Raw genomic sequence first — 97,746 nt, 5'->3', positions numbered from 1 at the left:
AATGAAAATCTTTTAGAATGGCTCAAGAATTTTAAATAAGATATAATGTAAAGTAGAATGTCTTAATTATCACAAAAGTAATGGTTAGTCATATTCTACTTTACATTATTCTTTACTTTCCATAACCATTACCCAGCGCTCCTGCGGTTTCATATAGTATTCCCTCTCCACCGCCTACAATGGCATCAAAGAAATTAAATGCTTCACGGTTTTGCACGATATGATAGTCTTTGCCTACAACGCCCAATACTGCATTGTTATCCGTGCGGATATTGGCAAAATAGTTAGGGACTTCCAATTCGTTACTGCCTATCTCAATATTGTCAGCCGTTTGAATAATGCCCGAACCTTTGGTAAATAGCGGACTTTTAACTACTTCGTAATCTAACCCTGCAAATTTTACAGCTTCCTCGCTTGTTGGGTATTGCTCTACAATTTGCCCTAGTCCGTGCCATGCTTTTTCCTTTACGCTAAAGAATGAATAACGTCCTGTTTCGCTGTTAAAATTGATATTATGTGCCATGATTTTAAATTTTAAATTGTTTAAATTATTTAGGTGCTCGTTGTTAAAATGGTAGGTCATCCTTTGTATCGTCATTGTTGTTTCCTGTAGGAGCCTGTACCGCTTCGGCTTTTTTACCGCCCCCGTGAAGTTTGATTTGCGAGGTATTGAAGTTCAGTCCTGCGTGCGGTTGTCCGTCACTGCCTGTCCACGCTCTTGCGCTCACTTTGCCTGTCAGTTCTACCACCGTACCTTTAGTGAGTATCTGCGCTACTTTTGGACTAAGCCAATAGGCGCAGTCGAAATACGTTGTCTGCTCTATGCGCTCGCCCGCTTTGTTTTTGTAGCTGTCGTTGATGGCTACCGAAAAGTTTACTACTGTTTTGCTGTTCGACACGTTGCGTACCTGCGCATCCGCTGTCAATCTTCCTGTGATGTTCATAATTCCTACGATTTTTAGTGATTAATTTTTTTTTGAAATTTTATTCGGCAATGAGAGGAGGAGCTGTTTTGTTTCATCAAATCCATTTTTAATATTTTACTTTTCATTGCTGACATTTTTTTTATTCGTCTAAAGAGCCGGAGTATGCTATGTTTCGTTTCAGGAGCATAAAAAGGTTAGTGTTTAGCAATAGCAAGGTTTTGACAAAAAATACAACCCGGATGGGTGGAGATTTTTTATCAAACCTGAAGGGCCTGGCCTTGCTATTGCGTTAAGGACACGGAAATACCTTTGCTGCTGAAATGAGACAAAAGCATACTGGTTTTTGGTAAAAAAATGAGTGGAAGAATGAGCGATATGATAAAGATGGTTTGTAGATATTCCGTCCTATACTAATATCTCAAAAACAACATGTAAAAGTGAATTGTAGGATTTTATATATTTAGCGAAAAAACATAAATGTCTTTATTCTTTTTCGCTATCCTACCTATTCCTTTTTATTTGCTTTCCTTTTCCTTGTAGTTGCTTTTTTGTATGTTTGTAGATTGTAGCAAAAATGCATTTATCAGTTTTATATTTGGTTAAATTTATGGTACAAAAAATCAATATATTTTATCGATAAATGACTTCTAATTTTTTTACAAACCAAGGTGAAAATACACTTTACAAAAAATTTGTAGGTGTGTTTGAAAATATGCAAAATATTGAGTACTTCAAATCAGTTATTGGTTATTTTAGAGCATCTGGCTATTTTGCTATCCGGAAACATTTTCCATTAGATTTAAAAGTAAAAATCATTGCAGGTATTGATGTAGACCCTTTCATCGTTTTGGCTCAACAGAATGGTTTGTTATTTAGTGCTAATACAAAAGATACAAAACAAAGTTTTTTTGAAAGTATACGGGATGACATTTCAAAGGCAAAGTATGGTAAGAATATAGAAGACGGAATTTTACAATTAATAAGCGATATTGCAGATAATAGAATTGAAATAAGAGCGCATAATTCAAAAAAACTGCATTCAAAATTTTACATTTTTTTATCTCCAAATTTCAATGAACATAATCCAAATGGAATGGTAATTATGGGTTCGTCTAATCTTTCTGCTCAAGGCTTAGGATTAGAAGGAGTTGAGTATAATTATGAAATGAACGTTGAATTAAGAGATTACCCTAACGTCAAATATGCTGACATAGAATTTGAAAAATTGTGGAAAGAGAGTACCCCAATACTTCCTGTTGATGCACCTTCTTTAATCAAGAAAACATATTTAGATATAACACCAACACCTTTTGAATTATACGTTAAATTTTTAATCGAATTTTTCGGGAATAGTATTGATTACGACCCAGATAGTATTAGCGATATTCCACTCAAAAAGTTTAAAAAATTAAGCTACCAAATTGATGCAGTAAATCAAGGTTATGAATTGTTGTTAAAGCACAATGGTTTCTTCTTGGCGGATGTGGTAGGAACTGGTAAAACTGTTATGGCTGCTTTATTAGCGAAGAAATTCATCATTAATAACGGGCCTAAAACAAAAATTTTAGTAGTATATCCTCCAACGTTGGAGAAAAACTGGAAAAGCACTTTCAAAGAATTTAGGATTGATGACAAATGTCATTTTATTGCAAATGGTAGTTTAAATAAAATTGTTGATGGCAACCATAATTATGCTGATAAGGAAAGATATGATTTAATTTTAGTTGATGAAGCACATAAATTTAGAAACAGTAAAAGCAGACAATTTGAAAACTTACAAATCATTTGTAAATCCGGTAGAGAAAACATAGGTGGAATTCAAGGATTTGAAAAAAAAGTAGTTTTAATTTCAGCAACACCACTTAATAATAAACCGGAAGATATATATTATTTGATTTCATTATTTCAAGATATTAGAAATAGTAACTTGAGTGAAACAAATTTGCAAAAGTTTTTTTATCCTCATACTGCAAGATATAAAACACTGATTCAAGAAATACCATTAAATTTACCGGGAATACAAGAAATATTTAATGATATTCGCGATAAGGTAGTTAAAGATATAACAATAAGAAGAACTAGAACGGATTTAGTAAAGAACGAACGTTATCGTAAAGATCTCCAAGAGCAAGGAATTATTTTTCCAACCGTTGCTAATCCTATCGCAAATGAATATGAATTATCGAATCAGCTTGCAGAGTTGTTTTTAGATACTGCAAATAGTATAATTGATAAGGATAAAATAGATTTCTTTCGTTATCAAGCAATAGCTTACTTAACTGATGAAGCAAATAATGGAGTTTATCAAAATGCCCAAACCGTTTCTCGTTCTTTAGCTTATATTATGCAGACCCAATTAATTAAAAGATTGGAAAGTAGCTTTTATGCTTTTAAAAAATCATTAGGTAAGATTACAAACTCAACCAAACAGATGATTGAAATGTATGAAAGAGACAGTATATTTATTGCTCCAGATTTGGATATTTCCGATTTGATAAACAAAGGAATGACTGATGAGGAGATTGAAATAGAAATTCTTAAAATTGATGATGAGAAGCCTAAAAACAAAGTTTTTAAGAAAATGGATTTTAAAGACGGATTTATTGAAGGTCTTGAAAAAGATTACGAATACTTATCAGCCTTAAATAATAGATGGCAAGCAGTTGAAGAAAGTAATGACCCAAAGTGGAATGTTTTTATCTCATTACTTGAAAAAGAGTACTTTGATAAATCAAAGAATGAACTAGAAAAGCTTGTGATTTTTACAGAATCAGCTGATACATTGCAGTATTTAAAAAGTAGATTAGAAAAAGAATCAATTTATAAAGTATTAAGTATAACTTCTGAAAACAGGAATAGGGATTTTGAAACTATTCGTGAAAATTTTGATGCCAATTACGAAGAGACTTTTAAAAATGATTTCAATATTATTTTAACAACAGATGTCTTGGCAGAAGGTATTAACTTACACCGGGCAAATGTAATCGTAAATTATGATACTCCCTGGAATCCAACAAAATTAATTCAAAGATTAGGGCGTATTAATCGTATTGGAACTAAAGCTAACTTTATTTATAACTACAATTTTTACCCATCTGAACATGGAGATAGGAGAATAAATCTTCGTCAAAAATCATTAGTAAAATTGCAAAGTAGTCACAGTACTTTTGGTGAGGATAATAAAATCTACACAATGGATGAAATTATCGATCAATTTGGAATGTTTGAAGAAAAAGAAGAAGAAAAAGATTTAAGAACTGAGTATTTAGAGTGGTTAAGAAAATTCAGAGATGAAAACGAAGAATATTTCGAAAAAATAAATGAGATGCCTTTAAAAGTGAGATGTGTTAGGAAATCTAACGCTAATAACAAAACTATTGCGTTTGTTAAGAATGGAGATTATAAAAATATTTATTTACATGAAAATGGAAAATCTATATCACTCCCATTTGAAAAAGCAGTCAAAATATTCGAAGCAAAACAAGATGAAATTGGAATTGTAGCTATACCAGAATTACATTATACTCAAACCAATCACATAACCGAGCAGTTTGAAAGAGATTTGACCACCCCTGAAATGATTGGTGGAGCAGATGACAAAATGGATATAAGATCTAACAAAGCAGTAAATGACATGAATAGTTGGTTATCCTATAATATATTAGTATCTAAAATAGCAATAGAAGGAGCAAAAAATCTATTACCTCTTTTGAAAAATGGTACTTATTCTAATTTAACGAATGAAGTATTTAAATTAAGAAATGAAACTGATATTAAGAAGTTAGAGAATGAACTAATCAGATTATCAGATAAATATATTTCTAAAATTAAGAGGACAGACAAGAAGAATTTAGAGCCATTGGAACCAAGAATTATTATTTCAGAAACCTTTGTTTCTTAAAAGCAATTACAATGACAGTAACAGAAATTAGAAATATATTAGAAAGTCCCTATAACAGAAGTGTCTGGACAGATTTTATCAAAACACAGTTTACGAATAATAAACTATTTGGTAATGAGCAACCATTAGTATTGACCGACAGTAAATTGAGTAAGAGTTGCATCTCTTTAGGATTTTATGAAATCGATGAATATACAAAGATTGGAATTTTTGAAGTTGAGTTAAAAGAAAAGGTTAATATCAATCGAAATAGAGTTGCTTTAAGGAACCTTATAAAAGACATTACAAAACAGGTTGCTGGCGCTATGGTTGTATTTGTTCAGGGCGATAAATGGCGTTTCAGTTACATTAGTAAAAGAAAATTAAAAAATAAAAACACTAATCAAATTGAAGATAAAGAAACTGCTCCAAAGCGTTACACTTACTTATTCGGAAAAAATGAAAAAGCATTAACAGCTTCTATTAGATTTGATAAACTTATACAAAAACAACAAGATAACATATTTCAATTTTTAACGCTTAATGATTTTGAAGAAGCATTTTCAGTTGAAAAATTAAGCAGAGATTTTTTCAACGAATACAAGAAAATTTATGATGATTTTGTTGAATTTATTACCGGAAAGCGGTATGTTAAGAAGGGAAGTAAATTTATAGAAACTCAAGTTCATGAAGCTCACTTTCAATTGAATAATTATTTTGATGGAGACGATAAATTAGCTAGAGATTTCTTTAAAAGAATGATGGGGCGAATTGTATTTTTATATTTTATTCAAAAAAAAGGTTGGTTATCGGTTCCAAAAGGGAAAAACTGGGGTGATGGTAATCCCGACTATTTATTAGAATTATATAAAAACGCAAAATATAAGGATAGTTTCTATAGCGACTATCTTGTTCCGTTATTTTTCGATACCTTAAATAACAGTGAAGTCCAAAATGAGAGTAATGATTTTCGTTTTCCATACCTTAATGGAGGTTTATTTGATAAAGATCAAGATTATCGTTACAACAAAATTTCTCTACCATCAGATATTTTTGAAAAATTATTTGATACTTTCAATAATTTCAACTTCACAGTTTACGAAGATGCTCCAGATGAACAAACAGTAGCAGTTGACCCTGAAATGTTAGGGCATATTTTTGAAAATTTGTTGGAGGATAACAAAGACAAAGGTGCTTTTTATACTCCAAAAGACATAGTATATTACATGTGTAGAGAAAGTTTACATAACTATATACATATATATACAAACAATGAAAAAAATGAGGATTTTAAACATAAACTAAAGCAATATAATGATAATTATGATGTAACTATTTTTAGTAGTAGTGAAATAAAACTAATTGATAGAGCTTTAGAAGATGTGAAAATTTGCGACCCTGCAATTGGTTCAGGTGCTTTTCCTATGGGTTTGCTTCACGAAATTTATCACTTAAAGATACCAATAGAAGATTCCAAAGGATTTAAAGCTAAAACTCCTGCCGATCTAAAAAAACACATTATTGAAGAAAGTATTTATGGTGTTGATATTGACAATGGAGCGGTAGATATCGCTAGATTACGTTTTTGGTTAAGTTTAGTAGTTGATGAAACAGAACCACAGCCTTTGCCTAACCTTGCTTTTAAAATTGTTTGTGCTAACACTCTAATACCCTTAAGTACAGATAATAGTATGCAATATCAAATTGCAGGAGCTACAGATATAATCATAGAAATTGAAAAAGTAAGACATGATTATTTTGACGCAAGCAAAGAAGGTAAAAAAGAATTAGAGCGTCAGTTTAAAAATCTGCAAAATAAATTATGGAATACCTCGAAAGACTGGATTACCAGCAAAGATGCAGAAATATATCAACGCCTTTTAGAATTCAATCCTTTTGAAGATAAAAGTTGTGGTTGGTTTGATTCCAATTGGATGTTTGGTATTAAAGATGGATTCGATATAATCATCGGAAATCCACCTTACGTTAGTGTAAAAAACATTCCGGCGAAGGAAAAGAAGATATTTACGTCAATTTATAAAACTGCTGTTGGACAATTTGATTTATACGGATTATTTATTGAAAAATCTTTTGAGCTCTTAAAAAGGAATTCAATATTTGCTATGATTACATCTAGTACCTTTTTGAATAATAAAGATTTTTATCAATTAAGAAAAAAACTCATCCATGATTCAACAATAATTTCGATAGTAAATTTAGATGAAACTATCTTTGAATCTGCGCAGGTTGATGTTGCAATTTTACTATTTAAAACTTCGCAGACAGAAGAGTCCAATATGAAAATTTTTTCTAATAAAAATAATTTTATTCAGAATCAGTATGAATTAATACCACAATTGCAATTCGATAATGAAGATTTGCTTTATGAATTTAAATTGAATTGTACCAAACAAGATTTAAAAATTATCGACATCATTTTTTCAAATAAAGTACCGTTGTCTAATATTCTTAATCTTCCCAGAGGTATCGAATTAGGAAGTAATTCTTCATTAATAGAAACTAAATCCTTAAATAATAACTCTAAACTACTTGTTGGTAAGGATATAAAAAAGTATCAAATAAATTTTTCTAATCGTTATATAGTATTTAACGAAAATGACAGATCTAATTTTAAAACTAAGGAGATTTATACACAAGACAAGTTGCTTATACAAAGAATTAGAAATTTATCTTTAAAAGATAGGATTATTGCAACATTAGATCAAGATGAATATTTTTGTACTAATACATTGCGAATAGGAAACCTTAGAGACGAACACTTTTCTTTAAAATATTTCAGGGATTTGCAATTCCGTCAATAAATTTTCTAAAAATCTTTAATAGTTCTAGAATTATTGGTATTTGTCACCTAAAACTGGAAAATCTGCAATAAATTATGTTTGGCATGAGTATCAATTCACTTTTTGAATTTTTAATTTATACCTATTGTTTACTATCATTAATATGGATAGTTTGTGGGAGTGTTTTAAAAAAATGCATTTACTTTAAATAAAAAAATCTATAGAAGATGTGTTTGATAAATTAAAATTTCAAAAAATAATTCCAGATTAAGGATTTTAAATCACTAAAATATTATATTTACAGTGACTTTAAATCATATTTATAATGCTATATATTTCGAGCAATTTAAGATCTCTTCGTAGCAAACGGAATTTGTCTCAGCTGGCTGTTTCTGATGCAATGAAGTTTGGGCTTGATCAATATAAGAAATATGAGTATGGAAAAAATACTCCTCCAGCTGAATCGCTTTTGGTTATTTCGAGATTCTATCATATAAGCATTGATTTGTTGCTGACTGTTGACCTTGAAAAGGTATCAATAGGTGATTTAGTCACACTAGAAAATAACCGGATTGTATTGCCAATTACTGTTGATTGTAATGGAAATAATTTAGTTGAGGTGGTTACACAAAAAGCAAAAGCTGGATATGCTGCAGGCGGATATACAGATTTTAGTTTTATTTCTGAACTGGATCATATTTCTCTGCCCTGGCTTGACAAAAATGAAAAGCACCGTGTATTTCCTCTTGACGGTGATTCCATGCCTCCCCACAACGACAAGTCCTCGATAATTGGAAAGTACATTGACAAACTTGGGGATGTAGTGGATGGCAAAACTTATATCATCATTACCAAAAACAATGAAATGGTATATAAACGCCTCAACAGAAATGGCAAGAATACTTTTTCCCTTACTTCCGATAATTCATTTTATAATTCGTATGAAATTAATTTTTCTGATATAGCCGAAATATGGGAATATGCAGGCAGTCTTGAACGGGAACAATTCAAACCTGAAACTAACGATATTAACAATTTAACAATGGTGATAAAGAAAATTGAACGAGATATGGTTGAAATCAAAGCGAAAATGGCTTAAAAACAGTGAAGTTTTTTTTTAATAAGTTGTTAATCAATCATGTTACGAAATGTGTAAAAGTAGAGTTAAAATTGTAGTTTTGTTTAATAAAATTGAAGGTAAAAATTAGTATGGCAACGACGTTGTTTAAACAAAAAATTCATGATCTGAATTTCTCTTTTTTGGATAAAGAAGGGAAAGGGGGTATACTGATGACTTTCGAATATGAAAAGCTGGACAAAAGTCTTGCTTCACCCGATGTTTTATTTGCATTGGAAACTGCATTTCACAAGTTTAGTGCAGATGCAGTATATTTTAGACATTTTGAAGATGGGCGCGCCTTAGTGCCACAATTGTATATCTTTGATTATACAGACAAGCTTCTAACTAATGATGACCGGAATAGAATCCATATCAGCATGTGGAATGGTTATCAGGTCCCACTCTATATTATCATTACTAAGACTTCTGTAGCTATTTTTGACGCTCGCGAGAAACCAAACGAAAGCAGAGATTCTTACGCAAAAGAAATACTTACTTATACTGGTGAGGCTATAAAAAGCTTTAACGCCCAAAGCTTCGATGATGGGTTATTTTGGGAAGAACAGGATGAAAAGAAACATTTCAAATTTGAACAATCTGCAGCACGAGACCTTATTCGGGGATTGAAGCATGTTTACAAAAGCTTTCAGGAAAAATCAGGTCTTAACAGACACGTTGCCTTAAAATTATTAGTACAAAGCTTATTGATAAAATACCTGGAGGAACGTGATGAAGACAGTCATAGCGGTTATTTTGCAGGAACTTATTTCATTAAGCACTTTGGAAGCGAAAATTTCTGTGCAGTTATTAGGAATGGGAAATTACTTGATCTGCTTGACCAATTGGCGAAGGATTTTAACGGAAAGATATTTGAATGGGACGAAGAGAATGAGAAGGAAGAACGCGAAGCGATTCAAAAAAGTGAGGTACAAGCCCTTGCGGATTATCTCGATGGAAATTTACGGGAAAATCAATTCTTACTATGGCGACTTTATTCATTCTCACACCTGCCGGTTGAAGTTTTAAGTTCGGTTTACGAAGAATTGCTTACTGACAGTAAGGATATTGTTTATACCCCTGAAATGATTGTAAGCACTCTTGTAGATGAGTGCATGCCATTGAAGAATCCACAGTCTGATTTTAAAATGATTGACGTAAGCTGCGGCTCTGGGATTTTCCTTGTGAAAACATATAAGCGTATTGTACAGTGGTGGCGTTATGAGCAATGGAAGCAAACCGGTGAATTAAAAAAGCCGCCTTTGTCAGTATTAAAAGAATTACTCTTAAAGAGTATTTATGGCATTGATATTCAACAAGATGCTATTCGATTATCTATTTTTAGTTTAGCTTTAGCGATACTTGATGAAGTTGACCTTGACCCTAAAACGTGGGGCAAATTGAGGTTTCCGGATTTAAGCGAAAATATCATCGTTAATGATTTTTTCCCATTCATCGTAAATGCTCCCGTAGCAGAATTTGATCTTGTTATTGGAAATCCGCCATTTAATTTGCAACATGTAGATGGAAAGGAACCTAATAGGAAGAAATATTTTAAAGAACTTAAAACAAGTATCGGATATCAAAGTAGTATTAACATTCCAGACGAAAACCCTGCGCTTCATTTTCTAGTACAATCGATGAGGCTTTTAAAACCTGATGCTTTATTATGTTTAGTCCAGCCTTCAGGACCTATCCTTTATCAAAAAGATACACTGTTTAAAAACCTGTTATTTTCAAAATATAATCTTCTGCAAGTTTTAGATTTCACTAAATTGTCAGACAAACTTTGGGGCAGGAAAAATGTAGCAACTGCAGCAGTGTTTTTACAAAACTCTCTTCCTACTCAAGATTCAGTAGCGCATATTGTTGCAGGACGAACGTTTTCTAATACAAATAGAATTTTCTTAGAATTCGATCATTACGATTTCCACATGGTAACAAAATCATCTGCTATCTCCAGTCCATATATTTGGAAATCAAATTTACTGGGTGGTGGCAGAATTGTTCAATTGATTGAAAAAATATCGGTATTACGAACGCTCGGAGAATTTTTAGACGAAAAAAAATCTTCCGGGTGGGTTAAAGGAGAAGGGTTTATTGAGAAGGGCGACAAAAATAAAGCTGATTATTTAACAGGCAAAAAATTTCTTCCGACTGAATTATTTACAGAAAATGGTATTGAGTCTGATGATTTACCGCTATGTAATATAGAATATTTTCATAGACCACGAAAAGAGGAACTCTATACGGCACCACATCTTTTGATTAGAAAAATTTTAGGCAAAACAAAATTGATAACCGAATACAAAGACGAATATTTGAGCTTCTTAAGTGATATTTTCTCGATTCATGCGCCTGAAAGCGATAAAGATGAATTGATAAAAATTTCTGATTACCTAAAAAACAATGGACCACTATTAAGATTTTATATCTTAGCGACAAGTAGTAGGGTTAAAGTAAATAAATCTACCTCGCTATATGACGAAGATCTGCTACATATACCTTATCCTGAAAACATCTCAGATATTAAGCTATCAACAGCGGAAAAAATTGTATTGGATGATTCTATTAAGCATTCATTTGTGGCAGATTCTCAAAATCAAATTAATAAAAGAGCGACTGTTCCGAATATTGTGTCTTTTTCAGAAGTATTCTGCAAGACTTTAAATAGTGTATATGATACTGATGGGAAAACGTTTCAGCTATTTAAAACTTTAGATGCGGGAGATTATTGGGCATTACATTTTGAATATACGAGTAACCAAATAACTTCAATATCGGAATATACAACTGATTTAGAACAATACATCAATGCCATAATACCATCTCATAACGGCATTCGAAAAAGTTATCATGTACAGAAGATTATAAAAATTTATGGAAAAGATTGTATAATCCTTGCAAAACCAAAGCAGCTACGCTATTGGTTGCAATCAACGGCTTTAAATGATGCTGATGAATGCTTTGCGGATTATTTTAAAGCCCGTTATCAAAATGCTTAAAGATAGTCTTCCATCATACCAGGGGCCACTGCCCAATGATTTAAATGTTGCTCCAGATTTTGAGGTAACTCAAATAATTACATTCATCGATCTAAATCTTGAAGAATTTATTCCTTACTATCAAAAGGTAAAAGATTCAGGAAAGGAAAATAGAATAAGTGATTTGCTTATAAATCATCTGCAAATTTGTAAAAATGAACAAAATGGTTTTCTACCCTACGATTTTAGAAAAAATCCAACTCAAGTAGAATCTGATAAAGAAACTGATATTGGAGTTTTTGTTATGGATAGAGCAAGAAAGCCACTCCCAATAATAGAATTTGAAGCAAAACGATTTTCAACTACCTCCAAATACAAGGAATATGTTAGTGGAGTGCGCGGTGGAATTGAGCGCTTTAAAAGAGGACATCATTCATCACATTTGTTGGTATGTGGTATGTTTGGTTATGTGCAGAGCCATACCTGCAGTCATTGGATTACTAAGGTGAATGAATTTCTTACTGAACTTTCTACAAGCAATATAGATACAACAATTGACTGGAGCAATCCGTCAGAAAATTTAGTTAGTATATCTAATTCTACATATGTTGAGAAATTAAGTTCAAAAACTTTGCGCAATAAGCCTCTAAAAGAAATGCAATTATGGCATTACTTTTTAGACCTGACTTCTTAGGGTTGCAATAAGAGGTTTGTCGATAGCTATCAGTAGAATTTAAATAACCCCTAATAATTCTATCAAAGATGCGATACCTCTACATTGGAATGCATAAGAACGTGATCGTTCTTTTTTTACTTATTTAATTGTATGGTCGCTGCATTTTTAATACATTTACATATATAAAAGTACATTGACTGACTGCGTTAAATTGACCAAGGATACAAAGGGCTACAAGGTAATTCATTAAATATGAGACCTATTCGGCTACCCCTTTTGGAGTGAACACCTTGAAACACCAATAAAATCAACGAATTAAGGAATAGGCATGTAATCCTGCCACCCCGACGAAAATCCTTTCTGTATCTGCAGAAAGGATTTTTTATTTTATATATCTTTTAGATTCTCTATTTTAGAATAGCAAAAACTGATTATCGGGCTTCTGAAATCCAACAATAAAAACTTACTTTTGCACCATCAATTTAACACTATCATATTATGTCAGATACTATCGAAAAAATTAAATGCCTAATTATAGGTTCTGGTCCTGCGGGCTATACCGCTGCAATCTATGCTGCCAGAGCTAATATGAATCCAGTTTTATACCAGGGAATGCAGCCGGGCGGTCAGTTGACTACCACAAATGAAGTGGAGAACTTTCCGGGTTATGTTGATGGAGTTACAGGACCTGAAATGATGGTTCAGCTGCAGGAACAAGCCAAACGTTTCGGCTCTGATATTCGTGATGGCTGGGCTACTAAAGTTGATTTTTCTGGAGATATTCATAAAGTATGGATTAACGATTCAATCGAATTACACTGTGAAACGGTTATTATTTCTACAGGTGCTTCGGCTAAATATTTAGGGTTGCCATCAGAACAACATTATTTGCAAATGGGTGGCGGAGTTTCTGCCTGTGCGGTTTGTGACGGATTTTTCTACCGCAATCAGGAAGTTGTAATTGTTGGAGCGGGGGATTCTGCCTGTGAAGAAGCGCATTACTTATCTAAACTTTGTAAAAAAGTAACCATGTTGGTGCGAAGCGAAAAATTCAGAGCTTCAAGAATTATGGAAGAACGTGTTCGCAAAACCGAAAATATCGAAATTTTACTGAATCACGATACGGTTGAAGTATTAGGGGATGGAAATGTGGTACACGCCATAAAAGCTTTGAACAAAACTACTGCTGAAGTGGTTGAAATTCCTGCAACAGGATTTTTCGTTGCCATTGGTCATAAACCTAACACAGATATTTTTAAAGATTACCTTAATTTAGATGAAACCGGTTATATCATCAATACTCCGGGAACTTCAAATACCAATGTTCCGGGTGTTTTTGTGGCAGGTGATGCTGCAGATCATGTATACCGTCAGGCAATCACGGCCGCAGGTACAGGCTGTATGGCTGCGCTGGATGCAGAAAGATATTTGGCAGCTAAAGAGTAAAAAAAGATTTCAGGTTTTCTTTGTTTCAGGTTTCAAGTTGTTGGAACTGAAATGCAGAGAATTTTCACATAAAAAAATCCCATTCGCAGTCTACAGTCTATCTATTGTGAATGGGATTTTTTATTTTAACGCTCCAACAACCTGAAACAAATAAAACTTGAAACTTGAAACGTGAAACTTTTTACTTAATCTTCTTAATCAGCTTCGCTTCTTCAGAAAAACGGGTAAGTTGTATCGTTGGACTTCCAAAAAGGGAAAGTTCTGCTTTGTCGCTAACCGCTATCGAAATGGTGGTTTCTGCCAAAATACTGGCTGTCGCATAGTTTTCAACCGTGACATTGGAGTCTTTCAAAGTGAATTTTGTTCCGGTAAAAACCGAATTATTGTCCAAACGAATGGTGGCTTTTTCCGCGATACCTTCAATAGTGGCTGCCGCTTTCTGATATAAGTCACATTTGAATTTTATGGCGGAAACCAGTGTTTTGATGGAAGCATTTTTGCTTAACTGTAAACTGGCATCTTCTGATTTTACGTTTAATTCCGTTTTTGATTTATCATCGGCAATCAGGGAGAATTTTTTCGAATTTACATTCAAAAACAATTTTGAGTAATCAAAGCTGTTAAAGGTAATGTCGTCTACCTGAACTTCCTGAATGGCGTAAATAGCCGCTTCATTTTTAGCAATTACATTCTTAAGTGATTTGGTATAAGTAACGCGGACAATCAGTTTTTTAAAAATGGAACTTTGTTTTGAGGTATACAAACGAAGCGTACGATCTCTTAAATCCATTCCGATGATATCGTGGAGATTGTCGTCAGCTTCGATTTTGATTTCGTTTTTCTCTCCTCTTTCCAGATAAACTTCCAGATTATCGTCGGCTTCAATACCATCAAATTCTCCAACTTCCTTTATAGAAGTTGTAACGATTTTAGATCCTTTTATTTTTTCGCGTTTTTGGGCAAAAGTCAATGTTGTAATCAATAATAATAGGAGTAGGGCGGTGTTTTTTTTCATTAATGCTAGATTTGATTTTCACAAATATAAAAAAATCATCCACTTTCGATGAATGATTTTTTTATATTTAACAGATTGAGCGTGTTTATCCCTGAGTTACGCTTCCTCCTGAATTTACTGTTTTTTCAATTGTTTTAGGAGCGCTGTTATAGAGAATACTTCCCGCGCTTGAAGCATCGGCTTTTAAGCTCAGAATAGGATGCACTTCTAAACTTCCACTGCTTGAGGCACTTGCTTCAACTTCGTTAGCTAATAGTTTTCCGGCATTCACACTTGCCCCGCTTGAAGCATTAGTAATTATTTTTAATGCTTTTCCCTCAATTCTTATAGAACTTCCGCTACTGGAGCTGCAAGAAATATTGTCTGATTCTACAATAACATTCATCGTTGCGGAACTTGATGTTTCCAGGTCAATATCTTGTCCCTGAAGAACATTTCTGCTTTGTACAGAGGCTGAACTTGATGCGTCGATCTTATTGATGACAGGCATTTTTACAATCACCCTTTTTGAAGAAATATTGCGGAAAGAACCGTATTTGCATCTGATGACCAAAGTCCCGTTTTCAACTGTTGTTGTGATTTCTTTTTGTAAATTATCATCAGCTTCAACAATGATTTCTGTTGCATCAGCCTGTTCAATAACCAAATCGATTGCATTGCTGACTTTTACATTTTGAAAATCACCGTGGACGATTCTTTTTTCTGTTGTAACATGTCCGCTTCCTTCAATAGAATTTCCGTTAAAGTTACAGGAGGCAAACAATAATGCGGTGACAGTCGCAACAACGAATTTCGTAATATGAATGATTATTTTTATCATGGCTAGTTAATTTTAATTATAACTCCGTTTTTATCAGTGGTTAGCTTTCCTTTCGTACTTTTTCCGCTTAAAACTTCCTTTCCGTTAATTTTAATGGAAACTTCTTTTACCGTATCGTTGTCAATAGTGTTTTCTTCATCATTGTCATAGTCTCCGTCATTGTTATCGTTTTCATCAGCAGGGCAATTCAGACATTTCACTTTAGAACCTTCAACTTTATAATTGTAGTTACCGCTAAAGTGCAAGTTGAAAAAATCATTCTCAGAGTCATCATAATCTTGTAAAGAGGCATCCGGTTTGAATACTTGTCCTTCAGGAAGGTATAAAAACACATCAACTTCCTGTCCTCTGAATTTGTTTTTTACATCTGTAAGAAAATAATTATCCAAAATTAAATGATTTCCTGTGATTTGAAACTTATAATTGATTTTTTCTGCTCTTTGTTTGGCAGAGATAAATGAATTTCCTCGGGCGCTTTTCTCTATTTGAATAAAAGGAGCAGCTTCATCAGTGTGTAAAATATGCAGGCGAACATCATTTGAATATAATAACTGATGATTGGCCGAATCCTGTACGAATTCAAATTCCCTGTAGTGGTTCAAATCTTTTGCATAGTAGTCATTGTATTTGAATTTAATGAACAAAGTATCTTTTGGACTAATATTGATTGCTTTTTTCTCTACGGTTTTATTATCGTATGAGATTTCAGTTGCTTGTTTAATTCCGATGCTGATGGCAATCGCAACCGCAATAATCCAAATCGCTAACAACGTATATTTTGTAATATTCCCGATAGCTTTTAAGTTTGGAGATAACAATTTGAAACCTAAAAGAGTCAAAAAGAAAAATGGAATTCCAACAGCAAAGAACATTAATAAACCAAAGGACCAGATCGGATAGTCTGTGAAGTTTCCGGCTTCCACAAAATTTTGCCATGGAAAATCAACAAAAACATTAGTTCCTAAAGTAAACACTCCTATCAGTAACATGATCAGAACAGTGATTCCGGACATGATTAGGATTACGCCTAAAAATTTAGCGAAGATTTTAAAAACCGTCATGATAAAGTCTCCAAATGAACTACTTATTCTCTCAGCTCCCGACTTTACCTGGTTTCCCATGGCATCATAATCTGCATTTTTAAATTTATCAGATAAGGATTCAATTTCCTCACGTACTTTTCTTTCAATGTTCGAAATCGTTACCGGTTCACCGGTCATCTCCAGTTTTTCAGAGGTTGTAACCGCTTCCGGAGTTACAACCCATAGTACGAAATAAGCTAAAATTCCAGTTCCGAAACCTGCAAAAACAAATATTAGGAAAATGATTTTTATCCATACGGCATCAACTCCAAAATAATGTCCTAAACCTGTGGCAACACCGCCAACCATACCTTTTTCTTTGTCACGGTATAATTTTTTATGTTTTCTGGTTCCGTAATCATTAAAAGACTGACCTGATTTTTCTTCGTCTTCAATGATATAGTCTTCAGGTTGTCCCATAACAGCGATTACCTCATCAATATCTTTCAATCCCACAACATGTTTTTCGCTTTTTTGTTTTTCCGTCAATAATTCAGAAAAACGCATTTCGATATCTTTAATAATTTCATCCTGACCAGACGAATTGTTTAATGATCGTTTTATAGCGTCAAAATAACGGGTTAGTTTCAAATATGCGTCTTCATCAATGTGAAAAGACATACCTCCTAAGTTTATATTTACTGTTTTGTTCATGATTATTGATTTTGATTGGTGATTAGTTTTACGGCGTCAGACAATTCTGTCCAGGTTCCGCTAAGTTCGTTTAAAAATGTTTGTCCTATTTCGGTTAACCCATAATATTTTCGTGGTGGTCCTGAAGTTGATTCTTCCCAGCGATAATTGAGTAAACCGTCGTTTTTCAGTCTGGTTAATAGCGGGTAAACTGTTCCCTCAACAACTAGTAATTTGGCGTTTTTTAAAGTGTCTAATATTTCTGATGTGTATGCATCTTTTTCTTTTAGTACAGATAGGATACAAAACTCAAGAACACCTTTGCGCATCTGTGCTTTTGTGTTTTCAATGTTCATAATTTCATTTTGTTTTTTTTAGATTGAACAATTCGTCTTTTGATTGATGATTTTGATTGATGATGATTGTTTTCGAATTTATTCTTTTGGAATGAGTTCGTATTTCGTATAACTTTTAATCTTTTTAGTCAGGCTGAGCGAAGTCGAAGCCCATTTGCGAATTATTTTATAAAAGGAATCGTCATAGGATATTTGTAATATTCTCCGTTTGATGTTTTTATAGAAGCGTAAATCACTAAAAAGAATTCCACTATTTTTAACAATCCGAAAAGTAAAACAGCCGTAGCTCCAATACTTATTAATCCAATGTTTCCGTCAAAATGAAAATTTCTGATTACGAAATCTTCGTCGTTAAAAACAGCTTCCATTGGCAGGTTTTGAAAAAATACGATGATAAAAATCGGAATCGCAATTAAAGCCAGAACCAAAGTGTAAAGCAGTAAACTCAATTGAAAATTCAAAGTCTGTTTTCCATGGTGATTTACAAATTCTGATTTGTCTTTATAACTCGTCCAGATTAAAATCGGAAAAATATAATTTCCAAAAGGGATGATATACTGACTTAATGTACTTAAATGTGTGAACGTTGCAGTGTTCTTTTCTGAGGTTGTTTCCATGATGAGTGGTGTTGTTGTTTCCATGATTAAAAGTATATAGTATTTTCTTATGCAAATATATGGTCAAAAGACAGTATCTTGTTTTACATAGTACCAAATATTAACAAAATATTAACAAATATGAATTAAGCCCGCTAAATAAAAAAGACTGAAAATCAGTGGGAAGGCTTGATTTTATTACGCTTTTAGGAAAGTAAAAACAATTTATTGTGCGTGCATAGTTTTTTTGTATTTTTACATAAAAAATAAATCACATGGCAGTTTCAGTTTCCAAACTCAACAAATTTGTATTATTCAAATTACCATCGGCCTATATTTGCGGTGTTCGCGTAAAAGCGATCGATAAAGACAGTTGTGTCGTAAGTGTAAAACACCGTTGGATCAATCAGAATCCTTTTAATTCAATGTATTTTGCAGTTCAGGCAATGGCTGCCGAATTAACAACCGGGGCTTTAGTAATTTCCCAAATTCAGGAAAGCGGAAAAAAGATCTCGATGCTGGTGGCCAATAATAAAGGTAACTTTACTAAAAAAGCAACAGGCAGAATTACATTTGTTTGTAATGACGGACATTTAATTGCCGAAGCTATTGAAAAAACAATAGCCACAGGCGAGGGGCAAACCTTCTGGATGAAATCTATCGGAACAGACGAAAAAGGAATCCAGGTTTCAGAAATGGATTTTGAGTGGAGCGTGCGTATTAAATAGTTTTTTTGCCACGAATTTCACGAATTTTCACCAATTCAAAATGCTTATGCATTTTGCAAAAAACAATTCGAGCAATTCGAGCAATTCGTGGCAAAAAAAATACATAACAAAAAAGACCTCATTATTGAGGTCTTTTTTTTATCGAATACCTGTTGTCTTATTTTTTAACACAACAAGCTTTTTTGTCTTTTTTTGCCACATCTGTTTTTGTGCAACAGGATTCCTTTTTAGCCTTTTCTTTTTTTGCTGCCGGTTTCGTTTCCTGAGCCGTTATGCCAATTGAGAATAGAGCCGCAGTCATAAAGGTAATTACTTTTGTCATTTCTTTGTTTTTTGGATGTTGATGATTCTGTTTTTTGATGAATCAAATATAGGCTGATTTAGTATTCGTGCGAATAAGCGTATCGTTAATGTTTTTGTAAATATGCACAATCGTTATTCCCAAACCTTATTAACGTGTTTTTGCCATAGCTTTTTGGCATATTCCCTGAATGCCGCAGGGCCATCTTTAAAAGGTTTGTCAAAAGTATGTTTTCCGCCTATGTACTGTTTTTCACCTACCTGAACCCGGTTTTCTCCGCGCATCGAAAATTTTTCATTTCCCTCGTGCATTATTATTTTCATAGTCGAAGGACTAACATCTCCATGACAAACCGTGGTGTACATTACCCAGATTTCAGTTATCCCATCTTTATTTAAATCGGTAATATTAAAGGTATTTTTTACAAAGTTGGCTTCTATTTCAACCGGACAGTCATGAATAAAATCATAAATTTTCCAGTTTAGCTTTGAATCTTTACCGGATAAAATATAATGGTAAGCATATAACGCCGCATCACGAGAATCTTCACTATCTGAGTTTTTAGTCGTAAACTCGCCTGTTTCCGTTAATACGACAATATTCTCTCCAAGCTTGTCTTTCCAGGAGACTGCATTTTTGACTTTTCCGGTATATTTTATTTCTTTCGGAATTTTATTGAAATCTATTTTTTTGGGCAGGATGGCAGTATTCTGGCCAATAAGTTTTACGGAAAGGATGGTAAGGAGGAATAGAAACGTAATTTTATTTTTCATCTAGCAGGCTTTTATCTTTAGTTAAGGTGTGAAGTAGTCAGGTTTTATTTGCTGTTACGATGGTAATATCTCTTCATAAAATATTGAATGACTACGGTGATTACTAAAATTATTATAAAAATAAATTCGAGGAAAATTAATCCAAGCAAGGGCATTCCGCAATGGATTTGCCCATTTGAGTTGCTCCTGAGATTGTGTGAAACGATTTGAAGCGCCAGATAAGATACCAGTATTTGTAGGAGAAAGCTAATCATACTTATCCTAAAAAAAGATAATTTTACAGGGTTATATTTAAAATTTGTTCCAAATATAATTTGAAAAATCATGGGTAAAACAAGTAATAAAAAAGGATTGATTCCGTACATGAATTTAAAGAGTTTTGTTGCTCTCTGTCATTTCAAAAGTAATGCCAGTTCCTAAATAAGTTTATACTTTCTGAATTCATTTCCATACACATGAGCAATAGGTTATCTTCTGCTAATGTCTCAAAACCTTCTCTTTCGCCCGCTGTTTATCACCCCATTCTTTCAGGTGATTGATAAACGGAATGAGTTCCATGCCAATATCAGTAAGCGAATATTCTACTTTTGGCGGAACTTCATGGTAGACTTTTCTGTAGACCAATTCGTCCTCTTCGAGTTCCCTTAAAGTCTGGGTCAGCATTTTAGGAGTGACATCTACAAGCGTTTTTCGTAATTCGCCATAGCGGAGGATGTTTTTGTTGCTCAGATTCCATAAAATTCTTCCTTTATACTTACCGCCAATTCTCTTAAAAGCGTAGTCTACAGAGCAAACTACATCGGAACAATCCTCTGTATATTTATTTTTTGCCATTTTTTTAATTTTTAAATCGCTGATAATCAATAATAGTATGTTTTTTGTGTGTAGGATACAAAAAAGTGCATACTTGTGGCAAAGATACTGATATTATACTTTTGTACTTTAATTTTAAACTAAATTATGATGAAAGCAATTATAGTAAACGAAGCGGGTGGTGTATCCAACTTTAAATACGTAGATATTCCGAAACCGGAAATTAACGATGATGAGGTTTTGGTAAAAGTAAGTGCGTTGAGCATTAATCCGGTTGATTACAAAACAAGATCTTCGGAAGGTGGAATAAAACGTTTTTTCGAAGACGAACGTCCGGTCATTCTGGGCTGGGATTTGTCCGGAACCATTGTAGAAGCAGGAGAAAATGTAAAGGACTTTAAATTAAATGACGAAGTATTCGGAATGGTCAATTTTCCGGGAAAAGGAAAAGCATATGCAGAATATGTGGCGGTTCCTGCTTCGCATCTGGCTTTAAAACCAGAGAATATTTCCCATGAAGAAGCGGCCGCAGGAACACTTGCATTACTTACGGCCTGGCAGGCTTTGGTGACCAACGGAAAAATAAAAGAAGGCGATAAAGTATTAATTCATGGAGCATCGGGCGGAGTAGGACATTATGCCACCCAAATTGCAAAACATTTCAAAGCGCACGTAATCGGAACTTCATCAGCAAAAAATAAAGAGTTTGTTTTGCAAAACGGAGCGGATCAGCATATTGATTATACCAAAACCGATTTTGAAAAAGAAGTTTCAGATGTGGATCTGGTGTTAAATTCGATTTCAGATGCCATAAACAATCGCTCGGTTGATGTTGTAAAACCGGGCGGAAAAATAATTTACATCCTGGGAGCTATCGCTCCGGAATATGCAGAAAAGGCCAAAAACAAAAATGTGGACCTGTTTGCTATTCTGGTTGAATCTTCGGGTGCGGATATGAAAGCTGTTGCCGATCTTATGCAAAAAGGAATCATTAAATCGCATGTGTCGCAGGTATTTTCATTTGATGAAATGGATCAGGCACATTTACAATTAGAGACCGGAAGAACAGTGGGTAAGATTGTAATTAAGCTTTAATACTATTTCAGTTCAATAAAAAAACATCAGTTCATAACCCGCAGGGACTGATGTTTTTTATAAGATTTGAATAAGAGTGTAGTCGTTAATAATTCAGATTCACTCCGAATCCAACTCCCATGTCGCTGTCATAATGTGTAGTAACTCCAAAGTTTCTGGCTACGATATATTTCAGGCCGGCCATATATTCTTTATCGGTATTCCACATTAGGTTCATGCGTAAGCGTCTTGAAAGCGGAATATCTTTTCGTTCCAATTGGAAGCGTACATTTCCGTCAGTGTATACTTCGACCTGAGCTTTTATAAGCATTGGAAGGGTATATTCGAGACCAGCACTAAAAACAGAACGATTGTCTTTGGTATTGGATTGGCCGAAAAGATTTTGTTCCTGTTCATCCATTCCCATTTTTCGGTAGCGCCAGTCAAAGCCAATAAAAGGCATCAGCCATTGATTTTTGCCAATGTAACGCCCAATATGCGTTTCGGTTTCATAACCGTGACGATCGTTGTAGCCCAGTCTCCATTCGGTTGCTATGCTCCAGCGGGTGTTGCTGAACATGGCTTCACCGTCGTTTCCGTTGGTTGCAAAATCATTTTCGCCCATGAAATGGAACATTCTGTCGTCCATTTTTAGCATTTTATAAGCCATTTTCTGATCATGAATCAGCGGATTCGGTGCTGAGTTTTCATAACTAAAAATACGTCCCATTCCCGCCATCATATGATACAAAATATGGCAGTGAAAAAACCAGTCGCCATCAGCATTTGCCTGAAATTCGATAGTATCAGTTTCCATTGGCATAATGTCAATTACATTTTTGAGTGGTGCGTAATCGCCCTGATCATTCAGGATTCTGAAATCGTGTCCGTGTAAATGCATCGGGTGTCGCATCATCGATCCGTTGTACAGTACAATGCGTACATTTTCTCCTTTTTTGATTAAGATTTTATCGGTCTCAGAAACGACTTTATTATCTAAACTCCAAACGTAGCGATTCATATTTCCGGACAATTCAAAACGCAATTCCTTAACCGGAGCATCTTTTGGAAGACTAGTTTTGGTCGGCGATTTCAGCATTGCATAATTTAAGGTGACTATGTCGGCGGTTTCAGTGCTGTCGTTATCCATTTGCATGCCTTCTGCATGTTCGGAATGGTTCATCGGTTTTGAATTTTCATCTTCACCGGTGATTTCAGGATACATGACGGCATTCATATCCATTTTATTCAGGGACATTTGCATGCCCATATCATTCATTTCGCCGTTCATTTTCATCATGCCGTTCATCATTTTCATTCCTTCGAAATATTTTAATTTCGAAAGGGGCACGAGAGGCTGTTTAGTCCCGTCTCCCAGAAATAGAGAGGCTGATCCCGTTCTGTCTTCGGCTGTAGCCAGAAAAGCAAAGGATTTTTTATCTTTCGGAATGGTAACGATAATATCATAAGTTTCAGAAACTGCAATAATGAGACGATCCACTGCTACCGGGTCAACATCGTTACCGTCACTGGCTACAACCGTTATCTTTCCTCCACCGTACGTGAGCCAGAAATAACTGGAAGCGCCACCGTTTGCAATTCTTAGCCTGACTTTTTCTCCCGGCTTAAATTGCGAAAGCTGATCCTGGCTTTTCCCATTGATTAAAAACTTCTCATAATAGACGTCGCTGACATCCATGGCATTCATTCGTTTCCATTCGTTGGTCACTTTGGTTGAAAAATGACCTTGTTTCAGGGCTTCGGCATAACTTTGAGTGGTCCCTTTTTTGATCGCAAACCAGTCGTTGGCATTGTGAAGCATTCGCTGAACGTTTTCCGGTTTTAAATCGGTCCATTCACTTAAAATAACAGGAACGGTTGGCAAATCATCAATGCCTTTCCTGAAAGTCGGATCGTCCTTCTTTTTGTTGATAATGAAAAGGCCGTACAAACCCACTTGTTCCTGAAGCCCGGAATGGCTGTGGTACCAGTAGGTTCCGTTTTGAATAATGGGAAAGCTGTATTTATGTGTGGTCTTGGGAGCAATCGGCATTTGGGTCAGATACGGAACACCGTCTTCCTTATTCGGTAAAAATAAACCGTGCCAGTGAAGCGAGGTATTTTCTTTTAATTCGTTATGGACGTAAATTTCCGCAACATCACCCTCTGTAAAAGTAAGTGTCGGCATCGGAATTTGTCCGTTTACGGCAAAAGCATGTTTTTCCTTTCCCGAAAAATTGACAATTGTGTCCCTTACGTATAAGTCATAACGGACCACCTTTTGCGACAGCATGATTTGTATGCTAAAAAGGAGGAGTAGTGAGGTGAAAAATATTTTTTTATGATTCATTTATAGTAGTGTTGTTAGCATTATTAAACTCATGATGATCATTAGACCATCTTCTATAATAGTTACGGTGCTCATTGGTAAATTAAAAACAGCTCCCAGACAGGCGCACTGAATTTTCTTTTTGTTCAGGACAGATTGCAGTACACCAATGATGCTGATACTCATGATAATAAATGTCAGCGCATTGGTTAAGAACGGATTAAAATTGATTACATACGAAATCCCTAAACCGAGTTCGAGAAAAGCATATACATATCCCCAAGCCGGGATTTTTTTCGCCAGCACATCGTACATCTGATAACTTTCTGCAAAACCTTTTAAGTTCAGCATTTTGAAAAATGAAAAAACCAAAAAGAATCCGGCCATAAAATGGCGCATGGCCTGCATGAAATCAAACTCAGAATTGGTAAGCTGAATCAATCCTGTAACCAGACTGATGTAAAAGAATATCAGTACAATTGGTTTGTAGGTCTCCAGCCAGGATTTTGTTTCTTCGGCAATTTCATTATGGTGGATTGCTGAAATCTTATATTTACTGTCGAGTACATTTTGCAATTCATTGAGGCCAACATGTTGGCTCATCGTTACGGTTGCGCTGTTTTTTTCTTTCGAAACTTCCACTGCGGTTACATGCGCTGCGGATTGAAGTGCTTTTTTTACTTTATCCTCGCAGCTGGTGCAGGTCATTCCGGTAATCTGATAGGTATGTGTCATTGTTTTTATCTTTAAAATAGTACAATGCAAATTTCCGAAGCAATAGTGGCTTCGTGTTGTATAATTTTGAGAATGATTTGTAATATTTATAAAAAACAATAACCGCAAAGGGCGCAAAGTTTTTGTATCTGCCGGGTTTTAGAAAAACGCAACGTTCGCAAAAGCCTTTGTGTTTTTAGCGGTAAAAAAATTACAAATTCTCGATCTGAATACGCTTTTTATTTTTCAGCTGTTTAAAATAAGTGGGTGTAAAACCGGTAATTTTCTTGAACTGATTGCTCAGGTGTGCCACATTACTGTAGTTTAAAATGTCGGCGATTTCACTTAACGAAAATTCATTGTAAATCAGTAATTCTTTTACCTTTTCTATTTTCTGACTGATGAAATACTTTTCGATAGTGATACTTTCTGTTTCAGAAAACAAATTACTCAGCGTGTTATAATCCTGATGTAGGTTTTCGGACAGATAATCAGACAAATTGATTTTCAGTTCATTGTTTTTATGATGCACCAAATCGATAATCAGCGTCTTTATCTTCTCGATTGTCTTGCTTTTTTTGTCATCGAGCAGATCGAAGCCTAAAGAATGAAGGCTTTGAAGTAAATCTCTTTTCTGATTTTCTGTAAGTTCCTCTTGTAATTCCACTTCACCCAGTTCAACAGCAATAGTGTGAAGTCCGAGCTTTTCAAACTGAGACTTCACTACCATTTTACATCTGCTGCATACCATGTTCTTGATATAGAGCGTCTTCACTTATTTGATCGTTTCTACCACATTTCCGCACGTAAGCATTGAAGCACCGTAATACGGATTTTTAACTGCTTTTTCTTTGCTTAACCAGTTTGCATCGGCCATTGGGCAATATTGATAGTAAACGGTTTCGGCAGGATTGGAAGCTTTGATAAGCTCGTAAGTACTTTTAGATAGTGATTTAAAAGTCTCACGTTGTTTTTTAAGATCCTGAGTGGATGAAATAGATTTAGCATCGGCAGTCATTTTTTTCATGACTTTCATCCAGACATTGTGTTCTGCGGTTTTCAGTTTATCCATTTTTACAGTACCGATTGCAGTTAAAAGGTCTTTGGCTTTTGTCGAAGTTGTTTTTGCGTCACTTTTGATTAGAGCATCTTTCATTGCGAAATACTCATCAAAAACAGGTTGCAGTTTAGAGTCCTGAATTTCTTCTGTTGTAATTTGTGCTTTTAGTTCTTTCGCTGAAATTGTATTTACGGATAATACTATTGTAATTGCTGCTAATACAGCTGTTATTGCGTTTTTCATTTTTGTATGTTTTTTAAAAAGGATTTTTTTAAGTTTCCTTTAAATTAGTTTTTTATTCAATTTTAATGTTCCTCAGAATGGCAAAGGAAAACAAGCACGACAACTGTTCTCTTTGCATGGAATTTTAGCCGGTAAAGGATGCCGAAAAAGCACAATTATGGCTGTTAGAAATAGAATTATTTTATTTTAGGGGGTAACCAGATAGAAGCGAAACCATCAGAAATATTGGCTTCATTGTAATAGGAAACAGACTTTTCCATCGAAAAATTGAAAAGCATACTTTGGAAATCAAAATCATTTAAAGCCGGGATACTTAGCTGTAGCGAAGAGGTTGTACAATTCGTATGATTGCATTTTCCGTCGCAGTCGTGTTTCTCTTTTTTAGGAGTTTCATTTTTCGTGCAACAGTCTTTTGTGCAGCAGCCTTTTTCCTTTTTCGTAACAGTAATTTCTTTTTTGTGAGAACTTTTGCCGGTATTATTGGTACATGCAAAACCGGAAACCGGAATCAGAAAGAAACCAATAGTGAGGAAGAAAAATAATATGACGGCTTTTTTAGTCAATGAAATTCATTTGATGTGACAAATTTAAATAAAAATATTCAGGTGAGCGCTATTTTAAGATTTCAATAACTAAAGCTTCTTAAAATCGGTAGGTTTCATATTCTTTCTTTTCTTAAAATAATTGGACAAATGGCTTTCATCCGTAAAACCGAATTCATAAGCAATCTGTTTCACCGGCAATTGATTGTTCTGAAAACGTTTTTCGATCAGGGTTGTTCTCAGATTATGGATATAATCACGGTAACTGATCGAAAAAGTCCTTTTAAAATAAGCGCTGAAATAGGTTTGGGCAATATTAAAATGGGCTGCAATTACTTTAATCTGAACGAGTTTAGGCTGATAAATATTCTGATGGATGTAAGAAGTAATCTGCTCATTGTCTATAGAATTTCCTTTCACCACAAGATTCAGTCCGCGCATGGTTTCTTTGATCAGTCCAAAAAGGGAAAGGATCTGATAAAATACAATCGGGGAATTGGAAACATCGGTTTTGCAATTGTAGGCAGAAATATTGTCAATTGTGTTTTTTAAAATCGTTTTGCAGGGGTCATCAAATTTTAAAACCGTTTCTTTTAGCGTTTTATCCCGCATAAAACTTTCGGGTGTGTGGACTAAAAATTCATCACAGGTAAGGTTTTGTTTCGAATTGAAATAATTATCCGTGAACTTAATGTAGAAAAAACGTGTGCTTTTTTTAATATCAAAATAGTGTTCGTCATCCGGCGAAATCACAAATAAATCACCCGCTTTATAAGGCAGCAGGTTATTGTTTAAATGATGGATTCCGTTTCCTTTTTTGATGTAAATAATTTCATAATAGGTATGTGTATGGAGAGGAAGATGAAATTTCTCATCTTCAAATTCATCTATTAAAAGCGTTTCAAATTGATTTAATTTCGGCATAACTTAAATGTACAAGTTTATATCGCAAATATACAACTATTTCCTTGCAAAGCTGACGTAAATTTGCCTCATAGAAAATCTATTCCTTTCTTGTAAAAAACAAATGAAAAAAAGTCTTATTGCGCTGTCATTGGGTGGTTTAACTATCGGAATTACCGAATTTGTTATGATGGGCCTTTTGCCTGATATTGCTTCAGATATGAAAGTTACGATTCCTGTTGCCGGATATTTAATTTCGGCTTACGCATTGGGAGTCGTAATTGGAGCACCTTTATTAGTAATTCTGGGCAGAAATTTTGCTCCCAAAAAAATGCTTTTAATTTTGGCTTTGATGTTAACGGTTTTTAATGCCCTGTCGATCATTGCCCCTAACTATAATTTTTTATTCGTTTCGAGATTCTTTTCCGGACTGCCACACGGGGCTTTCTTTGGAGTGGGAGCAGTTGTGGCAAGCCGTTTGGCGGATAAAGGAAAAGAAGCGCAGGCGATTGCGATTATGTTTTCCGGTTTGACACTGGCGAATCTGATCGGTGTGCCAATCGGAACCTATATCGGGCACCATTTTATCTGGCGTTATACTTTTATACTGATTGCTATTGTGGGGCTGCTTACCTTTTTGTTTATCTATTTATGGATGCCAAATCTGGAAAGAAATCAAAATGTAAATATGAGAACGCAATTAAAATTTTTCCAGCAAATTGATGCGTGGCTCATTATCGGAATCACGGCAATTGGTTTTGGCGGATTGTTTGCCTGGATCAGTTATATCGCTCCGCTTTTGATCAATGTCTCTAAGTTTTCCCCGGAAGATGTTTCGTATATTTTAATTCTGGCCGGTTTCGGAATGGTGGTAGGGAATTTTCTGGGTGGTAAACTGGCGGATAAATTTTCTCCGGCACCCACTACATTAGCACTGCTTTTTGTGATGTCCATCGATTTAATTTTAGTTTACTTTTTCTCCTACAATCAATATGCTTCTTTGTTCTTCACGTTTTTAACCGGAGCTATTTCATTCTCTGTTATTGCACCAATTCAAATGCTGATGATTCGTACTGCGAAAGATGCAGAAATGATTGCTTCGGCTTCCCTGCAGGGAAGTTTTAATATCGGAAATGCCTTAGGTGCTTTCCTTGGCGGTTTGCCGCTTATAGCAGGCTACAGCTATGCTTCTCCGAACCTTATTGGTGTGGGAATGTCAATTATCGGGATGGTGATTACTATTGTGCTGATACAAAGAAGAAGTAGTGCCGTAGAACTACAGGAAGCAGAAGCGGTTTAATTTTCTTTTCAATACATAAGTTTAGAATTTATTATCTAACATAAAAGAAGGGTGACAATTACTATATTGTCACCCTTCTTTATATTATCCTTTAAATAATTAAGTGTTACCAGCCTTTTACAGCACCGCCTTTGAATTCTTTTTCGGCCACTTTTGCTACTTCGTCAGATTGAAATGCTTTTAGGAATTTTAAAATCCTTGGGTCTTTTTTATTGTCTTCTCTTGAAACTACCAAATTTACATAAGGAGAATCTTTATCTTCAACAAACAAAGCATCTCTGGAGGGTACCAGTCCTGCCTGTGAGGAGAAAGTGTTGTTGATAATGGCGATCGTTACATTTTGATCGTCTAAGGTTCTTGGAATCTGCGGAGCTTCCAATTCTAAAATTTTAAGATTCTTTGGGTTTTCTGTGATGTCGGTTACTTTTGGTAAAAGACCTACGTTATCTCTCAGTTTTAAAATGCCATTTTTTTGAAGCAGTAATAAGGAACGCCCGCCATTTGTGGGGTCATTTGGAATTACAATGGTGCTTTCCGGTTTTAGTTCGGCCAGCGTTTTTATTTTTCTGGAATATGCTGCAATCGGATAAATGAAAGTCTTACCTATAATCGCTAGTTTGTATCCTCTTTGTTTTGACTGTGCGTCCAGATAAGGTTTGTGCTGGAAAGCATTAGCGTCAATATCGCCCTGATTTAAGGCTTCGTTAGGAACTACATAATCATTGAAGGTAATTAATTCCACTTCCAGGCCGTATTTTTCTTTGGCTACTTTTTGAGCTGCCTGAGCGACTGTAAATTCGGGTCCTGCCGCAACTCCGACCTTTATGAAATTTGGATCGTTTTTTTTGTCCTTTCCACAATTAGACAACAAAAGAGTGACAAACAGAATTCCTGCCAGTATCGAAAATTTATTTTTTGTATTCATGTTTTTATTTTAAAATTAAAGCTGAGTTTTTATCTGTGATCAAAATATTTAGAAAGTCTGTCGCCTGCAAATTGAATAATAAATACAAGGGCGACTAGTAAAATCAAAACCGTATTCATAATTGCTGCATCGTAACCAATATAACCATACTGATATCCTATTTGTCCAAGTCCGCCGGCACCTACAGCACCACCCATTGCTGAATAGCCGACAAGTGTGATCAGCGTAATTGAAGCTGCATTGATAAGAGAAGGAAGGGCTTCCGGCAATAGTACTTTGTATACAATTTGAAAAGGGGTTGCACCCAGGGCTCTTGCGGCTTCAATAAGTCCCGAAGGAAGGCTTAGTAAACTGTTTTCTACCAGTCTTGCAATAAAAGGAGCTGCCCCAATGCTTAAAGGTACTAATGCAGCACTAACACCAATAGAAGTTCCGACCAAAGTTCTGGTGAATGGAATCATCCATACAATTAAAATGATAAAAGGAATCGACCTGAAAATGTTTACGATTACCGATAGAACGCGGTTGAATACCACGTGCTCTAAAATCTGGCCTTTGCGGGTAAGAAATAATAAAATTCCCGATGGAAGTCCTAGTAAAAAACCGAAGAATCCGGCCAGGAATGTCATTACAATTGTTTCTAATGTTCCTTGTACTAGTAATGTTATAATGGATTCAGACATAGCCTAATATTTCTGTTTTTACGTGTTTTTCTTTAAAAAATTGAATTGCTTCTTTTTGCTGTATTTCATTACCGGACAATTCGACAATCAGGATTCCAAAATTGGTTTCACCGGCATATGCGGTTTGTGCCGTTATAATATTGGCGTTCACGCCAAACCGAATGGCAGCCTGAGTCAGAATAGGCTCGTTTACCGAATTCCCGTTCAGCTCTAATCGCAAAAGAGGATGCAAGCCTTCTTTGTAAACTGCTTCCAGACGTTCCTGGTACACATCCGGAATATCAATATGTAAAGAAGAAGCGATAAATTCACGTGTTAATTCATGTTGCGGATTGGCAAATATTTCGCCGACGGTTCCCTGTTCGATTAGTTTTCCGTTGCTAATGACGGCAACTTCGTCACAAATTGCCTTAACGACCTCCATTTGATGGGTGATCAGCAGTATTGTGATGTTGAGACGTTTGTTGATGTCTTTCAACAGATTTAAAATTGACCTTGTAGTTCCGGGATCCAGCGCGCTGGTCGCTTCGTCACACAAAAGTACTTTAGGATTATTGGCTAAAGTTCTTGCAATAGCGACACGCTGTTTTTGCCCACCGGAGAGAATGGCAGGATAATCATTGACTTTTTCAGTTAGTCCGACAAGTTCTAATAGTTCCTGTACACGTTCTTTAATGATGCTTTTAGAAACGCCGGCCAATTCTAAGGAAAACGCGACATTCTCAAAAACAGTTCTGGAGGATAAAAGATTGAAATGCTGAAAAATCATTCCGATTTGTCTTCTTTCCTGTGCCAGTTGTGAGTTGCTTAAGAGCAGCAATGACTTTCCGTCCACGATTACCTCGCCCGAAGTTGGTTTCTCCAGTAAATTAATGCAGCGGATCAAAGTGCTTTTTCCGGCTCCGGAAGTACCGATAACGCCGAAAATTTTTCCGGGAGGTACATGAAGTGAAACATCCTGCAACGCATTAATTTCCCGGCCTGTTTTATAAAAGGTTTTTGTAATATTCTTTAATTCTATCATATTTTGTTATTTGCAATCCATTGAAAGCTAAAGAAGAAAAAAGGTTCTTCTCAATTTTGGTGCAAATGTAAGTGATATTTATTTTATAATCAAATCTATCGGCTAAGTCGAATATTGATAAAATGTTAAATTTTCAATCAAATGTCTGATTTTTATTTTATGAAGGCATGGATTTGAATTGCTAATTGATTAAATGCTCAGTTTTTGGTCTCGGACTCAGTCTCAGTTTTTAGTAGCTGTAAACTGAGACTGTAAACTTATTCAATTTCCAAATCAAACTTCTGCAGTAAACCGGCGAGTGCAGTATGGGACACTTTTGTTCTCTTAATTTTATTTTCGGAAGGGTCAAAAGCATAATTTCTGGACGTTCGGAAATCGGTTTTTTCTAAAATACAATCGACAAAAGTCGCATTCGAAAGATCGCAATTTTTAAAAACGGCCAGTGATAAATCCGTGTTGGAGAAATCAACCTCTTTAAGGGAGCAATCTATAAAGTATGTTTTCTTTAATTTTTTATAAATGAAAGTAGAATAATCTAGCATGCAATCCTGGAAATTCATTGAAAATAAAAAACTGTTACTGGCACTAAAGTCGAGTCCCATTAATTTACAGCCGGTAAAACTGATATTTTTCAGTCCGGTATTTTTAAGTACTGCCAATGAAAGATTGCAATTTTTAAAAGTGCAGTCTAAAAAATCTATAGAACTGAAATCACTTTTCGAAAAGTTGCAATTGATAAACTCACAATTAATAAATTCATTATCGGATAGTTTTTGATCTGAAAAATCAGTAGTGTCAAAGGTTTTGTTTTGATGCAGTGCGGCTTCCATAAATAAAGGCTGGGATTGAAAAGGGGGTGAATAACTATTCTAATTCGATACAGTCGAAAACCGGATTTTTGAGGACTAATTCTGTTATTTCGGTTTCACTGTCAATTCTTAGAATGTTATCGCAATCCTCAAGGTCAAAATTCCATTGAGCATCGGCCAATAATTCGTTAAGCAATTCGGAGGCTAATTTTAATTTCGATTTTGTATCAACAGATGTTTTAAAAACATAAACCATAATTCGCTTTTTTTTACCCTGCAAATTTCTGTAAATAACAGCCATTACGATAGGATTTCGTAATCAATAATTAGGACTTATCAATCAATTTTCGATATTGAATAGGTGTGATGCCTTCGTGTTTTTTAAAAAAACGGCTAAAGTAAGAATGATCTTCATGGCCTACCTGCATTGCTATTTCACTTACAGAAAGTGTCGTCTGGAACAGCAGGTATTTGGCTTCCAGTAAAATGGTTTCTTCAATCCATTTGTTGGCGGACTTACCCGTAGTAGATTTTACTGATTTGTTTAAATGGTTTGGTGTAATGTTGAGCTGGTCCGCATAGTAGTTTACCTGATGGTTTGTTTTAATACCTTCGTAAATCAGTTCCCTGAATCGCGCAGAAATAACATGAGATGCCGCTGTATTTTTAGAGGTTTTAATGGCGTTAATGTTCATTTCACAGAACAAAGCCATCAGATAAGATTGTATGAGGTCTAAATTGACGGTTTCTGCTTTCAGATATTCAGCTTCGAGACGGTTTAGCAAATTGGTGACAAAAGGAAAGTCTTTTTCAGGAACGCTAATTTTTGGATTGCCCCGGATTTTCAGGAAATCAAAATCATGGAGCGTTTCACGGTTGCCGTATTTGCTGATCAGAATATCGGGATGTAACTGACAGATATAACCCTGGTAATTACTGTTAATATCCTCAATTGAGAAAATCTGGCCGGCCGGAACCACAATAATTTCACTGGGTAATGTCTTATACTCCTCAAATCCAAGTTTGATAATGTGTATGCCTGAAGTGATAAAGAGCAGGGTATGACAAACATGTTTGGAAGGTGGAACAGGATACTGAAGCTGCATGATTTCTTCCAGTTTCAGGCAAAAAAAATGATCCGAATTCGATTTGAAAAGCTGTTGTAGAGGGTTTTCTGATCCAAGAAATTTTTCCCGAAATCCCTTTAATTCATATGTTTTTACTTTTTCGGCCGTTTTCATTTTCATTAATTTAATAATACAATCTAAAATCGAGTAGTTTGCAAAGATTGTAATGTTTCTGGAATAATTCTTCTACAACTTCAGTAAGATCATCATTGTCCTGGTATAAAGCAAAAAAGGCCTTATCGATTGTGCTGCAGCTGGCTATTTTATTATAGGAAGAACCATAACCCGAAATGGCGCGTGCTCCGGTTATGTCTAAAAAATATTGTGCTTCATCGTTTGTTAAGTCCAGGATTTTTTTGTTGGCAAAATGAATCACCTTTCCTTTCATTTTTCCCTCAAAAAGTTCCGCGATCTCCTGAAGGCTGTAATAATAATCATGCAGGCAGATATTGCTCGCTTCTCCGGGCATCACAAGATAGATAATTTCATAATCCTTAAAATTATGGTCTTCATAAAGCAGTACATTAAGGCTTTCTTCTAATCCCTCAATGGTATCGCAGGTTTTGTAGATGCTGGCAATGCCCTGACCTATTGCTATTTCTTCCAGATTTTTAACTACGTCAGTAGTAAGGATTGTGTCTACGTCAGGAACACCTTCAAGGCAGAAAATAAATTTATCATTATCCATACAATTGTATTTACCGGTTTTTCTAGGAGTGCCAATAAGATCACTTTCAATGTGACAAATGTATTTTTTATTGGATAAAAACTGTTACAGGATGTAAATTTTAACGCATTTTTTTTAGATCATTTAACGATGTCAGCCGGATAAGCAGCAAAAGGCAATTCAACCGATCATTGAAAATGGCTGTATGTCGGGATAAATATTTAATAGTAACTGAATTTCTTCAGTCGTATGAAGTATTGATAGGGATATAAAAGTAGAAATCTCAGTTTTCAGTTACAGTGTTCATCCCCAAATGAAACCGTAACTGAGACTGAGATTTTTTATATCTTAGTACACTATGAAGTGTATACTTTAATTATTTTCTTTCCGCAATTGCCAATGAAATCGCATTATTGCTGTCGGAAATCACAAACTTTTGCCACCATTTTTGTTCTGTTTTCGGTAACACGTCATTAATTAGAAGTTCACTAGTTCTTTTGTGCCCGCAGGCTGCGCAAAAGGAAGCTTTGGAAGTTCTGTAAGGCTTGCTGCAATTTTCGCAAGGCGGGCCGTATAGTTCAATTCTATGATGCATAATCGCATTCGGTTCCGTTTCTTCAAAACCCGACAGTTCTTTGTAATAGTCAAGCAGTGCCTTAAAACGCTCTTGCCTTGTCATGTTACATTTTCCTGTTTCAAAACCCTGGCGATAAAGTTTAGACGCAATCAAATGTTCCTCCTCGTTCAACATCGGGATTTCCATTTTACAACGCCAGCACCAAAGATTTTCCATAGTTTGATTTTTTACTTGTCCAACTTATGTTATGTTTTGTTTTTTATGACACGCGGTCTTTTATTTTGCTAATTTCAGTTATTTTGTTGGTAATTCCTTACGGTTTTCCACATTTGAATACAAAAATCGTTTTTATTATTAAAAAAAAAACGAGTAGAAATACCTGTTTTTGAAAAATAACTGAAAAAAATAAAGGCAAAAAAAAAAGATCAGTTAGTACTAATCTATTATTTAATTGTTTACTATAAAATTTTATAAGCGTTCCTGACCTGGGAAATATGAAGACAGATAACTTGCTGATAATAAGGTCAGTTAATTTCAGATCTTATATACTTTCTGGTATCTGACCGATAAAGTTGAGGTTGTAATAAGGTTAGGTTCTTAAAATTTTTCCCATCGCTTTTCCTTTTGCCAGTTCATCAATCAGTTTATCTAAGTAACGAATCTTTTGCATGAGTTTATCTTCGATATCTTCTACACGATACCCACAAATTATGCCGGTAATTTTTGAAGTATGCTCATTCATTTGCGGTGCTTCTGCAAAAAAAGTTTCGAAATCGGTTTTGTTATCGATTAGTTTTTGCAATGCCGTTGGGCTGTAACCTGTCAGCCAGTAAATTATCGAATCTACTTCTTCCTTTGTACGGCCTTTTTTCTCCGCTTTGGTAATATAGTGCGGATAGACACTGGCAAATGATGTTGTAAATATTCTGTGCTTTTCCATCGTTTCTTTAATAGCGTTTTTCGGTGAAATCTAATCGAAAGGTTCCCAAAGCTGAATTTTGTTTCCCTCCATATCAATTATATGAATAAACTTTCCGTAGTCATAAGTTTCTATCTGGTCCACAATGGTCACGCCTTCTTTTTTTAATTCGGCAACCAGCGCTTCAAGATCGGCAACCCTGTAATTGATCATGAAGTCTTTTGCTGAAGGTTCAAAATATTTGGTAGCCTCAGGAAACGGGCTCCATTGTGTGGAACCTTTTTTGGCAGAATCTGTTGCTTCTGTCCATTCGAATGTGGCTCCGTAATCATTGGTGTCTAAGCCCAGATGGGTTTTGTACCAGTCTCTCATTTTTTCAGGGTCGTTACATTTGAAAAAAATGCCCCCAATACCTGTTACTTTTTTCATTTTTCAGCTTTTTATTTTTTAAAAATTAAATTCAGGCGAAACAAAAATGAGAATATGTTGGAATGCGTTAAATTGATTTTGATCGCTAAGCTAAATTAATAATTTTTAGACTAAATATTCCCGAAATTTAATTTTGCGCAAATTCCCCCGAATTTTCGAAATCAGATGTATTTGTCTGGCAGATGGTCTTCACTGCTTTTTTAGGGTAATCGAAAGATTTTTATAACCATTTTTTTCGCTTGAAATATATAAACGGTAAGATGGCAGACAGCAGCATGGCAAGTAATATAAGAGGATACCCATAGGCCGTTTTCAATTCAGGCATTTGTTCGAAGTTCATTCCGTACACTCCCGCAATAAGAGTCGGAAGGGAAATACAAACGGTAACAACCGTAAGCATCTTAAAAATATGGTTCTGCTCCAGATCAATTTTGTTGGAGATATTCTCTTTTAAATCGTCAAGACGGTCAAAATTGAATTGGATGTAATCAGAAATGGCAACAAGATCATTTAATTCCGATTTTATATTTTCTTTCAGGTCCATTTGTTGTTCCCAGTTGCTTTTCATGTATAATCGAAAAACTCTGGTGGTTTCAATAAGGGATTCTTTTATAAGGGAGTTTCCGAAATTGTATTCCGTAATGGTGTCCATTTCTCTTTTAGAAAAGTTTTTTTCAATTAGAATGGCATTGGTAAGCGTTTTTATTCTCCTGCTCAGATTTTCGGTTATATCAGCAAAATAGTCGGAAATAAATTCGAATTGAAACTTTAAGACCGCTTTTGTGTCTTCTCTTTCCTTTAAGGCACTGAATCTGTCGGAATAAATTTTATTGAGAAAATTATCCAGTCGCGAGCTGCAGAACAAAAACAAACCCGCTTGTGTTATGATGATAAACAGCGGTTCTTCGATAATTTTGTTTGCTGTGTCATAATAGGGAATCGAAAAGTGAAAGGAGACCTGTTTTGCATTTTCCAGAAAATGCGAACTAATTTCAAAATCTTCATAATTCTTCATGATAGAAAAATCAAGATTCAGATTTTCTTTGAGCCAGTTTATTTCAGAATCCCTATAGTCAATAAATTGCATGACATGGAAATCCAGATTTAAGATGGAAAGCTCTTCAATAGTTTGTGCTTTGACTATTTGTTTGTTTTTTAATAAAATCTCGATCATAGTTTTCGCTTTAAAGTAAGGCTTATAGATAAATCTTTGTTAATGCAGTCTCCATACTTAGCTGATTTACTAATGTACAATAAATTTTTGGCAGGTTGTAAAACAAGTTATGTGAGATGTCTGATCAAATCTGTAAACTATAAAAAGAGGTTGGTCTGTAAACTATGACCGATAACGTGTTTATTTTTCCGGTTCTAAATTATCAACAGCTGAGATCTGATCCAGTATATTGGTTTGGTTGGGCGAAATGTAGTTTTTTGTTTCGGCCGGAGTTTCTTTCTTAAAAAGCATATCCAATGCATTGTATAGTCTTAATAAAACATCTCTGTCTTCTTTTTCAATCTCCAAAGCGGTATTGAAATTAAAAACATAATTATTCGAATTGCGTACTTCTACTTTTATCGTTTTTGATGTGATTTTAAATTTGACTATATCCATATTGTTTGTAAATTACTTTAATGAGATTACAAAGTTATTGTATTATAATTAATTTATATAAAATAGATTTCCCGAAAATTTGGAATAACTGTCGATATTTATTTTGAAATTGTCACCGTGTGATTTTTTCAAACGGAACAGAATTATTTTACTGTTTTCCTTATGGACATGAAAAAACAACTTTATATCGGCAAATCACCCCGTAAAAACACCTGATTTTGAGAAGTCCGGGAAACGAAAAGGCATAAAAAAAGCGGATCAGTTTATACTAATCCGCTCGTTTTGAATAATTTCCTGTTTGTAGCGAGGACGGGAGTTGAACCCGTGACCTCAGGGTTATGAATCCTGCGCTCTAACCAACTGAGCTACCTCGCCAAGACTGCTATCAGGAATGAGTTCCTCATTGCGGGTGCAAATATAAAAATTATATTAAAGCGAACAAGCATAAATCGAAGAAAAAAAAATATTTTTAAAAACGCATTGTTTTCGGACATATATTCTTATATTTCGAAAAAATTAAAAGTAGCACATGGATCCAAAAATACGTTACGAAATCGAGTTTCCCATAAATTCATCGCCTCAATTATTATATCAATATATTTCAACTCCGTCGGGTTTATCAGAATGGTTCGCTGATAATGTAAACTCAAGAGGGGAATTTTTCACTTTTATTTGGAATGACTCGCAGGAAAAAGCGCGTCTGGCTTCTAAAAAAACCGGTGAAAAAGTGAAGTTTAAATGGGTGGATGAAAGCAGTAAGGATACGGAATACTTTTTTGAACTTCATATTTTAGTCGATGAACTGACTAAAGATGTGTCATTAATGGTTGTCGATTTTGCTGAAAAAGAAGAAGTTGGCGAAGCTAAACAATTGTGGGAGAATCAGATCTCAGACCTGAAACATCTTATAGGATCTGTTTAGTAAAAGTCTATTTTATGCCTTATATTTGCCCTGAACAAAATTCAGGGTTTTTTTATGATCAATTTTAACGGAAACATAGTAGGGCAGGAAGAGAATATATTAACTCAGAATCGTGCTTTTTTGTATGGAGATGGTGTTTTTGAAACGCTAAAAATAATCAACAGCAAAATATTGTTTCTTGAAGATCACTATTTTAGGCTAATGGCTTCCATGCGTGTGGTCCGAATGGAAATTCCAATGAATTTTACCATGGAATACTTTGAAGAACAGGTTTTAAAAGTGGTTGCCGAAAATGGATTGTCGGCCTCGGCAAGAGCAAGAATCACCGTTTTTAGAAATGATGGTGGATTATATTTGCCGAAAACAAATGAGGTTTCCTTTTTAATTCACACAACCGGACTTGAGAATACGTCATACGTCTTAAATACAGCTCATTATGAAGTCGATTTGTACAAAGATTTCTATGTGACCAAACAACTATTATCGTCCATTAAAACGACTAATAAACTGATTAATGTTACCGGAAGCATTTTTGCGCACGAAAATGGTCTGGACAATTGTATTTTAGTTAATGATACTAAAAATGTTGTTGAGGTTTTACAGGGGAATCTATTTATGGTGATGGGCAAAAAATTAATTACCCCTCCAATTTCAGAAGGTTGTCTGAACGGGGTTATGCGTAAGCAGGTTTTGGCACTTGCTAAGAAAATAGAAGGCATAGAAGTGACTGAAGAAATAATTTCGCCTTTTGATCTTCAAAAAGCAGACGAATTATTTCTGACAAATGTAATCACAGGGATACAACCGATAAGCAAATATCGAAAAAAAGAGTTTACAAACAGTCTGGCTCATTTATTAGTACAGAAACTGAATGAATCTATATCTGAAAATTAATTCAGATATGGATTCTCAGGTGCATTTGACCAAATAAGATAATCTCCGCCCAGCTCAATTATTTGTTCTTTCCAAAAATGAGTGGTGGATTTTCCGATAATTTTGTTTTTGTAATTATTATCGGCAATGATCCAGGAGTTTCCCTGCATTTCACTTTCAAGCTGATTTTCATCCCAACCCGTATATCCTAAGAAAAAACGAATATTATTTTTGTTAATAGATCCGTCGTTAATAAGGTCTTTGGTTGATTCGAAATCACCTCCCCAATAAATTCCGTTAGAAATCTCGACACTATTCGGGATTAATTCCGGGATATTGTGAATGAAATAAAGATTGTCCTGTTCTACAGGGCCTCCGTTATATATCTTAAAGCTGGCATCAATTTCCGGAATTAAGTCATTAATAGTATACTTTAATGGCTTGTTTATGATAAATCCTATTGATCCTTCTTTGTTATGGTCTGCTAATAAAATTACCGATCTGTTAAAAGATAAATCTCCAATTATTGAAGGCTCGGCAATAAGCAGGTGTCCTTTTTTTAATTTTTCTGAAATCATACGGCTACAATTTTTATTAAATTTAATCATAAAATTTTTAAAAACCCAAATAAAATCGTTAAACCGCACAAAAAAACCCTCCATGAGGAGGGTTTTAATTATATTATAAGTTTAGAGAACTTTCTTACTTAGTTCACTGCACCTTCTAATTCAGCGCCAGCTTTAAATTTCACTACATTTTTAGCAGCGATTTTTATAGTTTTTCCAGTTTGTGGATTTCTACCATCTCTTGCAGCTCTAGCAGATACTGACCAAGATCCGAAACCTACTAATGAAATTCTTCCTCCTTTTTTCAAAGTTGTCCCTACATTACCTAAAAAAGACTCTAAAGCTAATTTAGCCGCAGCTTTTGTGATTCCTGCATCAGCAGCGATAGCATCGATTAATTCTGATTTGTTCATAATTATTAGTTATTAATTGTTGGTTAAAAAAAAAATTGTTAATACACAAATTTAGTAGGAAATCCGTTCCTTGCAAGTGTTTTCTTTAAATTTAGTAAAAATTGTTAATAACTTGCTTTTTTTGTTCATAAAGCGTGATATTTATAAGTAAAAACAGGTAAAAACCCCCGTTTTATTGACCTTAATAGACCTTCGCTGTTTCCGAAAAAGTAATGCCGTTTAGCAATTCTGCAACCTGCATTCTCTTTTTTCCGGGTAATTGTAAACTCAAAAGCTGAACAAAGCCATTTGCTATTGCAATTTTGATTTCCTTTTTACTGCTGATCAGGCTTCCGGTTTCATAAGAATGGGCTTCTTCAGTCAGTTTTGCCTCATATATTTTAATGCTTAATTCTTCGTTTTTGTCTTTTAGAAAACACCAAGAAGCCGGGTATGGACTTAATCCGCGGATGAGATTGTTTATTTCCGCTCCGGATTTTGTCCAGTCAATTTTGCAGTTTTCCTTATTGAGTTTATATGCTGTTTTTATTTCGGCATCTTCTTCCTGAATTGTTGTAACCACATTTCCTTTTTCAATAACCTGCAAAGTATCAATTACGGTCTGACTTCCTAAATGCATCAATCGGTCATGCAATTGTCCGGCGTTTTCTGCTGGTTCAATGGCAATCTCCGAATTTAGGATCATCGCTCCGGTGTCTATTTTATCATCTATGAAAAAAGTAGTCACACCGGTTTTAGTTTCGCCATTAATGATAGCCCAGTTAATGGGTGCCGCACCACGATAATTGGGTAATAAAGAAGCATGAAGATTGAAGGTGCCCAAAGCCGGCATTTCCCATACTACTTTTGGCAGCATTCTGAAGGCAACCACAATTTGTAAATTGGCATTTAATGCTTTAAGTTCCTCCAGGAAACTTTCATCTTTAAGATTTGTGGGTTGCAATAAAGTCAGGTTGTTGACCAACGCATACTCTTTTACAGCTGAATATTTTATTTTTTGCCCGCGTCCTGCAGGTTTATCTGCTGCTGTGATAACGCCCACAACATCGTAATTGTTTTTGATAATGGTATCCAGTATGCCAACGGCAAATTCGGGAGTTCCCATAAATATAATTCTTAATTTTTCCATTATGATTTTAAAGTGTATGTATTGTTGGATTGGATGGTGATATAATTGTTTTCCAGTAATTCCTGAAGGGCCAGAATAACATCATTAGTGTCCAGTTTTATCTGACTCTGAATTTCTCTTGAAGTCAATGAGGCTGATTTTAATAAAGAAAGAATCTTATCGGCTATCGAATCCGCATCGGTTATTTTACCTTTTTTAGTGATACAGTAGGAGCAGACCCCGCAATTGGATTCTGTTTTTTCCCCGAAATAATCCAGAATGAGTCTGTTTTTACAGGTTTGGTCTTCTTTTATGTAATGAAGAACAGAGGAAAGCTGGTCTTTTTTCAGTTGATTTTGCCTTTCCAGATATTTAGAAACTCTGTTTATCGTAAGATTGTCTTCCCTAACTTCATTAAATAATATAGTAGCGTCATTGCTTTTGGATTTGTATTCTATGATTTCTTTTTCTCTTAATTTTTCTAAAACAGCGGTCACCTGTTCTTCGGTATGGTTTGATTTTTTGGCAATTAAGGAAAGATTAAAAGGAACTTTCATTTCATAAATTCCGGGATACGTTCTTACTATTGCCAGAATAATTTCTTCATCACCTGAATTCAGGCTCATGTAGCGGATTACTTCTTTTGATTCGATTAAAAATTGCATGGTAATATTTTCGGAGAATTCCCGGGACATGGTAATAATCCCCTGCTGATTTAAAAACTGTAAAGCATTATAGGTTTTTAAGGTCGGGAAGTCGTATTTCTGGCAAAAATGATTCAGTTTAAAAGAAAATGAATCGTCAAGACCTTCTCCGTAAGCAATCTGAAAATAATTGCAGAGCTTTACATAAATGGTATTCAGGAATTTTTTATCGGGCAAAACACTTAAAAACTGCTGCTCTGTTTGATTGATGTCTGAGGAACTGGTTAGTAGAACGGCAAATGATTTTCCGCCATTTCGTCCTGCTCTTCCGGATTCCTGATAGTAATTTTCGATGTTTTCAGGAAGCTGGGTATGAATAACTGTTTTTACATTATCCTTGTCAATTCCCATTCCGAAAGCATTGGTGGCTACTATAACCTGCGCCTGTTCCGACATCCACAATTGCATGTTCTTGTCTTTTTCCTTAGAAGAAAGTCCGCCATGATAATATGTTGCCCTAAAGCCTAACGACTGTAATTGTGTCGAGATATTCAGGCAGGATTTTCTGTTTCGGACATAGATGATAGAAGGCTGTGGGTTTTTCTTCAGAATTTGCTCCACACGGTAGAGTTTGTCTTCGACATTAAAAACCATGTACGCTATATTTTCTCTCGCAAAAGACTGTTGAAAAAATTTAGTATCTTTTAGTGCGAGTTCTTTTTTGATGTCTTCAATAACCCTTGGAGTGGCTGTAGCGGTCAGGGCCAGAAAGGGGATTTTAGGAAAGAATTTTTTAATTTCGGAAATTTTCAGATAAGCGGGACGAAAATCATGTCCCCATTGCGAAACACAATGTGCTTCATCAATGGCAATTAAATTGATGGGTAAATTTTTAATGCGTTCCAGAATCCAGTCTGATTGCAGTCTTTCGGGTGACAGATATAAAAATTTATAATTTCCGTACTGGCAATTGTCGAGGAGGTCAATAATTTCTTCGGTGTGAATTCCTCCTGTAAGTGCAATGGCTTTAATTTCCCTCTTCTGCAAATTCGCCACCTGGTCTTTCATCAGTGCGATCAAAGGGGAGACTACCAGGCAGATTCCTTCCTGCATCATGGCCGGAACCTGAAAACAAATCGATTTCCCGCCGCCGGTTGGCAGCAAAGCAAAAGTATCGTGACCCTCCAGAACCGAATCAATAATTTCTTTTTGAAGTGGTCTGAAACTGTCGTGTTTCCAGTATTTTAAAAGAATTTCCTGTGCTTCGGGCATGGGTCCTGTTTTAAAGTTAAAAAATTTAGAAAGCAGTTTTCTAGTTTTGCAACTTTAAAACAAGCCTAAATTTTATCTAAGATATAAAGAATTCTATTGTCTACGGTATCTTTGGGTACTTCTATTAAGTCGTAACCGTATTTTTTATACGTTTCAACAAGGTGATTCTGAATCGTGACTGCCTGCTCAAAATTCTCATAACGCTCCGTGTCGCTTTCATAAATTTCTTCCCAGGGCGGTAAAATAAAAATTTTAGAATATTTGATGTCTTCACAGGCTTTTGTAAAATGTGCCGGATATTCATCACCAATATAATCCATATAAGCTACAACATCAGGAATGCCGCGATCTATAAAAACCACATTGTCCGGTTCTTCAAGAGCGTCCTCGTATTGTTTGATGCGTCCCTGAAGCAGCATTTCGCTAAACAGTAAAGGCTGTTCCAAAAACAACTGATCGATGCCGCGTTGTTGTGCCTCGAGTGTAACTTGTCTTGAAATTTCAGGATAACAGCAATAGCCACGAGCTACCAATTCGTTAATAAGAGTAGATTTTCCCGTTCCCGGGCCACCAATGAGAACTATGATTTGTTTTTGCACTTTCTTAAAATAAAGCGCAAATTTACCTAAAGTTATTCGTAATTAAAAAGAATATTTATCAGAAACGGATGATTTCGTAATTTTATAATTCAACAGCATGAATTTATTCGTTTCTAAAAGTGCTTAAAAGGGCTGCTTTCTATTCCTGATTTTAATTTTTCTTTACTTACAAAACAAATATTTCCCGGAGCCCGCCATTTTTTTCTCTGAAGGAATAATGATGTGTGACTCGAATTTTTTGCCTTGCAGAACATCATTCACAAAATCCAAAACAGATTGCTGTCCCTGATGAAAAAGATAGCCGGAAAATTCATGTCCGCCGCCGCAAAAAGTAATCAGTTCAATGTCTTTATGCAGGTCTTTCATATGATTGTAAACGGCATAAGAACCAAAAAGAATCAGCCAGCCCGAAGCGTTTGTGGGGCAGGAGCGATGTGAACCTGCAGCATACGGAACAGTGGCGTCATTGCTTCCGTGGGCGAGTAACATTGGTATCGCTTTTCTTTTGTAATCAGATTAATATCAATAATAGCGCCCGAACCTCCGATAAAACCTTTGTATCGGAAATTTTCCGGCAGATTGCTTTTGTATAAATTCATCAGTTTGTAATCCCAGTAGACCGCTTGAAAGCCAATTTCGGCACCGGCGCTGATTCCGGAAATAAAGATTTTAGAAGTATCCAGATTGTATTTTCCGGCATTTTCAATCAGATAAGAAGTTGCCTGCCACATGTCGCTAACGCCAATCTGAATCGCTTTTATCTTTTCGGTCAAAGTGCCTTTGCAGCCAAAATCTTTTCCTTTCATGTATAAACTGTACGAAATGCTCGCCACGGCATAACCATTTTTGGCCATAAACAGTCCGAATTCTTTTTCGCTTATGCGTTCACCGCCGGAGAATCCGCCGCCAAAAGCAAAAAGGATCAACGGAATTTTTTCATTACTTGTCTGCTCAGGCAAATACAAATCTAAATCGAGTTTCAGGGTATCATTCTGAAAATAGGTTACTGTTTTAATGTCCTGCGCCTGAATGTTATTGACTATAAGTGTGATAAAAAATAAAAGGATTTTTTTCATAGGGCTGTTTTTTAATCTCGCAAAGGTTGCGGAGTCGAAAAAGTTACAGTAGGAAAACTCAGGAAAAACTTTGCGTCCCCGCAACTTTTCGTGCAAATTAATAAGGAATGTTTTTCTCAAATATAAGATGAAATTTTACAATGAAATAAAGTTACAAAGCTTTTTTCTTTGCACCTTTGCGTCTTTGTAACTCTGAACCTTTTTCGAAATAAAAAAATCTAAAAATCTAAACTCAAAACCGTATATTTGCCTTTATTTTTAATTACGAATGGAGAACGATAAAGAAAAAAGTACCGCCGAATTTTACGAAAGATTAAAGGTTGAGTTAGATAATTCAAATACCTGGCCAGCAGAATATTTGTATAAATTTATAATGCCTTCAGTAGGCGATAATGTTGAGCGCGTTGAAAAAGCTTTTGACAGTATGGGGGCGGTTATTAAAACAACAAAATCTAAAACCGGTAAATTTACCAGCGTTTCTGTAGATGTTACGATGAACAGTGCCGATGAGGTGATTGCTAAATACAAAGAAGTTTCTACAATAGAAGGGATAGTTTCATTATAACTTATGGTCGAAAAATATAAAAAAGAAGTCGCGAATGACGTTGTTTTTAATTTAGAATACAATTCTGAAAGACAGCGTTTACTTATTCCGGAATATGGTCGTCATTTACAAAAACTGATTGATCAGGCCACCATTATTGAAGATGCTGAAACACGCAATAAAGCTGCGAAATACATCATTCAGGTTATGGGAAGCCTGAATCCGCATTTACGTGATGTGCCAGATTTTCAGCATAAATTATGGGATCAGCTTTTTATTATGTCTGATTTTAAATTGGATGTAGAATCGCCTTATCCGATTCCTTCCCGTGATGTATTACAGCTAAAACCGGATGTTTTGCAATATCCGCAGAACTTTCCAAAGTACAGGTTCTATGGTAATAACATCAAGTATATGATTGATGTTGCCAATAAATGGGACGATGGAGAAATGAAAAATGCATTGATACTGGTGATTGCCAATCACATGAAAAAATCATACCTGAGCTGGAACAAAGACACGGTAAAAGATGATGTGATTTTTGAGCATTTATTCGAATTGTCAGGAGGTACAATCAACTTGCTGCAAAGTACAGAAGAACTTCTGAATACAACAGATTTATTGCGCACGAATAAGCGTATGTCGAATAAAATTACGCCAGCCGGACCACCAAAAATCCAAAGCAACAAAAACAATAATAAAGGCGGAAAAACAAAACCTTTTCAGAAAAACAATAATCAGAAATAAAAGGTGCTAAGGTACTAAGGTCGTGAGGTTCTAAGTTTTTTAAAACAGAACCTTAGGATCTCAGAACCTTAGTAGCTTAGAACCTTAAATAAAAAAAAAAGTTGCTAAGCAGGTGATACTAAGTTCCCCGAAAAAACTTAGCGCCGCAGAACCTTAGTAACTCAGAACCTTAAAAAAAGAATATGGGAATTTTTAAAATCGAAGGAGGAATACCTTTAAAAGGAGAAATCACTCCGCAAGGAGCAAAAAATGAGGCATTACAAATTTTATGTGCCGTGCTTTTAACGGGAGATAAAGTGAAAATTAATAATATTCCCGATATTATTGACATCAATAAATTAATCACATTGCTGGGTAATTTAGGGGTGAAAATTCAAAGGAATGAACCAGGTTCCATTACATTTCAGGCTGATGAGGTGAATGTTGGTTATTTAGAAACAGAAGCTTTCAAAAAAGAAGGCGGAGCACTTAGAGGTTCCATAATGATTGTCGGACCACTTTTGGCCCGTTTCGGGAAAGGATATATTCCGAAACCGGGAGGAGATAAAATTGGCCGTCGCAGATTAGATACTCACTTTGAAGGTTTTATTAACCTTGGAGCAAAATTCAGATATAACAGAGAGGATCACTTTTACGGAGTAGAATCACCGGAAGAAGGACTTAAAGGAACAGATATGCTGCTTGACGAAGCTTCTGTTACCGGAACAGCAAATATTGTAATGGCTGCTGTTTTGGCAAAAGGTCAGACAACAGTTTACAATGCTGCCTGTGAGCCTTACTTACAACAGTTATGTAAAATGCTGAACTCCATGGGAGCTAAAATCACCGGAGTTGGTTCGAACTTATTAACTATCGAAGGTGTTGAAAGCCTGGGAGGCTGCGAGCACAGAATTCTTCCTGATATGATTGAAATCGGTTCATGGATTGGTCTTGCGGCTATGACAAAAAGCGAAATCACGATTAAAAACGTAAGCTGGGATAACTTAGGTCTGATTCCGAATACATTCAGAAAACTGGGTATTACAATTGAAAGACGCGGAGACGATATTTACATTCCTGCTCACACAGACGGGTACGAAGTAAAAACAGATATTGACGGTTCTATTCTTACTATTGCAGATGCACCATGGCCAGGATTTACCCCTGATTTATTGAGTATTGTTCTGGTAGTGGCAACACAGGCAAAAGGTGATGTTCTAATTCACCAGAAAATGTTCGAAAGCCGTTTGTTTTTCGTGGATAAATTAATCGACATGGGAGCAAAAATCATGTTATGCGATCCGCACAGAGCGGTGGTTATGGGACATAATTTTGAATCTCAGTTAAAAGCGACAACAATGTCTTCTCCGGATATTCGTGCGGGAATTTCATTATTGATTGCAGCTCTGTCGGCAAAAGGAACCAGTACAATTCAAAATATTGAACAAATCGACCGTGGATACGAGCGTATCGACGAACGTCTAAGAGCAATTGGAGCAAAAATCGTGAGAGCGTAGATAAAAATCTCAAATGACGAATGAACAAAAAGCTATAAAAGCTACTTATTTTAGTATAGCTGGAAATACCTGCCTGGCCCTTGTAAAAGGTTTGGCAGGTTTTTTTGGCAATTCTTACGCCTTAATTGCAGACGCGATCGAATCAACAACGGATATTTTTTCGTCCTGTCTGGTTTTGTTTGGAATCAAATATTCTAATAAACCGGCAGATGAAAATCACCCTTACGGCCATGGCCGTGCGGAGCCGTTAATTACTTTTTTGGTGGTTGGTTTTCTTATTACCTCGGCAACCGTTATTGGGTACGAAAGTATCGCCAACATTCAGTCTTCACATAATCTTCCAAAATCCTGGACCCTTTATGTTTTAGGGGCTATTATTGTATGGAAAGAGTATTCTTTCCGGGTGGTAATGAAACGCAGTAAACAGACGAATAGTTCGGCTCTGGCAGCAGATGCCTGGCACCATCGCAGTGACGCTATAACTTCGGTTGCAGCATTTATCGGAATTACGATTGCCCTGGTGATGGGCAAAGGATATGAATCTGCTGATGACTGGGCGGCTCTTTTTGCTGCTTTCTTTATTTTATACAACAGCTATAAGATCTTCAGGCCTGCACTTGGCGAAATCATGGACGAACATCTGAATGATGACTTAGTGGAAGAAATCCGCATTAAATCATTAACAGTGGAAGGAATTCTGGGGACTGAAAAATGTTTTATCCGAAAAGCAGGAATGAAATATCACGTAGACCTTCATGCTATTGTCTCGGCTAAAATCTCGGTAAAAGAAGGCCATGATTTGTCCCATAAACTACAGGATACCCTAAAAGAAAAAATTCCCCAGCTCGGAAATGTATTGATTCATATTGAGCCGGATGATTATCATTGAGGAAAGGTTCTAAGTGGAGGTTCTGAGGAACAAAGGTGCAAAGGGACAGAGGTGCAAAGGTTAAATACTTTTGCGTTTTTTTAAATAAAACAAAACCGATTACTCTTAAAAAGAATAATCGGTTTTTTTGTGCATTTCTTCTTCACCCAAACGAAACTTTAATCTGCCAAATCTGCGTGAAAAAAAATATACAACAGAGCTATAATTACATAATCGAAAATCCGCCAGGATTTCAGCTCGTTAACTCAGAACCTTAGCGACTTAGTTCCTTAGCACCTTTTTAAAAAAAACTAATCCAAGACATTCAAAATCTTCAGTCCAAAAACAACACCGTTTTGCTGGATGCTGCCCTGATTAGAATGCACATAATCTACTCTGAAAAGTTTAAATTTTCCAAAACCGAGATTGTCTAAACCAACTGTAAATTCAGAATAAGGTTTTCTGTCCGGAATTGCCAGTGAATGAAAACCTACATTCAGAGTTGATTTCAGCAAATTCAATAACGGAATTTTATTCATCAAAAATCCGGTGTCATTATATTCGAAATGCGCTTCCAAATAGCTGTCGTTGGTGCTGTTAGCGTAATAAGGCATTAAGTTGAAAACATTTAAGTAACGATCGCTTGTTCCGATATGGGTTTGGTTTCCGTTAAAATGTTTGTAGTCTATAAAAGATATATTTTCGGCATTAAAAAACTTTCCTGCCCTGAAATTTGTGCCCAGTAAACCTTTACTTCCCAATGATAAATCATATTGTACCGCAGCGGCAATTCGCTCGAATTCATAGTTTTTTGTGCTGGCAGCAAATGCCTTTTCATAAGAGAAAAACAGGGTAGGGTACTTGTCATTTTTAATATTATATCTTCCGTCGGGTCTTGAAATGTATTTATTCCCAAAATTAATGCGTGCCGTAATATTGGCCTTGAAGACATGATGCTGACTGAAAGCAGGAGTTTCGAAATCGTTTGGTGCCAGTGGATTATTAGACGAATAAATATCATCCCTTTTAAAGAAAGAATAATCGGTGGTATTAAAAAGAGGTTTTCGTTGTTTGTATGCAATTTTACCAGTCAGATTTATTCCGTTAGCGACATATTGGTTGTAGTTGATTTGCGCAAATTCCAGGTTGTACAATTTCATGTAATTGTCTTTAAAAAACAACGAACTTATAGAATTGACAAACTTTGTTATAGGCTCAGCACTGTTGAATTGTGCTACTTTTGTTCCCCCTGAAATAGCAATAGTGGCGTAATTTATAGTGTTAAATCGGTGGGTGAATTCTCCAATTGCCCGAAAACGTTCCTCTGAAAAACCATAATTAAAGGTTGTGCTTAAAGAAGTGCTTTTTCCTTTTTCCTCATTCCAGTTTTTAAAAGAAAAACCCGAATTGAAATTAAAACCCTGAACGGTATTAAAACTTAAAGAAGTGATGTTTAACAAACCGTCATATTCAAAAGAATATTTCCTAAAAGTATTTTTGTATTCATACCCTTTTAAAATATCCCAGACCTTAAATTTATTGTTTTTGGCATCAATCGAATCGGTATACTTCTGAGATTTGCGAATGGTCTGCAGGCTGTCTTTTTTGTTGTAATCGCTGCTTTCCTCGATAGTTAAAGGAATTGGACGGATCTGATTCCAGAAAGCATCATCTTTTTTATTGGAATTGGCTTCAAAAGCAACAATTTCGTTTCCGAAAGTCTTTTTTGCAAACGAAGCCGGAAACTCATAATTGGAATAAACATAATTGAATTGCCCTGAAAATTTAATACCGAAAACACCTGCCTTAAAGTATAAAGTCTGCGCATTTTTAGACCATATCTTGTTTTTTGTATTGTAATTAAAGCTTTGTTTTAATGTCATTATCTCCGTAAGTTCATTCTTCATTCGATAGCCTTTGATGTCTAATTCTATCGCATAAATCGCAAAGCTGTCGTCAACAATATAAATGTAACCTTCAAAAACAGGCTCTTTGTCGCGTTTCGGGATTACTTTTATTTTGTTTATTTCGTGATTATTGGCATCAAAGAAGGTGCCTTCCAGTTTGTATTTGTAATAACTGAAGGCATTGTCGGCAATTGGAGAAATCAGTTTGATATCAAAATCCAAAGTATTGTCGTAAAAATCATAAGTCGATAAGGCAGCGGTGTTGTAGCTGTATCCTCTGTTGTTCCCTGAAATTTTTGAGGCAATAATTTTTTCTTTGAGGTTGTTCGGTTTTTCATAACTCACCTTCGAAATCGTTTCCGAAAGGTACAGAATTCCCGTTCCGGTAGAATCTAAATTGGAAGACATATCTTCGCCCAGATCTACTTTCTGGCCCAATATTTTTTTGGGAAGATCCTTTACTTTAAACATCCCTTTCGAATAAAAATCTGCCGTAAAACGCGATGTTTTTTCGGAATTTTCTTTTTTGTTGGCAATGGCACTTCTTATGATGGCATTTGCCGGATTGTTTTTTGGATCAATCACCACTTCATTCAGGGCAAAACTTTCTTCCAGCATTTTAACATTCAGAACGATTACTTTGGAATCGGGAGAAATAGTTATTTTTTGCGTTTTAAAACCCAAAAACTGAAAAGTAATTTTGTTTTTTCCGGGTTCTTTTACATTGAGTTGGTATTGTCCCTGCTCGTTTGCTGTGGTTCCCGTATACGTGTTATCTTCAAAAACAGAAACAAAAGGCAAAGGGTTTCCTTTTTCATCGGTTATGGTTCCTTTGATCTGGGCAAAGTTGGAGAGCGAAAAGAATAAAAAGGCAAGTAAAGTATAGTTTCTCATGAAAGTTATTTCTTTCACAAAAATAGAATAACTTAAAATCGGTGTTATTAAAAATTTGTTAAATAAAGCATTACAAAAAAGACTGAATGGCCAAATCATAGCTTTTCAATCCAAAACCTAATATGACACCTTTGGCATTTCCTGACAAATACGATTGATGCCTGAAGCTTTCACGTGCATAGGTATTCGAAATATGGACTTCAATAACCGGAGTGGTCACTGCCTTGATGGAATCACCCAAGCCAATAGAAGTATGTGTGTAAGCGCCGGCGTTTAAGATGATTCCGTCAAAGGTAAAACCGCAGTCCTGAATTTTGCCAATCAGTTCGCCTTCAATATTGCTCTGATAATAGGAAAGTTCTATAGTAGGATATTTTTGCTGCAACGTTTCAAAATAGTCTTCAAAAGTTTGGCTTCCGTAAACTTCCGGTTCTCTTTTTCCTAAAAGATTCAAATTGGGTCCGTTGATAATGCAGATTTTCATAGTGTATTTTGTATTTAATAATGGGGAATGATTCCGTTTCATATTTTTGGAATGCATTTGACAAAGCATGTAAAAATAAAAAAACCGCTCGAATTAACAGAGCGGTTTTTATAAAAGTATGTGATATTATTTTTAGAACATGAATCCTGCTGATAATTGTACGTTTGAGTTTTTAACATCTGCATTTTTTGAAGCTTCTGTCAATCCAAGGCCGTAACGAGCCTGAACGAAAATATTTTTAGTAATTTTTAATCCTAAACCTGCATTAACACCAAATTCAAAAGTTTCGGCATCTTTTACATCAAAATCATTTTTTTCACTCAATAAGAAGGAAGCTTGTGGTCCTACTTCTAAACTCAATGATTTTGTCATATAGATTTTAGCCATTACAGGAATAGATAGGTAGCCTAATTCATTTTTAAATTCGTCCACAGCATTTTTGTACGTTGCTCCCTGTGTGGAGTATAAAAGCTCAGGCTGAATAGAGAATTTTTCTAATAATTTAATTTCCGCTACTACACCTACATGATAGCTGGTAATTCCATCTTTATCGAATGCTACACCGTTTAAAGATGCATCTCCTGTCTGACTGGCAAAGTTAACCCCTGCTTTAGCTCCAATTTGTAATAATTGAGCCTGGATTGTTGCTGATGTTGCGATGAACAATGCAGCTGCTAAAAGTATCTTTTTCATAAAAATGTTTTTAAAGTTTGGTATTTGTTTTTAAATGTTATTAACAGTTCAAAACTACTTATTTTGCTTTTTATTGTTTTATGTTTTAGTTAAAACTTTTATTAAAATTCACACTTTTTTATATTTTTATTTAATAAAATACTTTTGCTTTGTTTTTAATGTATTGATTTTAAGTTTCTTATGATTTTTATTTAGACTTTTATATATTCATAAAGATTTTATTGTTTTTATTTAAAAGTTACCGGTCATTTTTTAATTTGAGAGATTTTAATTGTTAATTTTTGAGCACTTATAACTCTTATTCAATCATTGATTTAATGAGAATAATAATACTAATATATTTTAAATCAGGCTGATATAAAATCGAATAGTTCATTTCTTTTACTTTTTGATAATTGTTTTTTAATTTACTTTATTAGGAATTTTAATATGGGTTTTATACGTTTGTTTTCTAAACTTTAACAAAATAAAAAATGAAAAAAATTGTTTTATCAATTATGGCGATTTTAGTATTTGGATTTGCAAATGCTCAGAAAACAAGATTTGGGGTAAAAGGAGGTTTGAATGTTTCAAGTTTCTCAGGTGGAAATTATTATGACGATTCTAAATCTTTAATAGGTTTCCACGTAGGAGGTTTTGCTGAGATTAAAGTTATTGAAAGATTGGCTATTCAGCCTGAACTTTTGTTTTCTACACAAGGTGCAAAATTGGAATACTTTGGAGATTCTGATCTAGATACTAAATTAAATTATTTAAACGTTCCGGTATTGGCTAAATTCTTTATAACTAAAGAGTTTACTGTAGAGGCAGGTCCACAAATTGGATTCCTATTATCTGCAAAAGAAGATGGTGATGATGCTAAAGATTTTTTTAAAAGTACAGATTTTGGATTTAATTTTGGTGTTGGATATAGCTTCACAGATAATCTTGGTGTAAACCTTCGTTATACTGTAGGTTTAGCTAATATTGCTGATTATGAAACTGAGAATGTAGAAGATTATTTAGATAGCCCAAAAAACAGCAATTTAGCTTTGTCTTTAGCTTATAAATTCTAATATTTTTTCAATAAATAGAATATAACCTCCCCTAACCGGGGAGGTTTTTTTGTGTATATAAGTAAGATTTTTCGCGTATTTTGCAATTTAATTTTTTAATATACTAATATTTTTTTTGTATGTATTTTATTACATTTGCTTCAAAATATTTTAAAAATTTATAAAATGAAAAAGATTATTTTTGCTGCTATGACAGTAATGGTTTGTGGATTTGCAACTGCGCAGGGAGTTAAAATTGGAGTAAAGGGAGGTCTGAATGTTTCAAATTTTACAGGAGATTTGGACGGTATTGATGTTGGCTATCAGACTGGATTTAATGCAGGCGGTTTCGTAGAAATTAAATTGTCAGACAAATTGGTGGTGCAGCCGGAAATTTTATTTTCTATGCAAGGTGCCGAATTTAAGAATGGGAAAGCGTATGTAGAAGGGAAGCTTGTAACCGGAAGCGCTAATTTTATTATGAATTACGTAAATGTTCCGGTTATGTTTAAATATTCTGTGGTTAAAAATTTTAGCATCGAAGTAGGTCCCCAAATTGGATTTTTAGCTTCTGCAAAAACAAAAACAGTCGTAAATGGATATTCAGGCAAACACGAAATGGATGTCAAAAATATGTTTGAGTCAACTGATTTTGGCTTGAATCTGGGAGCAGGATATGATTTTACAGAAAATTTTTCTCTTGGTGTAAGATATAATTTAGGATTATCTAATATCCTAAAAACTAAATTCGGCGACGATTCAAAACTTCATAATGGAGTTTTATCATTTTCAGCTGCATATAAATTCTAGTTTTGAATTTTTTTTAAAAAAATACTTAAAAACCTTCCCTACCCGGAAGGTTTTTTTATGCCCTAAAAATGTTTTACTTTGCACGTATGAAATGGAATACCTACATAAAAGATTATCAATCCTATTTGCGAATCGAAAGAGGTTTGTCTAAAAATACTATTGAGAATTATGGTTTTGATATTGAACGATTGTGTCTTTTTTTAGAAACGAATCAGATTGAAGTTTCTCCATTGAAAATCACTGATGAAACCGTTCAGCAGTTTATTTATGCTGTTTCAAAAGAAGTTAATCCACGTTCACAGGCACGCATTATTTCGGGATTGAAAAGTTTTTTTAATTATTTGGTTTTTGAGGATTATCGAAAAGACAACCCGCTGGAATTAATAGAAACACCAAAAACCGGACGTAAATTGCCCGATACCTTATCGGTTCAGGAAATCGATTCCCTGATTGCTGCTATTGATCTGAGTTCGAATGAAGGAGAACGAAACCGTGCCATTTTAGAAACGCTTTACGGTTGCGGGCTTCGTGTTTCGGAACTCGTTTCCCTGAAGATTTCTGATTTGTATTTTGAGGAAAGTTTTGTTAAAATCACCGGTAAAGGAAATAAGGAACGGTTTGTTCCGATTGGCAAGCTGACGGAAAAATACATTAAGATTTATCAAAACGCGATAAGAAGCGAACTCAACATTAAAAAAGGTTTTGAGGATACGCTGTTTTTAAACCGAAGAGGAAGCCAGCTTACAAGATCCATGATTTTTGCCATTATAAAAGACCTGGCTGTTAAAGTCGGTTTAAATAAAAAAATTAGTCCCCATACTTTACGACATTCGTTTGCCACGCATTTACTCGAAAATGGTGCAGATTTAAGATCTATTCAGTTAATGCTTGGACATGAGTCTATTACAACCACGGAAATTTATGTTCACTTAGACAGAAGTTTCCTCAAAGAAGTGATGCATTCTTTTCATCCGAGGAAATAATTTCGGGCAATAATTTTAACAAACAGCCGTTTTTCTTTTTAAATTTTAATATCTTGTATTCTATTTTAGTAAGAAGGAAGAGTCATAATTTTATTTTTCTTTCTTTTTTGTATTGAATAGTGCAGAATAATTCAAATAAAAAAATAAGTGATATATGGTTTTTGATTTATATGAAGATGAGGATTGCTTAGAAGTAAATACTTTTTACAGGAAATTATTCGCCGAAATACCGGACATAATCTTTCAGTTTGTTATTGACTGCGATAATAAGTATTCTTTCCCTCTTATCAGTAAATCATCCGATGATATTTTTGAGCTTTCTGTAAGTGATTTTACTACCGATATTATATTTGTTATTTACGACAGAATATTGGCTCCCGACAGGGAAATGTTTTTTCAGTCTCTGGTCAAAGCCAGAAAAGAAATAAAGCCCTGGGATATAGAATTTAGGGCAGTCCTGCCTAAAAAAGGATTGCGTTGGTTTAGAATTTCATCTAAAACCGAATTGGCTCCGGATGGTTGTGTTAGCTTTTTTGGACATGTTTCTGATATTACAGATGTAAAAGACAAGGAAGAAAAACTTCGTATTTCCGAAGAACGCTTTCAATTTGCACTCGAAGCCTCAACAGCCGGTATATGGGATTGGGATATGGTCACCAATAGTGTTTTTTATTCTTCATTATCCCTGAAAATTCTCGAATTAGAATCCACGGATATTTTTGATGATCCGGAACGCTGGGATAAAATTGTACATCCCGATGATTTGCCAAAATACTATTCAGACATTCAGGAGCACTTTGATAATAAGATTCCGTATTATGAAAACTACCATCGGGTAATGACTTCGAGCGGTAATTACAAATGGATTTTAGACAGGGGAAAGGTGATCAAAAGAGATGAAAACGGCAAGCCTTTGCGCGTTATCGGAACGCATACCGATGTCTCTTTGCAGAAAGAAAAAGAACTGGAACTTCTGAGAACAATGAAACTTTACAGCGACCAGAACAGTCGCTTACTGAATTTTTCCCATATTGTTTCGCATAATCTGAATACGCAGGCCGGTAATATAAAATCGATTCTGGATTTTATTGATGCCGATGTGGATAAACAAACGATTAATGAAATGCTGCAGCATTTACGAACGGTTTCCAATGATCTGAATGAAACCATTTCGAATCTGACGCAAATTGTAAAAACACAAAGCAATATCAATATTGTGGTTGTTCCTTTGAAGCTTAGTGAATATATTGAGAAAACCATTTTTACGATAAAAGGATACGATAAGCAAAAAAATGTGACCATCGTGAACAATGTTCCGCAATACCTGACCATAAATTTTAACCCGGCGTATCTGGAAAGTGTTTTGTTGAATTTTACCACAAATGCGATTAAATATGCGCATCCGGACAGGGATCCGGTCATTGTTTTTGATTTTGGAATTGAACCCGAGGGATATAAATCACTGAAGATTACTGATAACGGCCTGGGAATTGATCTTGCGGTCTACGGCGATTTATTATTCGGAATGTATAAGACCTTCCATAAGCATCAGGAAGCACGCGGTATTGGATTGTATATTACCCGAAATCAAATCGAAGCCATGAAAGGAAGTGTTTTTGTGGAAAGTGAAGTAGGAGTAGGGACGAGCTTTAAAATTGTATTTAATGATATGTAAAAGGATAATTTTAATGCTATAAAACAACAAAGGCTGTCTTTAGAAAGACAGCCTTTGTTGTTTTATAATGAATGCTGGGATTACTTCGCAATATTAACTGCCCTTGTTTCCCTGATTACAGTTACTTTTACCTGACCCGGATAAGTCATTTCGGTTTGTATTTTTTGTGAAATCTCAAAAGATAAGTTCGCTGCATTGTCATCAGAAACTTTTTCGCTTTCAACGATTACACGAAGTTCTCTACCTGCCTGGATCGCATAAGCATTTTTCACACCGCTAAATCCGTAAGCTACTTCTTCAAGATCTTTCAAACGCTGAATGTAAGAATCTAAAACCTGACGTCTTGCACCTGGTCTTGCACCTGAAATAGCATCACAAACCTGAACAATCGGAGATAATAATGATTTCATTTCAATCTCGTCGTGGTGGGCTCCAATCGCGTTGCAAACTTCCTCTTTTTCCCCATATTTCTCAGCCCATTGCATCCCTAGTAATGCGTGAGGCAAATCACTTTCAGTATCCGGAACTTTACCAATATCGTGAAGTAAACCGGCTCTTTTGGCCAGTTTTACATTTAAGCCCAGTTCGGCTGCCATGATACCACAAAGTTTAGAAACTTCTCTGGAGTGTTGTAATAGGTTTTGTCCGTAAGAAGAACGGTATTTCATTCGGCCAACGACTTTTATCAATTCAGGATGTAATCCGTGAATTCCTAAGTCGATCACAGTACGTTTACCCACTTCAATGATTTCGTCATCAATTTGTTTGGCTGTTTTAGCAACAACTTCTTCAATTCTTGCCGGGTGAATACGTCCGTCAGTTACCAGTTTGTGTAATGACAAACGGGCAATTTCTCTACGAACAGGGTCAAAACAGGAAAGGATGATCGCTTCCGGTGTATCATCAACAATGATTTCTACTCCGGTTGCAGCTTCAAGCGCCCTGATGTTACGACCTTCACGGCCAATAATTCTACCTTTTACGTCATCCGATTCAATGTTGAAAACAGAAACGCAATTCTCAACTGCTTCTTCAGTTCCAACTCTCTGGATGGTATTGATAATGATTTTTTTAGCTTCCTGCTGTGCAGTAAGTTTTGCCTCTTCAATCGTATCCTGAATATGTGACATCGCCTTACTCTTAGCTTCCGCTTTTAAGCCTTCTACCAATTGTTCTTTTGCTTCTTCAGCAGAAAGTCCTGAAATTACTTCAAGCTGTTGCAATTGACTTTTGTGTAATTTGTCAACTTCAGTTTGTTTTTTATCTAAAAGTTCAATTTTGCTGTTGTATTCCTGAGTTTTAGCTTCAAAATCATCATTTACTTTTTTAGCTTTTGAAAGCTCATTAGAGATTTGAGATTCTTTGTCTCTGACTCTTTTTTCTACTTCGGCTACTTTTTTATCGCGTGCTAAAATCACTTGTTCGTGCTCGGATTTTAATTCGATAAAACGTTCTTTTGCCTGAAGAATTTTGTCTTTTTTAATATTTTCAGCTTCTAAATTAGCATCTTTTAAAATTGAAGCGGCTTCCTTTTTGGCGTTTTTGATTAGATTAGAAATATTGCTTTTTTCGATAACTTTAGCAATTGCAAACCCTGCTGCAATTCCGACGATACCTGAAATAATGATCGTTATGATGTCCATGTTTGTTAAAATTTATATATAAAAAAAGCCTACATTAATTGCTTGAATAAACTCGTAAAGACAAGTTTTGAGCTAACTCACTGTTCAAGTTTCCTCGCAAAAAAGCGTGGCATGCTTTAGTAGTGATGATTCGCTCATTCTAAATTGTTAGTGTTGAGTTTACCAAAAATGAACTAATGTAGGCAGTATCTTAGTTTCTGTAAAGAACGTTTAATTTTCGAGATATTGATCTAAAAGCAAATTTAATCTTTTAATTCTTTCGATATCTTCGCTATCGATAGTGTAGTCAATTTGTTTTTGTTCTACTTGTGAAGCAAACTGCAAGGCACACATGGCCAGTACATCCTGCTTGTCGCGGACTGCGTAACTTTCTTCAAATTGCTTAATCATCACATCAATTTTCTTAGAAGCACTTCTTAGTCCTTCTTCCTGATTAGGTTCTACTGTTAATGGGTATACCCGATCTGCAATTGATATTTTAATTCTAAGCTTTTCGTCCATGTTTCTAGTCTGATAATTGTGCTATACAGTAATCAATTTCGCGAATTAATGAATTTATTTTAAGCTTTGTCTCTCTCTTGTTATTGTCGCTGCCAAGCAACGAATTGGCTATTTTAAGTGTCTCATATTGCTTTCTCAAAGCCTCCATTTCTTCAGATTGTTTCTGGATAATTTGCGCAGCTTTGGCTAGTTGTAATCTAAGTTCCTGATTGTTTTTCTCTAATCCTTTTGACTTCTCAAAAAGCTTTTCGACTTTATATTCAAGAGTATCAATTATTTCTGCAATTACACTCATTATAAATCCTATTCATTACTTAATCATACAAAGTTAGTATTCCTTTTTATTAATGCAATTTTTTATCGCTTTTTTTGCATTAAAAATAGACAAATATATGAAATTCAGTGAATTGTATTTTTGTAGCGTTTTACTCGGTTTTGGCTTCGTAATTTTTTATCTTAGCAAAAATGTTGCTTATGAGATTTTCACTACTTACGCTGTTTTTTTGTAATTTTATTTTTGCTCAGACCCAATATCCAAAAGATTATTTTCGTCCGCCACTTGATATTCCAATGCAGCTTTCGGGTAATTTCGGGGAGTTGAGACCGAATCATTTCCATGCCGGCTTTGATTTAAAAACCAATCAGAGAGAAGGCTTAAATGTGTACGCAGTTGCGGATGGATATGTTTCCAGAATAAAAATGTCGACTTTTGGTAATGGCAAATGTATCTATATCACACATCCAAACGGATATACTTCTGTTTACGGGCATTTGCAAATTGCTGTAGGTCCAATTCAGGATTATGTTCATAAAGCCCAGTATGCAGAGCAGTCTTTTGAAATAGAATTGTTTCCAAAACCTGAAGAATTGCCTGTTACCAAAGGACAAGTGATTGGGCTTTCCGGAAATACCGGCTCTTCTGAAGGGCCTCATCTTCATTTTGAAATCCGCGATTCAAAAACAGAATTTGTGGTTAACCCAATATTTTTCGGTTTTGACCAAAATATAAAAGACAGTAAAAAACCAGCCATTTCGAATTTATACGTTTATCCTGTCACGGAAAATACAGTGGTCAACCAGTCAAAACAACCGCTGTTACTGAGTCTTGCGCTTCAGAAAGACGGAACCTACCTGGCCGGAAAAGTTAAGGCAAATGGCAAGATCGGTTTCGGAATCTCGGCTGTAGATTTTGATGATGTGTCCAATAATAAAAACGGAGTGTTTAATGTGAGTACTTTTTTAAACGGTAATCAAAGCTATAATTATCAGTTTAATACCTATTCGTTTGATGAAATGCGATATATAAATGCTTTGATCGATTACCCGAAATATAAAAAATCCGGGCAGCGCGTACAGAAATTGTTTATGAAAACGCCTTTTCCTTTAAGTATTATCAAAACCGATTCGCTTCGCGGTATTGTTTCTGTCGATCCAAATCTGGCGTCAACGTACCGTATAGAAGTATCGGATTATTTTGGAAATTTAAATTCTGTTACCGTACCGATAGAATATGATCCGGCCGCACCGATTGTTAACGCTGAAGTGAATACCTCAAAATATTTTGTTCGCTATAATAAAGACTCCAATTTCGAAAAAGATAATATGTCGGTATTTTTTCCCGCCGGTACTTTTTACGATGATTTTAATATGAATTTTGATGTGAAAAACAACCGGATTTATATTCACGAGGATGTTGTTCCGGTACATTCCAATTTCAAGATAACCATAAAAGATTCTGTTTATTCTGAAGATTTAAGAGATAAATTATTTATTGGAAGAATCAGCGGTAACAGCAGAAGCTACAACGCAACAATCCGAAAAGGGGATGTTTTTACAGCTAAATCGAAAATATTAGGGCAATACGGATTGGTTCTGGATACCATTGCTCCGGTAATAAGAATTAATAAGCCCATTCAGGACAAATGGATCAGTGATGTAAAAACACTTGAGTTTACGATAGGAGACAGCTTATCCGGTATAAAGTCATACAACGGGTTTCTGAACGGAAACTGGATTTTGTTTGAGTATGATAATAAAACGAGAAAAATTACGCACAAGTTTGAGGATGGGATTGTCGCAGAAGGTGTAAATGATTTAAAAATTGAAGTAGTTGATAATGTAGGTAATTCTGCTATCTTTGAAACTCACTTTTTTAGAAGTCAACCCAAATAAAATCAAAACGCTTGAATTATAGTAGATTAATATTCGTTTTCCTTTTTTTGTGCACTGGTTCTGTTTCATTTGCCCAAAATGCCCGCGTTAAAGGAATCATTTTAAATAATGAAAAGCAGCCTGTTGCCGATGTAAATATTTCTTCATCAGGAAATGCAACTCAGACCAATGCTGATGGTTTTTTTGAAATTGAAGTCCCTTCCAATAGAAAAGCGGTACTGATTTTTACTCACATTTCCTTAAAAATGATGAGCCTCACCATAAACTTAAAACCAAATGAAATTTTTGTCTTTAATCCCGTAATGAGTAATGCCCAGGAACAAATGGGGGAAGTTTTTGTTTCTTCTAAAAATAAAAAACGGGTTCAGGGAATCACCGTTATTGACGCGGCAACTATTAAGAAAATACCGGGGGCAAATGCCGGAATCGAAAACATCCTGAAAACATTACCCGGGGTAAATTCAAATAATGAGCTTAGTACGCAATATGCGGTACGAGGTGGTAATTATGATGAGAATCTGGTGTATGTGAATGAAATTGAAGTCTATCGCCCTTTTCTGATTCGTTCGGGACAGCAGGAAGGATTGAGTTTTACCAATACCGATTTAGTTCAGAATGTTGATTTTTCTGCAGGTGGGTTTCAGGCGAAATTTGGAGATAAATTATCTTCTGTTTTAGATATTACATACAGAAAACCTACAGAATTCGGAGCTTCCCTTGAAGCCAGTTTGCTGGGCGGAAGTGCGTCTGTCGACGTGGTTTCCAAAAATAAAAAATGGTCGGCCGTGACAGGAGTCCGTTACCGGAATAATAGTTTACTCGTGAACAGTCAGGATACGCAAACCAATTACACTCCTACTTTTGTCGATGTTCAGACCAATGTAAATTATGATATTTCAGAAAAATGGCAAATGAGCTTTCTAGGAAATATTTCGCAAAACAAATATTTATACCAGCCTTTAACTCGTGAAACTAAATTTGGAACGATCGACCAGCCCATGGCACTTGCGGTTTATTATGAAGGCAGGGAAAAAGATCAGTACGATACTTATTTTGGTGCACTGAAAACCACTTACAAAGCTTCCCCAACCTTAACTTTCAAATTTATAGGCTCTTTGTTTCATACCAAAGAAGAGGAACATTTTGATATTCTCGCACAATACCGACTGGGAAATGTGAATGCTGACGGGACAACGAATCCTGAGGATGTTGATTTTACCCGCGGAATCGGTTCCCAGCTCAATCATGCCCGTAATGATCTGGATGCCCTAATTGCCAATGCAGAAATAAAAGGATTTAAAGAGTGGAGGGACAGTCAGCTGGAATTTGGTTTGAAATATACGAGAGAATCAATCCGGGACAGGGTAATAGAATGGGAAGTGATAGATTCGGCCGGATTTTCTGTAAATCCGCCACTTGTAATTCTTCCCGAAAACAATCAGCCTTACGAGCCTTATGCCGGGCCTTTATTACCGTATCAGGATGTTCGTGCGACTAACTTCAATACGATAAACCGATTTTCCGGTTACGCGCAATGGAATCAGAAAACAGAATTGGGCTCCAGTCAGGTTTGGTATAATCTGGGGGCACGTTTTCAAAGCTGGACGGTTTCAGGGGCGGCGGAAGAAGGGAAAAACCAGATCGTTTTTAGTCCGAGAGCACAGTTCGCGCTGAAACCGGATTGGGACATGGATATGGTTCTCAGGCTTTCGGGAGGATTGTATCATCAGCCCCCTTTTTACAGGGAACTTCGTGATCTGAACGGTGTGGTGAATCCGAACGTGAAAGCACAGGAATCCGTACATATTGTTTTAAGTAATGATTATAGCTTTAAAATGTGGGACCGCCCTTTCAAATGGGTGACGGAGCTTTATTATAAATCATTGACGGATGTCAATACGTATTCAATCGATAATGTTCGTATTCGTTATGTGGCCAACAATAATGCAAAAGCATATGCACAAGGTCTTGATTTCAGGCTGAACGGCGAATTTGTTCCGGGCACAGAATCCTGGATAAGCTTCGGTTATCTGAAAACCGAAGAGAACTATGAAAACAAAGGGTATATCGCCCGTCCAACAGATCAGCGTTTGAAATTTGCCATGTTGTTTCAGGATTATATGCCAAACATTCCAAGCGTTAAAATGTACCTGAATCTGGTGTATAATACAGGTTTGCCCGGAGGAGCACCGTCGTATTCCGATCCTTATTTTTATCAGAACCGACTGAACGATTATCGCAGGGCAGATATCGGTTTTGCTAAAGTTTTTGTGGACAGCAGTACCAAAAACGCGAAAACAAACTGGTTAAAAAACTTTAAGGAACTGTCTGTGGGTGTGGAGATTTTTAATGTTTTTAATAATCAAAATGCCATAACAAATACATGGGTAAGGGATGTTTATTCTAAAAACCAGTACGCAATCCCAAATTATATGACTTCGAGAGTTTTTAATATTAAGCTGAATGCGAGGTTATAATTAAATTGCTTAAAACAGATACTTGTTTTGAGAAATTCCCGTTTAAGTAAAATGAAACGGATAATACAATCAAAAATACTATATTTGATATCCCATATAATTAGACCAGATGAAAAATTCATTAAAATATATAGCCTTAGCAATCATCGGAAGCTTAGTAAGTTGCAAAGATGAAGCGCAGAAACCAAAAGTAATTTATGATGCGTCGAATAAGGCAAGTGTCGTAAATAAGACAGACTCCACTCAGATTGAAGTGGCTGATTTGCCGATTCAGATGGAAGGAACAGATTATTTAATTCATCCGGTTGGTGATTTGAGGGTGTTTGAAAAAGGACCAAAAGCACGTTACGGATCTTCAAGCGTAAACGATGTGAGTTTTACGATTTCAAATTTAGGCGAATATGAAATTACAGGCTATCTGCAAAATCTGAAATTTCAAAAAACAGATTCTGATTCCATCCGGTCTTTAACAGACAAACCTGCTTTGATCTTAACGGCTACCTATTTAAAAACAGTAGCTGACAAAACGAAAAATCAGATTATGGTTTATACGCTGGCTGATTCCGATACCAACAAAGACGGTAAAATTGATGGCGGAGATATCAAAACATTATACCTGAGCGATATTAGCGGAGAAAATTTCACTAAAGTGTCTGAAGACTTTCAGGAATTGGTAGACTGGAGTTTAATTGATTCCAAAAGCCGTTTGTATTTCAGGACTATTGAGGATACCAATCAAAACGGGCAATTTGATAAAAATGATGTTTTACATTACAGCTATATTGATCTGGCTTCCAAAAAATGGGAGGTAAAGAATTATAAACCTATATAAAGGTTCTGAGTTGTTGAGATGCTAAGATTCTAAGATTTCACATCTTTGTAAATAAAGAAGCCAGTTAAGAATTATTTTTAACTGGCTTCTTTTTGTTATTTAAAATTGAAAATAATTTACGGTTCAAAAAAACTCAGCACCTTAACATCTCCGCACCTTAGCACCTTAAAAAAAAACTAAATCAAAATATCACTTTCCAAATCTGATTTTTCTATTTCAATTCCAAAGCCCAGGCGTTCTACCAGTTCAATTACCAGCTTCTTATACCAGTTTTCTGATTTGGGATGGATGTATATTTTTTCGATCAGCTGATTGATGTCAACATGGATTTTCAAACCGTCATTCAGTTTTATATTGCTTTTTGAGGCGTCTGTGATAATACGGACTTCGCGTTCGTACTGAAAACTTTTTCGTTTAAACAAAAACGGAAAGAACAAATCGTCAAACGGAATGTATTCCTTTTTGTAGTCGATATAATTTACTTCGCCAATATACTGGTCGAAATTATTTTCCGGTTTTAAGGCGCTTTGTATTCTTCCAATAGTAGACTGAATCGCTAATCCTTCACTGTTTTGCGTAAAGATCTGCCACATGGCAAAGGATTCGTATTCGTTGATATGCCAGCTGCTTATCGCAACCTTTTCGCGGTGTGTTTTGTAATAATTTAAAAAGTCAGGATTGTCTGCTGCCAGTTTTTTAATCTCTTCAAAGGTTGGTTCGCTAAAGGTGCCTTCGTATTGATCTTCGAATTTGTCAGAACGTGACATAAACAGCTTTTTAGAAAGCAGCAGATCCAGGAATTTAGACAAATCTAAGTATTTCCAAACAATAGTATCCGGATCTTCAGGCAGCTTTATGTTTGGATTGTTGAGGTACATGATTGTAGATTTATAGATTTACTAAAAAAAATATACCACCGATTATAGATAAGAATGATTAAAATCACTATTAATCGTATAAGCTGCGGCAAAAATCTTTTAGGATTCGAAAGATTGCATCGTTACCAGTTTATTGTAAGTTCCGTTATGGGCAATTAATTCATCATGCGTTCCTTGTTCCACAATTCTTCCTTTTTGCATCACGACGATCACGTCTGCTTTTTGAATCGTAGAAAGACGGTGCGCAATAACGATTGAAGTTCTGTTCTGCATCATATTTTCTAACGCAATCTGAACAAATTTTTCGCTTTCAGTATCCAACGCTGATGTAGCTTCATCCAAAATCATAATCGGAGGATTTTTCAATACTGCACGGGCAATCGATAAACGTTGTTTTTGTCCTCCTGAAAGTTTGTTTCCGCTGTCTCCGATATTGGTATAGATTCCTAAGGGAAGATCTTTTACAAATTCATACGCATTGGCAATTTTAAGGGCAGCGATGATTTCGTCATCAGCAGCATCTAATTTTCCCAGTGAAATATTCGCTTTTATGGTATCGTTAAACAAGATGCTGTCCTGAGTTACCAATCCCATTAAGCTTCTAAGGGATTGTAAATTCATGTCTTTGATGTTGATTCCGTCAATAGAAATTGATCCGTCATTTACATCATAAAAACGGGTTAGCAAATTGGCAATGGTACTTTTACCGCTTCCGGATTGTCCTACAAGAGCAACAGTTTGTCCTTTTTTAATTTGAAGGGAAAAATCTTTTAATACGGTTTCGTCTTCATATTTAAAATTAATATTCTGAACCGTTATGTTGTTGTCAAAAGTTGTTTTTTCAACAGCATCAGGCTTACTTGTAATTGGGTTGTCCTGATCTAAAATTTCCAGTACGCGTTCTGCTGCGGCATTTCCTCTTTTTACACCGTATGAGGCTTTAGAAATGGCTTTTGCAGGGGTAAGGATGTTATAGGCCAGTCCCATGTATGCTATAAAAGAAGCACCATCCAGCGTTTTATCGATTAAGACCATTTGGCCACCGTACCACAGTAATATGGCAATTACGGTGATTCCCATAAACTCACTGGCAGGTGAAGCTAAGTTTTGGCGATTTCCGATACTGTTGGATAGACTAAAAAAACGTTCTGTTGAGTTTTGAAAAACCGAGTTGAAATAATTCTCGGAATTATATCCTTTTACTACTTTCAAGCCGCCAATGGTTTCTTCAATAGTCGATAAAAAAGTACCCTGTTCCTGCTGTGCTTTGGTAGATTGTTTTTTAAGTTGTTTTCCAATCAAAGAAATGATGTATCCTGAAACCGGAATAAAAATAAAGACAAATATGGTTAGTTTCGCACTAATGATAAGCATAGTGGCGATGGTGAAAACTATAGTCAAAGGCTCTTTTACGATCAGCTCGAGAATGGCTAAGAATGAATTCTGAACTTCATTTACATCACCGGAAATTCTCGAAATGACATCTCCTTTTCTTTTTTCAGAGTAAAAGGCCAAAGGCAGTTCCAGTGTTTTTTTATACAAAGCATTTCGCATGTCTCTTAAAACTCCGTTTCTTAAAAAAGTAATGAAAAACATAGCCATATAGTCCGCTAAGTTTTTTAATAAAAAGATCGAAATAATAATGGCCACCATGATCGACAAAACGTAACCGGATTCATGTGTGCCTTTTGTTGTGGTAATATAATAGCTTAAATAGTCCTGACCATAGTCCTGAATTTTCATAATCCCCTGATATACAGGTTTTACCGTAATTTGCTTGCTTTTGTCAAATAATACCTGAAGCATGGGAATTAAAGCAACAAACGAAAGTGTGCTGAAAAGTGCATACAAAACATTGAAAAAGACGTTTAGCAAGGCGTATTTTTTATACGGATATATAAAAGGAACTATTTTTTTGAAATTACTCATTAGGTGATTTTTACCATTAAAACCCGGCAGTTCTTAAAACATGCCGGGTTTATGAAAATGTATTTGTATGCTGTTATTGCAATTGCATTCCTGCAATAATATTTTGTATTTTTTCGTCTAAGAAACGTTCCGCTGCGTCAAAATCCTGAACCGATTCTAATTCAGCATTGACACTGATGTAGAATTTGATTTTTGGTTCTGTTCCGCTTGGTCTGGCACAGATTTTAGATCCGTCCTCTGTATAATAAATCAATACATTCGATTTTGGAATATCCATAACAGTTTCTTCACCTGACAAAAGATTCAGCGCAATCGATGACTGATAATCTTCTACCATAATGACACGCTGGCCATTAATTTCTTTTAAAGGATTTTGGCGTAAATTCACCATCATCTGATTGATTTCTTCCAAACCTTCGATTCCTTTTTTGGTTAAGGATACCAAGAATTCCTTGTAGAATCCATTTTCAACATACAGCTGTAAAAGTTCTTTGTACACCGAGCTTCCGGCTGCTTTTGCCTGAGCAGCAACTTCACAGATCAATAGGGTAGCCGCAACAGCATCTTTATCCCTAACAGCATCGCCCACCATAAAACCAAAGCTTTCTTCGCCACCTCCGATAAACTGAAGTTCAGGGAAGTCCTTGATCATTTTGGCAATCCATTTAAAACCGGTAAGGCCAACTTTACATTCTACGCCATAGCTTGTGGCTAATTCCATCATCATCGGAGTAGAAACGATTGTAGACCCAACGAATTGTTTTCCATTAATTTTTCCGGCTTTTTTCCATTGTTTCAATAAAAAAGAAGTCATCAAAACCATGGTTTGGTTTCCGTTAAGCAAAATCATTTTGCCATCATTGTTTCGTACTGCAACGCCTAAACGGTCACAGTCAGGGTCGGTTCCGACAACAATATCGGAATTGGTTTTTTCTGCCAAAGCCAAAGCCATTGTCAGTGCTTCCGGTTCTTCCGGGTTTGGGGATTTTACCGTTGGGAAATTTCCGTCCGGAACGGCTTGTTCAGGAACAATATGTACATTGTTATAACCGGCCTGTGATAAAGTATCCGGAATAGATTTTATAGAGGTACCGTGCAAAGAAGTAAAAACAATTTGAAGGTTGTCTTTTGCTTCAGCAGGCGTATTAAAACTTGCATTTTCAATAGATGACTTTATGAACGCCTTGTCAATTTCGGTATCAATGTAATGAATCAGTTTTTCGTTGGCCTGAAATTTAATTTTATCGTAATCCAGGTTTTCGATTACGGCAATGATTTCACCATCTTGTGGCGGAACAATTTGTCCGCCGTCTTCCCAGTATACTTTATATCCGTTGTATTCCGGTGGGTTATGGGAAGCAGTAAGTACGATTCCGCATTGACAGCCTAGGTGTTTAAGGGCAAAGGATAATTCAGGAGTTGGTCGTAAATCTGAAAATAAATAAACCTGAATCCCATTTGCAGAGAAAACATCGGCAACAACCTTGGCCAGTGTGTTGCTGTTGTGGCGGCAATCATAAGCAATGGCCACTTTTAGAGGCTGATTCGGAAAAACCTGATGCAGGTAATCTGAAAGTCCCTGCGTGTTTTTTCCAAGGGTATATTTGTTTATTCTATTGTTTCCAACACCCATGACACCGCGCATTCCGCCGGTACCAAATTCCAGGTTTTTATAAAAACTTTCTTCAAGTTCTTTTGGTGACGTAGTCATTAATTCCTTAACAGCTGCTTGTGTTTCGTTATCAAATGTAGGCGTCAGCCATTCGTTTACAGCATTCAAAATATTAGGTGCTATATTCATCATTCGTATATTTTTATATTTAATACTAATTTTCGGGAGCCATTTATTTCAGTTCGCTTTCGCTCTCGTCGGGCTGTCAGTTATATCTTTTCCTGGCTAAAAAAACCGAAAAAAGAATGCCAATCCTGTCAGGATGGAATTTTACGTTAAAAATTAACCTCGCGGGCTACTTTATAACGGGCTTCATTGCTTTTGGTTCTCAAAATAATCTCTCCAAGAAAACCTGCCAAAAATAACTGAGTTCCCAGAATCATACTTGTCAAAGCAATAAAAAACCAGGGATTGCTGGTAATTAAGCTATATTTCATTCCGTTATACATATGATACAATTTCGAAATTCCAATATAACCGGCCAATAAAAACCCGATAATAAACATCAGGGAACCCATGGCGCCAAATAAGTGCATCGGTCTTTTTCCGAATCGGGATAAAAACCAGATGGTAATCAAATCAAGGAAACCGTTGATAAAACGCTCCATTCCAAATTTGGTTTCGCCATATTTACGGGCCTGGTGAATGACCACCTTTTCGCCAATTTTATTAAAACCGGCATTTTTTGCCAAAACCGGAATGTAACGGTGCATCTCGCCCGAGACTTCTATGTTTTTTACCACCGTATTTTTATAAGCCTTTAATCCGCAGTTGAAATCATTCAGTTCAACACCGGAAGTTTTTCTTGCGGCCCAGTTGAATAATTTCGAAGGAAGATTTTTCGCTACAACAGAATCATAACGTTTCTTTTTCCATCCGGAAACCAGATCAAACTTTTCAGCTGTAATCATTTCATATAAACCCGGAATTTCGTCAGGACTGTCCTGTAAATCCGCATCCATCGTAATGATCACATCTCCTTTTGCTTTTGCAAAACCAGCGTGTAAAGCTTGTGATTTTCCGAAATTTTTCATGAAACGAATTCCCTTTACATTTGGGTTTTCGTTTGAAAAGCTTTCAATAATATTCCAAGAATTATCTGTACTTCCATCATCCACAAAAATGATTTCATAAGAGTAATTGTTAGATTGCATCACTTTAATAATCCACGAATAGAGTTCTTGCAGTGATTCCTCCTCGTTTAGAAGCGGTATAAGTATAGATAAATTCATTTATTTTTTTATTCTTGTGTAGTTTTGCTTTTAAAAAATGCTGCTAAAATCAATCCTAGAATAGAGTAAAGAGCAAGACTGAAAACTAATCCTTTAAGTTGTTCTACAGTTGAAAAAGGACTGGTTTCTTTTATTTTTGCCAAAGCTTCATTTATGGAGGCGGCAGGTGTTCCGAATTTTTGAAGTGTTTCAGCCATATATTTTACAAGATATTCGCCAATAGTTTCTTTAGCACCGGGATCAATTACATTAAATAATAAAATGCTGAATAATGTTGAAATTAAAAGAGCAATAAAAGTGGCAATAAAAAAGGTTGTAAATGCATCTTTGAAAGAGAAAAATCCTTTTAGGTCTTTTTTTGTCTTCGTAAGTAATACAATGCCAATAACTAAATAAACCACAAATGTGGCTCCTCCAATCCAGCCAGAAACAAATAATTTTAGATCAATTGCGTAAATTGTAGCGGTAATTAAGGCGAGGATAACACCTAAGATAATTCCGTAAGTAGTCCCGTTCTTTTTTATAACTTCATTAATCATATTTCTATATGTTTTAAAATTAATCCACAAATATAGCAATTCCCAATATAATGAAGGACAAAAAAAGCTTTTTGAATTTTATTAAAAAAAATGAGCTAAATGTTTGTTTATTAAAAAAGAATTGTAAATTTGCACACTCAAAAATAATTAAATTTTTAAACAAAAAAGAGTATTATTGGTTTACACCTTTTTCTAACCATGAAAAAGCTTCAAAACGAAGATTCTCTAAACAATAAATAAAAGAAAAGATGAAAAAAGGAATCCACCCGGAAAATTACAGATTAGTTGCATTTAAAGACATGTCAAATGAAGATGTTTTTATCACTAAATCTACTGCAGATACAAAAGAAACAATTGAAGTTGACGGAGTTGAGTATCCAGTTGTAAAAATGGAGATTTCAAGAACATCTCACCCTTTTTATACTGGTAAATCTAAACTTATCGATACTGCAGGACGTATTGATAAATTCAAAACTAAATATGCAAAACACGCTAAATAATAAAAGCTGTTTTATCCATACAAAAGCCTTCCACACCGGAAGGCTTTTTTTATGCCGTAATTATTTTTAACGCAAAGAGCGCTAGGTTTTTTATCTAAGAATACCTTGAAAAGTACAAAGTTCGAAAAGCTAAATTGCGAACCTTGCCTTTTATTAAAGCGAAGAGTACAGAACTAGCCTTCTTGCGGTGATTTTTTTTAATAGGTTTTGGAATTAATCCGGTAGATTTTGACTCAGTAATAATTTTTATCTTTGAATAGAATTTTCTAATCAAAAAAAGCAATGGAGGCTCTAAAAGATATTTTTATTGATAAGCTGGGAATGGAAATGGATCAGTTTGAGAAGTTTAGTAGTTTGCTTAGAACTAAAACTTTTAAGAAAAAAGAATATCTGATTCAGGAAGGCTCTGTTTGTGAATTTATCGGATTCGTTACTTCAGGTAAACTCAGGTCGTATGTTCAGAATGACGGGGTGGAATTTAATAATGATTTTTATCTCCAGAACAGCATCGTAAGCGCCTATACCAGTTACCTCACCCAGAATCCAACGAATTGCAATATTGAAGCTTTGGCTGACACGGAAATAGCGTTCATTACTTATAAACAGTTTAATGCATTGATTGAAGAAGATGTTCATTTTTTGAAATTAGCAAAATACATCTCGGATATTTTCTTTATCAGAAAGTGCAAACGCGAAACTTCATTTCTGAAAAATTCTGCGGCTGAAAGACTTGAGATGCTTTATAAAACCTATCCCGGGATCGAACAGCAAATTTCGCAATACCATATTGCTTCTTATTTAGGAATAAAACCGGAATCCTTAAGCCGTATCAAACTCTTAACATACATCAATAAATAAGTGATGTATTAGATTGAATTTTGTACTTCAATAATCAATAAATATTCGAAGTATGCCAGCAATTCATCTTAAAGTCAGCGGTAAAGAAAACCCCGCTTTAGCACAACAACTCGCAAAAACAATTAGTCATCTCACCAGTCAAATCTTAAATAAAAAACCCGAAGTTACAGTAGTGACGGTGTCTTTTATTCCGGATTATTTATGGTTTGTAAATTCAGAATCCTTAGCTGAATTAAAAAAGAATAGTTTCTTTTTGACTATTAAAATTTCAGACTCGACCAATCTCAAAGACGACAAGGCAAAATATATAGAAGCCTTGCATCGCTTGCTGTCAGATGTGCTGGGTAATGTTCATCCGGTAAGTTATAGCGCAATTGAAGAGATGAAAGCCGACGCTTACGGTTATGAAGGTCTTACCATAGAATACAAAATCATCAACAATAAAATTTTGAATCTTAAAACAAAAAACAATGACAAATAGTACAGAAAAAGGGAAATTTAAAATGATTTTGATTTTACTTTTGATGGCTTTTCCGTTTTACGGACAGCAAAAAGACGATAATAAGAAAGCAATACAGGCTATTATTGATACCTATTCAGAAAGTGTTATCGCCAAAGATTCTATTGCGTTTTATAGTTTGTTTAATGAAGGCAATGTGGTTTGGTGTGCAGCTTATAAAGACAGGACTCAGGTCAGGGAAATTGAGGCAAAAGGAGAGAAAAAAGCAGGGAGTAATTATTTTTCGGGTTCCTACAAGGGATTTATGAGAGGTTTGTACGGACATCAGTATACGGAAGATAAGTTTGATAATCTTAAAATCGTCGAAGACGGAACGGTTGCTTCAGTAACAATGGATTATAGTTTTTGGGCAGATCATAAAATGACAAATTGGGGCAGCAAGTATTTGAATCTTATCAAAAAAGATGGAAAGTGGAAGATTACAAGTGTGATTTATTCAATAGAATTAATTAAATATTTTAAACAGCCGGAGCTCAAAGAAAGGCAAAGCAGATAAATTATTGCTGAAATATCAATTGGAAAGCGCTGTATTTTCTTTCGTGAGAAAAACATGTTTAAGGAGACAAATAAAATATTTGTAACTTTGAGCCAGGTAACCAACTCAAAATTTTAACAAATATTAATTAATTTTATGAATTACATTCTATTTGACGGTCCCGTCCGGAATGCTTTGCTCCCTTTTACTTTTACAAGACCTGTAGCTGATATTCTAATCGGGATTATGACGATTCGCCAAAAATGGGAAACCCGTTTAGGCTCTACTATAACCACTATTACCGAAGATTATTTAGCTGCTAAATTTCCGATGGTGGAAATGGAAGAAAATGTGATGATAAATGCGGCGTATTTGCCAAATGATACGCTGGCTGAAATGGTTTCTGACTTAAAAGAAAATCAGGCCATTTTTAAAGGAGAAGATGTAATCGCTTTTTTTACAACAGAAAATCAGGAAGAAGTAGATTTTGATTCCTACGAAATTATTCAATACGACGGCGATTGCTTAACGGTAGAGCATACGTGGGATATTTTTTCTAAAAACGATGCGGCGATTCGTGAAGATTTTATGTACCTGACAGAAGACAGAAAATCACAGCCAATCCCAAAAAGTGTCAATACCATTGCACCCGAAAATATATTTATAGAAGAAGGGGCAAAATTAGAGTTTGTGACTTTAAACGCTTCAGCAGGTCCTATATATATAGGTAAGAATTCGGAGATTATGGAGGGTACGGTAATTCGCGGCCCGTTTGCTTTATGCGAAAACGCACAGGTAAAACTGAATGCGAAAGTATACGGTGCCACAACAGTTGGAGTGGGGTCAAGGATAGGAGGAGAGGTTAAAAATTCGGTTCTTTTTGCCAATTCAAACAAAGGGCACGACGGATTTTTAGGCGACTCTGTTTTGGGGGAATGGTGCAACATTGGTGCCGATTCGAACAATTCAAACCTGAAAAACAATTATGAGGAAGTGAAATTATGGAGTTACGAAACAGAAGGTTTTGCTAAAACCGGACTTCAGTTTTGTGGTTTGATGATGGGAGACCATAGTAAATGCGGAATCAATACCATGTTTAATACCGGAACCGTTGTGGGTGTAAGTGCCAATATTTTCGGCAGTGGATTCCCCCGCAATTTTGTGCCGAGTTTTTCATGGGGAGGTGCAGCAGGTTTTACAACGTACGTGACCAAAAAAGCGTTTGAAACAGCGAAACTCGTCATGGGCAGAAGAAACATCGAATTTGATGAAACAGAATCAGCCATCTTAGAACACATTTTTGAGGAAACCAAAAAGTGGAGAAAGGATTAAAAGGAATGAGATAATTAGTCAATTAGATAATTAGATAATTTTTTGTAACCCGACAGGTTTTTAAAACCTGTCGGGTTTTGTTTGTTATGATAGTATTAAAAGTGTCTGCTTAGTACACTTTCAAAATGATCTAATTATCTAATTTGCACATTATCAAATTATCTAATTAGCCCATTATCAAATTATCAAATTATCACACCTTCAAAATTATCTAATTTTCAAATTGCCTAATTATCTAATTAATCTATCTTTGCGCTTTCAAAAAATACGTGCTGAAAGATCTAAAAATCTAAGCAGTCTAAAAATCTAAAAATCTAAATGATTACAGTTAACGATATTTCAGTTCAGTTTGGAGGAACTACTCTTTTTAGCGATGTTTCTTTTGCTATAAACGAAAATGATAAAATTGCCCTAATGGGTAAGAATGGTGCGGGGAAATCAACACTTTTAAAAATAATTGCAGGACAGAGCAAGCCTTCCACCGGAAATATCTCAGCTCCGAAAGAAGCTGTAATTGCCTATCTGCCGCAGCACCTTTTGACGACAGACGGTGCCACTGTAATGGAAGAAGCGTCAAAAGCGTTTGGCGAAATTTTCAGTATGAAAGCTGAAATAGATGAAATCAACGAACAATTAACTGTTCGTACCGATTATGAAAGTGACGAATATATGAAGCTTATTGAAAGAGTTTCGGATCTAAGCGAGAAATTTTACGCGATCGAAGAAGTCAATTATGAAGCTGAAGTAGAGAAAATATTAGTGGGTTTAGGATTTGAACGTGAGGATTTTACTCGTCAGACGTCTGAGTTTTCAGGAGGATGGAGAATGCGTATTGAGCTGGCCAAAATCCTTTTGAAAAAACCGGATTTAATATTGCTGGATGAGCCGACCAACCACATGGATATCGAGAGCATCCAATGGCTGGAAGATTTTCTTCTGAATGCTGCCAAAGCAGTTGTCGTAATTTCGCACGACAGGGCATTTGTTGATAATATTACCAATCGTACCATTGAAGTGACAATGGGAAGAATTTATGATTACAAAGCAAAATATTCCCATTATTTAGAATTGAGAAAAGACCGTCGTATCCACCAGCAAAAAGCATATGATGAGCAGCAAAGAATGATTGCTGATAACAGGGCTTTTATTGACCGTTTTAAAGGAACATTCTCTAAAACAGATGCCGTTCAGTCCCGTGTGAAGATGCTGGAGAAACTGGTAATTGTTCAGGTGGATGAAGTAGATACTTCTGCCCTGAAATTAAAATTTCCGCCGGCAGCACGTTCCGGACAATATCCGGTTGTGGTAAAAGATTTATCAAAATCGTATGGTGATCATGTAGTTTTTAAAGATGCCAATATTGTGATTGAAAGAGGGCAAAAAGTGGCTTTCGTTGGAAAAAACGGTGAAGGAAAATCGACGATGATCAAAGCCATTATGAAAGAGATTGGTATTGACGAAGGAAGTGTTGATATTGGACATAATTCACAAATTGGATATTTCGCACAGAATCAGGCTGCCTTATTGGATGAAAATGCTACTATTTTTGAAACGATTGATGGTATTGCGGTTGGAGATGTAAGAACACAGATTAAAAATATTTTAGGAGCCTTTATGTTTCATGGCGATGATATTACCAAAAAAGTAAAAGTGCTTTCAGGTGGTGAAAAAACACGTCTGGCCATGATTAAATTGTTACTGGAGCCTGTTAACCTGCTGATTCTCGATGAGCCTTCCAATCACCTGGATATGAAAACGAAAGACATTATCAAGGATGCTTTGCGTGATTTTGACGGAACTTTGATTTTAGTTTCCCATGATCGTGATTTCCTTGACGGACTGGCGACTAAAGTTTTCGAATTTGGAAATAAAAGAGTGAAAGAGCATTTTGAAGACGTTGCCGGTTTCTTGGCACATAAAAAAATGGATTCTATGAGAGAGATCGAAAAGTAATTTTCGAAAGTTTATAAAAAAAGCACAGGTAATCCTGTGCTTTTTTTTATTCTGTAGATTGCTCTTCTAAAAATTTTGTGCAATAGCATCACTGCCCGGCTCTGATATTCTTGGGGAGCGGGTATTCCGGTTTGAAAGACCGGTTGAAATTAGTTTAGTTATGGATTATTTTTAAACTAAATCCTGATTCCCGGAGGAAGCAATTCTTTGTATTTTGGATTTTTTTTAATGAATAAGGCGATTTTGGGAGAAATCGGCATCAGTCTGAATTTCTTTTCGATAATGACTTCCATGATGTTTTTAAGTAATGCATCAATTACAGCCTGATTTTCGTAACCCTCCGGGGTGTTGATTTTGGTTAAGAAAATCTTTTTTTCCTGAAATGAATATTCAACAGTAAGCATTCCTTGCGGTACTATGGTTTCAAATTGTCTTGCGAAAGTGTTGTCTTTGATTTCCATAGATTCAATTGTGTGTTCCATAACAAATTTGTGTTTTAGGTACTGTTCAAAAAAATAGGTTTTGAGGCTTGAAATAAGTATGAAAGAAAATTCTGTATAAGATTTTTGATCGTATTTTATTTCAAATACAAAGGTAATCATTTGATTTTCAATATTGAATTATTTTTTAGAACAGAGGTTACATTGACCATTACTTTGTCTGTTTGTTTTTTATTTTTCTGTAATATTACGGTCTGAAATTTGCTAGTCATATAGTAAAAAAAGTAAATTTAAACTTTCTAACAAGATTTATAATTGTAATTTCTTTTGATCCAATGAGTAAAATTCCGGTTTATTTTATGCCAGGGCTGGCTGCAAGTTCATCAATTTTTGAGAGGATTCACCTGGATGAATCTGTTTTTGAAATGTGTTTACTGGAATGGGAAATTCCGCTTCCAAAAGAATCTTTGTCTGATTATGCACTCCGAATCACCAAAAATATTAAACATCCGAATCCGGTTTTAGTCGGAGTTTCTTTCGGGGGGATTCTGGTTCAGGAAATGGCAAAACATATTGAGGCCCGAAAAGTGATTATTATCTCGAGTGTCAGAAGTAATCTTGAATTTCCGAGAAGAATGAAAATTGGTAAAACTACCAAGGCTTATAAACTGATTCCGATGCAGCTGCTCCTCAATGTAGAAAAGCTGGCCAAGTTTTCATTTGGGGAAAAAATAAACAAACGGATTAAGTTATATGAAAAGTTTCTTTCGGTTCGCGATCTCTATTATTTACAATGGGCTGTAGAGTCGGTTATTTTGTGGGACAGGAATGAGGTAGATCAAAATGTAATTCATATTCACGGAGATCAGGATGATGTTTTTCCAATTAAGTACATTAAGAGCTGTATTGTAGTAAAAGGAGGAACTCATGTTATGATTATCAACAAGTACAAATGGCTTAATGAAAATCTGCCTTCGATTATACTGGAAGAATAAAGGGTTGTGAAATTCCAATAATTGAAATCTAAATTCCAAATATTTTAAATTCCAAATTCCAATTAATCTAAAATAAAAAAATCCCAAATTCACAATTGGAATTTGGGATTTTTTTATTGAAATTTAAAAATCGTTAGATTTTCTTCATTTGTTCTTTCATCATTGTGATTTGTTCTTTCAGCATGCCTTGTTTGTCTAATTTCTTAGCTTCATTTAGCAAATTGGTTGCTTCCAGTTTTCTTCTGCGTGACATGGCAACTCCGGCAAGGTTTAATTTAGCTACTGCCAAATCCATATCCATAGATAATCCAAGTTCAATTGCTTTCTTGAAATGTTTCTCTGCCTGGTTGATATTTGTTTGCGATAACATGATTCCATGCAGGTAATTAAAATATCCTTGCTGTTTTCTTACTAATGCAGTTTCAGGATTTTTAATGTATGCCAGCCATTTTTTAGCTCCTTCAAAGTCTTGTTTTCTTAATTTAAGGAAAGCTAAAAGAATAAATTCGTTTTTGAAGTAAAGAAAAATCGGAATTGCAGTCAGTAAAATAAGGAAAATTCCGTTCCCGATATTACTTTCTGTAAATTGCCAAACGCCTGCGACTACTAGAAGTCCGGCCAAAATAAGTTTAATATTTTTATGAAACATAATAGATGTATATTTGTGATTGCAAATATAGTAAAATGAATTAAAAATATTTTTATTAAAGTACTTGCCAGAAAAAAAAGTCTTTGTATATTTGCACTCGGTTTTGGAATAACGATATTCGAAAACAGAAAAGAGATATTAGATACCATTTTAAAGATACAAAGCAATGAGCAAAAGAACGTTTCAACCATCGAAAAGAAAAAGAAGAAATAAGCACGGATTTATGGACAGAATGGCTTCTGCGAATGGAAGAAAAGTTCTAGCGCGCAGAAGAGCTAAAGGAAGACATAAATTGACTGTTTCTAGCGAACCTAGACACAAAAAATAATGTTTCTATAAACATAAATAAGGCGTTACTTTTTTTAGTATCGCCTTTTTTTATACCTTGTCAGTAATAAAAAGCGGTAATGTTTTGGTTTTTAACAAACTATAGCAGCTTTTCAGTAAAATATAACTACACAATACAAATAAAATGCCTAAAGACACATCAATAAAATCAGTTTTAATAATAGGTTCAGGACCTATTGTTATTGGTCAAGCTTGCGAATTTGATTATGCAGGTTCTCAATCTGCACGCTCTATTCGTGAAGAAGGGATTGAAGTTATCTTGATAAACTCAAATCCAGCGACTATTATGACCGACCCAACAATGGCCGATCATATATATTTGAAACCATTAACGACAAAATCGATTATTGAAATTCTAAAGGAACATCCACAAATTGATGCAGTTTTGCCAACAATGGGCGGGCAAACAGCTTTAAATTTATGCCTGGAAGCGGAAGAAAAAGGAATTTGGAAGGACTTCGGTGTAAGATTAATAGGAGTTGATGTAAACGCCATCAATATTACCGAAGACAGAGAGCAGTTCAAACAGCTTTTGGAAAAAATAAATGTTCCGACTGCACCTGCAAAAACGGCAACTTCTTATTTGGAAGGAAAGGAAATTGCGCAGGAATTTGGTTTTCCATTAGTAATTCGTCCTTCGTTTACACTGGGAGGAACCGGAGCTGCAATTGTTTATAAAAAAGAAGATTTTGATGAGCTTTTAACCCGTGGTTTAGAAGCATCCCCGATACATGAAGTTCTGATTGATAAGGCTTTAATGGGATGGAAAGAATACGAACTGGAACTTTTGAGAGATAAAAATGATAACGTGGTAATCATTTGTTCGATCGAAAATATGGATCCGATGGGAATTCATACCGGAGATTCAATCACCGTTGCACCGGCAATGACCTTATCAGATACAACATTCCAGAAATTACGTGATTATGCCATTTTAATGATGCGCAGTATCGGAAATTTCGCAGGAGGCTGTAACGTACAATTTGCAGTTTCACCGGATGAAAAAGAAGATATCGTGGCGATTGAAATCAATCCTCGTGTATCCCGTTCTTCTGCATTAGCCTCTAAAGCAACAGGTTATCCGATTGCTAAAATTGCTTCTAAACTGGCTTTAGGATACAATTTAGATGAATTGCAAAACCAGATTACAAAATCGACTTCGGCTCTTTTCGAACCAACCCTGGATTATGTAATTGTAAAAATCCCGCGCTGGAACTTTGATAAATTCGAAGGAGCAGACAGAACGCTTGGACTTCAGATGAAATCTGTGGGTGAGGTTATGGGAATCGGACGTTCGTTCCAGGAAGCTTTACACAAAGCAACCCAGTCATTAGAAATTAAACGTAACGGTTTAGGTGCCGACGGAAAAGGATATAAAAACTACGAACAGATTATCGAGAAACTGACTTTTGCAAGTTGGGATCGTGTTTTTGTAATTTATGATGCCATTGCAATGGGAATTCCGTTGAGCCGTATTCATGAAATCACAAAAATCGATATGTGGTTCCTGAAACAATACGAAGAGCTTCATACTTTAGAAAAAGAAATTTCTACCTATAAAGTTTCTAATCTGCCAAAAGAGCTGTTGCTGGAAGCGAAACAAAAAGGTTTTGCAGACAGACAAATTGCCCACATGGTCAATTGTCTTGAAAGCGAAGTCCATACTTTGCGTATGGAGATGAATGTAAACCGTGTGTTTAAACTGGTAGATACCTGTGCAGCCGAATTTAAGGCAAAAACACCTTATTACTATTCGACTTTTGAGGCTGAAATTGAGAAAGCGAACGGAGAGCGTTATGTAGATAACGAAAGTGTGGTAACAGACAAAAAGAAAATCATCGTTTTAGGTTCCGGACCAAACAGGATCGGACAGGGAATTGAGTTCGATTATTCTTGTGTGCACGGTGTATTGGCAGCAAAGGAATGCGGTTACGAAACTATCATGATCAACTGTAATCCTGAAACGGTTTCTACTGATTTTGATACAGCGGATAAGTTGTATTTTGAACCTGTTTTCTGGGAACATATTTACGATATTATTCAGCATGAAAAACCGGAAGGTGTAATTGTACAGCTTGGTGGACAAACAGCATTGAAACTGGCTGAAAAATTATCCAAATACGGCGTGAAAATCATCGGAACCAGTTTTGATGCACTGGATTTAGCCGAAGACAGAGGTCGTTTCTCCGATTTACTGACAGAACTGAATATTCCTTTCCCACAATTCGGTATTGCGGAAACAGCTGACGAAGCTTCGGCTTTAGCAGACACTCTAGACTTCCCGTTACTGATCCGTCCTTCTTATGTATTGGGAGGTCAGGGAATGAAAATTGTAATCAACAAGAAAGAACTGGAAGAACATGTAATCAACTTATTGAAAACGATTCCTGGAAATAAATTACTTTTAGACCACTATTTAGCAGGTGCCATCGAAGCGGAAGCAGATGCCATTTGTGATGCTGACGGGAATGTTTACATCATAGGAATAATGGAGCACATTGAGCCTTGCGGTGTGCACTCGGGAGACAGTAATGCTACTTTACCTCCTTTTAACTTAGGGGAATTTGTAATGCAGCAAATAAAAGATCATACTACAAAAATTGCCAGAGCGCTAAAAACAGTTGGTCTGATCAATATACAGTTTGCGATAAAAGATGACACGGTTTACATTATCGAAGCGAATCCAAGAGCTTCAAGAACGGTTCCGTTTATTGCAAAAGCATACGGAGAGCCTTATGTGAACTATGCTACTAAAGTAATGTTAGGACACAATAAAGTAACTGATTTTGACTTTAATCCACAATTAAAAGGATACGCGATCAAACAACCGGTTTTCTCTTTCAGTAAATTCCATAATGTCAACAAAGCATTAGGACCGGAAATGAAATCAACGGGAGAAAGCATCCTGTTTATTGATGACTTAAAAGACGACCAGTTCTACGAATTGTACTCCAGAAGAAAAATGTATTTGAGTAAATAAACTCAAATCCTGATATAAAAAAAGCTCCATGAAAATGGAGCTTTTTTTGTGGTTAATTTTGGAAGTTGGTTTAATTAATAGTGTTTAAATATTATTCATTAGATATTGACATATTGTCTCTTGTATTTTTTTGTACCGAAATAGCGCCAAAAAGGGCTAATAAAAACGCAAATGCATAGAAACCTTTTTCACTTGGCAAAATAGTTGCATTCCAAAGTCCGACCACTAATAATACAATTGATAAAAGTGTTCCGAACCAGCAGATACCGTAATAAATGTCTGTTACCGGTAAATTTTCCAGTCGGTCCCTGACACTTTTTTGCAGGGAAACTACCGCGAAAAGACCAAACATTAGTACTGTAAAATAATATCCTTTTTCGTTTAATAACATTTCGGCTCTGGCAAGTCCTACGATAAATCCTACTGTTCCGGCTCCAAGAGCTACCCACGATGCCGCTATAAAGGCATTCGATGTTTTTTGTTGTGTCATGTTTATATTGATTTTATTTGTATTTCGAAAAAATCCCGGAATCCGTTGCTGTCCAGAAGCAGCATTTCTGCCCGCATGCTTTTAAGCCGCTATTGGCCCACGTATTACAGGTGTGCAGCATGCTGTAACTTCCGATGGCTTCGTAAAACGCATCGGTTTTGCTGTAATTGGCATTGGTTTTTATGGGCATATAATTGCCGGATGCGTCTTTTTGAAAACTATTGTGAATGTAGTTGATGAGACGATCGTATTGTTCTTTGCTAATCATCATTGATTTGCAGTCTTCTCCCAGCCTCATCTGTTTGTAATAAGTAGCGTGAATGGCGGTGGTGCTTAATCCTGTCGCTGCTTTGAAAGCAACGGAAGCTTTTAAATCGGACCATTCGGGAGTTTCCAGATAAAATCCTTTGTCGCCCCAGCCCATGGCAATATATTTATAAGTGGAGTCTGCGGCTTTGGTATTTTTAAACTGAATTTGTTTGCTCCAGTCGGTTTGGTCATTTTTGACCGGCATCACAATATCGGTATGGACGCCATTGGTGAGAATGAAAATTTCAACTTCAGGTTTTGTGTTTTCTTCTTTGGCAATTGTAATTTTAGAAAGTGCATATGCTACCACTACGTACAGTAAAAGAAATCCTGTAAAGGCAAAAATCAGGGTTAAAAGAATTTTAAATATTTTTTTCAATTTATTTATTTTTTTTCAAATGTAGCTAATTTAAGTTCACCTCAAAATTAATTTGAAAAGAATTGTGACGAATAATCTGTTTAATTTTCAGAAATAAAAAAAGCCTCATAAGAGAGGCTTTTTTGTTAAAAGTAAGATTGTTATTTAACCAGTTGCTGCAAGGGTTTTAGCTGCTCCATGTCGATTTTGGATTGTTTTAAAACACTCATTAAAGTCATGATGTTATTCGGATTCATGTCTTTTCCTAAAACACGTACTACGGCAAATCCGTTTTCTTTTCTGTTAACGAAAACTACGAATTCTTCAATGTTTTCATCGGTACCCACATAACTTATTGATGCGCCTTCTTTACCCGAACCAAACTTCATTAATTCCTGATATTTTGGGTCTTTTAAGATTACTTTCACTTTAGCCCTTTCTGTTTCAAACGCGGTCTGGTTTGTTGCATTTGCTTTAAAGGCAAGAATGTTCATCTTGTCAAAAGAGTTTAACGCTTCGGTTTGAGCGGCAGATAATTTTGCTTTATCTAAGTTCAAAATAGAAGGGGAAACGTCAAGGGCAATAAAATCCTTGTTATCTGTATTTTCTACAAAATATTTTTGCAATGAAGGTTTAGATTCACAACTTAGTAAAGTCAGTAAAGCTAAAAGGGCTGAGGTAAAAACGCTTATTTTCATCTTATTTTTTGCCTTTAGAGGCTTTTTTTAAGTCAGAACCGCCAGGAAGCTGCATCTTGTCTGTTAATACTGAGATTTCGTTTAGGTCAAAATTACCGGTAAGCGATAATAAAACCGATTCTTCGTTTTTGGCTCCGTCAATAAACATCAGCAATTCCTTTACCTGTGTGTCGCTGGCGCCTGATTTTACTAGTATTTTGATGTTTTTACCACTATCGTTAACGCGCATTAATTCTTCTAAACCTGCCGTTTTAATGTATTTGTCTGCAGAAGCTTTCATTTCTGCCTCAACCTTTGGGTTTTTAGTGGTAAACACTTTTAAATAATCTAATTTTTTAATCAGCTTAATGTATTGTTGTGTTTCCTTATCGGTTGCATCAACTTTTACTTTACTCATTAAATCAAACATTTTTTTGTTTACAATTACGGATGTTACATCGTCCTGACCGTCAAATTTGTCAAAAGCGCCCTGTCCGTAAAAAATAGTGGTAACAAAGGTGAAAACTACTGTTATGATGAAATTTTTCATTGTATTATATTTTAATTATTGTTTAAAAATTTTGTTTTTTGATTGTTCGTATTCCTTAATGTATTGTACACTTCCGATACCTACATTTACATTGCTTGACAGTAATGATAAAGCTTTTTGCGTTGCCGCGAGGGCTTCTTCAGGATTGTCGTAGGTTCCTAATTCTGATTGCGCTGCAACCGGAGCTGCATTTTTTTCGCTCACATAAAAAAAGGTTCCAATTCCCAGTAAAACAACAAAGGATGCTGCAATCGATAACCACGCCACATTTCGTTTTTTAGTTTGTAGTGGAATTTCCTGCGTCGATTTTTGTTCTTTTACCTGATAGAAATAACCAAACATAGGTTTGTATTGTTCCAGATGCTGCGCAACATCCGGTGAAGAGAAATATTCTTTTAATTCGTTCTCTTCGGCAATAGTTGTTTCTCCCTGAAAGTATTTTTCTACTATATTTTCTATTCTATTTAATTCCATAACGGTGTGTATTAAGCATTGATTCTCTAATCTTTTTTCTCGCTCTCGAAAGGGCTACCCGGATAGCCGTTTCATTCATATTGACAATTTTCGCAATTTCATCAAATTCATATTGTTCAACATCGCGTAGCTGAATTAATATTTGTAATTGTTCGGGCAGCTGGCTTATAATTTTTTCCACCCATTCTAAACTGTCCGCATCTTCCAGCTTTTTGTCTAACTGAGGCTGACGGTCTGTAAAATTGTTGTGCGCAATCTGCAGGTTTCCGGCCCGTTTTGATTTTAACTGGTCCAGGCAATAATTTTTGGTCATGGTCATGGCCAGTGCTTCAACACTACTATAAGTGCCCAGATTCTCTTTTTTATTCCATAATTTAACGATTACTTCCTGAGTGGCATCTTCCGCTTCTTCAGTACTGGTAAGCAATCTTTTTGCCAGACGAAAAACTTTGTCTTTGAAAGGATTTATTAATTCTATAAAAACAATCTGATTCATAAATCAAGGTTATTCGGTTAGCTTATATAGTCAAGACGAGGCACAATTATTTTTGTTACAGCCAACCTGAAAAAAAAATAATAAAAAAAAGAGGCATAAACTTCTTATTGTTAAAACTAAAGATAGTATTTTTACGTTAATACTTTTATAAATACTACTTTATGAAAACAATAGTAAGAAGTTTATTGTTATTACTTTTGATTGCTTTTTCTTTGCAATCTTGTGAAGATCAGGATGATGTTGATTCTCCGGCAGACTTACAGATCAATGATTTTATCTGGAAAGGGCTGAATCAGTTTTATTTGTGGCAAGCAGATGTTCCCAATTTAGCAGATAATCGTTTCAGTACTCAGGAAGCTTTGAATTCCTTTTTAGCGGGATATGCTGAACCTGAAAATTTATTTGAAAGTTTATTGAATAAACCAAGCAGTAAATTTCCAAAAGGAGAGGCTATAGATCGTTTTAGCTGGATTGTTTCCGATTATACTGCATTAGAGCAGGAACTTCAGGGGACGACCAAAAACGACGGAATTGATTTTAGACTAAGTTATAAGCCGGGAAGTTCAACAGATCTTGTAGGTTATGTACGCTATATTATTCCAAATTCAGATGCTTCAACCAAAAATATAAAACGAGGGGATCTTTTTACAGGAGTGAATGGAACCCAGCTGACCGTTTCCAATTACAAACAACTTCTTTTGGATGCAGAAAGTTATACCCTGAATTTAGCACAGTTTAACGGAAATACAGTTGAAACCAATGGAAAAACTGTTTCACTGGTTAAAACGACTTTGGATGAAAATCCAATTCTGATTAATAAGGTCATTGTTTCCGGAAGCCATAAAATTGGTTATATGATGTACAATGGTTTTTATGCCAACTATGATACACAGCTAAATAGTGCTTTCGGACAATTAGCAGGACAGGGAATTACAGACTTTATTCTTGATTTAAGATATAACGGCGGAGGATCGGTTCAGACTGCGACACGTCTGGCCAGTATGATTACAGGACAATTTAAAGACCAGATTTTCGCTAAAGAAAAATGGAACGCTAAGGTTAATGCTTATTATGAAACGGAGGATGCCGAGTCCTTAAACAATAGGTTCGTAGATAATATTAACGGAACACCATTAAACAGCCTGCGTTTAAGCAAAATCTATATTCTGACAACAAGCGGTACTGCATCTGCAAGTGAATTAATTATTAACGGACTGGCTCCTTATATTACCGTAGTACAGATTGGGGATTATACGACTGGGAAAAATGTGGGATCGGTTACGTTATACGATTCAGAAACCTTTACAAAAACCAAAGTAAATCCAAATCACAAATATGCCATGCAGCCTTTGGTGCTTAAAATTGTGAATGCTGCCGGTTTCGGAGAATATACTGATGGCCTTAAGCCAACAATTACCCAATTGGAGTATGTTTCTAATCTAGGGGTTTTAGGAGATCCTTCTGAGCCGTTGCTAAATACAGCAATCTCAAATATTACCGGTGCTGCTGCCAAAAAAGTACAACAGGACAGAGGAAAGGCATTAAAAGCTTTTATAGACGCAAAAGCTATGAATGGTATCCGAAATCAAATGTATGTTGATAAAGCTCCGGAAGGACTTTTAAGAGCATTAAAATAAAGAGTAAAAACTAAAAAGGCTTTCAGAAATGAAAGCCTTTTTTACATATAAAATTATCCAAAAAACTAATTCTATAAAAATTATTTTATAACGATTCTTTTCGTTGTTTTTTATCATCAATGGTTATTTCGAAGAAGTAAATCCCGGGATTTAAATCAGAAACCTGAACTTCATTGTATTGTGCTTCAGGAAGCTTTTTTCTAATATTACCGCCCATATCATAAATCAAAATACTGCTTTGCTGATCTGTATCCAGATAAACAACGTCAGAAGTTGGATTTGGATATACTGTTACAGAAGCCAGATCGAAATTTTTAGCGCTCAACAACGTTTTCTGATTGATTACCCCAACTGCATTCAGATCAAAACCCCCCGTTGGATAAGGAGTAGAGTAGGGATCATTTACAATATTTCCAAAACTGTCATGAGAAGCGTATAACGGATTGATGGTTCCGATAACGTCAATTACCCGTACATGAGTGATGTTGTTTTTATCTAATAAGGCATTATTAGGAACGTCAGACAAATCGAATGGAGTTCCGAAATTCACACGATATTTTCCCGCTAAGTTGTTGATATATCTGCAGTCAACAGCTCCGAATCCACCAATTTGAGTGGTAGTCTGAGTCTGACTGTGCGACGGGAATCTGAAAAAGTTAACGCCGTTTGAGCTCACTTCCACAAAAGCCAGTTCCAGGAACGTATCTGAGAATCCGTTTTCAAAAACGGCAAAATCAAATCCGGGACCATTTGCAATCGGCACCCCAAAAGTTAAAGTTGCGCTTCCACCGTCACCTAAACAAACAACGCCTGTACTTGTTCCGCCTAATGCAGCAGTCGGATCGCCAGTCGAAGCCAAAGGACCCGTTGGGTTAGCAATATCCTGCGGCCCTCTTACCACATTAATTCCGGTTGCCCAGCCTTTAAAAACAGTACTGCTTTTTGCTATGGCAGTACTTCCTGCCTGTCCCGCTGCCGGAGCATACGACTGCGCTTCGACTAACGAAGTGGTTAATAATAAAGTAAAAAGTAATTTTCGTATCATAATGGTTTAGTTTAAAAAAATACCCTTATAAAATTATAAGGGTATCCTGGTTAGTAGTATTAGTTGTTTGAGTAAAAACCGTTTGGCCCAACACCAACAGTCAAAGTTTTTAGTACAGCTCCGGTTGAAGAATATACAGTAACAGTTCCGTCTGATGTAAATGCATTTGCGTCTCCTGAATATATTTTTCCATCAATAACACCAAAACCGTAGAAAGTTGACCAGCTGTTGTCCTTAACAGAGAATAAAGCTGTATCACTGAAACCGGTAGCAGCCAGATTAATTGCGTAAACACCAGTTCCTTTTGTATAGTAGATTTTATCTCCCTCAATATCCATATTCAGCGCATTCGTTAAAGTAGTAGATTCGAAAGATGTTGCAACATCAGTAGAAGTGTTAATTTTAAATAATTTACTTTTGGTTTTATTTCCGCACAATACATATACGTTTCCGTTTTTTTCTTCGATAGAGTTTACTCCGTCTTCAACAGGAATAGTTTTAGAAACAGTATTGGTAGCAGTATTGATTACTGTAACTTCATTTCCACTTCCGAAAGATCCATTTGTTACATATAATTTCCCGTTTGCAGCTATAATTTTTTCAGCCGTTTTGTTTAGGGGAATTGATATGATAAAAGCATATGTTTTTGCATCATAAACCGTTACAGCATTGGAAATAGCATTTGTAACATATAGTTTGTCATTTAAAACCACACTGTAACGTGGATTTTCTAATTTTGCAGTAATGGTGGCCAGACTTTTAAACGTATAACGGTTTACCACTTCAACTTCATTGGAATTATTGACTACAATAAAAGCCTTATCTCCGCTAAAGGTCATGGACTGCGCTACATCACCTAACACAATTGAGGGATTTACAAGCTTGAAAATATCGTTTTGGAAAGTAGTTAAATCATTTGAAACATAGGAAACAGAAGCATTTGGATTTCCAAAATTTCCTTCATTTAAAATGAATACGCCATTTTCATAGGCACCTAACGGAACTTCAACTTCGGGAGTGTCATCGTCACTACTACAAGAAGCAAATAAAAATGCTGAGGCAATAATTCCTAAATAAAGATTTTTTAATTTCATGTTTTAATAATTAAGGTTTAAATAAATAGTTAAATTCCGCCCGGGCATAAAACGGCTCGGCAGCGCTTCATATTTTTCATTCCACAAATTGGCAGTTTTAATACCAATTTTGAAAGTGTTCTTTTTACTGAAATTATAATCAGCTCCAATATTTGAAACATTATAAGCGTCCAGAATATATTTTGGGTTATTGTCGGAAGTGGTAAATATTTCTCCGGTATATATGATCTGATAATAAGCGGAGAACTTCTTAAAATAGTAAGACAGCGATCCTGTCAGTTTATGATAGGGAACATAAAAAAGCTGTTTGTCTGTCCTGTCATCTAATGAAACGGTGTAGCCATAAGTTCCGCTAAAGTCAAACGTATGTTTGTTGAAGTTTTTCTTCCATCCTAAAAGCGCTTCAGCACCATAGATGGTAACCTTATCGGTATTAACAGGTGACCAGTTTCCGGTATTGTTGGGCAGCCATCGAATCATATCGGTAATTTTCATGCCGTAACCCGTGAGGGTCAGTCTGAAATCTTTGTAGCTAAACTGATTTCCTATTTCTGCCTGATAAGAACTCTCCGGTTTTAAATCCGGATTGCCACTGCCTTCCCAATATAAATCGTTGAAAGTAGGAACTCTGTAGTTTCTCGATACATTGAATTTTAACTGATAAAAATCTGAGAAATTATAGCGCGAACCAACAGAAAAAAGAACCGGACTTTTATAAACATCCGAAACCTCTTTTCTGGCGCTCATTTCATAATTCCATTTTTCGGTAAGATTGTGTTTCCACAAAAGGCTTGCACCGCCAATTTCGCGGCTGCTTCGGCCAATTCCGGAGCCAATTCCGTCATTTTTGGTATAATCTAAAATGGTACTGATTTTGATTTTTGAAGACAACTCGTAATCAATATCATATTTCCCGATAAAACTTTTAACGCCTCCCGAAGTAAATCCGTCCCTGTTGATATCTTCAAAATAATTATAATGTTCGGTAATGTAAGCCAGTCTCAGATTGGAAGCGAATTTGCTGAAAGAGCTGCTCCATGTTAGTAAATTTCGGGTATTGTAATCCTGATATTTTGTTTTGGTGGCATTGGGAGAGGTTAACGAAAAATGACGTTCGCCATCGTATATCTCGCTGTAAAATTTAATACTGTTTTTGGCATTGATTTTAAAACCCACTGCAGCATCAAGTGTATTGTTGTAATATTGGCCATTAAGGTTATGGGCATCCTGACCCACAAATTTAAAATCATTATCAGAACTGTTTCGGGTAAAACTGGCATCAAAACTCCATTTTTTTGTCGCAGCCGTAATGCCATAAACCGCACTTAAAGTATTGAACTCACCATAATAAACCTGAAAGTCATTTTTGAAAGTATCCGTAAACTTCAGGTCATTGTTTAAGTGAATGGTTCCTCCAATGGCACCGCTCCCGTAAACCACACTTCCGCCTCCGGCTTTCACATCAATGGAATTAAAACCGCGCGTCGAAATTGTATTGAAATCAGTCTGTCCTAAAAGTTGGGAATTAATGTTGATACCATTCCAGACCACTACAGTCTGTTGTGAAGTAGTTCCTCTGAAAGAAGGCGACGAAGTCATTCCGAGGCCATTTTCCTTAAAATAAATAACCGTATTATAATTTAAAAGAGAAGTCAGGGAAGGCTGGTTTCTATTGATGATCGAATCGCTCAGCCTTTGAACGGACTGTGTATTCGAGAAATTTTTAAGATTGGAATCCGATACCACAACTTCTTTCAGTTTGGTAATAGAATCGTTTTGCGCCAAAAGAATCTGACACAACAAAAGCAGGCAAAAAGCGAAACGTTTTTTTAAAGTCATAATTTCTACACTCTTTTTCCCGAGAGTTCGATATTTGTTATAAAGGCAGGTCTCCTGGCTTGCGTCCTGTTGTTTACCTTCCCACCCGCCGGAGCGAGCAGTGGTTTTGTAGTTAACAACAAGCGTTCTTTACGAACTTAGCTTACAGTTGCGGGTACAGCTCAGGATTTTACCTGATTCCCTTTTAATGTGTCTGGTATATTCCAGCACAACCTTAAATTTCGTGCAAAGATAGCGTTAAAATTATTGAATATTCAAATTTGTTTTACTTTTTGAATTAAATTCTAAACAAATCAAAGTTTACAGCTATTTTGATGACTTGTCCAAAATCAACTTTGTTCTGAAAAGCATCTTTTAAAGGCAGTGAAGTCTGATGACAAAGGATGCTTCTGATGACACCGGCATGTGCAATAATAATGAGTGGTGTGTCTGTTTTTTTTGAAAGCTGCTCCGCTAAAAAAGTACCGACCCGTTCATGCAATGCAACAAAAGATTCTCCATTTGAAACACTGATATTTACAAAATCCTCCATCCACGGATTAAGCTGTTCCGAGGGAATCGTATTCCAGTTTTTCATTTCCCAGTCACCAAAATTCATTTCCATTAATCGACTGTCTTCGTGGTACGATAGGGTTTTGATCTGATTTCGAATGTGTTTTGCTAAAATAGTACAGCGCTGCAAAGGGCTGGAAAAAAGAATAGCTTCCGAAGGTAATTGGTCTGTTATATTTTTGAAAATAGTGTCATAGGGTTCAGCCAGGCAAACATCAGACTGTCCGTAACAAATTCCTTTTTCGCAGGTGGTCTCCGTGTGACGAACTAAAAAAACTTCCATACCAAAAGAATACTTAAATAATAAATGACCTCACAAACCTGCTGGGTAGCACCGAGACAATCTCCTGTATAACCGTCAATCCATTTTTGGAAATAACGGGCCAGAAAATAACGCGTGATAAAAACCGGAAGCAGAACCAAAAGGATCTGATATTTAAAATACGAAAGCGCAAACAAAGGTACTAATCCGAAGAAAAAAGCGCCCAGAACTTCTTTCCAGGTATTGCTTTTTGCAATTGGTTTACTTTTGCTGGAAGCGTCGTCCCTTGAATATTCATGTGTAAAAATAATACTGATGGCTGCCAGTCGACTCAAAGCATGAGCCGAAACAAACAACAGGAAAATGGGCAAAACAGAAAACCGATCGCCGGTTGGAAAAAGCAAAACAGCATCGGAAAGCAGTTTAAATTTCAACAAAAAAAGCAAAACCAAACCAATGGCCCCATAAGCGCCAATAGCACTGTCTTTCATGATCATCAGAATTTTTTCTTTGGTCCAGCCTCCGCCAAAACCATCACAGACATCTGCAAACCCATCTTCATGAAAAGCACCGGTTGTAAGTATAGAAACAATAATTGCTAAAATAACCGCGATTTCTGCTGACAGAAAAAGAAAGAAAATATAAAAAGCCAAAAAAGAAATGCTTCCGACAATCCAACCAATTAGCGGAAAGTATCGCGTCGCTTTATTTAAGTAATCCGGATTGTGATCAATGTTTTTCGGACATGGAATTCTGGTGTAAAACATTAAAGCGGTAAAAAAAATATGTAGTTCTTTTTTCATTGTAAGTATGGGTAATTTATTTGGCTAAAGCCAGTTTGATTGTCAATAAATTTCCAACATCTAAAGATGTTCGCTATTGAATTATGGATTGTGTATAGATTTTATTTTATTGATTTGTTGTTTTTAATAGCCCCCAGATTTATCTGGGGGGTTACTGATTTGCAATGAGAACGGCTTTAGCCAAATTTTCATGTACATTACTTTTTTCATTGAAAATATAGGTAAGTTTATTTGGCTAAAGCCAGTTTGATTGTCAATAAATTTCCAACATCTAAAGATGTTGGCTATTGAATTATGGATTGTGTATCGATTTTATTTTATTGATTTGTTGTTTTTAATAGCCCCCAGATTTATCTGGGGGTTACTGATTTACAATGAGACGGCTTTAGCCAAATTTTCATGTACATTACTTTTTTCATTGAAAATATAGGTAAGTTTATTTGGCTAAAGCCAGCTTGATTGTCAATAAATTTCCAACATCTAAAGATGTTGGCTATTGAATTATGGATTGTGTATAGATTTTATTTTATTGATTTGTTGTTTTTAATAGCCCCCAGATTTATCTGGGGTTACTGATTTACAATGAGACGGCTTTAGCCAAATTTTATTTAGCCCAATCTTTTTGAAACCCAAATTTGCTAATAATTTCATCATATTCTTCCTGAAAAGTTTTTTTCTTATGATGGGTTTCCTGATTTTTAATATAATCTCTCACTTTGTCAATTAAAGATTCAGAAACGGAAACGGCAAAATATTCATCCTGCCATTCAAATTTGTTCTTAGTCAATTTATTTTTATTAATCCAAAATGAGGATTCCCCCTTGATTAATTGTATTATTTTTTGAATATTTTGATCTGCCCCCAGTGAAATAATACAATGGCAATGATCTGAATAACCATTAATATGATCTATATAGATTCCTTTTTCTTTTGCATTTTCTTTGATATGATTCTAGACTTTTTGCCGTAATTCAAAAGAATCTAAATATGGAAATCTGTTTTTTGTACTCCAGACAAAATGGATATAAATTTTTATTAATGGCATATAGATATAAATATAAAACTGCGACTTAAAACTCCCTACTTCCGACTAACCCCGGCATTTTCAAAAGTAGCCATTTCATTCAAAAAAGCTTCCGCAGATTTCAAGATAGGGAAAGCAATAGCACAGCCAGTCCCTTCGCCGAGACGCAAATCTAAATTTAAAATGGGTTTTGCCCCTAAATAATTTAATAATTTCTGATGTGCATTTTCTGCTGAAACATGACAAAAAACGGCATTCTCATTAATATTTGGATTCATTTTGGAAGCAATTAAAAAAGCTACACTGCAGATAAAACCATCCACGAGAATCAACATGTTGTGATCGTAAGCCGTTAGCATTCCGCCAGCCATTTGCATGATTTCAAAGCCTCCAAAATAAGCCAGCTGCTCTGCTAATAAGGCTTGGCCCGAATAGTTTTCAATAGCCTTTTGGAGAATATTTTGTTTCTGAAGTAACTTTTCATCTTCAACTCCTGTTCCTTTTCCGACGCATTCTTCGATGGGGAAACCGGTAAGCAGACTCATTAAAACAGCAGCCGTTGAGGTATTTCCAATTCCCATTTCACCAAAACCAATACAATTTGAACCGGTCTTGGCAATATCATCAACGATTGATTTCCCTTTTTCAAAACAGAGTTCCAGTTCTGTCTCGCTCATAGCGGGAACATGCAGGAAAGATTGTGTTCCTTTTGCAATTTTGGCAGGAATCAATTTGGCATTGGTCGGAAAGTCATAATTCACACCGGAATCTACAATCGATAACGCAATATTATTCTGATTGCAGAAAACATTTATGGCCGCGCCGCCTTCCAGAAAATTATGTACCATTTGGCGGGTAACATCCTGCGGATAAGCACTGACGCCATGATTCGCAATGCCGTGATCTGCAGCAAAAACCACAATATTCGGATTTTTTATTTTTGGATTTAAAGTTTCAAAAACATTTCCCAACTGGAAAGCCAAATCTTCTAAAATGCCTAAAGCGCCAACAGGTTTGGTTTTGGAATCGATTTTGTCCTGCAAAAGCTGTCTGAAAGCCGTTTTGTTTTTATTCGTAACCTGAGAATTGAACTGAAAGTTCGGAACTTCCTCTTTCACAATAGTTTTGATTTCCGTACAGTCCGGCGCCTCCGATTTCTGCTTCCAGTTTAATTGCTGCAGCATCGGCTGATTGTCGTAATTGGTGGCCGGTTTCCCGATACAGAAATAACCAAGAGGTTCCATATTTTCCGGCAAGTGGATTATTTTTTTAAACTGATAATAATTCAAAATCGAGACCCAGCCCATTCCGTAACCCTGTTCCGTGAGCGAAAGCCAGATGTTTTGCGCAGCGCAAACCGAACTGAATTTAACGGCTTCATTACTGCCAACGGTGCCAATCGTAAACTGATTTAAAACCGATCTGTCGTAAGCAATGATCAGTCCGATGGGAGCTTCTTCAATAGCTTCCAGTTTCAGGGATTGGTACTGTTCTTTTTGTTCCGGATTGTCGGTCAGTCCGGCTGCTTTTGTATTATAATCTGAAAACAAATTTTTAACAGCACTTTTAACTTCCGGCGATTTAATAATATAATATTTCGTAGCATCCGTCAGTCCAACAGAAGGTGCCCAGTGACCGGCCTGTAAAGCTTTTTGTATCACTTCTTCAGGAACTTCATCGGCAGTAAAATGTCGGGTATCACGGCGTGATTTTAATATATCATCTAAATAACTCATATATTAATTTTCAATGTTCAATTTTTAAATTCCAAATTCCAAAAAGGAATCACAAGATAAAGTATGAACCTGGAATTTGGAATTTAAAAATTTGGAATTTTTTTTAAGTTTTGGAATTTTTTCCTTTTATAGTAACTGGAATTCCGGAAACCATCAACACCACCTCATCCGCTTTTGCTGCCAGAAACTGATTCATCCAGCCCTGTAGTTCGGTGAATTTTCTACCGATATGAGTTTCAGCATGAACGCCCATTCCAATCTCATTGGTCACAATGATCAGGGCGGTATGGGGTTGTTTTGCTATTTTTTCAAATTCAGCTTTGGCCTCTTCCAGCGATAAGGAAACATCATTTTTAGTATCGACAAAAAAGTTGGTCAGCCACAGCGTCACACAATCGATTAAAGCTGCTTTTCCGGTGAAATCAATCTCGCTTAAATATTTTTCTTTTTCAATATTCGTCCAGCGTTCGTCCCGTTCCTGCTGATGCCTGTCGATTCTGTTCTGGAAATCCGAATCCCATTTTCGGGCCGTTGCCACATACAGCGGGGCATCAGAAAGTTGTAAAGCCAGGTTCTGGGCATAACTGCTTTTGCCGGATCGTTCACCGCCGGTAATTAGATAGATCATTTTGGAGTATGAATTATAAATTTTACAATGATAACTGGGGCGTTCCCTCCGGTCGGGCTATCCACTTTATCTTTTATTTTTTAAAGAAAAAAACAAAAGGATGCCGTTCCTATCCCTAACGCAAAGACGAATGTATGAATTTATAAGGCACCAAAAATAATTTAATACGGGCAATGCCTGCACTTGTTGCCGCAACAGCTTCCTCTTTTTAAGTGAAACCAGGCTTTAAAAACATATTTTTCGTCTTCAAGGTAATAATCAATTCCTTCGATTAATTGTTCTGTTTTTGGTAAAGCCGCAGCTTTGTTACGAAGGGCTTTTTCGGGGGTCAGGGTTTCAATATAGGCATCTATTTTATCTTCACATGCTTCTTTAAAACAAACCGGACAAAGACAGTCACCACCTTCAGAAAGATTAAAAATAGGAGGGTAGTCATTACACCAGCATTTGTTTTCAACAGAAATATCTCCGCAGCTGAAAGAAGAGTCACAGCTTAAGCAAACTTTTGTTTTTGTGGTATTCATGTGAGTAAAAATAATATTTGTTTAATTTTGTAAGAATAAAAGTAAACAAAAAAAATAGAAATTGGTTTACCTTTGCCATCATTGAAATGTAATTATGAATTTGTACTACTTCGAAATCACATCTGTTCAGAAGGAATTACAAATACCATACCCTAAAAACTATATAACCTAAAGATGAAACATTTATTACCTAAATTTATTTTTCTTTTTTCTTTCCTGCTCCTTACCGGATGTAAAAAAAATGAAGATACGGCATCCGTTAAAACGGAAACTTCAAAAAATAGTATCGAGTATGCTTCCGGGCTTTCTATTGTGAAACATGAGGGATATTCGGTGGTAACGGTTTTAAATCCATGGCCAAATGCCAATAAAAAATTCACTTATATCCTAAAAGAAAAAGAAGCTAAAGTTCCCGACAGCTTACAATCTTATACCACTATAAAGGTGCCTTTGGAATCTGTGGTAGTGACTTCTACAACCAACATTCCGTTTTTGGAAATGCTGGAAGTCGAAAACAAACTCATTGGTTTTCCACATACAGATTATGTTTCTTCAGAGAAAACAAGAGCGCTGATTGATAAAGGTGCTGTCAAAAATGTGGGTCAGAATGAAAAATTAAATATCGAACAGCTTATAGAATTGTCACCGGACCTTATTGTTACGTTTGGGGTAGACAACAACAACCCGATGTTGGACAATTTAAAGAAAAGCGGCTTAAATGTTTTTATCCAGGCCGACTGGATGGAGCAGTCCCCGCTGGGAAAAGCAGAATGGATTAAGCTTTACGGGGCCTTATTTGGCAAGGAAGATAAAGCAAAAGAATTGTTTTAC

94 protein-coding genes, 1 tRNA gene, 1 other RNA gene, 2 pseudogenes and 1 riboswitch (1 of these 99 cut by a window edge) are annotated in these 97,746 nt (G+C 35.6%); of the genes and pseudogenes, 33 read left to right on the top strand and 65 right to left on the bottom strand.

All coding sequences use genetic code 11. The features are described 5' to 3' along the window. Positions 1-124 precede the first annotated feature (124 nt). Both D0817_RS18775 and D0817_RS18770 read right to left on the bottom strand, forming a co-directional pair. Positions 125-523: pseudogene (locus tag D0817_RS18775) on the bottom strand (DUF932 domain-containing protein); the annotation flags it as partial. Positions 524-566: 43 nt separating this feature from the next. Beyond that, the gene (locus tag D0817_RS18770; RefSeq protein WP_127339889.1) at positions 567-944 is read right to left on the bottom strand and encodes a single-stranded DNA-binding protein; all 378 of its coding nucleotides are present in this window, start codon (positions 942-944) and stop codon (positions 567-569) included. 622 nt (positions 945-1,566) lie between these two features. On the opposite strand from D0817_RS18770, the gene D0817_RS18765 reads away from it, so the two are divergent. The 6 genes from D0817_RS18765 to trxB all read left to right on the top strand — a co-directional run bounded on the left by D0817_RS18765 (position 1,567) and on the right by trxB (position 13,830). Beyond that, the gene (locus D0817_RS18765; protein WP_127339888.1) at positions 1,567-4,827 is read left to right on the top strand and encodes a helicase-related protein; all 3,261 of its coding nucleotides are present in this window, start codon (positions 1,567-1,569) and stop codon (positions 4,825-4,827) included. Between the two features lie 11 nt (positions 4,828-4,838). After that, positions 4,839-7,628: an Eco57I restriction-modification methylase domain-containing protein gene (locus D0817_RS18760; RefSeq protein WP_127339887.1), complete on the top strand. Its 2,790-nt coding sequence runs from the start codon at positions 4,839-4,841 to the stop codon at positions 7,626-7,628. 304 nt (positions 7,629-7,932) lie between these two features. Continuing rightward, positions 7,933-8,706 (top strand): XRE family transcriptional regulator, encoded by a 774-nt coding sequence (locus D0817_RS18755; RefSeq protein WP_127339886.1) that lies wholly within the window; start codon positions 7,933-7,935, stop codon positions 8,704-8,706. A gap of 110 nt (positions 8,707-8,816) precedes the next feature. Further along, positions 8,817-11,729 (top strand): Eco57I restriction-modification methylase domain-containing protein, encoded by a 2,913-nt coding sequence (locus D0817_RS18750; RefSeq protein WP_127339885.1) that lies wholly within the window; start codon positions 8,817-8,819, stop codon positions 11,727-11,729. Further along, a complete protein-coding gene (locus tag D0817_RS18745) occupies positions 11,722-12,402 on the top strand; it encodes a hypothetical protein (protein WP_127339899.1) in 681 nt (226 codons plus the stop codon). Before D0817_RS18750 ends, D0817_RS18745 begins: the two co-directional genes overlap by 8 nt. Positions 12,403-12,882: 480 nt before the next feature. Continuing rightward, positions 12,883-13,830 (top strand): thioredoxin-disulfide reductase, encoded by a 948-nt coding sequence (gene trxB, locus D0817_RS18740; protein WP_127339884.1) that lies wholly within the window; start codon positions 12,883-12,885, stop codon positions 13,828-13,830. A gap of 181 nt (positions 13,831-14,011) precedes the next feature. Here the strand turns inward: trxB and D0817_RS18735 are convergent, their stop codons facing one another. The 5 genes from D0817_RS18735 to D0817_RS18715 all read right to left on the bottom strand — a co-directional run bounded on the left by D0817_RS18735 (position 14,012) and on the right by D0817_RS18715 (position 18,377). Further along, positions 14,012-14,845: a GIN domain-containing protein gene (locus tag D0817_RS18735; protein ID WP_127339883.1), complete on the bottom strand. Its 834-nt coding sequence runs from the start codon at positions 14,843-14,845 to the stop codon at positions 14,012-14,014. A gap of 85 nt (positions 14,846-14,930) precedes the next feature. Next, positions 14,931-15,665 carry a head GIN domain-containing protein gene (locus D0817_RS18730; protein ID WP_127339882.1) on the bottom strand — a complete coding sequence of 245 codons (735 nt, stop codon included), beginning with the start codon at positions 15,663-15,665 and terminating at the stop codon, positions 14,931-14,933. Between the two features lie 2 nt (positions 15,666-15,667). Continuing rightward, positions 15,668-17,401, bottom strand: a complete 1,734-nt coding sequence (locus D0817_RS18725) for a PspC domain-containing protein (protein ID WP_127339881.1) — start codon at positions 17,399-17,401, stop codon at positions 15,668-15,670. 2 nt (positions 17,402-17,403) lie between these two features. Further along, positions 17,404-17,736, bottom strand: coding sequence for a PadR family transcriptional regulator (locus tag D0817_RS18720; RefSeq protein ID WP_017498072.1), 333 nt, complete (start codon positions 17,734-17,736; stop codon positions 17,404-17,406). A 161-nt stretch (positions 17,737-17,897) separates the two neighbouring features. Next, positions 17,898-18,377 (bottom strand): DUF4870 domain-containing protein, encoded by a 480-nt coding sequence (locus tag D0817_RS18715; protein ID WP_229654992.1) that lies wholly within the window; start codon positions 18,375-18,377, stop codon positions 17,898-17,900. A gap of 230 nt (positions 18,378-18,607) precedes the next feature. Here D0817_RS18715 and D0817_RS18710 point away from each other — a divergent pair, with 230 nt between their 5' ends. Next, positions 18,608-19,060, top strand: coding sequence for a DUF4442 domain-containing protein (locus D0817_RS18710; RefSeq protein ID WP_127339880.1), 453 nt, complete (start codon positions 18,608-18,610; stop codon positions 19,058-19,060). Between the two features lie 157 nt (positions 19,061-19,217). On the opposite strand, the gene D0817_RS25700 is transcribed toward D0817_RS18710, so the two are convergent. From D0817_RS25700 to D0817_RS18700, 3 genes are all read right to left on the bottom strand, one after another. Beyond that, positions 19,218-19,382, bottom strand: a complete 165-nt coding sequence (locus D0817_RS25700) for a hypothetical protein (RefSeq protein WP_161568442.1) — start codon at positions 19,380-19,382, stop codon at positions 19,218-19,220. 113 nt (positions 19,383-19,495) lie between these two features. Further along, positions 19,496-20,134, bottom strand: coding sequence for a M949_RS01915 family surface polysaccharide biosynthesis protein (locus tag D0817_RS18705; protein ID WP_127339879.1), 639 nt, complete (start codon positions 20,132-20,134; stop codon positions 19,496-19,498). A gap of 477 nt (positions 20,135-20,611) precedes the next feature. Continuing rightward, positions 20,612-20,968, bottom strand: coding sequence for a winged helix-turn-helix transcriptional regulator (locus tag D0817_RS18700; protein ID WP_127339878.1), 357 nt, complete (start codon positions 20,966-20,968; stop codon positions 20,612-20,614). Positions 20,969-21,097: 129 nt separating this feature from the next. Here D0817_RS18700 and D0817_RS18695 point away from each other — a divergent pair, with 129 nt between their 5' ends. After that, positions 21,098-22,042, top strand: coding sequence for an NADP-dependent oxidoreductase (locus D0817_RS18695; protein ID WP_127339877.1), 945 nt, complete (start codon positions 21,098-21,100; stop codon positions 22,040-22,042). An 85-nt stretch (positions 22,043-22,127) separates the two neighbouring features. On the opposite strand, the gene D0817_RS18690 is transcribed toward D0817_RS18695, so the two are convergent. From D0817_RS18690 to D0817_RS18665, 6 genes are all read right to left on the bottom strand, one after another. After that, positions 22,128-24,314, bottom strand: a complete 2,187-nt coding sequence (locus D0817_RS18690; protein WP_438590675.1) for a multicopper oxidase domain-containing protein — start codon at positions 24,312-24,314, stop codon at positions 22,128-22,130. A 57-nt stretch (positions 24,315-24,371) separates the two neighbouring features. After that, positions 24,372-25,085, bottom strand: coding sequence for a heavy-metal-associated domain-containing protein (locus tag D0817_RS18685; protein WP_127339875.1), 714 nt, complete (start codon positions 25,083-25,085; stop codon positions 24,372-24,374). Positions 25,086-25,275: 190 nt separating this feature from the next. Further along, the gene (locus tag D0817_RS18680) at positions 25,276-25,794 is read right to left on the bottom strand and encodes a helix-turn-helix domain-containing protein (protein WP_127339874.1); all 519 of its coding nucleotides are present in this window, start codon (positions 25,792-25,794) and stop codon (positions 25,276-25,278) included. A 45-nt stretch (positions 25,795-25,839) separates the two neighbouring features. Further along, positions 25,840-26,367, bottom strand: coding sequence for a DUF3347 domain-containing protein (locus tag D0817_RS18675; protein ID WP_127339873.1), 528 nt, complete (start codon positions 26,365-26,367; stop codon positions 25,840-25,842). Positions 26,368-26,543: 176 nt separating this feature from the next. After that, positions 26,544-26,930 carry a hypothetical protein gene (locus D0817_RS18670; RefSeq protein ID WP_127339872.1) on the bottom strand — a complete coding sequence of 129 codons (387 nt, stop codon included), beginning with the start codon at positions 26,928-26,930 and terminating at the stop codon, positions 26,544-26,546. A gap of 69 nt (positions 26,931-26,999) precedes the next feature. Further along, positions 27,000-27,833, bottom strand: a complete 834-nt coding sequence (locus D0817_RS18665) for an AraC family transcriptional regulator (protein ID WP_127339871.1) — start codon at positions 27,831-27,833, stop codon at positions 27,000-27,002. Positions 27,834-27,936: 103 nt separating this feature from the next. On the opposite strand from D0817_RS18665, the gene D0817_RS18660 reads away from it, so the two are divergent. Continuing rightward, on the top strand, positions 27,937-29,112 hold the full coding sequence (locus D0817_RS18660; RefSeq protein WP_127339870.1) for an MFS transporter: 1,176 nt from the start codon (positions 27,937-27,939) through the stop codon (positions 29,110-29,112). Between the two features lie 106 nt (positions 29,113-29,218). Here the strand turns inward: D0817_RS18660 and metQ are convergent, their stop codons facing one another. The 13 genes from metQ to D0817_RS18595 form a co-directional block, all read right to left on the bottom strand. Continuing rightward, entirely contained in the window at positions 29,219-30,037 is an 819-nt protein-coding gene (gene metQ / locus D0817_RS18655) for a methionine ABC transporter substrate-binding lipoprotein MetQ (RefSeq protein WP_127339869.1), read from the bottom strand. A 29-nt stretch (positions 30,038-30,066) separates the two neighbouring features. Further along, complete coding sequence (gene metI, locus D0817_RS18650; protein ID WP_127339868.1) at positions 30,067-30,720, bottom strand: methionine ABC transporter permease MetI; 654 nt, start codon at positions 30,718-30,720, stop codon at positions 30,067-30,069. Then, positions 30,713-31,744, bottom strand: a complete 1,032-nt coding sequence (metN, locus tag D0817_RS18645) for a methionine ABC transporter ATP-binding protein MetN (RefSeq protein ID WP_127339867.1) — start codon at positions 31,742-31,744, stop codon at positions 30,713-30,715. Before metN ends, metI begins: the two co-directional genes overlap by 8 nt. Before the next feature lie 257 nt (positions 31,745-32,001). Further along, on the bottom strand, positions 32,002-32,574 hold the full coding sequence (locus D0817_RS18640; RefSeq protein ID WP_127339866.1) for a pentapeptide repeat-containing protein: 573 nt from the start codon (positions 32,572-32,574) through the stop codon (positions 32,002-32,004). Between the two features lie 34 nt (positions 32,575-32,608). Further along, complete coding sequence (locus tag D0817_RS18635; RefSeq protein ID WP_238160911.1) at positions 32,609-32,854, bottom strand: hypothetical protein; 246 nt, start codon at positions 32,852-32,854, stop codon at positions 32,609-32,611. Positions 32,855-32,879: 25 nt separating this feature from the next. Further along, the gene (locus tag D0817_RS18630) at positions 32,880-33,794 is read right to left on the bottom strand and encodes a helix-turn-helix domain-containing protein (protein ID WP_238160910.1); all 915 of its coding nucleotides are present in this window, start codon (positions 33,792-33,794) and stop codon (positions 32,880-32,882) included. Positions 33,795-33,804: 10 nt separating this feature from the next. After that, positions 33,805-34,368 carry a DUF6642 family protein gene (locus D0817_RS18625; RefSeq protein WP_127339864.1) on the bottom strand — a complete coding sequence of 188 codons (564 nt, stop codon included), beginning with the start codon at positions 34,366-34,368 and terminating at the stop codon, positions 33,805-33,807. Positions 34,369-34,723: 355 nt separating this feature from the next. After that, positions 34,724-35,140 carry a hypothetical protein gene (locus D0817_RS18620; RefSeq protein ID WP_202866492.1) on the bottom strand — a complete coding sequence of 139 codons (417 nt, stop codon included), beginning with the start codon at positions 35,138-35,140 and terminating at the stop codon, positions 34,724-34,726. A gap of 373 nt (positions 35,141-35,513) precedes the next feature. Further along, positions 35,514-35,864 (bottom strand): DUF2200 domain-containing protein, encoded by a 351-nt coding sequence (locus D0817_RS18615; RefSeq protein WP_127339863.1) that lies wholly within the window; start codon positions 35,862-35,864, stop codon positions 35,514-35,516. Positions 35,865-35,894: 30 nt separating this feature from the next. Further along, entirely contained in the window at positions 35,895-36,272 is a 378-nt protein-coding gene (locus D0817_RS18610; RefSeq protein WP_127339862.1) for a VOC family protein, read from the bottom strand. A 220-nt stretch (positions 36,273-36,492) separates the two neighbouring features. After that, entirely contained in the window at positions 36,493-37,446 is a 954-nt protein-coding gene (locus tag D0817_RS18605; RefSeq protein WP_127339861.1) for a CorA family divalent cation transporter, read from the bottom strand. Positions 37,447-37,626: 180 nt separating this feature from the next. Beyond that, positions 37,627-37,884, bottom strand: a complete 258-nt coding sequence (locus D0817_RS18600; protein ID WP_127339860.1) for a hypothetical protein — start codon at positions 37,882-37,884, stop codon at positions 37,627-37,629. 301 nt (positions 37,885-38,185) lie between these two features. Continuing rightward, positions 38,186-38,259: transfer RNA gene (locus D0817_RS18595), tRNA-Met, on the bottom strand. 154 nt (positions 38,260-38,413) lie between these two features. On the opposite strand from D0817_RS18595, the gene D0817_RS18590 reads away from it, so the two are divergent. After that, positions 38,414-38,806: an START-like domain-containing protein gene (locus D0817_RS18590; RefSeq protein ID WP_026984135.1), complete on the top strand. Its 393-nt coding sequence runs from the start codon at positions 38,414-38,416 to the stop codon at positions 38,804-38,806. 54 nt (positions 38,807-38,860) lie between these two features. Next, complete coding sequence (locus tag D0817_RS18585) at positions 38,861-39,700, top strand: aminotransferase class IV (RefSeq protein WP_127339859.1); 840 nt, start codon at positions 38,861-38,863, stop codon at positions 39,698-39,700. Here D0817_RS18585 and D0817_RS18580 read toward each other — a convergent pair. From D0817_RS18580 to D0817_RS18555, 7 genes are all read right to left on the bottom strand, one after another. Beyond that, a complete protein-coding gene (locus tag D0817_RS18580) occupies positions 39,697-40,257 on the bottom strand; it encodes a YqgE/AlgH family protein (RefSeq protein WP_127339858.1) in 561 nt (186 codons plus the stop codon). The two genes, D0817_RS18585 and D0817_RS18580, sit on opposite strands and share 4 nt — an antisense overlap. Before the next feature lie 128 nt (positions 40,258-40,385). After that, positions 40,386-40,658, bottom strand: coding sequence for an HU family DNA-binding protein (locus D0817_RS18575; RefSeq protein ID WP_012022249.1), 273 nt, complete (start codon positions 40,656-40,658; stop codon positions 40,386-40,388). Between the two features lie 181 nt (positions 40,659-40,839). Then, on the bottom strand, positions 40,840-41,787 hold the full coding sequence (gene fmt, locus D0817_RS18570; protein WP_127339857.1) for a methionyl-tRNA formyltransferase: 948 nt from the start codon (positions 41,785-41,787) through the stop codon (positions 40,840-40,842). Beyond that, positions 41,787-43,682 (bottom strand): RecQ family ATP-dependent DNA helicase, encoded by a 1,896-nt coding sequence (locus tag D0817_RS18565; protein ID WP_127339856.1) that lies wholly within the window; start codon positions 43,680-43,682, stop codon positions 41,787-41,789. Before D0817_RS18565 ends, fmt begins: the two co-directional genes overlap by 1 nt. A gap of 65 nt (positions 43,683-43,747) precedes the next feature. Then, complete coding sequence (locus tag D0817_RS18560; RefSeq protein WP_127339855.1) at positions 43,748-44,281, bottom strand: AAA family ATPase; 534 nt, start codon at positions 44,279-44,281, stop codon at positions 43,748-43,750. Positions 44,282-44,443: 162 nt separating this feature from the next. Continuing rightward, a complete protein-coding gene (locus D0817_RS26275) occupies positions 44,444-44,770 on the bottom strand; it encodes an alpha/beta hydrolase family protein (RefSeq protein ID WP_238160909.1) in 327 nt (108 codons plus the stop codon). Beyond that, positions 44,680-45,357 carry an alpha/beta hydrolase fold domain-containing protein gene (locus D0817_RS18555; protein WP_238160908.1) on the bottom strand — a complete coding sequence of 226 codons (678 nt, stop codon included), beginning with the start codon at positions 45,355-45,357 and terminating at the stop codon, positions 44,680-44,682. Before D0817_RS18555 ends, D0817_RS26275 begins: the two co-directional genes overlap by 91 nt. A 268-nt stretch (positions 45,358-45,625) precedes the next feature. Between D0817_RS18555 and D0817_RS18550 the strand changes: the two genes are divergently transcribed. The 4 genes from D0817_RS18550 to D0817_RS18535 all read left to right on the top strand — a co-directional run bounded on the left by D0817_RS18550 (position 45,626) and on the right by D0817_RS18535 (position 49,033). Continuing rightward, complete coding sequence (locus D0817_RS18550; RefSeq protein WP_127339854.1) at positions 45,626-45,922, top strand: DUF493 family protein; 297 nt, start codon at positions 45,626-45,628, stop codon at positions 45,920-45,922. A gap of 3 nt (positions 45,923-45,925) precedes the next feature. Continuing rightward, a complete protein-coding gene (locus D0817_RS18545; protein ID WP_127339853.1) occupies positions 45,926-46,648 on the top strand; it encodes a DUF4290 domain-containing protein in 723 nt (240 codons plus the stop codon). Positions 46,649-46,830: 182 nt separating this feature from the next. After that, the gene (gene murA / locus D0817_RS18540) at positions 46,831-48,144 is read left to right on the top strand and encodes a UDP-N-acetylglucosamine 1-carboxyvinyltransferase (RefSeq protein WP_127339852.1); all 1,314 of its coding nucleotides are present in this window, start codon (positions 46,831-46,833) and stop codon (positions 48,142-48,144) included. Between the two features lie 13 nt (positions 48,145-48,157). Further along, positions 48,158-49,033 (top strand): cation diffusion facilitator family transporter, encoded by an 876-nt coding sequence (locus D0817_RS18535; protein ID WP_127339851.1) that lies wholly within the window; start codon positions 48,158-48,160, stop codon positions 49,031-49,033. Between the two features lie 290 nt (positions 49,034-49,323). Here the strand turns inward: D0817_RS18535 and D0817_RS18530 are convergent, their stop codons facing one another. From D0817_RS18530 to D0817_RS18520, 3 genes are all read right to left on the bottom strand, one after another. Then, complete coding sequence (locus tag D0817_RS18530; RefSeq protein ID WP_127339850.1) at positions 49,324-51,813, bottom strand: DUF5686 and carboxypeptidase regulatory-like domain-containing protein; 2,490 nt, start codon at positions 51,811-51,813, stop codon at positions 49,324-49,326. 70 nt (positions 51,814-51,883) lie between these two features. Further along, positions 51,884-52,297: a type II 3-dehydroquinate dehydratase gene (gene aroQ / locus D0817_RS18525; RefSeq protein WP_127339896.1), complete on the bottom strand. Its 414-nt coding sequence runs from the start codon at positions 52,295-52,297 to the stop codon at positions 51,884-51,886. A 132-nt stretch (positions 52,298-52,429) separates the two neighbouring features. After that, positions 52,430-52,990, bottom strand: a complete 561-nt coding sequence (locus D0817_RS18520) for a porin family protein (protein ID WP_127339849.1) — start codon at positions 52,988-52,990, stop codon at positions 52,430-52,432. Between the two features lie 473 nt (positions 52,991-53,463). On the opposite strand from D0817_RS18520, the gene D0817_RS18515 reads away from it, so the two are divergent. From D0817_RS18515 to D0817_RS18500, 4 genes are all read left to right on the top strand, one after another. Beyond that, the gene (locus tag D0817_RS18515) at positions 53,464-54,045 is read left to right on the top strand and encodes a porin family protein (RefSeq protein ID WP_127339848.1); all 582 of its coding nucleotides are present in this window, start codon (positions 53,464-53,466) and stop codon (positions 54,043-54,045) included. Positions 54,046-54,210: 165 nt separating this feature from the next. Beyond that, positions 54,211-54,834, top strand: coding sequence for a porin family protein (locus D0817_RS18510; RefSeq protein WP_127339847.1), 624 nt, complete (start codon positions 54,211-54,213; stop codon positions 54,832-54,834). 86 nt (positions 54,835-54,920) lie between these two features. Next, positions 54,921-55,817, top strand: a complete 897-nt coding sequence (gene xerD, locus D0817_RS18505; RefSeq protein ID WP_127339895.1) for a site-specific tyrosine recombinase XerD — start codon at positions 54,921-54,923, stop codon at positions 55,815-55,817. A 154-nt stretch (positions 55,818-55,971) separates the two neighbouring features. Beyond that, positions 55,972-57,492 carry a PAS domain-containing sensor histidine kinase gene (locus tag D0817_RS18500; RefSeq protein ID WP_127339846.1) on the top strand — a complete coding sequence of 507 codons (1,521 nt, stop codon included), beginning with the start codon at positions 55,972-55,974 and terminating at the stop codon, positions 57,490-57,492. 80 nt (positions 57,493-57,572) lie between these two features. Here D0817_RS18500 and rny read toward each other — a convergent pair whose 3' ends face one another. From rny to D0817_RS18480, 4 genes are all read right to left on the bottom strand, one after another. Then, positions 57,573-59,135, bottom strand: coding sequence for a ribonuclease Y (gene rny / locus D0817_RS18495; RefSeq protein ID WP_127339845.1), 1,563 nt, complete (start codon positions 59,133-59,135; stop codon positions 57,573-57,575). Between the two features lie 48 nt (positions 59,136-59,183). Further along, a non-coding RNA gene (gene ssrS, locus D0817_RS18490) (6S RNA) lies at positions 59,184-59,294 on the bottom strand. Positions 59,295-59,345: 51 nt separating this feature from the next. Beyond that, entirely contained in the window at positions 59,346-59,636 is a 291-nt protein-coding gene (locus D0817_RS18485) for a cell division protein ZapA (protein WP_127339844.1), read from the bottom strand. Positions 59,637-59,640: 4 nt separating this feature from the next. Beyond that, positions 59,641-59,931 (bottom strand): coiled-coil domain-containing protein, encoded by a 291-nt coding sequence (locus D0817_RS18480; protein WP_127339843.1) that lies wholly within the window; start codon positions 59,929-59,931, stop codon positions 59,641-59,643. A gap of 179 nt (positions 59,932-60,110) precedes the next feature. Here D0817_RS18480 and D0817_RS18475 point away from each other — a divergent pair, with 179 nt between their 5' ends. From D0817_RS18475 to D0817_RS18465, 3 genes are all read left to right on the top strand, one after another. Then, on the top strand, positions 60,111-61,808 hold the full coding sequence (locus D0817_RS18475; RefSeq protein WP_127339842.1) for a M23 family metallopeptidase: 1,698 nt from the start codon (positions 60,111-60,113) through the stop codon (positions 61,806-61,808). Positions 61,809-61,819: 11 nt separating this feature from the next. Next, entirely contained in the window at positions 61,820-64,285 is a 2,466-nt protein-coding gene (locus D0817_RS18470) for a TonB-dependent receptor (RefSeq protein ID WP_127339841.1), read from the top strand. Positions 64,286-64,394: 109 nt separating this feature from the next. Next, a complete protein-coding gene (locus tag D0817_RS18465; RefSeq protein ID WP_127339840.1) occupies positions 64,395-65,117 on the top strand; it encodes a hypothetical protein in 723 nt (240 codons plus the stop codon). Positions 65,118-65,293: 176 nt separating this feature from the next. On the opposite strand, the gene D0817_RS18460 is transcribed toward D0817_RS18465, so the two are convergent. The 5 genes from D0817_RS18460 to D0817_RS18440 all read right to left on the bottom strand — a co-directional run bounded on the left by D0817_RS18460 (position 65,294) and on the right by D0817_RS18440 (position 71,367). Then, positions 65,294-65,995: a hypothetical protein gene (locus D0817_RS18460; RefSeq protein WP_127339839.1), complete on the bottom strand. Its 702-nt coding sequence runs from the start codon at positions 65,993-65,995 to the stop codon at positions 65,294-65,296. A gap of 99 nt (positions 65,996-66,094) precedes the next feature. After that, positions 66,095-67,924, bottom strand: coding sequence for an ABC transporter ATP-binding protein (locus D0817_RS18455; protein ID WP_127339838.1), 1,830 nt, complete (start codon positions 67,922-67,924; stop codon positions 66,095-66,097). A gap of 73 nt (positions 67,925-67,997) precedes the next feature. Then, positions 67,998-69,725, bottom strand: coding sequence for a phospho-sugar mutase (locus D0817_RS18450; RefSeq protein ID WP_127339894.1), 1,728 nt, complete (start codon positions 69,723-69,725; stop codon positions 67,998-68,000). 146 nt (positions 69,726-69,871) lie between these two features. Continuing rightward, positions 69,872-70,828, bottom strand: a complete 957-nt coding sequence (locus D0817_RS18445) for a glycosyltransferase family 2 protein (protein ID WP_127339837.1) — start codon at positions 70,826-70,828, stop codon at positions 69,872-69,874. A gap of 8 nt (positions 70,829-70,836) precedes the next feature. Beyond that, positions 70,837-71,367 (bottom strand): DUF4199 domain-containing protein, encoded by a 531-nt coding sequence (locus D0817_RS18440; RefSeq protein ID WP_127339836.1) that lies wholly within the window; start codon positions 71,365-71,367, stop codon positions 70,837-70,839. A gap of 248 nt (positions 71,368-71,615) precedes the next feature. On the opposite strand from D0817_RS18440, the gene D0817_RS18435 reads away from it, so the two are divergent. From D0817_RS18435 to D0817_RS18410, 6 genes are all read left to right on the top strand, one after another. Beyond that, positions 71,616-71,867 (top strand): type B 50S ribosomal protein L31, encoded by a 252-nt coding sequence (locus D0817_RS18435; RefSeq protein WP_127339835.1) that lies wholly within the window; start codon positions 71,616-71,618, stop codon positions 71,865-71,867. A 282-nt stretch (positions 71,868-72,149) separates the two neighbouring features. Then, positions 72,150-72,725 carry a Crp/Fnr family transcriptional regulator gene (locus tag D0817_RS18430; RefSeq protein WP_127339834.1) on the top strand — a complete coding sequence of 192 codons (576 nt, stop codon included), beginning with the start codon at positions 72,150-72,152 and terminating at the stop codon, positions 72,723-72,725. 52 nt (positions 72,726-72,777) lie between these two features. Beyond that, on the top strand, positions 72,778-73,206 hold the full coding sequence (locus D0817_RS18425) for a tautomerase family protein (protein WP_127339833.1): 429 nt from the start codon (positions 72,778-72,780) through the stop codon (positions 73,204-73,206). Beyond that, the gene (locus tag D0817_RS18420) at positions 73,196-73,741 is read left to right on the top strand and encodes a YybH family protein (protein WP_127339832.1); all 546 of its coding nucleotides are present in this window, start codon (positions 73,196-73,198) and stop codon (positions 73,739-73,741) included. Before D0817_RS18425 ends, D0817_RS18420 begins: the two co-directional genes overlap by 11 nt. Before the next feature lie 135 nt (positions 73,742-73,876). Then, complete coding sequence (locus D0817_RS18415; protein ID WP_127339831.1) at positions 73,877-75,052, top strand: GlmU family protein; 1,176 nt, start codon at positions 73,877-73,879, stop codon at positions 75,050-75,052. A gap of 318 nt (positions 75,053-75,370) precedes the next feature. Further along, positions 75,371-77,005: an ABC-F family ATP-binding cassette domain-containing protein gene (locus D0817_RS18410; RefSeq protein WP_127339830.1), complete on the top strand. Its 1,635-nt coding sequence runs from the start codon at positions 75,371-75,373 to the stop codon at positions 77,003-77,005. A gap of 176 nt (positions 77,006-77,181) precedes the next feature. Here the strand turns inward: D0817_RS18410 and D0817_RS18405 are convergent, their stop codons facing one another. Then, on the bottom strand, positions 77,182-77,466 hold the full coding sequence (locus D0817_RS18405) for a GNAT family N-acetyltransferase (RefSeq protein ID WP_127339893.1): 285 nt from the start codon (positions 77,464-77,466) through the stop codon (positions 77,182-77,184). Positions 77,467-77,780: 314 nt separating this feature from the next. On the opposite strand from D0817_RS18405, the gene D0817_RS18400 reads away from it, so the two are divergent. Continuing rightward, entirely contained in the window at positions 77,781-78,440 is a 660-nt protein-coding gene (locus D0817_RS18400) for an alpha/beta hydrolase family protein (protein ID WP_127339829.1), read from the top strand. A gap of 133 nt (positions 78,441-78,573) precedes the next feature. Here the strand turns inward: D0817_RS18400 and D0817_RS18395 are convergent, their stop codons facing one another. Further along, positions 78,574-79,089, bottom strand: coding sequence for a DUF2892 domain-containing protein (locus D0817_RS18395; RefSeq protein ID WP_127339828.1), 516 nt, complete (start codon positions 79,087-79,089; stop codon positions 78,574-78,576). Between the two features lie 166 nt (positions 79,090-79,255). Here D0817_RS18395 and rpmH point away from each other — a divergent pair, with 166 nt between their 5' ends. Continuing rightward, entirely contained in the window at positions 79,256-79,417 is a 162-nt protein-coding gene (gene rpmH, locus D0817_RS18390) for a 50S ribosomal protein L34 (RefSeq protein WP_008464848.1), read from the top strand. A 144-nt stretch (positions 79,418-79,561) separates the two neighbouring features. Beyond that, positions 79,562-82,417, top strand: a complete 2,856-nt coding sequence (gene carB / locus D0817_RS18385; protein WP_127339827.1) for a carbamoyl-phosphate synthase large subunit — start codon at positions 79,562-79,564, stop codon at positions 82,415-82,417. A 91-nt stretch (positions 82,418-82,508) separates the two neighbouring features. Here the strand turns inward: carB and yiaA are convergent, their stop codons facing one another. From yiaA to D0817_RS18355, 6 genes are all read right to left on the bottom strand, one after another. Next, complete coding sequence (gene yiaA / locus D0817_RS18380) at positions 82,509-82,907, bottom strand: inner membrane protein YiaA (protein ID WP_127339826.1); 399 nt, start codon at positions 82,905-82,907, stop codon at positions 82,509-82,511. Between the two features lie 13 nt (positions 82,908-82,920). Continuing rightward, complete coding sequence (locus tag D0817_RS18375; RefSeq protein WP_127339825.1) at positions 82,921-83,595, bottom strand: TIGR02117 family protein; 675 nt, start codon at positions 83,593-83,595, stop codon at positions 82,921-82,923. Between the two features lie 140 nt (positions 83,596-83,735). Next, on the bottom strand, positions 83,736-84,272 hold the full coding sequence (locus tag D0817_RS18370; protein WP_127339824.1) for a GFO_1091 family lipoprotein: 537 nt from the start codon (positions 84,270-84,272) through the stop codon (positions 83,736-83,738). A gap of 1 nt (position 84,273) precedes the next feature. Further along, positions 84,274-84,801 carry a GFO_1090 family protein gene (locus tag D0817_RS18365; RefSeq protein ID WP_127339823.1) on the bottom strand — a complete coding sequence of 176 codons (528 nt, stop codon included), beginning with the start codon at positions 84,799-84,801 and terminating at the stop codon, positions 84,274-84,276. Positions 84,802-84,816: 15 nt separating this feature from the next. Continuing rightward, positions 84,817-85,275: a PG0215 family putative anti-sigma factor gene (locus D0817_RS18360; RefSeq protein WP_127339822.1), complete on the bottom strand. Its 459-nt coding sequence runs from the start codon at positions 85,273-85,275 to the stop codon at positions 84,817-84,819. After that, entirely contained in the window at positions 85,262-85,771 is a 510-nt protein-coding gene (locus tag D0817_RS18355; RefSeq protein ID WP_127339821.1) for a GFO_1088 family ECF-type sigma factor, read from the bottom strand. The genes D0817_RS18360 and D0817_RS18355 overlap by 14 nt, the downstream gene beginning before the upstream one ends. 161 nt (positions 85,772-85,932) lie before the next feature. On the opposite strand from D0817_RS18355, the gene D0817_RS18350 reads away from it, so the two are divergent. After that, entirely contained in the window at positions 85,933-87,408 is a 1,476-nt protein-coding gene (locus D0817_RS18350; RefSeq protein ID WP_127339820.1) for a GFO_1087 family putative carboxy terminal peptidase, read from the top strand. Positions 87,409-87,493: 85 nt separating this feature from the next. On the opposite strand, the gene D0817_RS18345 is transcribed toward D0817_RS18350, so the two are convergent. From D0817_RS18345 to D0817_RS18305, 9 genes and pseudogenes are all read right to left on the bottom strand, one after another. Next, positions 87,494-88,453: a T9SS type A sorting domain-containing protein gene (locus tag D0817_RS18345; RefSeq protein WP_127339819.1), complete on the bottom strand. Its 960-nt coding sequence runs from the start codon at positions 88,451-88,453 to the stop codon at positions 87,494-87,496. 59 nt (positions 88,454-88,512) lie between these two features. Next, positions 88,513-89,547, bottom strand: coding sequence for a DUF5074 domain-containing protein (locus tag D0817_RS18340; RefSeq protein WP_127339818.1), 1,035 nt, complete (start codon positions 89,545-89,547; stop codon positions 88,513-88,515). 3 nt (positions 89,548-89,550) lie between these two features. Beyond that, a complete protein-coding gene (locus D0817_RS18335) occupies positions 89,551-91,386 on the bottom strand; it encodes a TonB-dependent receptor plug domain-containing protein (RefSeq protein WP_127339817.1) in 1,836 nt (611 codons plus the stop codon). Between the two features lie 27 nt (positions 91,387-91,413). Continuing rightward, positions 91,414-91,618, bottom strand: a riboswitch (cobalamin riboswitch). Positions 91,619-91,663: 45 nt separating this feature from the next. Further along, positions 91,664-92,221 carry an alpha-ribazole phosphatase gene (cobC, locus tag D0817_RS18330; RefSeq protein ID WP_127339816.1) on the bottom strand — a complete coding sequence of 186 codons (558 nt, stop codon included), beginning with the start codon at positions 92,219-92,221 and terminating at the stop codon, positions 91,664-91,666. Then, entirely contained in the window at positions 92,206-93,003 is a 798-nt protein-coding gene (locus D0817_RS18325) for an adenosylcobinamide-GDP ribazoletransferase (protein ID WP_127339815.1), read from the bottom strand. Before D0817_RS18325 ends, cobC begins: the two co-directional genes overlap by 16 nt. 604 nt (positions 93,004-93,607) lie before the next feature. Then, positions 93,608-94,048: pseudogene (gene tnpA / locus D0817_RS18320) on the bottom strand (IS200/IS605 family transposase). A gap of 35 nt (positions 94,049-94,083) precedes the next feature. Next, positions 94,084-95,763 (bottom strand): nicotinate-nucleotide--dimethylbenzimidazole phosphoribosyltransferase, encoded by a 1,680-nt coding sequence (cobT, locus tag D0817_RS18315; RefSeq protein WP_127339814.1) that lies wholly within the window; start codon positions 95,761-95,763, stop codon positions 94,084-94,086. 103 nt (positions 95,764-95,866) lie between these two features. Continuing rightward, positions 95,867-96,391 carry a bifunctional adenosylcobinamide kinase/adenosylcobinamide-phosphate guanylyltransferase gene (cobU, locus tag D0817_RS18310; RefSeq protein WP_127339813.1) on the bottom strand — a complete coding sequence of 175 codons (525 nt, stop codon included), beginning with the start codon at positions 96,389-96,391 and terminating at the stop codon, positions 95,867-95,869. 161 nt (positions 96,392-96,552) lie between these two features. Further along, a complete protein-coding gene (locus D0817_RS18305; protein WP_127339812.1) occupies positions 96,553-96,915 on the bottom strand; it encodes a C1orf53 family protein in 363 nt (120 codons plus the stop codon). Between the two features lie 174 nt (positions 96,916-97,089). On the opposite strand from D0817_RS18305, the gene D0817_RS18300 reads away from it, so the two are divergent. Then, positions 97,090-97,746, top strand: partial view of an ABC transporter substrate-binding protein gene (locus D0817_RS18300; RefSeq protein WP_127339811.1) — the 5' portion only. 486 nt of this gene lie beyond the right edge of the window; only the first 657 of its 1,143 coding nucleotides appear in the window; the start codon lies at positions 97,090-97,092; its stop codon lies beyond the right edge, outside the window.

The organism is Flavobacterium cupreum (genome assembly GCF_003996965.1).
GTDB lineage: Bacteria > Bacteroidota > Bacteroidia > Flavobacteriales > Flavobacteriaceae > Flavobacterium > Flavobacterium cupreum.
The sequence above is the reverse complement of the archived record's forward strand: the minus strand, read 5'-3'. Positions and strand labels throughout refer to the sequence as shown.

What these genes read in the sequence shown, in the direction of transcription:
- D0817_RS18770 (WP_127339889.1), bottom strand. Translation starts at nt 944, where the DNA reads ATGAACATCACAGGAAGATTGACAGCGGATGCGCAGGTACGCAACGTG.
- D0817_RS18765 (WP_127339888.1), top strand. Translation starts at nt 1,567, where the DNA reads ATGACTTCTAATTTTTTTACAAACCAAGGTGAAAATACACTTTACAAA.
- D0817_RS18760 (WP_127339887.1), top strand. Translation starts at nt 4,839, where the DNA reads ATGACAGTAACAGAAATTAGAAATATATTAGAAAGTCCCTATAACAGA.
- D0817_RS18755 (WP_127339886.1), top strand. Translation starts at nt 7,933, where the DNA reads ATGCTATATATTTCGAGCAATTTAAGATCTCTTCGTAGCAAACGGAAT.
- D0817_RS18750 (WP_127339885.1), top strand. Translation starts at nt 8,817, where the DNA reads ATGGCAACGACGTTGTTTAAACAAAAAATTCATGATCTGAATTTCTCT.
- D0817_RS18745 (WP_127339899.1), top strand. Translation starts at nt 11,722, where the DNA reads ATGCTTAAAGATAGTCTTCCATCATACCAGGGGCCACTGCCCAATGAT.
- trxB (WP_127339884.1), top strand. Translation starts at nt 12,883, where the DNA reads ATGTCAGATACTATCGAAAAAATTAAATGCCTAATTATAGGTTCTGGT.
- D0817_RS18735 (WP_127339883.1), bottom strand. Translation starts at nt 14,845, where the DNA reads ATGAAAAAAAACACCGCCCTACTCCTATTATTATTGATTACAACATTG.
- D0817_RS18730 (WP_127339882.1), bottom strand. Translation starts at nt 15,665, where the DNA reads ATGATAAAAATAATCATTCATATTACGAAATTCGTTGTTGCGACTGTC.
- D0817_RS18725 (WP_127339881.1), bottom strand. Translation starts at nt 17,401, where the DNA reads ATGAACAAAACAGTAAATATAAACTTAGGAGGTATGTCTTTTCACATT.
- D0817_RS18720 (WP_017498072.1), bottom strand. Translation starts at nt 17,736, where the DNA reads ATGAACATTGAAAACACAAAAGCACAGATGCGCAAAGGTGTTCTTGAG.
- D0817_RS18715 (WP_229654992.1), bottom strand. Translation starts at nt 18,377, where the DNA reads ATGGAAACAACAACACCACTCATCATGGAAACAACCTCAGAAAAGAAC.
- D0817_RS18710 (WP_127339880.1), top strand. Translation starts at nt 18,608, where the DNA reads ATGGCAGTTTCAGTTTCCAAACTCAACAAATTTGTATTATTCAAATTA.
- D0817_RS25700 (WP_161568442.1), bottom strand. Translation starts at nt 19,382, where the DNA reads ATGACAAAAGTAATTACCTTTATGACTGCGGCTCTATTCTCAATTGGC.
- D0817_RS18705 (WP_127339879.1), bottom strand. Translation starts at nt 20,134, where the DNA reads ATGAAAAATAAAATTACGTTTCTATTCCTCCTTACCATCCTTTCCGTA.
- D0817_RS18700 (WP_127339878.1), bottom strand. Translation starts at nt 20,968, where the DNA reads ATGGCAAAAAATAAATATACAGAGGATTGTTCCGATGTAGTTTGCTCT.
- D0817_RS18695 (WP_127339877.1), top strand. Translation starts at nt 21,098, where the DNA reads ATGAAAGCAATTATAGTAAACGAAGCGGGTGGTGTATCCAACTTTAAA.
- D0817_RS18690 (WP_438590675.1), bottom strand. Translation starts at nt 24,314, where the DNA reads ATGCTGTCGCAAAAGGTGGTCCGTTATGACTTATACGTAAGGGACACA.
- D0817_RS18685 (WP_127339875.1), bottom strand. Translation starts at nt 25,085, where the DNA reads ATGACACATACCTATCAGATTACCGGAATGACCTGCACCAGCTGCGAG.
- D0817_RS18680 (WP_127339874.1), bottom strand. Translation starts at nt 25,794, where the DNA reads ATGGTAGTGAAGTCTCAGTTTGAAAAGCTCGGACTTCACACTATTGCT.
- D0817_RS18675 (WP_127339873.1), bottom strand. Translation starts at nt 26,367, where the DNA reads ATGAAAAACGCAATAACAGCTGTATTAGCAGCAATTACAATAGTATTA.
- D0817_RS18665 (WP_127339871.1), bottom strand. Translation starts at nt 27,833, where the DNA reads ATGCCGAAATTAAATCAATTTGAAACGCTTTTAATAGATGAATTTGAA.
- D0817_RS18660 (WP_127339870.1), top strand. Translation starts at nt 27,937, where the DNA reads ATGAAAAAAAGTCTTATTGCGCTGTCATTGGGTGGTTTAACTATCGGA.
- metQ (WP_127339869.1), bottom strand. Translation starts at nt 30,037, where the DNA reads ATGAATACAAAAAATAAATTTTCGATACTGGCAGGAATTCTGTTTGTC.
- metI (WP_127339868.1), bottom strand. Translation starts at nt 30,720, where the DNA reads ATGTCTGAATCCATTATAACATTACTAGTACAAGGAACATTAGAAACA.
- metN (WP_127339867.1), bottom strand. Translation starts at nt 31,744, where the DNA reads ATGATAGAATTAAAGAATATTACAAAAACCTTTTATAAAACAGGCCGG.
- D0817_RS18640 (WP_127339866.1), bottom strand. Translation starts at nt 32,574, where the DNA reads ATGGAAGCCGCACTGCATCAAAACAAAACCTTTGACACTACTGATTTT.
- D0817_RS18635 (WP_238160911.1), bottom strand. Translation starts at nt 32,854, where the DNA reads ATGGCTGTTATTTACAGAAATTTGCAGGGTAAAAAAAAGCGAATTATG.
- D0817_RS18630 (WP_238160910.1), bottom strand. Translation starts at nt 33,794, where the DNA reads ATGAAAACGGCCGAAAAAGTAAAAACATATGAATTAAAGGGATTTCGG.
- D0817_RS18625 (WP_127339864.1), bottom strand. Translation starts at nt 34,368, where the DNA reads ATGGATAATGATAAATTTATTTTCTGCCTTGAAGGTGTTCCTGACGTA.
- D0817_RS18620 (WP_202866492.1), bottom strand. Translation starts at nt 35,140, where the DNA reads ATGGAAAATCTTTGGTGCTGGCGTTGTAAAATGGAAATCCCGATGTTG.
- D0817_RS18615 (WP_127339863.1), bottom strand. Translation starts at nt 35,864, where the DNA reads ATGGAAAAGCACAGAATATTTACAACATCATTTGCCAGTGTCTATCCG.
- D0817_RS18610 (WP_127339862.1), bottom strand. Translation starts at nt 36,272, where the DNA reads ATGAAAAAAGTAACAGGTATTGGGGGCATTTTTTTCAAATGTAACGAC.
- D0817_RS18605 (WP_127339861.1), bottom strand. Translation starts at nt 37,446, where the DNA reads ATGATCGAGATTTTATTAAAAAACAAACAAATAGTCAAAGCACAAACT.
- D0817_RS18600 (WP_127339860.1), bottom strand. Translation starts at nt 37,884, where the DNA reads ATGGATATAGTCAAATTTAAAATCACATCAAAAACGATAAAAGTAGAA.
- D0817_RS18590 (WP_026984135.1), top strand. Translation starts at nt 38,414, where the DNA reads ATGGATCCAAAAATACGTTACGAAATCGAGTTTCCCATAAATTCATCG.
- D0817_RS18585 (WP_127339859.1), top strand. Translation starts at nt 38,861, where the DNA reads ATGATCAATTTTAACGGAAACATAGTAGGGCAGGAAGAGAATATATTA.
- D0817_RS18580 (WP_127339858.1), bottom strand. Translation starts at nt 40,257, where the DNA reads ATGATTTCAGAAAAATTAAAAAAAGGACACCTGCTTATTGCCGAGCCT.
- D0817_RS18575 (WP_012022249.1), bottom strand. Translation starts at nt 40,658, where the DNA reads ATGAACAAATCAGAATTAATCGATGCTATCGCTGCTGATGCAGGAATC.
- fmt (WP_127339857.1), bottom strand. Translation starts at nt 41,787, where the DNA reads ATGGAAAAATTAAGAATTATATTTATGGGAACTCCCGAATTTGCCGTT.
- D0817_RS18565 (WP_127339856.1), bottom strand. Translation starts at nt 43,682, where the DNA reads ATGCCCGAAGCACAGGAAATTCTTTTAAAATACTGGAAACACGACAGT.
- D0817_RS26275 (WP_238160909.1), bottom strand. Translation starts at nt 44,770, where the DNA reads ATGTTACTCGCCCACGGAAGCAATGACGCCACTGTTCCGTATGCTGCA.
- D0817_RS18555 (WP_238160908.1), bottom strand. Translation starts at nt 45,357, where the DNA reads ATGAAAAAAATCCTTTTATTTTTTATCACACTTATAGTCAATAACATT.
- D0817_RS18550 (WP_127339854.1), top strand. Translation starts at nt 45,626, where the DNA reads ATGGAGAACGATAAAGAAAAAAGTACCGCCGAATTTTACGAAAGATTA.
- D0817_RS18545 (WP_127339853.1), top strand. Translation starts at nt 45,926, where the DNA reads ATGGTCGAAAAATATAAAAAAGAAGTCGCGAATGACGTTGTTTTTAAT.
- murA (WP_127339852.1), top strand. Translation starts at nt 46,831, where the DNA reads ATGGGAATTTTTAAAATCGAAGGAGGAATACCTTTAAAAGGAGAAATC.
- D0817_RS18535 (WP_127339851.1), top strand. Translation starts at nt 48,158, where the DNA reads ATGACGAATGAACAAAAAGCTATAAAAGCTACTTATTTTAGTATAGCT.
- D0817_RS18530 (WP_127339850.1), bottom strand. Translation starts at nt 51,813, where the DNA reads ATGAGAAACTATACTTTACTTGCCTTTTTATTCTTTTCGCTCTCCAAC.
- aroQ (WP_127339896.1), bottom strand. Translation starts at nt 52,297, where the DNA reads ATGAAAATCTGCATTATCAACGGACCCAATTTGAATCTTTTAGGAAAA.
- D0817_RS18520 (WP_127339849.1), bottom strand. Translation starts at nt 52,990, where the DNA reads ATGAAAAAGATACTTTTAGCAGCTGCATTGTTCATCGCAACATCAGCA.
- D0817_RS18515 (WP_127339848.1), top strand. Translation starts at nt 53,464, where the DNA reads ATGAAAAAAATTGTTTTATCAATTATGGCGATTTTAGTATTTGGATTT.
- D0817_RS18510 (WP_127339847.1), top strand. Translation starts at nt 54,211, where the DNA reads ATGAAAAAGATTATTTTTGCTGCTATGACAGTAATGGTTTGTGGATTT.
- xerD (WP_127339895.1), top strand. Translation starts at nt 54,921, where the DNA reads ATGAAATGGAATACCTACATAAAAGATTATCAATCCTATTTGCGAATC.
- D0817_RS18500 (WP_127339846.1), top strand. Translation starts at nt 55,972, where the DNA reads ATGGTTTTTGATTTATATGAAGATGAGGATTGCTTAGAAGTAAATACT.
- rny (WP_127339845.1), bottom strand. Translation starts at nt 59,135, where the DNA reads ATGGACATCATAACGATCATTATTTCAGGTATCGTCGGAATTGCAGCA.
- D0817_RS18485 (WP_127339844.1), bottom strand. Translation starts at nt 59,636, where the DNA reads ATGGACGAAAAGCTTAGAATTAAAATATCAATTGCAGATCGGGTATAC.
- D0817_RS18480 (WP_127339843.1), bottom strand. Translation starts at nt 59,931, where the DNA reads ATGAGTGTAATTGCAGAAATAATTGATACTCTTGAATATAAAGTCGAA.
- D0817_RS18475 (WP_127339842.1), top strand. Translation starts at nt 60,111, where the DNA reads ATGAGATTTTCACTACTTACGCTGTTTTTTTGTAATTTTATTTTTGCT.
- D0817_RS18465 (WP_127339840.1), top strand. Translation starts at nt 64,395, where the DNA reads ATGAAAAATTCATTAAAATATATAGCCTTAGCAATCATCGGAAGCTTA.
- D0817_RS18460 (WP_127339839.1), bottom strand. Translation starts at nt 65,995, where the DNA reads ATGTACCTCAACAATCCAAACATAAAGCTGCCTGAAGATCCGGATACT.
- D0817_RS18455 (WP_127339838.1), bottom strand. Translation starts at nt 67,924, where the DNA reads ATGAGTAATTTCAAAAAAATAGTTCCTTTTATATATCCGTATAAAAAA.
- D0817_RS18450 (WP_127339894.1), bottom strand. Translation starts at nt 69,725, where the DNA reads ATGAATATAGCACCTAATATTTTGAATGCTGTAAACGAATGGCTGACG.
- D0817_RS18445 (WP_127339837.1), bottom strand. Translation starts at nt 70,828, where the DNA reads ATGAATTTATCTATACTTATACCGCTTCTAAACGAGGAGGAATCACTG.
- D0817_RS18440 (WP_127339836.1), bottom strand. Translation starts at nt 71,367, where the DNA reads ATGATTAATGAAGTTATAAAAAAGAACGGGACTACTTACGGAATTATC.
- D0817_RS18435 (WP_127339835.1), top strand. Translation starts at nt 71,616, where the DNA reads ATGAAAAAAGGAATCCACCCGGAAAATTACAGATTAGTTGCATTTAAA.
- D0817_RS18430 (WP_127339834.1), top strand. Translation starts at nt 72,150, where the DNA reads ATGGAGGCTCTAAAAGATATTTTTATTGATAAGCTGGGAATGGAAATG.
- D0817_RS18425 (WP_127339833.1), top strand. Translation starts at nt 72,778, where the DNA reads ATGCCAGCAATTCATCTTAAAGTCAGCGGTAAAGAAAACCCCGCTTTA.
- D0817_RS18420 (WP_127339832.1), top strand. Translation starts at nt 73,196, where the DNA reads ATGACAAATAGTACAGAAAAAGGGAAATTTAAAATGATTTTGATTTTA.
- D0817_RS18415 (WP_127339831.1), top strand. Translation starts at nt 73,877, where the DNA reads ATGAATTACATTCTATTTGACGGTCCCGTCCGGAATGCTTTGCTCCCT.
- D0817_RS18410 (WP_127339830.1), top strand. Translation starts at nt 75,371, where the DNA reads ATGATTACAGTTAACGATATTTCAGTTCAGTTTGGAGGAACTACTCTT.
- D0817_RS18405 (WP_127339893.1), bottom strand. Translation starts at nt 77,466, where the DNA reads ATGGAAATCAAAGACAACACTTTCGCAAGACAATTTGAAACCATAGTA.
- D0817_RS18400 (WP_127339829.1), top strand. Translation starts at nt 77,781, where the DNA reads ATGAGTAAAATTCCGGTTTATTTTATGCCAGGGCTGGCTGCAAGTTCA.
- D0817_RS18395 (WP_127339828.1), bottom strand. Translation starts at nt 79,089, where the DNA reads ATGTTTCATAAAAATATTAAACTTATTTTGGCCGGACTTCTAGTAGTC.
- rpmH (WP_008464848.1), top strand. Translation starts at nt 79,256, where the DNA reads ATGAGCAAAAGAACGTTTCAACCATCGAAAAGAAAAAGAAGAAATAAG.
- carB (WP_127339827.1), top strand. Translation starts at nt 79,562, where the DNA reads ATGCCTAAAGACACATCAATAAAATCAGTTTTAATAATAGGTTCAGGA.
- yiaA (WP_127339826.1), bottom strand. Translation starts at nt 82,907, where the DNA reads ATGACACAACAAAAAACATCGAATGCCTTTATAGCGGCATCGTGGGTA.
- D0817_RS18370 (WP_127339824.1), bottom strand. Translation starts at nt 84,272, where the DNA reads ATGAAAATAAGCGTTTTTACCTCAGCCCTTTTAGCTTTACTGACTTTA.
- D0817_RS18365 (WP_127339823.1), bottom strand. Translation starts at nt 84,801, where the DNA reads ATGAAAAATTTCATCATAACAGTAGTTTTCACCTTTGTTACCACTATT.
- D0817_RS18360 (WP_127339822.1), bottom strand. Translation starts at nt 85,275, where the DNA reads ATGGAATTAAATAGAATAGAAAATATAGTAGAAAAATACTTTCAGGGA.
- D0817_RS18355 (WP_127339821.1), bottom strand. Translation starts at nt 85,771, where the DNA reads ATGAATCAGATTGTTTTTATAGAATTAATAAATCCTTTCAAAGACAAA.
- D0817_RS18350 (WP_127339820.1), top strand. Translation starts at nt 85,933, where the DNA reads ATGAAAACAATAGTAAGAAGTTTATTGTTATTACTTTTGATTGCTTTT.
- D0817_RS18345 (WP_127339819.1), bottom strand. Translation starts at nt 88,453, where the DNA reads ATGATACGAAAATTACTTTTTACTTTATTATTAACCACTTCGTTAGTC.
- D0817_RS18340 (WP_127339818.1), bottom strand. Translation starts at nt 89,547, where the DNA reads ATGAAATTAAAAAATCTTTATTTAGGAATTATTGCCTCAGCATTTTTA.
- D0817_RS18335 (WP_127339817.1), bottom strand. Translation starts at nt 91,386, where the DNA reads ATGACTTTAAAAAAACGTTTCGCTTTTTGCCTGCTTTTGTTGTGTCAG.
- cobC (WP_127339816.1), bottom strand. Translation starts at nt 92,221, where the DNA reads ATGGAAGTTTTTTTAGTTCGTCACACGGAGACCACCTGCGAAAAAGGA.
- D0817_RS18325 (WP_127339815.1), bottom strand. Translation starts at nt 93,003, where the DNA reads ATGAAAAAAGAACTACATATTTTTTTTACCGCTTTAATGTTTTACACC.
- cobT (WP_127339814.1), bottom strand. Translation starts at nt 95,763, where the DNA reads ATGAGTTATTTAGATGATATATTAAAATCACGCCGTGATACCCGACAT.
- cobU (WP_127339813.1), bottom strand. Translation starts at nt 96,391, where the DNA reads ATGATCTATCTAATTACCGGCGGTGAACGATCCGGCAAAAGCAGTTAT.
- D0817_RS18305 (WP_127339812.1), bottom strand. Translation starts at nt 96,915, where the DNA reads ATGAATACCACAAAAACAAAAGTTTGCTTAAGCTGTGACTCTTCTTTC.